The following is a 114855-nucleotide window of genomic DNA, read 5'->3' on the forward strand; positions in this document are numbered from 1 at the left end:
GGATTAACACCAAAATATTATTAACGACGACAAAACAGAACAGACCTCTGCTAAAGACAAATCCACCTACCGCTGGCAGCGGTGGAGACCGATATCGGTCGCACCACCGACCCTGTGCGCATGTACATGCGCGAAATGGGTACGGTTGAGCTGCTGACTCGTGAAGGCGAAATCGAAATCGCCAAACGCATCGAGGAAGGCATCCGCGAAGTGATGGGCGCTATCGCCCACTTCCCGGGCACCGTCGAGCACATCCTGTCCGAATACGATCGCGTTACCAGCGAAGGCGGTCGCCTGTCCGACGTTCTGAGTGGCTACATCGACCCGGACGACGGCATTGCGCCACCTTCGGAAGCGCCAATGCCGATGGATCAGAAAGCCGACAAGGCCGATGAGTCGGACGACGAAGAAGACGAAGAAAGCGACGGCGACGACGAGGAAGAAACCGAAAGCGGGCCGGATCCTGTTGTTGCTGCCCAGCGTTTCGGTGCCGTCTCCGAGCAGATGGAGATCACCCTCAAGGCGCTTAAGAAGCACGGTCGCGGCAGCAAACAGGCCAACGAGGAACTGCTGGTTCTGGCTGACCTGTTCATGCCGATCAAGCTGGTTCCCAAGCAATTCGAGAACCTGGTTGAAACAGTACGCAGTGCTCTGGAGCGTCTGCGCGCGCAAGAACGCGCCATCATGCAATTGTGCGTCCGTGATGCACGCATGCCGCGCGCTGACTTCCTGCGCCAGTTCCCGGGCAACGAAGTCGACCAGAGCTGGACTGAAGCACTGGCCAAGGGCAAGACAAAATACGCCGAAGCCATTGGCCGCCTTCAAGCCGACATTCAGCGTTGCCAGCAGAAGCTGACCGCGCTGGAAGAAGAAACCGGCTTGAGCGTGCTGGAAATCAAGGACATCAACCGTCGCATGTCGATCGGTGAGGCCAAGGCCCGCCGCGCGAAGAAAGAGATGGTTGAGGCCAACCTGCGTCTGGTGATCTCGATTGCCAAGAAGTACACCAACCGCGGCTTGCAGTTCCTGGATCTGATTCAGGAAGGCAACATCGGTTTGATGAAGGCGGTGGACAAGTTCGAATACCGTCGCGGCTACAAGTTCTCGACTTACGCCACGTGGTGGATTCGTCAGGCAATTACTCGCTCGATCGCTGACCAGGCCCGCACCATTCGTATTCCGGTGCACATGATCGAGACGATCAACAAGCTCAACCGCATTTCCCGCCAGATGTTGCAGGAAATGGGTCGCGAACCGACGCCGGAAGAGTTGGGCGAGCGCATGGAAATGCCTGAGGACAAAATCCGCAAGGTATTGAAGATCGCCAAAGAGCCGATCTCCATGGAAACCCCGATCGGTGACGACGAAGATTCGCATCTGGGTGACTTCATCGAAGACTCGACCATGCAGTCGCCAATCGATGTCGCCACCGTTGAGAGCCTGAAGGAAGCGACACGCGAAGTGCTGTCCGGCCTGACCGCCAGAGAAGCCAAGGTTTTGCGCATGCGTTTCGGTATCGACATGAATACCGACCACACCCTTGAGGAAGTCGGTAAGCAGTTCGACGTCACCCGTGAACGTATCCGTCAAATCGAAGCCAAGGCACTGCGCAAGCTGCGCCACCCGACCCGGAGCGAACATTTGCGTTCATTCCTGGACGAGTAAGCGATCCGCGTTACCCAGACCCCCCGGCACTGCCGGGGGTTTTGCATTTTAAGGGAATAAGATTTCGGCACTGTGCCACTGCCCCTCAGCCCAGCTACACTCGACTCAATCTCAACACTGAAACGACTGAGGCTGCCATGTTTTGGATGCCAGCCATTGTTTTCTTGTGCTTGACGGGGTCGGCGCTTGCTGACACTCCGGCGCCTTCTCAGGGAGCGCTGTCCTGGCAGGGCATGCACAGGGAAACAATGCAGAGTAAGGACGCTGCGTCGCCTGACATCGAACGCATCAGCGAGACCGGTTCGCACCCGGATACCGTGGGTGACGGACTTTCGAGCATTGATGATCGCCTTCATGAAGCCCTGGCGTATACCGAACTGCCAGAAACCAACTCGGCTAATCCCACAACGCCCACCGCACGCCCTTCCGAGCTGGCGAGATTCTGGCGAGATTTTCTGCTCTACGGACTGCCTGGCCTGTTGCTATTGTCGACCATCCTGGCCGTGGTGGTACGCATCAACCGCCGTCTCAGCTCGGAAATCTCTCGACGCGTGGCACTGGAACAAGAACTTCGCAGCAGCGAATACCACTATCGCGGCATGATCGAGAGCCTGTCGGCCATCGCCTGGGAAGCCAACATTCAGGACTATTCCTACAATTACGTCTCCCCTCACGCTGAAAACCTGCTCGGTTATCCACTTCACCAATGGCGCAAACCGGGTTTCTGGCGCAGCATCGTGCACCCCGCCGACCTCGCATGCGCACAAGCGTATTGCGATCAGCAAACAGCACAAGGCAACGATCACAGCCTCGATTACCGCGTCATTGACGCTAATGGCAACGTGCTGTGGGTACGCGACATTGTCAGCCTGATCAGCTACGGTCACGAACCGGTCATGCGTGGCCTGATGATCGACATCACCGAGGCCAAGCAGACCGAAGAAGCCCTACGTCGCTCGGAAGGCAAATTCGCCTCCGTATTCGCCCAGTGTCCTGACATTCTGGTCATCGCACGGCTGTCCGACGGCTGTTTCCTTGAAGCGAACCAGGCGTTCGTCGAACAGATTGGTCTCGATGCCAGCGAAGTCGTGGGCCGCAAGCCCAGCGAACTGAACATCTGGGGCATTCCCGACATCGGCCCAAGCCTGCTGCAACGCTTGCAAAAGGGCAGCATTCGCAACCTGGAAATGCCCTTCCGTCGCAGCAATGGCCAGACGTTCACTGGGCTACTCTCGGCCGAGCCGTTCGACCTGGACTCCACACCTGCCGTAGTGGTGGTTGTCCGGGACATCACCCCGCTCAAAGAGGCGCAGCAACAGCTGCAACTGTCCGAAGAAAAGTTCGCCAAAGCCTTTCACTCCTCCCCGGACGGCATGCTCATTTCCCGACAAAGTGATGGGATGCTGGTGGAGATCAACGACGGATTCAGCCGCATCACTGGCTATCACAGCTCGCTCTCACTGGATCGCACGACGCTGGACCTCGGCATCTGGGTCGATCTCAACGAGCGTCAACAATTACTGGAGCAACTGAGCCGCGACGGCTTCGTCAAGGACTTCACCAGCCACATTCGCCGTCGGGACGGCCAGATTCGCCTGTGCGAAATTTCATCACGACCACTCCCCATTGGCGGCGAAGATTGCATGCTGACCATCGCCCGAGACATCACTGAACGCCATCAAATGCAGGAGAAACTGCAACTGGCGGCGACGGTATTCGAGAGCACTGCCGAAGGCGTACTGATCACCGACACCCGCCAGCGCATCAATGCGGTCAACCGCGCCTTCAGTGAAATCACCGGCTACAGCGAGGGCGAGGCCATTGGCGAAACGCCACGCTTGTTGGCGTCAGGCCTGCACGACAGCGCGTTCTATGCGGCGATGTGGTACCAGTTGACCGCCGAGGGTCACTGGCAAGGGGAAATCAGCAATCGTCGCAAAAACGGCGAGATTTACCCGAGCTGGCTGACCATCAGCGCGGTTCGCAACCGCGACAAGTTCATCACGCACTTCGTCGCCGTATTCGCCGACATCTCCAGCCTCAAACAGGCCCAGGCGCGATTGGATTATCAGGCTCACCACGACCCGCTCACCGGCCTCCCCAATCGCACGCTGTTCGAAAGCCGCCTGCATGCCGCGCTGGTGCACAGCAAAGAGGCTCACAGCCTGGGCGCTGTGCTGTTTCTCGATCTCGACCGCTTCAAACACATCAACGACAGCCTCGGTCACCCAGTGGGCGACCTGCTTTTGAAAGGCATCGCCCAGCGGCTTAAAGAAAACCTGCGCGACATCGACACCGTCGCCCGACTGGGCGGTGACGAATTCATCATCCTGTTGCCTGGCCTGCAAACCAGCCATGACGCGGAAGTCATTGCGACCAAACTGCTGAACAGCTTCTCCGCCCCCTTTCAGGCCGGAGAACATGAATTCTTCATCAGCACCAGCATCGGCTCTGCGTTGTTCCCCACGGATGGCGCAGACGTCGCCACACTCATCAAAAACGCCGATGCGGCGATGTACCGCTCCAAAGCCAAAGGCCGCAACCGCGTAGAAAGCTATACCCGCGACCTGACCGCCCAAGCCAGCGAACGCATTGCACTCGAACATGAACTGCGCCGCGCCATTGAACGCAACGAGTTCACGCTCTCCTACCAGCCGAAAGTCAGCCTGCTGACGCAGCGACTGGTCGGCGCCGAAGCGCTAATTCGCTGGACTCACCCCACCTTCGGAGAAGTCCCACCCGAACGGTTCATTCCGCTGGCAGAAGAAAACGGCATGATCCTGCAAATCGGCGAATGGGTATTGGAGCAAGCCTGCCAACAGCTCTATGAATGGAACCAGTCCTATGACATTTTCGGGCCACTCTCGGTCAACCTGGCCGGGGCCCAATTGCGCCAGCCCAATCTGGTCAACCGCATCGAACACCTGCTCAAACAATACGAACTGCAACCCGGCTGCCTGCAATTGGAAATCACCGAAAACTTCATCATGTCCCAGACCGAAGAAGCCCTCTCGGTGCTGCATCGCCTGAAGAAGCTCGGCGTACAACTGGCCATCGACGATTTCGGTACTGGCTACTCCTCGCTCAGCTACCTCAAACGCCTGCCACTGGACATCCTGAAAATCGACCAATCCTTCGTCCGCGGCCTCCCGGACGACCCTCACGACGCCGCCATCGTGCGCGCCATCATCGCTCTGGGCCGCAGCATGCAGCTGACCGTCATCGCCGAAGGCGTGGAGAACCTCGAACAGCAGCAATTCCTGGCCGACGAAGGCTGCGAACAGATCCAAGGCTACATCGTCAGCCTGCCCCTGCGCCCGGAAGAGTTTTGCGCGACGTTTCTTCGTATCACCGTTTCAGACTTTTCGGATAGCACAGCACGGAAACCGTCGTTATAATCCGCCGCCTGACTGAGGGCCTATAGCTCAGTTGGTTAGAGCAGAGGACTCATAATCCTTTGGTCCACGGTTCGAGTCCGTGTGGGCCCACCAACCTTGAAGCCGCGTATTACGCGGCTTTCGGCTTTTTGGGTTAGTGGCAGCCGGATCAGTCCTATGGTCCGAAGGTACAAATTAGGTACAGTGCAGCTTCGCTTGCACGCCTTTGGAGTCCTTCAGATGGCCACAATCGTCAAAACCCCTGCCGGCACCTGGAAGGCCGTCATCCGCAAAACCGGATGGCCGACCAACGCCAAAACCTTCCGCACCAAACGCGACGCCGAAGATTGGTCACGACGCACCGAAGATGAAATGGTGCGGGGTGTATATATCCAGCGCAGCGGGTCCGAGCGCCTGACGCTTGAAAAAGCCTTGCAGCGATATCTAATGGAAATCACGCCGACGAAGAAACCAACGACTCAGCGGGCGGAGACCACCAAGGCGAAGCAGTTAATCAATGGGCTGGGTAAATACTCGCTCGCTGCACTTTCTGCCGAAGTGATAGCCGATTACCGGGATAAGCGTCTCTCCACCTTTACCACACGCGGTCAGCCAACCAGCAACAATACAGTGCGCTTGGAGCTAGCGCTGCTGAGCCACCTGTTTACAGTGGCCATTCAAGAATGGGGGTTAGGCCTGACGTTCAATCCTGTGCTGAACATCAGAAAGCCAAGCCCAGGAGAAGGACGTGACCGCCGCCTTACCGCTGATGAAGAGCGCAAACTCATTGCTGCGGTTAAAAAGCACAGCAATCCCATGCTGAATTGGATCGTGCGCATCGCACTAGAAACTGGCATGCGCTCTTCCGAAATCACAACCCTGCGCCGCGGTCAGGTGGATGTAACGCGCCGTATCGTCCGCCTGCTTGATACGAAAAACACACAGCCTCGAACCGTCCCACTGACAACCGATGCCACCGCCGCTTTCCGCGAGGCATTGGCCAACCCGATTCGTCCGCTCGACTCTGATTTGGTTTTCTTCGGTGAACCTGGCAGAGACGGTAAACGTCGCCCCTACAACTTCAACAAGGTCTGGTTAGACATCAAGAAAAATCTCGGTCTGGCCGATTTCAGGTTCCATGACTTGCGCCATGAAGCCGTCAGTCGTTTAGTAGAAGCTGGGCTTAGCGACCAAAAGGTCGCCGCCATCAGCGGCCACAGATCAATGCAAATGCTCCGACGCTACACCCATCTACGAGCTGAAGATCTAGTCATTGAACTGGATGTTCTGGCGCGTCGGCGAACTGGAAAGAAGAAGGAATCGACCCAAGCGCCTTCGACACTGCCTGACGACTGATCCCCATCCTCCGAGCAATCTCGCTCTGGTTCAAACCGGCCGCCCGAAGAATCAGCATCTGTTTCTTGGCGTCCGTCAAACGAGCATCAATCATAAGGCGCGCTTGCTCCCGCAGTGCACCTTCATCTGCGGCGGTAAGACCGTTGCTATGCGTGATATGGAAAGCAAAAAGTTCGGCAGCAGGAGTGTCATGCTTCGGTGACGGAGTGCGCTGAGCACTTTGCTCTGTGAGCCGGGCCAGTTCGAGATTAAAGAGATTCTTTGAGCGCTTTGCCCGTTGATACTGCGGGTTCCAAGTCCCATCAGCATGCCGAGGTCGATGGGAAGCGCAATACCGATTACTGAGGTGCAGTGCGTAGTCGGTATCGGCGCTTTCTGGCCAATCACCTGTATTGATCAGATGAGCGAGTTCAGACGGCTGCCCGCACACCTCACAAAAGTCTCTGTTGCGCTGCGCATTTTGAGTTACACCCTCAACGGTACATCGTGAGCGAGCTGGACGCTTGCGGCCGCACGCTCCGATTACCTCCACCAATGTTTCAAGCGTTCCGATCACTTCTCTCGATTGCTCTCCAGTATGACGCGTCGCGCTCATGTACTGACGGATCAGAACTCGCTGAGCCTGCATAGCTCCCTTGTAGTGAATTGAATGGATCAGATCACTCAGGGCGGTAGTTCCCGGTGCACCCAACATGTATCGCTGAAACACCGCATCGAGACACAGCAGCGCGATAGCCGGGTCGATCAGTTGCTCAATCAGCCTGCGTATCGGAAAACGTCTCGCGCTGCTTGAGTACGGCCGCCAGTTGGCGACGAGTTCTCGCACCGCCGCTTCCATGATCGGTGAACAGTTGGGCCAGACTGGGATTTCTGTTTCGCTTGCACTCATGTCAACCATAATGACCAATTAAAAGAATGTTATCAACCAGTGCCCTCCCTACGATACGGATAAATCCGATCACAAATGGAGATGAGCGATGGGTATCGAAGAAAACCTTTTGGAGCGATTTGGACCACTATTGAGCTTGCCTCAGTTGGCGACGATCTTGGATCGCTCACCAGATGGCCTAAGAATCAGCCTGAGAACGCAAAACCCTTGGACCCTCCCCATCAACAGAGCCCGTCTGAAGATAGGCCGCAGAGTCTACTTCCGGACCTCTCAAATTGCTGAGGTCCTTAGCGCAGACTCATTCGAAGATGGGGGCCGCATTTGATGGCCATCGATCTAACCGCAGCTTTTGAAAGTGACCCGCCGGTGCTTGATTTCATATGGCCCGGCTTCCTCGCTGGCACAGTAGGAGCTTTGGTTGCCCCAGGAGCCACCGGTAAGAGCTATTGGGCACTCGAAGCGGCCATGTCGATCGCATGCAGCGTTGCCGGTGGTGATCTAGTAGGGCTTGGCCCCACATGCGCTGGCCGCGTGGTGTATTTCGCTGGAGAAGACCCGGAAGTCGCACTGGTCCGCCGAATCCATGCCATCGGCCAGCACCTGAATCAGCAGGCACGTGAAGCCATCGCGGAGAACCTGATTGTCCAGCCCATCATGGGCAAACGGATGAACGTGATGGATGACCAGCATCTTGCCCGCATTATCGAATTTTGCGCCGGTGCGCGCTTAATCGTACTGGATACTCTAAGCCGGATTCATGATAGGGACGAAAACAGCAACGGCGATATGGCACGACTTGTCGCCACGCTGGAGTGCGCCGCGACGAGCACTGGGGCATCCGTCCTGTACTTGCATCACGTCAGCAAGGGTAGTGCCCGTGAGGGGCAGACTGACCAGCAGCAAGCAGCGCGGGGCGCCTCCGCTTTGATCGACAACGCACGCTGGTGCGGCTTCGTCGCCAAAATGACTGAGGAACAGGCGAAAACACTCAGCGACCGTGCCTATGATCGACAGCCGATTGGCAATGACCGAAGAGGCTTGTTTGTCCGCTTCGGCGTTAGCAAACAGAACTACGACGCCACCCCGGTCGATCAATGGTACAAGCGCCATGACGGCGGCGTCCTTATGCCAGTGGAACTGTTAGAGACGAAGAAGGTAGGAGCTCTGCACATCGTCAATGGAGACGACGATGAGCGGTGGTAATGCTGTGACTCCCACCAGTACGTGCGCGCAGGCGCGGGTAATGCTTTATCAACCTAGTCAGCGCCCCCGATTTCGGGATAGTGACTGGGCCGATACGTCATTTGGTCGCTGCCGTGTGATAGGCAGGCTAGGCCAGAGACACGCCGATATTGTGGAAGCGATATTGTATTGCGCGGAACGGCGACGCGATGTTTCTGATGGCGGCGTGGAGCTTCTGGTAGACCCCGCTCGGGTGAGAAAAACACTGTCCGACAGTCGCTACAGCTTCACACAGATCGAAAAGCTGTTGGCCGAACTGCGAGCTGCGACGATCACAATCGAAACCCCAAAATTTGATTTTCCAATAATCGGCGGATTGATTGATCACGTTATCCCTTCGCCAATGACGCGGCTTGATCCGCTGACAAGGGGAGAGCGAAATCTGTGGCGGGTGCGGCTTGGCGTAGCACTGGTGACGCTACTTGAGCATGATTTGAGTTTGTACTACGACCCGGCCCCCGTTGCCCGCCTCCAGCATGGCATCAGCCAAGCGGTTGCGCGGCACGTTTTGAGCCACAAGTTCGAGCCGCCAGGTGGCTGGTATCTTGACACCGTCATCGTGGCTGTCGCCGGTGCGGTGCATAGTAAGGCGATGCGCGATGCGCGGTACAGATTGAGGGAAGACGCCGCCGAATTGAAAGCGTTAGGCCTGATTCTGGACGGCGTGAGGGTAAAGAAAAAAGGCACTGGTGAAGCTTGAAGCGTCGCATACCCGCCCGATAGCGTTGTACATCCGCCCGATAGCGTCGCGCACCCGCCCGAAACGTCGCACACCCGCTCGGAGTTGGCAGGATATTCAGGATATTCAGTTCTGCGCGGCGCAGCCCGCGCTTAGGCGCGGTCCGGCCTTGCCAGTCGGCCTACGGCCGTTGGGCACCAAAAGAAAGGGCTGTCCCGTCGTACCCCCATCGCTTCGAGCCTGGCATGTAGCCCCCTCTGCAAAATTTGAATAGACATCAAAACGAGTAGAGGTGGCCGTCGGCCGTTCCATTGCGATCGTCAAGGGGACTGGTGGTGTCAGGGTCGAGTGTCGCTCAAGACGCAGCTCAGAGCCTGTAAAGTGGGCCTATCAGACTGTTCAAAGTCCGTGCGTATTACTAATGACAAAGCCCTAAGCTTTGGATGGCCTTTATCCGTGTAGATGGTGGAGATGGTGGAGATGGTGGAGATGGTGGAGATGGTGGAGATGGTGGAGATGGTCCTGCGATCCTCCTAGAGCTCGCTACGAGACAGGAGAGGCTGGATTGTAATGAACCCCACACAGAGGCGGGGCTGTCTAGGAGACTGGTCAGCAATCAGCGATTGTTGGGCTTCTCTCGTTTCTGTGCTTCCTGCGCAGCCTGAATGGCAATCAACACTTGATGGTTCAGAGCAGCGCTACTCTTGCTTCCCAGGAGAGGTAGACGATTCAGGATCTGCGTGCCCGCAAATATGCGATAAGAGGCAGACAAGGCAAGCGGTCTGACTCGAAGCTGTACGGCCGTGAATTGGCGATTCAGCTTATCCAGCTGCGGCCCATAACCTTTGCTACGCAGATATCGGCCGAGCGCCCACAGACCAACGGCCGAGGTCGAAGTGAGAACTACGAATCCAGCGAATATCAGAATTTCACTCATGGTTATTTCTCCGGTTGGTCGTTGCTCGTGGCCATGCTCGGAACGTCGAGGCGACCGAGATTCGAGCTGGTGCCCTCATCTGGTCGGATGACGTTGGATTCCGCGCCTACCGTTTCCGCAGGCGGTTCTGCGCTTGTGGTCGATCTGGCTTCGCCGAGAGCTGATGTTGGAACACCTGCACCAAGAGACGCTGAGTGCGCATTCTCCATGCCGGGCACTGACAGCGAGGCGATCACGCCGAGTGCTTTTGCTCCACCATTGGCCGCTTGGGACAGTGCGCTGCCGGAACTGACAGTTCCACCCTTTGGTGCCGCTTTTTGATCATTGTCACCGCCGCTCTGCGCGGCCTTCCTCACCTGCTTAGCGGCCTGTTGGACGCCGTTGCTGGGCGTAGCCGATGGGATAGCTGCACCACCGCCAGTCTTCGCACCTGCGGAGGTTGCCCCCTTGGTCGCTGCGCCGCCGCCAGTGCTGGCTCCCACGCCGGAGGACGTTGCGCCACCTACAGACGAAGCGGCACCACCGGCAAAGCTGGAGTTGATAGCCCCTGCCAGACCGCCACTGCTGATGCCACCGGCACCCGCTGCACCGGCAGCACCACTGCTGCCAGCAGCACCGAGAGCACCGGCAGCGGCAGGAGCGGCCGCCCCGGCGGTGGCGATGGTCGCGATTGCCGCCGCTGCACCGGCAGCACCAGCCGCCGCCATACCACCTATGGCTGATCCACCACCCATCGAGGTGCCACTTATCATTCCGCCGATGAGGTCAGGAATGGTCTTTGTCAAATAGCAGCACACCAAGGCCAGACCAACCATCGTCATCAACGACGCTTCGTCATTTGTGTAGGCGGCCAACCACTGCTTGGCCGACTGAACGATTAGGCCGACAATCAGCGTTAAGACGAACAGCTTGGCTCCGATTGCGACGGTGAAACGCATTGGGGCGATTGCAAAATCACGCGTCCATTGTGAGCCGCCAAAGCCAAAGAACAGCACCGAAGCATTGATGATTACGTAAGACTCTACGAGCGTTACGAACATGAATGCAGCGATGAAGGCGAAACACGCCAATACAAGGATTGCGCAAACTGCGATCAGAAGTCCTTTGGCCGGCGAAAACACTGATATGCCCTTCACCATGGTGCGGCCAAAATCCAGCGCAACCGCCAGCATATCGCCGGGCTCTAACGCGCGCTCGAGGCCGCTCGCAGAAGCCGCCGCATCGCGGAAACTATCGACAACGGCAGATGCCCATTCCACCGAGTACTTCATAACGGCAAGGAAGAAACCGACCACCAGGACGAAGCGCAGTAGCTCGCCAACTATCTCGCCGAGGTCGGCTTGCTTCATGACTAGAGGCATGAACGTCCAGATGAACTGAATCGAGGCCAACAGCCAGAATAACCTGATCGCGTAGTCATACAGCTTTCCTGACCATTGGTGCGACTGCTGCAAAACGAGGTCGAGTAGGCCCTGGACCGAAGTGTCGGCATGGGAAAGGTCGGTCGCGGCCATAGTATTTCCGCTCACGAATACACTCGCCAAGACGAGGAAGAACAGTAGGCGACGATCCATAGCTAGTACCCCTTAACGCCGCCGCGAGTGTTCGGGCGTGCTTCAAACGAGGCATCAGCGTCGCGCTGTTGCTGTTGCTGTTGCTGCTCAGCCATCGATGTACATTCGCTATTGCGTTGAACCGCCAAGGTGACCATAGAACCGATTAGTGCAGAGCCGGAGCAGATCAACGCGATGAGCCATTTCGAAATAGTCATTCTCAATACCCCTTAACGCCGCCACGGATGTTTTTGCGCGCTTCAAACTGTTGTTCGGTAGCTTCGCTGGCTGCTGTACGGTCGCCCTGCTGAGCCAGATAATTGCCCTGCATGTTGATTTGCGTAGCCACCAGATCGCGCAGCTTTTGCAATTGCTGTACGTTCTGTGAAGCGATTTCGTTGCCCGCCTGAAGTGCTTGCATCCGGCCGACGGCTGACTGTGAACGGGTCATCATGCGGTCAAGCTGCACGCCCTCAGACTCAAAGGAGCTGGTATTGAGGTTCGCCGCTTCGAGCGCAGTTTTCACGTTATCACGGCCTTGCTCAGACCAAGTCTGATAGCGATCCTGTGCAGATGACTCAGCCGAGTTGGCAGCTTGGTTCAGGTACGACTCGAAACCGGGGAAAGCCGTGTTGAATTGTGAATCCATGTTCTGGATTTGGCGGCCCAACGCCTGCGAGCGGTCGTAGATGTTCATCACATTTTTAAGATCAGCGGCGATACTGCCGAACATAGAATCGGGCAACCCGGTGCCTTGGGTGATCATGCTTTGATACTGCTGCACCTGGGTTTGCAGTTGCTCGGCCGTGTTCAGAGCCGTGTTGACAGCTTCAGCGTACTCAAACATCTGCTGATAGAACGTGGAGCAGTTTGCGCAGTAGATGGCGTAAGCCGTGGCAGGCGCAACGTATAGCCCCGCGCCAAGTAAGCCGGTTCCGACCATCGCAACGCTTAACGCCACATGACGCCCGGATTTGCACAAGTGGGACGATGCTTTTATGAGTAATTCCCTATTCATACCGAATACCTCATTTCTAACCTTGACGGCTCTATTATTTGTCGACATTGCTCTTTTTTGAAATATACGGATAACTATTCTATCCGCATAAAATGCGATAGGCGTGTCCGTAAACTGTCCGCCATATAGCTGAGAAAAATAACTATCGATCTGATATGTAAGGCTTTAATTTTGAAGATGGTATAGATTAAACCTGTCCGGCTTTATACGTTTTACGGACACAAAAAAGCCCACCGAAGTGGGCTTTTTAACCAGAGCGGAGTCAATGTTCTGAGTAATAAGGATTCTGTGCTCGGTAGGGGGCACGCTCCGCCTTAGGTATGCGCAGCGCGTCGAGATGCCAGTCTTCAAGGGATAAAGCCAGCTCAGCCGCGATGCGCTGGGCTTCCGTAACATTTTCCGTAGCCCGGTTGCTGGCTCGACCGAGGCAGGCTTGCAATTCGTCGAGTCGACTGGCAAATGCGCTGATGCGGTGAGCTGTCTTCATGGTCAATTCCTCTTGCTGATCTTTGCCACGATTCGGTCAAATTCTTCCCGGACTTGATCGTCCGTAAGCTTCAGATTAACCAATCCTGACTTTATTGCAATTCTGCCAATTCTCTCAGCGGCTTCATTGTCGAGTTTTGCGAGTCGCGCCTTAGCGGTTTCCAGTTCGGAAATGGCGTCAGAACGGCGCTCAGCGAGAGTTTTGCGTGCCATTGATTGCTCCGGTATACCTGATGATTTTCTTCGGTAAAAGTGCGTACACCTATGAATGCTCTCATTCGAGATGCGCAATTTTCAAGGAGCATGCTTTGTAACATAGCCGTGCAAGCCGCCAATCAGTCTGTTCAGGCGCCTGTCCCCAGATAATTCAATCGAGCTCGTTTAAGGCGACGGCTTTATGCGATTCTGCGCGACTCTATGCGATTGACACTATTTATTAGTGCGACGCTGCGCGAATGTATGCGAACTAACGCGAATCTACGCGATTAGATAAAATCCGAATGGCATCTCCACTACAGTTGCATAGAATCGCATAGTGATAGACGGCAAGATGTGTGTTGTACGGGTACGGGCAAGCCCGTCCCCATCCAACACCGTCCCTTATTCGCCTTCGGCTCAACGGCATCTTGCTCTGCGAGGCATGCAGGCGCTGCCGCGTCTAATAGCGAAAAGCAACAACTGGAACACAAGCCATGTCAAAGCACACCAGAATAAAGGCTCCTCCTGAAGGACGTGACAATGAAGCAGTCTCGCCCGTACACACAAGAAAACAACACCCAGCGCGGGCCACATAGCTGTTGTAAAACGAGCTATACTTGATAAAAACCTAGAGACATAAATATACATTACCAAAAACAACCCCAACTCTTACCGAACAGAGAGGAATATATAGATGATCTTGAGACACTTCACCTCGCCACATCAAGCATAAAGACAACCATGTAAATCATGAAGCACCCTCCAGATATATCTCACAAAGAATACTTCATCAACATGCTCGACAGCGATCACGAGTACGCTTTAGAACTTTACAAAAAAGTATTAATAGAAGGGAGCGAGCAAGAAATAGAGTTACTCATAACAGCTTTGGCACAGGCCGGCATTACCAATAAAACCAAAAATATGACAAGCCGGAATCTTGACAAGAAAAAGTAATTACTGACTAACAACCCTGAATCGTGTAGAATTCGCAACAAGCTAGATTTTAAAACCACTTAAAATATGAAAGAAGCCGAAATAAAACGTCTTACCGGATACCATCTTCTAAAACAAGAAGGTACGGACGTTGTTTTTTTTGAATATCCATTTCACTTCGGCCGTCGCCGTGCAGATATAATTTCTGCAAAAGACGGCATGATCATCGGATACGAAATCAAATCCGCCCACGACCGAATAGACCGGCTATCAGAGCAGCTTAGATCATACGAGCAGCTATTTGACTATGTCTATGTCGTATGCGATACCAAAAATCTTCCTGCCATACGGAAAATAGCTCCTGAAAAAATTGGTATCTACCTATGCTCATCTGGCGGCGTGAAACGTCTACGGAAAGCGAAGCAAATAAGAAACTCAAACACAATTGTAACGTTAGACGCGATGCCTATTGAAACGTTACGCAGAGAATTTAAAATAGTAAGAAAATCAAAACTTGAAACTTGCGAGTCCATTTCTCGCACTTACAAGAAAGAAGACATTAAAACCATCTTCAGGCGACACATCATCCAAAAGTATGGCAGCCAGACTAGCCACATGAAAAACGAGACCAGTGAACTACTTACCCTAGATGATGTATTCTCTTTAGGCTTAGCCCCTAACAGATTAGACTCGTAGTTCTTCAACCCTACGAATCATGTAGTTGCACGCTCGAACGGATATCCAGAAAGACGGACTAATACCTGAAGGACTTCCAGCAGCGGCACTTGATATTTCATTATCGCCCCAACTACCATTCGAAACATAATTCGAGCTCTTCACAACCTGCTTCGCACACCAAATGTACGAACCAACATCCCGTCGCTTTCGGTAATAATAAAATCTTGTAGCTGTACAAAAATCAATGCGTGGAACAAAGGTACCGCCTCGCATTTCAATTTGCTTTACGTTGATTGACGCGTAGTCCCCAAATTGCAACATTGGCCGATTATGCCGAAGAGATAGAAACAGTGACTGCTCGTATATCTCAAAGTCGCCCTCCTCGTCTTTGCCTTCAGCAGAGACTTGATAGGGGAATGAGCCAGCAATACAAACAATCTTTTCAAGCCATTCAACAGAACCTGGCAGCGAGGATATCTTACTGAAAGCTCGCTGATAACTATCTGTAATTGGCACTAAGCTGGACTTAGCTCGATCCCTGATACAACCCTCATCCAAAAGTATATAAAGTCGAGTACCTTTCAATTCCGAGACTATATCAGTCACTATATCTTCGTACTCATCATGCTCCAGGTCAGCAGGAAGACGCAAAGCCATCTTCTTGTATTTAGCAGTGACAGAAGCGACAAAGGCTTTGGCCTCACTTAAGTCTTCATCCAGCTCAAAGTTAACGTGAATCATAGGAACTATCTGCTCACCACAATTCAACTCCAGCCAACTTCGCCAAGACTCGTAGCCGTTGACCGGCGACAAAATACTTTCTATCTGAGAGTTTTTCTGCTTGGGATCTGTCGTCACATCTAAAATATAAGGAAGGTTCCCCTGAATATTTTTGATTTGATCAAGACGCTTAACAATATCACCAACCGAATTTTTCTTTGTGATTCTTGACTTAGTAATCTCATAGGTAGGAAGCATGTTCTTCCTATAAGAAACATCGATAGCCGATATAGCCCTTAGCTCAGCATCTTTAGTCTTAAGTACGGGAAAATAAATGAAGCTATTCCAATCCATGTCCCTTCATTCCTAAATTTTTTGCTCGGACGCGCACTGCCAAGGTTGAGACCTTAAAGTATTGTGCGATTTCTTCAATACTGCCGGAAAATACCTTAACCTTATCTCTGAAAGCCGATTCAGGCATCAAAAGCTCGCTAGCGAATCGGTTGGCCTCAACCTCCATTGGATTGCTTTCGCCATTTCGGAAAAAATTTAGGTCTTTAAACTCGGCTTGCTGAAACCTGTGCCGAGAAAAATGTGCGATTTCATGCGCAATAGTAAATCGTTGCCTGTTAGGGTGGTGGAGCGCATTTACTTTCACCACCCATTCCTTACTATTATCAGCGAGACTCAACATTCCTGAGACATCGTCACTCATTGGAACGCTTAACAGTTTAATACCCAAAACGGACAGAAGAGACTTCACATCCAAAGGAGATGTGTCGACTTCGTGCTGCGCCGCAAGTGCGAGCAACTGATCAACTGTAAATCTTTCATCAACCGAAGCAACTTCACTTACATGCGAAGTATCGGCTGACTTTGACTTACCACTCTTCCGGATAAAAGCCATTTACTTACCTACTCTCTAATCTTACCGTCGAGGCCATCGCAGCTCTCTGATCTATCGAGAGCTGCAAGCCGACTACTAACCTGGATTATAGCATCCTCGGACACCTTAATCCTAGTTTCATGATCCGAAACTATAGCACCTTGCTCAGACAACCCGTCGAACACATCCCCATAAATAGCGTTCAGTTTATTAAGCTCTTTTTTAGCTTTCCGCTCTACTATTTTGGCAAGCCCGCCAGTACTAGAAAACTCATCAAAGTGGGCTTTTGACTCTTTAACAACTTCCGCCTTGGACGAGCTTCGGATAATGACAAACGCCCCACCAACGATAGCAGCGTTCAGGGCAATCAAAATACTGACCATCGTTTGATAGAATGATACCTGCAAAGACCAAAGCGTATCGACAGAGATTAGAGTCTTTTCTCTGATCATCCGCTCAATAACTAACTGCTCATAGCTATCAAGCTCTTTTATATCTCGGGCAGGGACATATTGAGAATGTGTAATTAAAATATCTGACACTGGAGCAAAATGGAGCACGGCCAGCACCACGATTAAAGCAATACATGTTGATAGAACGCTTGATGCAAAAAGATCCTTCATCTGGAAATCCATTCACTATGGCCGAGAGGCCCACCATGCGGGCTAAAAAGCGACCCCAAAGCACCGCATGCAGCTTTGGTAGCAAAGTGATGCTACCGCCGAGCTAATGCAGCTGTCTACGCCATCGCGTAGCGCGTTTGGGTAGGGGAACCGCGCATAAAGACTTGTGTGGCGCTGCTAGCCTTCGCACCTCCCTTCGGTACAACGAGGGTACACCTCTAAGCTATCGCGAGTTTTCGTTAACTACGCTGAGCATCAGTAACTACGGTAGCTTCAGCTTGCAGTACCTGTGCTACCCTACGCCAGATTTTGCTTGGCTTGCAGGCACGCGAGTCAACTCATAATCCTTTGGTCCACGGTTCGAGTCCGTGTGGGCCCACCACCTTCAAAAGCCGCGCATTGCGCGGCTTTTTCGTCTGGACTGCTCCCACAAACCCGCATCAATTTGACGAGCCGCAGGATATATTCACGTTCTCGACGGTCAGTCTCCTCATGAATACACCTTCCATGCTCCTGCGCCGCTTACTACGCCCCCTCCTCGACCCCTACCGCCGCTATCGCCACGCCCGCTACATCCACGCGGGCCGTATCGTCGTTGGTTTATTGGTCTCGATTCTGCTGACCACCGGCATTCACCTGCCCCACGGTGAGTGGGCGTCGGTGACGATGTTGATCGTGATTGGAGGTCTTCAGCATCACGGCAATATCGGCAAGAAATCGGTGGAGCGGGCCTATGGGACGTTGATCGGGGCGGCGTTGGGGCTGGCAGTCGTGGCGCAGCAGAGCTATCTGGGCATGCCGCTTTTGACGTACGTGATCATGTCGCTGATCTGCGGTTTCTTCGCCTATCACGCGATCGGCAAAGGCGGTTACACGGCGCTGTTATCGGCAATCACGCTGTTCATCGTGGCGGGGCATGGCGATAACCCGATTACTGACGGGCTGTGGCGCACCGTGGATATTCTGATCGGGATTGCCTTGGCGCTGGCGTTTTCCTTCGCGTTGCCGCTGTACGCGGTGTATTCGTGGCGTTACAACCTGGCCAGTGGTTTGCGCATCTGCGCGAAGGTGTACGAGCGCATCAGCAGTGGACAGTCGATCGCCGCCGATGAACACCTGAAGCTGACGGCCAAGTTGAACGCGACGATGCTGCAACTGCGTTCGCTGATGCCTTCGGTGTCAAAGGAAGTAAAGATTTCATTGGTGGAGCTGGATGCGATTCAGGGGCATTTTCGGATGTGCCTGAGCACGCTGGAGATACTTTCCAATCTGCGTCCGGCGGATTTGGGCAGTGCGGGGATGAACGCTGAACAACGGCGGATCCGACGCCTGTTCATCGGCATGGCGCGGGCGCTGCAGAACGGCGCAACAGAGCGGCTGGCGCGTCCGACCGAGTCCCTGGCGGTCGGCCCCGAAACGCCCGCTGTTTCGGCGGAAGTGCTGGGTTATCAACTGATGAATCGCCAGCTCGCGTTGAACCTGGGAGGGTTGCAGCAGCGCCTGGCGAAGACTGCAAAGAAGTGGAAGATCTGAACGGCAACGAATACCTGAGATTTGATGCAGCCTGAGTGAGGGTTGGTTTGCTGTCGAATGCATTGGATCAGTTCAATCAACGTCGCTGAACCACCGATTTCGCCACCAAGGCGGCTCCCGCAGTGATGCTCGCCGAGCCCTGTAATCATGATCGGCGCCGACTCTGTGGGAGCCGCCTTGGTGGCGAATTAGGCTGGCCAGCCAACATAGAATCTCCCACAGGTTGAGCATCTGCCGTTATCTGCGTTTTCTCAATAAACCGACGGCACCACCATGTCTCGTGGCACGGGCGCGCGCAGGTAGTTGGCGTTGTATTCACGTTCTGGCAGCACCACTTGCGGCGCTTCCACTTCGCCTCGTGGAATCTGTTGCAGCAGGTGGTGAATGCAATTCAGGCGCGCACGTTTCTTGTCATCGGCTTCGACGATCCACCATGGCGCCACATCGGTGTGGGAGCGGGTAAGCATTTCTTCCTTGGCGCGGGTGTAGTCTTCCCAACGACGGCGGGACTCCAGATCCATCGGCGAGAGTTTCCACTGTTTCAGTGGGTCGTGGATACGCATCAGGAAGCGGCGATACTGCTCGTCGTCGGTGATCGAGAACCAGTATTTGATGAGGATGATGCCGGAGCGAACCAGCATCTTTTCGAACTCGGGAACGGTGCGGAAAAACTCTTCGTACTCGTCCTGATCACAGAAGCCCATCACACGCTCAACGCCCGCGCGGTTGTACCAACTGCGGTCGAACAGCACCATTTCGCACGCCGCAGGCAGGTGTGCGACGTAGCGCTGGAAGTACCATTGCGTACGCTCGCGCTCGCTGGGCGCGGTCAGCGCAGCGACTCGGCAGACACGCGGATTGAGGCGCTGAGTGATGCGTTTGATGGCGCCGCCCTTACCGGCTGCGTCGCGGCCTTCGAACAGCACCACGACTTTCAGTTTCTGGCTGACGACCCAGTCCTGCAACTTGACCAATTCGCCTTGCAGACGCAGCAGCTCGCGGAAATACAGGCGACGATCGATACCCTTGGGGACTTCTTCGCCCAGATCGGAGAGCAAGCCATCGAGACGAGCATCGTCGTACTCCATCTCCAGTTCTTCGTCGAAGCTGTCGAGAATGTCGGCTTGGATGTAGCGAGCGGTTTCGGAAAGATCCAGCGTCATGACAGGGCTCCCGGCATGGAGTTAGAGGGTCAGGCCGAAATTTAGGCACGCCGGGGGTGACAGCTGAATGACAAAACGGTGATACCAAGGAAAAGTCCTACAGATAGAGTCTGGACACTTACGTCTATGGTCATTTCGAACGAGTAACTGAAGAATCCTGACCAACCTCCACGCAACGGTTACCATCTGCGCTTGCCCGACGGAGAGCTGCCCTTGTCTGAAACACGCCCCCTTGCCCTGGATGAGATTGATCGTCAATTAATCGCCGCCTTGCAGATCAACGCCCGTGAACCTGTGGCCAATCTTGCTCGCCAGTTGGGCATTGCGCGTACGACAGTGACTTCACGTCTTGCGCGGCTGGAGAAGGCAAAGATCATCACCGGCTATGGTGTGCGCCTGAGTCAGCGGGTGGTGGACGGCGGTCTGCAGGCTTACGTCGGGATCACGGTGCAGCCGCGTTCGGGCAAGGAAGTGCTGCGCCGGTTGAGCGCTCTGGCCCAGGTTCAGCAGTTGTGTGCCGTGAGCGGTGAGTTCGATTACGTGGCCTGGCTGCGCACCGACTCGCCCGAGCAACTGGATCAGTTGCTGGATTTGATTGGCAGCGTCGATGGGGTCGAGAAAACCACAACGTCGATCATTCTCAGCAGCAAGATTGATCGCGGGCAGCCGGTTTGATCTAGAGACAACGGCCACGTGGACGTGCGTCATCTCGAACGACGGCAGAAGATCGCTACAAAAAGCATGATTACCTCGTCATATTGCTAAAAAACTCTGCATAACGACGACACTCTGCGTCTTATTTACGTCTCAACTGTTATCTAGACTTTCCTCTTCCGCGCCACAGCCGAACAAGGTCAGTCATGAAAAACAATCGCCACCCCTCCGACGGCAAAAAGCCCATCACGATTTTCGGCCCGGACTTCCCGTTCGCTTTTGATGAATGGATCGAGCACCCCGCCGGGCTCGGCAGCATTCCGAGCGACAATCTGGGCAAAGAAGTGGCGATTGTCGGCGCTGGCATTGCCGGTCTGGTGGCCGCCTATGAATTGATGAAGCTTGGCCTCAAACCCGTGGTGTATGAGGCCTCGAAAATGGGCGGCCGTCTGCGCTCGCAGCAGTTCGAAGGCGCAGAGGGCATCATCGCTGAACTGGGCGGCATGCGTTTTCCAGTGTCGTCCACCACGTTCTATCACTATGTCGACAAGCTCGGCCTGGAATCCAAACCTTTCCCCAACCCGCTGACTGCGGCATCCGGCAGTACGGTCATTGATCTGGAAGGCACCACCCACTACGCACAAAAATTGTCGGATTTGCCTGCGCTGTTTCAGGAAGTGGCTGACGCGTGGGCGGATGCGCTGGAAGACGGCGCACAGTTTGCCGACATTCAGCAGGCGATCCGTGATCGCGACGTACCGCGCCTGAAAGAACTGTGGAACACCCTCGTTCCACTGTGGGACGACCGCACCTTCTACGACTTCGTCGCCACCTCCAAAGCCTTCGCCAAGCTGTCGTTCTACCACCGCGAAGTGTTTGGCCAAGTCGGCTTTGGCACCGGCGGCTGGGACTCGGACTTCCCCAACTCGATGCTGGAAATCTTCCGTGTGGTCATGACCAATTGCGACGATCACCAGCACCTGATCGTCGGCGGCGTGGAACAAGTGCCACTGGGCATCTGGCGCCACGTTCCGGAACGCTGCGCGCACTGGCCTGAAGGCACCAGCCTGTCGACGTTGCATCACGGCGCGCCGCGCACGGGCGTCAAACGCATTGCGCGTGCCGCTGACGGCAAATTTGCCGTTACGGACAACTGGGGTGATACCCGCCATTACGACGCCGTGCTGGCGACCTGCCAAAGTTGGTTACTGACCACGCAGATCGAGTGCGAAGAATCATTGTTCTCGCAGAAGATGTGGATGGCGCTGGACCGCACCCGTTACATGCAGTCATCGAAAACCTTCGTGATGGTCGACCGACCTTTCTGGAAAGACAAAGACCCGGAAACCGGTCGCGATCTGATGAGCATGACCCTGACCGACCGTCTGACCCGAGGCACCTACCTGTTCGATAACGGCACCTATCCCGACGGCACGGAAAAGCCTGGTGTGATCTGTCTGTCTTACTCGTGGATGAGCGATGCGCTGAAAATGCTGCCGCACCCGGTGGAAAAGCGCGTGAGTCTGGCCCTCGGCGCGCTGAAAAAGATTTACCCGAAGGTGGATATCGCAGCGCGCATCATCGGAGATCCGATCACCGTGTCGTGGGAAGCTGACCCGCACTTCCTCGGTGCCTTCAAAGGTGCGCTTCCGGGCCACTATCGCTACAACCAACGGATGTACGCGCACTTCGTTCAAAAGGACATGCCTGACGAACAGCGGGGCATTTTCATCGCGGGTGACGACGTTTCGTGGACTCCAGCCTGGGTTGAAGGCGCCGTGCAGACGTCACTCAACGCGGTGTGGGGCATCATGACTCACTTTGGCGGCCAGACCCACGCCGAGAACCCGGGGCCAGGTGACGTATTCCACGAGATCGGCCCGATTGTGTTACCCGAATAAGGAGATGGCCATGCGCATTGCCTTGTATCAGTGCTCGCCATTGCCGTTGGATGTCAGCGGCAATCTCGCTCGTCTGCGCGCACAAGCGACAGAAGCAGCCAAACAAGGCGTTGCGCTGCTGGTCTTCCCGGAAATGTTCCTGAGCGGTTACAACATCGGCGCGCAGGCCGCTCGGGACCTGGCCCAACCCAGCGATGGATCAGCCGCGCGCACCATCGGAGACATTGCCCAAGAGAACGGCATCGCAATTTTGTATGGCTATCCCGAGCTGAGCGCCAATGGCCAGGTTTACAACGCGGTGCAGTTGATTGATGCGCACGGCGCGCGACGCTGCAATTACCGTAAGACACATCTGTACGGAGAGCTGGACAAGTCGATGTTCAGCGCAGGAGACGAGCACTTTCCCGTCGTGGAATTCGACGGCTGGAAGCTCGGTTTTCTCATCTGCTACGACGTGGAATTCCCTGAAAACACACGACGTCTCGCCTTGGCGGGAGCTGATTTGATTCTTGTGCCCACCGCCAACATGGCGCCTTACGACTTCGTCGCGCAAGTGACTGTCCGCGCGCGGGCCTTCGAAAACCAGTGCTATCTGGTGTATGCCAATTACTGCGGCAACGAAGGCGACATTCATTACTGCGGCCAGAGCAGCATTTGCGCGCCCGATGGGCAGCAGGTTGGCTTGGCCGGGCGAGATGACGCGTTGGTGGTCGCCGATCTGGATCGGGCATTGATGAATGAGTCTCAGGCGATCAATACCTACTTCAAGGATCGGAGGCCGGGGTTTTACAAGGATTTAAGCAAAGCTTGACCACATCACTGTCCCCTATGGCCGCCCGACCAGACTGTTACGGGGAAGTACGTGTCCTTCAGGGTAATCCGCTAGCATGAGCAGTCACTTGCCTGTGCCTTTGCGGAAATTCGTCATGTCTGCGTCAGATTCATCCCGTCTTCTCTCCCTGATACTGCCCAACGGCTTGCGGGTGGTGCTCTGCTCGGCACCGCGTCTGAAGCGTTGTGCAGCGGCAATACGCGTGGCGGCAGGCAGTCATGACGTACCGGAGCAGTGGCCAGGGCTTGCTCACTTTCTTGAGCATCTTTTCTTCTTGGGTACAGAGCGCTTTCCGACAGGCGAGCATCTGATGTCCTACGTTCAGCGTCATGGCGGACAACTCAACGCCAGCACACGCGAGCGGACTACGGACTTTTTCTTCGAACTTTCCCCTCCCGAATTTGCAGGCGGACTGGAGCGTTTGTGCGAAATGCTCACCCACCCGCGTCTGTCGATGGACGATCAGTTGCGCGAACGAGAAGTGCTGCATGCCGAATTTATCGCCTGGTCTCGGGACGACGCATCACGCAACCTGCTGAAGCGCCTTCAGCCGCTGTCCGCTTCACATCCGTTACGTTGGTTTCACGCAGGCAATCGCTTCAGCCTGCCCGTTCCGCGTCAGGCTTTTCAGCAGGCGTTGCAAGATTTTTACCGGAGGTTCTATCACGCGGGTCAGATAACCCTGAGCCTCAGCGGGCCGCAAACGCTCGATGAGTTGCAGGCGTTGGCGACCCGGTTTGGAGGGTGTTTCCCCACGGGCGTCAGGGTTGAGCAGCAATCCCCTCCTGCGCTGATGGGTCAATGCGCCGCAACCTCATTACCAGGCGCTGATCAGCGTCGGACGCATCTGGTGTTTGCGTGCGAAGGATTACCGCAAGGCCATGAGCGGGCAGCGGATTTTCTTTGTACCTGGATGAACAATGGACAATCCGGCGGGCTGGTGGCGTGCTTACGTGAAGCGGGATTGATCGAGTCGCTAAAAGCGACGGTGTTGTATGCGTTCGCGGGGCAGACAGTCATTGAGATTGAGATTGCCCCCACAACCGATATCGCGAGCAAGCTCACTCCTACAGAAGAGACGCGTTCCCCTGTAGGAGTGAGCTTGCCCGCGATGACGCCAGATCAAACCACACACATCCCAAGCCTGATCTTCGACTGGCTGTCATTCTTCAAAACTCATTACCAAGCGCTACTGGAAGAGTACGCCCGCCTGCAAACCCGCCATCTCGACGTCGCCAGTGCCCTGTCTCTGGCCCGGCATTACAGTGCCGACGACAAGGCAACGGGGATGCATGACGAAGACATTTTGGCGCTAGAGGCCCTGTTGAACCAGCTCACGCCGGATAGGCTGATTGAGCCGCTCTCCATTGGGTCACGCCCCACCGTCCACTGGCGTCTTCCAAAACCCAACCCATTTCTGCACACCTCGTCAGTTCCTGCATCCCCCACCCCACCATCGCCAGCATGGGTCTTCAGCGATCATTTGGCTGCGACGGGAGAGGCCAGCGTTTATCTGCGTTGGACGCTGTCCTCCCCCCAGCCAACGCTGTTTCGGATGCTCAACGAAAGCTTGAAAACGCTGATCGCCGACGCCGGGCAAGCGGGCGTCACACTGGGCTTCTCGTCCTATGGCAATCATTGGCAATTGAAGCTGGGCGGTATGGCCGAGCCAATTCCTGCCGTGCTCGCACAGACGCTGCACGTGCTCGCAGCCCCCACAACGCAAACGCAGGCTCGCTATGGCCAACCGGAAAGCGAACCCGCGCTTATCCCGATTCGCCAGTTGCTCAAGACGCTGCCTGATCATTATTTGAACAACTCGATCAGCAACGAAACCCGCGATGCGCAGGCTATCTGGCGGTACGCGCGCTGGTCTGGATTTGCAGCGGGGCTGCAGGCGACTCAACGATCGGCGCTTACCCACGCCATACGGCATGCACCCGGTACGCCTGACACACACCCACTGAACGTCTCCGCCCAGATGACCGACTCACGTTGGGCCGTCGAGCTGTCGGAATCGTCTGAAGATGCTGTACTGATGTTCTATCCCACCCCCACGGCAAGTATCGAAGATGAGGTGCTGTGGCGATTGTTCGCACACATCATTCAGGGGCCGTTCTACCAACGTCTGCGTGTCGAGCTGCAATTGGGCTACGCAGTTTTCAGCGGTTTCCGACAGATCGCCGGGCAAAGCGGGTTGTTATTCGGTGTCCAATCGCCCAGCGCCAACGCTATGCAACTGGTCGAGCACATGGGTGAGGTTCTCAAAACGCTGCCTGCGTTGATCGAGCGCGCCGACCTGCAAACCACGCGTCAGGCGCTTGGAAATCAACTCGCACTGACCACCCAGGAATTCCAGGTCGCCGCTGAAACACTGTGGCAGGCAAATCTCGCAGGTCACGCAGCCGATTACCCTCAGCGCCTGCAACATTCGCTTGCAAATCTGTCGCTCGACACCATGAGAGAGGCCGCCAGTCGGGTAGCGCTACCCCAAACGCCGGTTCTTTACTTGGCAAATCGCGCCGTGCCAGACGGGTTGCGGCTTGTACGCCCGTGATCATTGCTCAAGATGCAAAAAGCTTTATCTGATATTTCATCATTGGCGAGCCGATATTTTTAGTAACATAGCTGCCTAAGCATTTGAACGTCTCCTCTCGCGAGGGCACTAAAGATGTACCAACCCACCGTAACACCTACTTGGAAGGAGTCTCCCATGGCGTGGACCAAACCTGCTTACACCGACCTGCGTATCGGCTTTGAAGTCACCATGTACTTCGCCAGCCGTTGATGGCTACGCGCTGAAAAGCCTCGGTTCGCCGGGGCTTTTTTGTTACAGGATTTGAGATTTTCGGGCCCGACGCAAAACGTCTGACAGCCCCTTCGGTACGGAGCACACATGCACATCCAGATTCTCGGCTCGGCAGCGGGCGGCGGTTTTCCTCAGTGGAACTGCAACTGCGCCAACTGCGCAGGCTTTCGCGACGGCAGCCTGCGGGCGCACGCTCGCACTCAGTCGTCTATCGCTTTGTCAGATGACGGCGTGAACTGGGTCTTGTGCAATGCCTCCCCCGACATTCGCGCGCAACTGCAAGGTTTCGCGCCCATGCAGCCCAATCGTGGCCTGCGCGACACCGGCATCAGCGCAATCATTCTGATGGACAGCCAGATCGACCACACCACCGGTCTGCTGAGTCTGCGCGAAGGCTGTCCGCATCAAGTGTGGTGCACGGACATGGTCCACGAAGACCTGAGCACCGGCTTTCCGCTGTTCAACATGCTCAAGCACTGGAACGGCGGGCTGGTCTGGAACCGCATCGAGCTGGAAGGCAGTTTCGTGATTCCGGCCTGTCCGAACCTGCGCTTTACACCGTTCCCACTGCGCAGCGCGGCACCGCCTTACTCGCCTCACCGTTTCGACCCACATCCGGGCGACAACATCGGTTTGATGGTCGAGGACCTGCGTACTGGCGGCAAACTGTTTTACGCACCGGGCCTGGGCAAGGTCGATGACGCGCTCATGGAAAAAATGAGCAGCGCCGATTGCCTGCTGGTCGACGGCACGCTGTGGGATGACGACGAAATGAAACGCCGTGGCGTCGGCACTCGCACAGGCACGGAAATGGGCCATCTGGCGCAGAACGGCCCCGGTGGCATGCTGGAAGTGCTGGAAAAACTGCCGAAACAGCGCAAAGTGCTTATTCACATCAACAACACCAACCCGATTCTCGACGAGGACTCGCCTGAGCGCGCCGAGCTGGCCCGTCGCGAGGTTGAAGTGGCGTTTGATGGGATGAGTATTGAGTTGTAAGAGCGAACCCTGACCTGTAGCAGCACGGCTTGCCGGCGGTAGCGATTTTGAGGGCCCCACCGCCGGCAACCCGGGCTGCTACAGGGAACTGCGTGTTCCTTAAAGTCTGAGGAAAAGTCTGAGATGAGCGAGCAACAGCCGCTGTCCCCCGCCGAATTCGAACAGGCCCTGCGTGCCAAGGGGGCGTATTACCACATCTATCACCCGTATCACGTGGCAATGTACGAAGGCCGTGCGACCCGCGAGCAGATTCAGGGTTGGGTCGCCAACCGCTTCTACTATCAGGTGAACATTCCGCTGAAAGACGCTGCGATTCTGGCCAACTGCCCGGACCGCGAGATTCGTCGCGAGTGGATTCAGCGCCTGCTCGATCATGACGGCGCACCCGGCGAAGATGGCGGCATCGAAGCGTGGTTGCGTCTTGGGCAGGCCGTCGGTCTGGACCCTGATCAACTGCGTTCGCAGGAATTGGTGTTACCGGGCGTACGATTTGCCGTCGACGCGTATGTGAATTTCGCCCGCCGTGCCAGTTGGCAGGAGGCGGCCAGCAGCTCGCTCACCGAACTGTTCGCGCCGCAAATCCACCAATCCCGTCTGGACAGCTGGCCACAGCATTACCCGTGGATCGACCCGACAGGCTATGAGTATTTCCGCACGCGTCTGGGGCAGGCCCGTCGGGACGTCGAGCACGGTTTGACGATTACCCTGCAACACTACACGACGCGGGAAAGCCAGCAGCGCATGCTGGAAATCCTACAGTTCAAACTCGACATTTTGTGGAGCATGCTGGACGCCATGACCATGGCCTACGAGCTGAACCGCGCGCCATACCACAGCGTCACTGATCAACGCGTCTGGCATAAAGGAATCGCCTTATGAGTTTCAACCGTCAACAAGTGCCGAGCTGGCGCCGGGGTTATCGCTTCCAGTTCGAACCCGCGCAGAATGGCCACGTGCTGCTCTACCCGGAGGGCATGATCAAACTCAATGAAAGCGCCAGCGCCATTGGTGGCCTGATCAACGGCCAGCGTGACGTGGGCGCGATCATCGCAATTCTCGACGAGAAATTCCCCGGCGTTCCGGAGCTGGGCACCGATGTCGAGCAATTCATGGAGGTCGCCCGTGCCGAACACTGGATCGAACTTGCCTGACTCAGTGCTTGAAAAAACCACCGTGCACATTCCGCCCACACCCCCGGTCGGGCTGCCGTTGTGGCTGCTCGCCGAACTGACCTACCGCTGCCCGCTGCAATGTCCGTATTGCTCCAACCCACTGGACTTCGCCAAACAGGGCCAGGAGCTGACGACTGAGCAGTGGTTCAAGGTGATGGCCGAAGCCCGGCAGATGGGCGCGGCGCAAATCGGCTTTTCCGGTGGCGAGCCGCTGGTGCGTCAGGACCTCGCCGAGTTGATCGCCAAGGCTCGTCGACTGGGTTTCTACACCAACCTGATTACCTCGGGCATCGGTCTGACCGAGCAGAAAATCATCGACTTCAAGGAGGCCGGTCTGGACCACATCCAGATCAGCTTTCAGGCCAGCGACGAGCAAGTGAACAACATGCTCGCAGGCTCGAAAAAAGCCTTCGCGCAAAAGCTGGAAATGGCCCGTGCCGTGAAGAAACACGGCTATCCGATGGTGCTGAACTTCGTCACCCATCGGCACAACATCGACCGCATCGACAAGATCATCGAGCTGTGTGTGGCGCTGGAAGCGGACTTCGTCGAATTGGCCACCTGCCAGTTCTACGGCTGGGCGCACTTGAATCGCGTGGGTCTACTGCCGACCAAGGATCAACTGGTGCGCGCCGAACGCATCACCAACGAATATCGCGAGAAGCTCGCGGCAGAAAAACACCCCGTCAAACTGATCTTCGTCACCCCTGATTATTACGAAGAACGTCCCAAAGCCTGCATGAACGGCTGGGGCAACCTGTTCCTGACCGTCACCCCCGACGGCACCGCACTGCCCTGCCATGGTGCTCGGCAGATGCCGATCCAGTTCCCCAATGTGCGCGATCACAGCATGCAGCACATCTGGTACGACTCGTTCGGCTTCAACCGCTTTCGTGGGTACGAATGGATGCCCGAGCCGTGTAGGTCCTGTGACGAGAAAGAGAAGGACTTTGGCGGCTGCCGCTGTCAGGCGTTCATGCTCACGGGCGATGCCAGCAACGCGGACCCGGTGTGCAGTAAATCGCCGCAACACGGCCTGATCACCCAAGCGCGCGACGAAGCCGAGTATGCTAGCCAGACCATCGAGCAACTGGCTTTCCGCAATGAACGAAACTCACGCCTCATCGCAAAATCCTGATCTGTTCTCTGCCGCCCAGGCCGTGGCGGCAGGCGTCGATTTCGCTGAACTGAGCGTCAGTCCCGCAGGCCTGTTCTGGAATGAATTCCGCCCGCAGGACGCGGCTTCGCGCATCTGGCGCTGGAGCGACGGCGCCACGACTTGTCTGACCCCGGACGGTTTCAGCGTTCGCAGCCGGGTCTACGAATACGGCGGCGGCTCGTTCTGCCTGACCGATGACGCCATCGCGTTCGTCAACGAGGCCGATCAGCAGATTTACGTTCAGCCTTTCGATTCTGAAGCCCCTCAGGCATTGACCGAAGGCGACAAGCGCTACGGCGATGTCCGATTCGCTCGCGGGCAAATTCTGGCCGTTGAAGAGGATCATGACGTACATCGCCTGGTCGCAATCGACCTGGACGGCCAACGTCACGTACTGGCCGAAGGCGCTGACTTTTATGCCTCCCCGGTGATGAGCCCGGATGGTAATCGCCTGGTCTGGATCGAGTGGTGGCGCCCGCATCAGCCGTGGACCTCGACACGCTTGCAAAGCATTGAGCGCCAAAGCGACGGCAACTGGAGTCGCGCGCATTGCCTGGCGGGCGGCTTGGGGCTGGAATCGTTGCAACAACCACGCTTCGACGCCCAAGGCCGTTTGTATTGCCTGACCGACCGCGCCGGGTTCTGGCAGCCGTGGGTCGAGACGCTGGATGGATTCAAACCGCTGCCTGCCGCCAAAGCCGATCACGCCCCCGCGCCTTGGCAACTGGGAGGGTCAAGCTGGCTACCGCTCGATGACAGCGCCTATCTGGCGACGTGGTCGGAAAGCGGTATGGGCGTTTTGGGTATTCGTCTGAAGGAAAACGTAGACGACTTCAGCGGTGATTACAGCCGTTTCCGCAGCCTCGCGATGGACGATCAGTACATCTACTGCATCGCGGCTTCGGCGATCAGCCCTTCGGCCGTGTTGGCAATCAATCGCGCCGACAAGCGGGTTCACGTGCTCGCCGGAGGTGTTTCGCCCCTGCCCGCCGAACGCATCAGCCAGCCACAAACGCTGCGCTACCCCAGTGGTGGCGAAGAGGCGCACGGCTATTTCTACCCGGCGATGAACGGTGATGCGAAGCCACCACTGGTGGTGTTCATCCACGGCGGGCCGACGTCAGCCTGCTATCCGGTGCTCGACCCTCGCATTCAATACTGGACCCAACGGGGCTTTGCGGTCGCCGACCTCAACTACCGGGGCAGCACCGGCTATGGCCGCGCGTACCGCCAGGCGCTATTTCTGGAGTGGGGCGTGGTCGATGTCGAAGACGCCTGTGCGGTGGTTGAGTATCTGGGCAATCAGGGTCTGATCGATCCGGCCAAAGCGTTCATTCGTGGTGGCAGCGCGGGTGGCTACACGACGCTGTGTGCGTTGGCGTTCAAGGACGTGTTCCGCGGGGGCGCCAGCCTGTATGGCGTCAGCGATCCTCTGGCACTGGCCGAGGCGACGCACAAGTTCGAAGCGGATTATCTGGACTGGCTGATTGGCGATCCGGACATCGACATGGCACGTTACAAAGAACGTACGCCGCTGTTACATGCTGATCAGATCAAGGCTCCGGTGATCTTCTTTCAAGGCGAACTGGATGCAGTGGTCGTCCCGGCCCAGACCCGCGACATGCTCCATGCGCTGCTGGAAAAAGGCATTGCGGCCGAGGGGCATTTCTACCCCGATGAACGCCATGGCTTCCGCAAGGCGGCCAACCTGGCGCATGCGCTGGAGACCGAATGGGCGTTTTATCGCAAGGTGATTGAGGGGTAATGTCAGAGACATCGCCCTTCGTTCCGGCGCCGCGCTGTCGCGCAGCAAACACTGAACCTGTGGGAGCGAATTGATTCGCGATTGGCCGGTATATCCGACGCATCTCTGTCGGATGCACCACCGCATCGCGAATGAATTCGCTCCCACAGGGTGATTTCGGTTCAGGGCTGGCCGCGCTTATTTCCGGCTAGCAATGATGTAAACCGCATGAATGATGCCAGGGAAATAACCCAGAATCGTCAGCAAAATGTTGAGCCAGAACGCCCCGCCGAAACCGACTTGCAGGAAAACACCCAAGGGTGGCAGCAGGATGGCGATAAGAATGCGAATGAAATCCATGGGTGAAGCTCCTGATTGAGAAGATGGCCCCGAGAAGGCCACACAGCTAATCGACCCTGCGCGATGGCAGGGGTTCCACCACGCCATATCAGCGAGCCATCACCCACAAAAAAACGCCCCACACCCAGTTCTCCGGTGCAGGGCGAAGCGTAAATAACGCAAGACGGTATAGGGTTGCGTCAGGCCATCAGCCCGCTGGGCACGAACGACCGTTGAATTCGAGGGGATGGCGCCGGGCGTGCCGGACGCGTCGTGGAGCAGGGTTCCTGAACGTAGCCGGGCAGCGACTCCACGGAAGCTACGCAAGCCTGGCCTCGGGCGAGGAGCGCTGGAATGCGCGGGCTACGATTCGAGTGATCGCCCAGCACCACGATGTCTGCACAAACGCCGTAAGCATCTTCGCAAAGCAAGCCACCCTGCTGGCCGACAGTACCCCGCGCCTCGTTGAAAATCAGCAGAATGTTCAGCGCCCGGCACAGCGCTTCCACGCCCTGCACATAGGCTTGAGTGGCGGGCGTTACCACGCTTTCACCCTGAATCGGCTCCAGAATGATCGCCACGGTGCGAGAATCCACGGCGGCCTCCATGGCAGCCAGGTCGTTGAACGGCACTCGACAGAACGCCGTCGCCATCGACTCGATCAACTCGTCGAAACGGCCACCACTGGCAACCACGACACCACAGTGCCCCCGCCGATGGTGTTCACCCCACAGACGTGCGAGCTTCATCGCCCCTACGCAGGCATCGTATTCGGCGGCGAAAAAGCCTGCCTGATCACTGCCGGTGCGTTGGCGAAGACGCTCCAGCGGGGGCAGCAAAGGCTGATCGACAGTTGCCGTCTCGGGCGCCTCGGCAGGACGTGACCGTTTGAACAGGTTCATGCGCGCAATCCTTCCAGTGGCAGGCCCAGCAAACGATCACTCCAATCCTCGACCCGGCCTGTGCGCAAGCGTTTGAGGGCGATGTCGCGCCAGCGGGACGACAATGCCGGGCAATCGACGAGTTTTTTCAGGCCCGGGTGTTCCAGCGGCTCCTGATAGAAGCTGCGCAGAGCCCAGGCGACTGTCAGGCCGGGATAGCTGCGCTGAATCAGTTCGAACCTGTCGTCGGGGTTTACAAAACCGGGCCTGAGCACGCGGTAAAACCAGCCGCAACGCCCTGTGTCCTGGGCGTGTTGTGGCAACGCTTCGATGCCCCAACGGTGGCTCAAGCGGTAGCACGGCGAACGGGGCTGGCTGATTTGCAGCAGTGCTTCGCCCCAACGAAACATGTCACCCAGGCACACGTGCTCTTCAGTCAACCCGATGGACGACAGGTTTTCACCAAATGCAGGTGCGCCCCACTCGATTTGTGGGTAGTGCTTGCGCCAGTAGGCGTAATGCTCGGAAGGGTAATGATGCAAGGCGCGTTCAGGGCCGGTGTGAAAGCGCGGATCACCGTGCTCGTCGGTGCCCAGCCCTTGCGGCCACAGCCATGAGCGTCGGTTTAATCGGTGCTTGTCGATATCGCTGATCAATCCATGACCCAGATTTTTCGCTTTACCTATGTAAACACCTTCAACGCGAACGCTGTTCATTGTGCTGTGCGGCCCTGTAACCCTTGTGAGTTGGGCGTAGACTATGCGCCAACCGTTTAAACAGCCATTTCGATTTTCCAGCCATTTCGATAAGAATCACTTATGGATTTCCGCCAACTGCGTTATTTCGTCGCGGTCTACGAAGAAGGCCATGTAGGGCGCGCTGCCGAACGCCTCTCGCTGTCACAACCGGCCCTGTCGCAACAGATCCGCCTGCTCGAACACAGCCTCGATGTCAGTCTGTTCGAACGCAGCAGCAAACGCCTGTTGCCGACCCTCGCCGCGCACACGTTATACAACCACGCCGTTCCGCTGCTGGACGGCATGCAACGTGCTCGTGATGCCCTGCGCAACTTCAAGGGGCAATCGCAACGGACGCTCGCCATTGGTGTAATGCAGACCGTGCACTCCAGCCTCGTGCCACAGATGTTGGAGCATGTGCGAAAAGCCCAGCCGCATCTGGTGGTGCAGATCTATGAGCTGAGCGCGATGGAAATCGAGCGGCGTCTGCTCAATGGCTCGCTGGACATCGGCATTAGTTACTTGCCAGCGCGCCAGCCAGGGTTACACGGCATGTTGCTGTACGAAGATGAACTGAAACTCGTCATCCCGGCCAATCATCCACTGCGGGAATTCAAGAAAGTCTCGATGAGTCAGGCGGCCGAGTTGCCCATGTTGCTGCTCGGCGAAGAGTTTCAAGTGAGACAGATATGGCAGACACAGTTGGGCAATCTGGGGCGACGCGCGCATGTGCAGGCCGAGTTAAACAACATGGCAGGGATTCTCGACAGCCTCGCGCACATGAAACTGGCGACGGTCTTACCGGGGCGGGCGGAGGATATTCAGGACAACGAGGAGTTGTTGTGGAAGCCACTGAGTGAGCCACGCGTGCCGCTGCAGATCGGGCTTTTGTATCGTGATGCGCAACGACAGCAGGCGACGCTGGAGTTGTTGAAGTCGGTGCTGGACGAGGTGGAAAAGCCGGTGTCTATACCTTGAGCCACGGCTGGGAGCCGGCGCCGAGCAAGAGGTTTGGATCGGACGCGATCCTTGCGGGAGATTCTGTGGTGGCAGGTCAACCGCCTTCGCCACCAAGGCGGCTGCCACAAAGACTATGCCTGACCCAACCTCTTGCTCGCCCCCGATCCTTGTGGGAGCCGCCTTGGTGGCGAAAGTGGCTGGGCCGACAACAGAATCTTTCAGGCGCGCATAAAAGAAAACCCCGCCGAGGCGAGGTTTTCCAGACTGTTTCCCTTTTGACTTCCCTTTCTTCCCACCGTCCTGGCAGGCAATCCCTACGTGTCCCTGTTGTCTGTTTGCGCATCCTGCGCGACGTCCATGTGTGTAGATTAATGTTGGATCCATTAGAGCGATAGAGCTGATTGTCAGCACGTCGTGTAAGCAAATGCTTACACGACGTAAGCGGATCAGAATTGCGAAGCATCCAGCAGGTACAGAGGCTCGCTGCCCGCCTTCACCGACGCGACAAGCGACTGAATTCTCGGCAAAAGGCGTGCGAAATAGAAACGCGCAGTGCCGAGCTTGCTGGCATAGAAATCGTCCTGAGCCTCTTTGCCGAGTGCGGCTTTGGCCGACATCGCCCACATGTAGGCGTAAGCGGTATAGCCGAACACGTGGAGATACTCGACCGACGCCGCACCGATTTCGTTCGCGTTGGCCTTGGCGCGGTCCAGAACCCAGTTGGTCAATTCATCCAGTGTGGTGAGCGCAGCGTTCAATGGCTTGGTGAATTCGCCCAAGGAGCTGTCGGACGAAGCGATGAATTGGCGCACTTCCTCAGAGAACAACCGGTAGAACGCACCGTCGCTGGCGACCACCTTGCGCCCCATCAAGTCCAGCGCCTGAATGCCGTTAGTGCCTTCGTAAATCTGCGTGATGCGCACGTCTCGCACCAGTTGCTCCTGGCCCCACTCACGAATGTACCCGTGACCGCCGAACACCTGCTGACCCTGTACGGTGGTGTCCAGACCCATGTCGGTCAGGAACGCCTTGGCCACGGGCGTCAGCAACGCGACGAGCGCATCGGCGCGCTGACGTGTTTCGGCGTCTTCGCTGTACTTGGCGGTGTCCAGTTGCAGGGCAACGTACGTCGAGAAGGCACGACCGCCTTCGTTCAGCGCCTTCATGGTCAGCAGCATGCGACGCACGTCAGGGTGAACGATGATCGGGTCAGCGACTTTGTCTTTGAATTGCGCACCGGTCGGCGCTCGGCTTTGCAGACGATCACGGGCGTATTCGATGGCGTTCTGATACGAGCGCTCGCCAGACGCCAAGCCCTGAATGCCAACCCCCAGACGCTCGTAGTTCATCATGGTGAACATCGCGGCCAAGCCTTTGTTCGGCTCACCGACCAGATAACCCTCGGCCAGATCGAAGTTCATCACGCAGGTGGCCGAGGCCTGAATGCCCATTTTGTGTTCGATGGAGCCACAGGAAACGGTGTTGCGTGCGCCGAGGCTGCCGTCGTCATTGACGAGGAATTTCGGCACCAGGAACAGCGAGATGCCTTTCGGGCCAGCCGGTGCATCCGGCAGTTTGGCCAGCACCAGATGAATGATGTTTTCGGTAAGATCGTGCTCGCCACCGGTAATGAAAATCTTGGTGCCGCTGATTTTGTAGGAGCCATCAACCTGAGGCTCGGCCTTGGTGCGAATGATACCCAGGTCGGTCCCTGCGTGGGCCTCGGTCAGGCACATGGAACCGGCCCAGATGCCCGCGTACATGTTCGGCAGGAACTTGGTTTTCAGTTCTTCGCTGGCATGGGTGTTGATCGATACACAGGCGCCGGAGGTCAGCATCGGATACAAGCCGAACGCCAGGCTCGACGAGTTGACCATCTCCTCGACCTGCGCGGACACAGCCTTGGGCATGCCCATGCCGCCGAATTCAGGATTGCCGCCCACGCCGACCCAGCCACCTTCGGCGTAGGTCTTGTAGGCCTGAACAAAGCCTGCCGGAGTGGTAACGACGGTATCTTTCCAGTGGCAGCCTTCTTCATCAGCAGCACGGCTCAGTGGCGCAACGGATTTGCCAGTGACCTTACCCGCCTCTTCGAGGATCGCCTCGACGGTTTCCGCGTCCACGGTCTCGGACAATTCGGGCAACGTGGCCCAGAGCTTGGAGACCTCGAACACTTCATTGAGGACGAAGCGCATATCGCGCAAAGGCGCTTTGTAGTCAGCCATGGCAAACCTCGCAAACAGCAACAGATACCCGGAAATAGAGACACCACACCTCATCATGCGGCGTCGATGTGTCAGTTGATCCGAGTGTACAGGAACACCATTTGCGACACATAGGGTCAAGTAGTGACCATTAATCATTTTATGGTCACATATGAATGACAAAAATAAGCAGGCCTTCACAGGGTTTGTGAAAGCCTTTGATTACAAAGAAAAAGGAAAGAAATTCAGCTGGCGGCGGCCATTCTGACGGCGCCGCGCTTGTTCGTCTGACCGTAGGCGATGACGCAATTGCGACCGGCGCCTTTGGCGGCATAGAGCGCCTGGTCCGCTGCCTTCAACACTTCCTCGGGGTTGCGGTGCTCTGGCTGGCGCTCGGCCACGCCCATGCTGACGGTCACGGAAACCGTCGAGGCCTGAGCACCTGCGCGGCGCTGGCGCCCTTGCTGATCATCCTGCGGACGGCTGTCCTGATTACGTAGATGGATGGCGTAGTTGGCAATTGTCTCGCGGATGACTTCAAGGTGCGGCATGCACTCTTCGAGGGTCTTGCCCGCGAAAACGATCGCGAATTCCTCACCGCCATAGCGATAGGCGCGACCGCCGCCATTGGTGATCTTCGACAACTTGCTCGCCACCAGGCGCAGCACCTGGTCGCCGACATCGTGACCGTGGGTGTCGTTGAATTTCTTGAAATGGTCGACGTCGCTCATGGCCAGCACGTAATTGCGCCCCAAGCGCTGCATCCGCTCGTTGAGCGCGCGGCGGCCCGGCAATCCGGTCAGTTCGTCACGAAAGGCCATTTGATACGCCTCGTGGGCAACCCCGGCAGCAATCATCAACATGACCTGGCTGCACATGATGTTCAGCGTGAAAGGCAGGATGAACGTTTTCGGCAGCGCCCAGAACATGGCCAACAAACCCACCAGTTGCGCGGCATGCAGCGGGCGGGGCTTACGGATGTATTGAGCGATCAACACGCCAAAGGCTACCAGGAATGTCGCGTAGGACAATTGAATCAGGCTCATCCATTCGCCATGCAACGACGGCCAGCGAATGTCCGCCAGCCAAGCGAGCAGTGCTTCCGGAAAACTCTGCTCAAGCCCCAGCGCGACACCGCCCACCGCGAGCAACACAGCCAGCCTGGCGATCAGGTCCTGGCCGAGATGCGTGCGCTCTTCCCACGCCGCGAACAGGCCGTACATCACTGGCAACAATAGGCAACACAAGTGGAAGACCACAGCGGCGTCTTCTCGGACCTTTCCGTTATCGCGGTAGTAATCGGTTTGTGTATCGAGCAGGAAATACGCGACGTACACCGTGATCATTAGAAACAGTTCACGCTGGCGCTTGTAGACGCCGCAGTACGCGCCGCCAAGCAACAACACCAGAGTGGGCAATACGTTGAACAGTGACGTGAAGAATACGTTGAGGTCCTTCACATAGGCAGCCGCCAGCCCGGCGATGAATAACGCCAACGAAGGCAAAAAATGGCTGATCCGTGCAGCGGATGGGCGCAGCAAGAGGACTATCTCCGACCGGAATGAAGCGAGTTTAAATCAAATGGCACAGTGCCTGTATCGGCTGAGTAACAGATTTGATGAGAAAAAATTGTGCGTTGGATCACGGTTTGTTGCGGTGCGCACAGGGGCCTGACCCACAGGCACAAAAAAGCCGCTTGCCCCGAAGGACAAGCGGCTTTGAGGTAAAGCGCAGCGCGTAACTCAGTAAGCCAGGCCGAAGTGCTCTTCGTTCATGTCCATCAGGTTGTTGGCACCCGACAACATGGCCGCAACGTGAGTACGGGTGCGTGGCAGGATACGCTGGAAGTAGAAACGCGCGGTTTGCAGTTTGGCGGTGTAGAACGCCTCTTCCGTGGTGCCCGCTGCCAGCTTCTCGGCTGCCAGACGCGCCATGTCAGCCCAGAAGTACGCCAGGCACGCGTAACCGGAGAACATCAGGTAATCCACCGAAGCAGCACCGACTTCTTCACGATCTTTCATGGCGGCCATACCGACCTTCATGGTCAGCTCGCCCCATTCTTTGTTCAGTGCAGCCAATGGCGCGATGAATTCGCTGACTGCTTCGTTGCCTTCCTGAGCCTGACAGAACTTGTGCACGATCTTGGTGAAGCCCTTCAGCGCTTCGCCTTGAGTCATCAGCACTTTACGACCCAGCAGGTCGAGGGCCTGAACGCCAGTGGTGCCTTCGTACAGCATCGAGATGCGGCTGTCGCGCACGTTCTGCTCCATGCCCCACTCAGCGATGAAGCCGTGGCCACCGTAGATTTGTACACCGTGGTTAGCGGATTCAAAACCGACCTCGGTCATGAACGCCTTGGCGATCGGGGTCATGAACGCCAGCAGACCATCGGCTTGCTTCTTGGCATCGGCGTCTTCGCTGTACTTGACGATGTCGACCTGTTTGGCGGTGAAGTACACCATCGCACGTGTCCCTTCGGCGAAGGCCTTCATGGTCAACAGCATGCGACGTACGTCAGGGTGAACGATGATTGGGTCAGCGGCTTTGTCCGGCGCTTTCGGGCCAGTCAGCGAGCGCATTTGCAAGCGTTCGCGGGCGTATTTCAGGCCGCCCTGGAAGCCGATTTCGGCGTGAGCCAGACCTTGCAATGCCGTGCCCAGACGCGCGGTGTTCATAAAGGTGAACATGCAGTTCAGGCCCTTGTTCGGCGGGCCGATCAGAAAGCCCGTAGCGCCGTCGAAGTTCATTACGCAGGTGGCGTTACCGTGGATGCCCATCTTGTGCTCGATGGAACCGCAGTTCACAGCGTTGCGCTGACCGATGCCGCCTTCGGCGTTCGGCACGAACTTCGGCACGATGAACAGCGAAATGCCTTTGGTGCCCGCAGACGCATCAGGCAGGCGGGCCAGCACGATGTGGACGATGTTATCGGCCATGTCGTGTTCGCCAGCGGAAATGAAAATCTTGGTACCCGAGACTTTGTACGAACCATCGGCCTGAGGTTCAGCCTTGGTGCGCAGCATGCCAAGGTCGGTGCCGCAGTGAGGCTCAGTCAGGCACATGGTGCCGGTCCACTCACCCGACACCAGCTTGGTCAGGTAAGCCTCTTGCTGCTCAGGGGTGCCGTGTTCGGAGATGGTGTTCATCGCGCCATGGGACAGGCCTGGGTACATGCCCCACGACCAGTTGGCTTCACCGACCATTTCGCTGACCGCCAGACCCAGCGACTCAGGCAAACCCTGACCGCCATGGGCAACGTCGTGGGCCAGGCTTGGCCAACCGCCTTCGACGAATTGCTTGTAGGCTTCTTTGAAACCCGACGGGGTTTTCACGCCGGACTCACTCCAGGTGCAGCCTTCGGTGTCACCGACGCGGTTCAGCGGCGCCAATACCTGCTCACAGAACTTGGCGCCCTCTTCCAGAATGGCGTCGACCATGTCAGGCGTGGCGTCCTGGCAGGCTGGCAGACTCTGGTAGTGCGCTTCGTAGCCGAGCAACTCGTCACGAACGAAGCGAATATCACGCAAGGGGGCCTTGTAGTCAGGCATAGCGATAAACCTCTGCTGATGAATCCTTGAATTGGATGACCGTCGGGTCACTGTGGGGACTGGCCCCGCTCCTCGATATCTGCTTTTGTTCGAGGCTCAAACAGGTGTTTGAAACATACGTTTACGCCCATTGAGTTGTCAAGGGCGCATCGCGAACCTTTCATCGACGCTGCGCAAAACGTCATGCAGGCGACCACGCACAACGCACGAAACGGGTCGGGCAATAGAGAAGAGTCTAGTTGAGGAAGCGCTCTGGAACGGCCTTTAGAACGCCGCGATTCGGTCGCGTTATAGGACGTTATTCAGAGGCGGAGGGCGTAACGCAAACGTGCGCCGCAGCGCACGTCAGAGAGAGGGAATTACGCGTAGGTGTCGATCAACGTGCCCAGCATTTCGTCGCTGGCTTTCTCGACTTTCACACCGGCCTGGACCTGAAATTTGCCTTCGGCCATTTCAACCACATTAGAGGCCAGATCAGAGCGGTCAGGGCGCTCGACAGAACGCAGACGCTCAAGCTGGAAATCCGAAGACTGGCTACGACCAGACACTTCGGTCGCCGGGCTGGCCAGTTGAGTAGCCGCCTGATCGACACGGTCCTGCCCGACCTGAATCGCGCTCAGGCCTGGATACAGCGTGTTGTTCAGTGAGATTTGCATGACTGGGGTCCTTTGTTCAAAAAACGAACAACGCCATTAAACCAGTATCAGCCGTGAAACACTCGGCAAAAAGACTAATGGCATCGGGCCTTCTGATAGACGAGGCCCGAATCGCACCTGATTTGAGACGTTGGCGCGCCGTTACCGCGTAGCAACCGGTGACAATTCATGCGTAAAAACAGTGCATCACGAAACAATTCAGGCCATCAGCCTACCCGCTTCTTCCCCTGCTCGCTGCTACCGAAGCCCCGAACTGTGCAGTGGCGCACATCCTGCATCCTGTGCTGAACTGCTCTTCTTCCCGGATTCGGCCACGAACGCCTCATGCGCCCAAAGGAACTGAAACACTGGACCAGCGGAATCGCCCATCTTCTCGACTTGCCGGGAGGCGGCGCGCGGCTGAGCGGGCTAAGCCAGTGGCTGAAGCAAATCGCGCCTGTCGATCATTTCGTGCTGTTCATCTACGAGGGTAATCACCGTCCACTTGCACTGTTCGACACTTTCCCGCCGGACAAGCGCAAGGTGTACGTCGACGATTACCAGTGCGGCCCCTATCTGCTGGACCCGTTTTACTTGGCCTGTACCCGAAAACAGCAACCGGGGTTGTGGCGTCTGCGCCAGTTCGCGCCCGATCACTTCTATCTCAGCGAGTATTACCTGGCGTATTACCAGCAAACGGGGCTGGCCGAGGAAGTGGCGTTCTTTGTGGATCTGGGCGGCGACGCGATGGCTGTGTTATCGCTGATGCGGGCGACCACCAGTTGCGCGTTCAGCCGCGATGAACTGCAACTGATGGAGTGTGCGCAAGCGATTGTCGAGCAAGTGATCAACGAAGCCTGGCGTCAGCATCGGGCGCAACAGCCGCGCTCGCCGCAGGATCTCGACTTCAAGGTACACGCCGCTTTTGATCATTTCGGTGATCACATTCTCACGGGGCGCGAGCAGGAAATCGTACGTCTGCTGTTGCGCGGGCACTCCAGCGCGTCGGTGGCCGAGCAACTGACGATCAGTCCGGGAACCGTGAAAATCCATCGCAAGAACATCTACGCCAAGCTCGGAATCGGCAGCCAGGCCGAGTTGCTGGGACTGTTCATTCGCGAGCTGACCGGGCCGGATATTGCAGCCACTGCCTAGGCCTGCTCACTCCTACAAGTGACGTGTTCTGAAACGACACCTATCCCCCGAGGGATATATACAGCGCAAAACCGCGGTTGTTAATTTCGCCTCCATCGCAGCGAACCCTGCACTGGAATGCGAGAGCCTCTGATGACCGACCATCGCCACGAAAACGATATCGAGTTCTGTAACGTCGAGAAGCACTACGGCAACTTGAAGGCCGTGAACAACCTGAGTTTTCAGGTCAAGCGCGGGACCTTTCACTCCTTTCTCGGCGGCTCGGGCTGCGGCAAGACCACTACACTGCGCATGATCGCAGGCTTCGATCAGCCGACCGTCGGAGAGGTGCGTCTGGCAGGCAAAAACGTCGCAGGCGTCCCCGCCTATCAGCGCCCCGTGAACATGGTGTTCCAGCATTACGCGCTGTTTCCGCACATGACTGTGTCGCAGAACATCGCCTACGGCCTGCGCTACCTCACTCCTCGCCCGGACAAGAAAGAACAGCAACGCCGCGCCGACGAGGCGCTGGAGATGGTGCGTCTTTCAGGCCTCGGTCATCGCAAACCAAGCGAGTTGTCAGGCGGCCAGCAACAGCGCGTAGCCTTGGCGCGGGCGCTGGTAAACAAGCCCACTGTTTTGTTGCTCGATGAACCGCTAGCCGCACTCGACCGCAAGCTGCGCAAGGAAATGCAGTCCGAACTGCTGCGCTTGCAACGTGAAGTTGGCATCACCTTCGTGCTGGTCACTCACGATCAGGAAGAAGCGCTGTCGATGAGCGACAGCATTAGCGTGATGCACAGCGGCTCGATCATCCAGACCGCCTCCCCCGAACAACTTTATGAAGCCCCGGCTACTCGCTACGTGGCCGACTTCATCGGGGAATCCAATCTGTTCAACGGCACCGTGCGCCACGTGCAGGGCAATTCGGCGCTGCTGCGCACAGAGCAAGGCATCGAGCTGAGCAGCCCATTGACGCCCAACGGAACGGCCCTGAGTGCGAACACCGAGGGCTGCATCGCGGTGCGTCCGGAGCTGATCGACATCGCCGCCCAAGGCAGCCTGCCAGGTCGCGACGTAACCCTGGACGGCTGCGTCGAAGACCGCATCTATCTGGGCAACATCACCGAATACCGCGTGCGCACCCAACCATTCGGCATCGTCTGCGTGCGGGTGCCGCGCCAACTCGGCTCAGGGGTCCAAGGGGCGTCAGACAACGCAGGTTTCGAACACGGCGCCGCCGTTCAAGTGGGCTGGAACAACGCCAGCGGCCTGGCGATGGCCCTGTAAGGCGCACAGCAATTCCAACGATCGGACTATTTATCAGACGGGGAGCATGCCATGGACCAGAAAACCTTCATCAAGACGATGCGCAGTTGGCAGAACGGCTCGATCACGCGCCGCGACTTCCTGGGTCGTACCGGCCTGGGTATCGCTGCGGCGGTGGTCGCCACCAACATGCCGGGGCTGCTTGCGGGCAGCTCCAGCGCCAGCGCACTGGGTGCTGACAAAAACATCGGCGACCGTCTGGGCCTGGCCACCTGGCCGAATTATCACAGCCAGGAAAACCTCGATAACTTCGCCAAGACCACCGGCGCCCGCGTGGCCATGAGCGTGTTCGGCTCCAACGAAGAAATGCTCGCCAAATTGCAGGCAGGCGGCAGTGGCTGGGACGTGCTGGTGCCGACCAACTACACCATCAGCACCTATGTGAAACTGGGGCTGATCGAGCCGCTGGACCTGTCGCGCATCCCGAATTTCGACGCGTCGGCCTTTCAAGAAAAATTCATGGCCCAAGGCACTGTCGACGGCAAGGTGTATGCCGTGCCGAAAAACTGGGGCACCACCGGCATGGCCTACGATAGCGCCAAGCTCAAGGCCAAACCCACCTCGTGGAAAGAGTTCTGGGCGCTGGCCAAGGATCAGGCCGACGGCCGCACCATGGTGCACGACTACCAATTGACCGCCATCGGCAACGCCCTGAAATCCTTCGGTTACAGCTTCAACTCGTTGGACCCGAAAGAACTGGCCGACGCCGAAAAACTGCTGATCGAGGTCAAGCCGCACCTGTTTGCGATCAACTCCGACATCCAGCCGTCGATGCGCAGCGGCGACGCAATTCTGGCCATGTCCTGGACCGGCGATGCCTCGCAATTGCATCGCGACATTCCGTCGATGGTCTACGCGCTGGGCAAGGAAGGCGGCGAGCTGTGGAGCGACTTCTTCGCCATCCCGAAAAGCGCAGAGCATAAAGACGCCTCTTACGCCTTCATCAATTACCTGCTTGACCCGCAGCACAACAAGCTGGAAGTGCTGAGCCACGGCTACCCGAGCGGCGACAAGCGTGTCGATGCGCTGCTGCCGAAGGAAATGCTCAACGACCCGATCATGTATCCGGCCGCCGAGCAATTGAGCCCACTGGAATTCGGTGCCGCTGCGACGCTGACCAGCCCGCTGCGCGCCGAACTGATGGCCCGCTTCAAGGCCGCCTGATCCGGCGTATCGCCATGAACGACAAGGAACCGCACATGCAAGCCGTCATGACCCCTGACGCTCGCCCCGCCGCTGCCGAGGCGGCGGTGGACATCGAGCGCGCACACCTTCGGCGGCGTAGCCTGGCGCGGCGCATCACGCTGCTGATGCTGCTGCCGTCTACCCTGTGGTTCCTGCTGCTTCTGGTGATGCCGCTGGTGATCATTCTGGTATTCAGCTTTGGCGAGCGCAGCGCCGTCGGCGGTTACGCGGGCGGCCTGACACTGGCCAATTACCTCAACCTCGGCTCCCGCGCGGCGGCGTTCGGCAACACGCTGATGCTGGCGCCGCTGGGGACGCTGGTGTGTCTGCTGGCGGCCTATCCATTGGCCTACTTTCTCGCCGTAAAAGCCGGACGCAGCCGTTCGCTGTTGCTGACGCTGGTGATCGTGCCGTTCTGGACCAGCTTCCTGATTCGCACCTACGCGTGGATTTTCATCCTCAGCGGCAAAGGCATTCCGGCGCTGTTGGCGAGTGTCGGGCTGGACGATGTGCGGCTGATCAACACGCCCTACGCGGTGCTGATCGGTATCGTGTACGGCTACTTGCCGCTGATGGTGTTTCCGATTTACGTCAGTCTGGAAAAGCTCGACAAGCGCTTGCTGGAAGCCTCGGCGGATCTGGGCGCCAGCGCGTTCGAGAGTTTCCGCCGCATCACTCTGCCGCTCTCGGCGCCGGGGATCATTACCGGTGTGATGCTGGTGTTCATTCTGCTGATGGGCGAATTTCTTATCCCTGCCGTGCTCGGCGGCGGCAAGGTGTTCTTCGTCGGCAACGCGCTGGTCGACCTGTTCCTGCAATCGCGCAACTGGCCGTTTGGCAGTGCGCTGGCGATGACCCTGGTGGCAATCATGCTGGTGATCATCGGTGTCTATCTAAAATTGGTGGCCCGCTACGGTGGCAAGCCCGGCGAAGGAGCGCTCTGACATGTGGCTGCGCACCTACTCGACGTCGCTTTATCTGTTTCTCTACCTGCCCATCGCGCTGATCATGCTGTTCAGCTTCAACGCCGGGCGCAGCGGGCTGGCCTTCGAATGCTGCTCGGTGCAGTGGTTCGGGCGGGCCTTCAGCAACCCGTTCATCATGGAAGCCTTGGGCAACAGCGCGCTGATCGCCACCTGCTCAGCGGTGCTGGCGACGCTGTTCGGCACCCTCGCGGTGTTCGGCCTGCAACGGGCCGGGCGCAGAATCCGCCTGATATTCGACGCCCTGACCTATTGCGCGATCATCATCCCCGGCATCGTCATCGGCATCTCGACGTTGATCGCCTTCATCAGCGTGTTCGACGTGATCAACCCTGTGCTCGCCCAACTGATGCCGAGCCTCCCGAAGCTGAACATGGGCTTCTTCACGGTCGTCGCGGCTCACTCGCTGTTCACCATGGCGTTGGTCATGGTAATCGTGCGCAGCCGCGTGGAGTCGCTGGACAAAGCCTTGCAGGAAGCCTCTGCCGATCTCTACGCACCACCGCTGGAAACCTTCTGGCGCGTGACATTGCCGCAGATCACCCCGGCAATCATGGCGGGCTTTCTGTTGGCATTCACCTTCAGTTTCGACGATTTCATCATCGCGTTTTTCGTCGCTGGCCCTGAAACCACGCTGCCGATCTACATCTTCTCGTCGATCCGGCGCGGCGTGACCCCGGAAATCAACGCGGTTTCCACGGTGATCATCTGCGCCTCGCTGGCACTGCTGTTCACTTCCCGCTATCTGCAAAATCGCCGCACAGGAGCCTCACATGCGTGATCAGTTGTACATCAACGGCGAGTGGGTCAGCCCGGATCTGGGTGGCTACATGGATGTGATCGACCCGGCGACCGAGCAGGTTTTGCAGAAGGTCGCGGCGGGCACCGAAGAAGACATCGACCACGCGGTGCGAGCTGCCCGACGTGCCTTTGAGAGTGAGTGGGGCCAAACCACTGGCGCCCAGCGTGCCGTGTGGCTCGACGCGCTGGCCGATGAACTGCAAAACGTGCAAGACGACCTGGCCATCCTTGAAGTGCACGACAACGGCAAACCGCTGCCCGAGGCGCAGTGGGACATCGGCGATACGATTGGCTGCTTTCGCTATTACGCAGGGTTGGCACGTGAGCTGGACGGTCGTCAGAACCAGCCACTCGCCCTGCCCGACACGCGCTTTCGTTGTCATACGCGGCTGGAACCGGTGGGTGTCGCCGGGCAGATCATCCCGTGGAATTACCCGCTGCTGATGGCGGCCTGGAAAGTCGCGCCCGCGCTGGCCGCCGGTGCCACGGTGGTGTTGAAGCCTTCGGAACTCACCCCGCTCACCGCGCTGGAGCTGGCGGGTGCGGCGGATCGTATCGGCCTGCCCGCTGGCGTGCTGAACATTGTCACCGGCTTGGGCGCGGACGCAGGCAGCCCGCTGACGCTGCACCCCGGCGTCGACAAACTGGCCTTCACCGGCAGCGTGCCGACCGGGTCAAAAATCATGTCGGCAGCGGCCAGTGACATCAAGAACATCAGCCTTGAGTTGGGCGGAAAATCCGCGTTCATCGTGTTCGACGACGCTGATGTCGAGGCGGCGGTGGAGTGGATTCTGTTCGGGATTTTCTGGAATCAGGGCCAGGTGTGCAGCGCAACGTCGCGTTTGCTGGTGCAGGAGAACATCGCGTCACGCCTCATTGAACGATTGGTGGAAGAAACACGCAAGATCACCCTCGGGCAAGGGCTTGAGCCTGACGTGTTACTGGGGCCTCTGGTCAGTCGTGGGCAGTACGAAAAAGTGCTGGGCTTTGTCGATCAGGGCAAGGCCAGTGGCGCGAAGCTGCTTACGGGAGGCAAACGTCCGGCGCATCTGGAAAGGGGCTACTTCATGGAACCGGCGATTTTCGATGAGCCCGCGCACAACAGCATCGTCTGGCGCGAAGAAATCTTCGGCCCGGTGCTGTGCGTGAAGCGCTTCAAAGACGAAGCGCAAGCGGTGCAAATGGCCAACGCCAGCCGCTTTGGTCTGGCCGCCGCCGTGATGAGCGCCGATCCCCAGCGTGCCACGCGGGTGGCCAATCACCTGCGCGCAGGGATCGTGTGGGTCAACTGCTCACAACCCACCTTCGTCGAAGCACCATGGGGCGGGATGAAGCACAGCGGGATTGGCCGGGAATTGGGGCAATGGGGGCTGGATAACTATCTGGAAGTGAAACAGGTGACGGAGTACGTCAGTGATCAGGCGTGGGGGTGGTATATCAAGTGATCCGCTGCTTTCTGATCGTTCCCACGCTCCGCGTGGGTAACGCCGTCCGGACGCTCCGCGTCCGCCGTCGGGTTGACGCGGAGCGTCAGAGGCAGCATTCCCACGCGGAGCGTGGGAACGATCAAATGCGTAATCAGCGCTCAGTCCAACAACTCCAAATGCAAATGCTCGGCGATCATCTCCGGCGTGGCCTTTTTCATGTGCGGCACGCGGCCCAGACACGGCGCGGGCAGACGCTCGGCCAGCGTTGCGAGGTTTTCTTCAAGGCGTGACGTCTTCGGGTCGATGATGTTCGCTACCCAACCGGCCAGTTGCAGACCGTCATTGGCGATGGCTTCAGCGGTCAGCAGCGCATGGCTGATGCACCCCAGACGCACGCCCACCACCAGAATCACCGGCAGTTGCAACGCGATCGCCAGATCCGACAAATTGGCCTGATCCGCCAGTGGCACGCGCCAACCGCCCGCCCCTTCGATCAGGGTGAAATCAGCCTTTTTTTCCAGAATATGCCGCATCGGGCCGAGCAGCGATTGCACGGTCAGCGCAACACCCGCCTCGCGAGCCGCCAGGTGGGGGGCGATGGCAGGTTCAAAGGCAACCGGGTTGACCTCGTTGTAGGTCAGCTCCACCGAACACTCGGCACGCAGGGCGACCGCATCTGAGTTGCGCAGGCCTTTGGGTTTCACATCGCAGCCCGAAGCCACGGGCTTGCCCGCCGCCGTGCTCAATCCGGATTGTCGCGCCGCATACAGCAGCCCCGTGGCAATGGTGGTCTTGCCCACATCGGTGTCGGTTCCCGTGATGAAATACGCAGCACTCATCTTGGCGACCATCCGTTCAGATTTTTTCAAACTATTGCTCACTCACTATAGCGCTCGCACGAACGGCACTCATAAAACCGGTCATTTTTTAAACAGCCGCTGGTTTTTCCAGCACGGCGTAAACCACTTGATAGGTTGCAGGCAGGCCTTTCTCCTGCCGAAAGCCCTCATACGCCTCAATCAACGCCTGAATCCGCGCCCGGCCAGTCAATCCGCCTGGCCTACCAGGATTGATGTTGTGGGCGCCCAGTGCCTTGAGTTCGTGGGTCAGGCTGCGCACATCGGGGTAATGCAATACATGCGGCAACACATCCAGGCTGCGCACCTGCAAACCGCTGTCTGCGCAGAGCTGCTGATATTCCTCGAAGGCGCGGAAGCGATTGACGTGCACCATACCGTCCACGGCCTGCCAACTGTCGCGCAACTCATACAGAGTGCCGACGCACAGGCTGGCAAAACCGAACACGCCACCGGGTTGCAACACGCGCTTGGCTTCCGACAGTACCGACGCAAAATCCGAGCACCACTGCACCGCCAGGCTGGAAAACATCAATCCCACACTGGCGTCGCGCAATGGCAGGCTTTCCGCATCGCCCGCAATGTAATGCTGTGCGCCGCCCAAAGGCCGCGCGTGGTTGAGCATGCCTTCGGCGATGTCCAGCGCGACGCCTTCGCTGTGGGGGAAGTTCTGCGCCAGCACGCGGCTGAAATAGCCGGTGCCGCTGCCCAGATCGAGCCAGCGCTCAAGCACCGTTTCGGGCAGGCGCGACATCAACTCACCGCCGACCGCACGCTGCAAATCCGCGACGCTGTCATAGCTGGCCGCCGCCTTGGAAAAAGACGCCGCGACCTGACGCTTGTCCGGCAGATGGCTATCGGTTGTCGCCTGTTGCTGTTTCACGGCCTTGAGCACCGCGCAGTGGGAAAGATCAGTCATCGCCGGACTCATGTAAAAACGCTTGGACTGCCGCCGCGACACCGTGGGGGTTTTCCAGGATGAACGCGTGACTGGCCTGCTCGATCACGCCGACTTCGATATCCGGCAGAAGATCGAGCAGATCGGTAGAGGCTTCAGCAGGCACCAAGGCGTCGAGACCGCCAAACAGGTGCAGTTGTGGCCCGCGATAGGCTTGCAGTGCTGCGCGAGTGTCCATTTGTTCGAGCAATTTGAGGCCTTCGATCAAGCCGTTGCGGGTACCATGAGGCGCACCCGCTTTGAGCTGACGCGACAATGCGCGAGGTTCTTCGGCACCTTGAACACACAGCAGGCTGAAGCGCTTGAGGGTGGTTTCCGGATCGTCTTTGCAACCAGTAATGAAGGCGTCGAAATCGGTCTGCGCCATCGCATTCGGCCATTGGCTTCGCGCGACGAAACAGACGTTACTGGCAAACGTCGCCAGGCCGCAGCAGCGTTCGCCACGGCGCGCGGCCAGTTCAGCAGCCAACATGCCGCCGAGGGACCAGCCGCCCAGCCAGGCGTTATCTGGGAGAGATGAATCCAGTTCGTCGAGCCATTCGTTCAGGTCATCGCTGTCCAGATCCGGCAGCGGCTCGATTTCGACCCGCAGGTGCTCGTCCAGCCCCCGCAACGCCGCTGCCAAAGGTTCCAGCGGCGAGACGCCAAGCCCCCAGCCCGGCAGCAAGATCAATCGATCACGCATCGTGTGGCTCCCCCGATTCGTCCGTGCCCAACAGCGGATAACACTGCTCCAACGCTTCCAACAATAGCTGCACCTGAGCCTCGCTGTGGGCGGCAGACAGCGTCACGCGCAGACGCGCGCTGCCCGCTGGCACCGTCGGTGGGCGAATCGCGGTCACCATCAGGCCACGCTCGCGCAGCATCTGCGACAGGCGCAAGGCGCGGTCGCTGCTGCCGATCAGGATCGGTTGAATCGGCGTGAAGCTGTCCATCAATTCCAGCCCCAATGCCAGGGCGCCGTCGCGGAACTGTTTGATTAGCGCTTGAAGGTGCTCGCGACGCCAGTGTTCGCCGCGCAGCAGTTCAAGGCTTTTCAGCGTTGCGCAGGCCAGCGCGGGGGGCTGGCTGGTGGTGTAGATGTAAGGGCGAGCGAACTGAATCAGCGTCTCGATCAATTCTTCACTGCCCGCAACGAACGCCCCTGCGGTGCCGAAGGACTTGCCGAGCGTGCCGATCAGCACCGGCACGTCTTCCATGCTCAAACCGAAGTGCTCGACGATCCCTGCACCATTCGCGCCCAGCGGGCCAAAGCCGTGAGCATCGTCAACCATCAGCCAGGCCTTTCGGGCTTTGGCGACCGTGGCCAGCGCAGGCAAGTCAGCGATGTCGCCGTCCATGCTGAACACGCCGTCAGTGACGACCAATGTGTCACCCACGGCTTTTTCCAGCCGGGTGCTCAGGCTGTCGGGGTCGTTGTGAAGATAGCGGGAAAACCGCGCGTCGCTGAGCAAACCGGCGTCGAGCAACGACGCGTGGTTGAGGCGATCCTCCAGCACGGTATCGCCCTGCCCCACCAGCGCAGTCACCGCGCCGAGGTTGGCCATGTAACCGTTGGAAAACAGCAAGGCGCGTGGGCGGCCGGTGAGATCGGCCAGCGCCTCTTCAAGTGCGTGATGCGGCGTGCTGTGGCCAATCACCAGATGTGAAGCCCCGCCGCCCACGCCCCAGCGTTCGGCACCGGCTTTCCAGGCCTTGATGACGTCGGGATGGTTGGCCAGCCCCATGTAGTCGTTGTTGCAGAAAGCCAGCAGCGGCTTGCCATCGACCACCACTTCCGGGCCTTGCGGGCTTTCCAGCAGTGGGCGTTGGCGATAGAGGTGTTCGGCACGACGGGCAGCGAGACGTGCGCTCAGATCGAAAGACATGCAGGCCTCGTGGGGTATTCGATGGGCGTTGCAAGCGCCCTGTAGCAGTCCGGCTTGCCGGCGGTGGCGCCAGTGAAATCGCTGCCGCCGGCAAGCCGGACTGCTACAGAGAGTGGCGGTGCGGACGGAATCAAACCGCCGCGTCGTAAAACAGCTCGCTGCTCTTCTGCTCCACCAGCGCCTGCTCGATCGCCGCCTGATGCACTTCGTCCGAATGCTCTTCACGGGCTTCCGGCTGAATGCCCAGACGGGAGAACAGCAGCATGTCTTTGTCAGCCTGCGGGTTGGCGGTGGTCAGCAGTTTGTCGCCGTAGAAGATCGAGTTGGCACCGGCGAAGAACGCCAGGGCCTGCATTTGATCATTCATCGCCTCACGGCCCGCCGACAGACGCACGTGGGATTGCGGCATCAGAATGCGCGCAACAGCCAACATACGAATGAAATCGAATGGATCGACGTCTTCGGCGTTGGCCAGTGGCGTACCGGCGACTTTTACCAACATGTTGATCGGCACCGACTCCGGATGCTCTGGCAGGTTGGCCAGTTGAATCAGCAGATTGGCGCGATCGTCCAGCGACTCGCCCATGCCCAGGATACCGCCGGAGCAGATTTTCATGCCTGCATCACGCACGTAGGCCAGGGTCTGAAGACGCTCGCTGTAGGTACGAGTGGTGATGATGCGGGTGTAGAAGTCGGGCGAGGTATCGAGGTTATGGTTGTAGTAGTCCAGACCTGCATCAGCCAGCGCCTTGGTCTGGTCCTGATCCAGCTTGCCCAGGGTCATGCAGGTTTCCAGGCCCATGGCTTTCACGCCTTTGACCATTTCCAGCACATACGGCATGTCTTTGGCCGACGGGTGCTTCCAGGCAGCACCCATGCAGAATCGGGTCGAGCCGATGGCCTTGGCGCGCGCTGCCTCTTCCAGCACTTGCTGGACCTGCATCAACTTCTCTTTTTCAAGGCCAGTGTTGTAGTGCCCGGACTGCGGGCAGTACTTGCAGTCTTCCGGGCAGGCGCCGGTCTTGATCGACAGCAGCGTGGAGACTTGCACGCGGTTGGCGTCGAAGTGAGCGCGATGCACGGTTTGCGCCTGAAACAGCAGGTCATTGAAGGGTTGTGTGAACAACGCCTTGACCTCGGCTAAGGTCCAGTCGTGACGCAAAGTGGCATTGATGCTGGCGCTCATGGGCGGCTCCTTCATGTATTTAGGCGAGTACCCGGGCGGTTCACTCAGTTGGCGAAACCGGAAAGACCACAGGCGCAACACGGATGTTCGGCATATTTAAGGAAGCGCGATGCACTGTCAACCACATGACAACCATCAGGTTTACATATGGTTAAAAAACGTACAAACCTGTTTGTTGTGCGACGAACAGACCGACTCGATCCTCCCGATCTGCACCGCCTGCGAAAGCGAACTGCCTTGGCTGATCGACCAATGCGAGCGCTGCGCGCTGCCTTTGCCGATCTCTGGGCTGACCTGCGCGCAATGCACACGACAGCCGCCTGTTTTCGATAAGGTCATCGTGCCGTGGCTGTATGACTTTCCTGTTGACGCGCTGGTCACGCGTTTCAAACATCAGGGCAAATGGCCCTTCGGGCGCTTGCTTGCCGAGCTGCTGAGTCAGACGTTGCAATACCGCTTTGATGAAGGCTTCGAACGGCCAGATGCCTTGATCCCCGTCCCGCTGGCCAACACGAGGCTGCGCCAACGCGGTTATAACCAGGCGGCAATGATCGCGAATTGGCTGGCCTCTGCGCTGAAGCTGCCGGTGAATGAGCAGTTGATCAAACGCACAAAAGACACACCCGCGCAGCAGGGATTGAATGCAAAGGCGAGGAAACGGAATCTGCGGGAAGCGTTTGTGTTGATGGCGCCCGAACACGTTGTCGGCAAACACATCGCGCTGATCGATGACGTGCTCACTACAGGCTCAACCGCCGGCACCATTGCGCGGCTATTGATCCGAGCCGGGGCGAGCCGAGTCGATGTGTATTGTTTAGCCCGTACGCCAAAGCCTGAGGACACACGCTAATCCTGTAGCAGCACAGCTTGCCGACAGTGACGATCTCATATACGCCACCGCCGGCAAGCCGTGCCGCTACAGGGACTCGTATTGCATTAAAGGAAAGTGCCTTACACTTCGCCCCATCACAACATGACCAGACTTGCCCAACATGTCCCTACCCCCCTCCCTCACGCAACACATGGTCCGCCGCCCTCATCGCATCGCGCTGTTGCAACACATTGCCGAGCAAGGCTCGATCACTCGGGCCGCGAAAAGCGCGGGGTTGAGCTACAAGGCGGCGTGGGATGCCATCGATGAGCTGAACAACCTGGCGCAGAAGCCGCTGGTCGAGCGCAGCGTTGGTGGGCGGGGCGGTGGCGGCGCGAAGTTGTCGGAAGAAGGCGAGCGGGTGTTGCGTCTGTATCAGCGCTTGCAAGCGTTGCAGACGCAACTGCTGGAAACGCCGGAAGAATCTGACGATCTGGCGCTGCTCAGCCGATTGATGCTGCGCACCAGCGCCCGCAACCAGTTGCACGGCGAGGTGTCGAGCATCACGCCGTTCGGGCGCAACGACATGATTGGGCTGGCACTGGCGGGCGGCCTGTCTATCGATGTGCAGATTACCCACGACAGCACCCAGCGGTTGGAGCTGGAGAAAGGCACTCAGGTGTTTGCGCTGATCAAGGCCAGTTGGCTGGAGCTGCTGCCGCCCGACCATCCCGTAACACCTGGACACAATTGTCTGAGCGGCAAAATCGAGGAAATTCTGGACGGTGAAGACGGCCCCTGCGAAGTCAGAATTGTGCTGCCCAGCAGTCAGACGCTGTGCGCAGTGGCAGAGCCAGACCACCTCAAATCTTTGAATTTAAAGGTCGGCAGTCAGGTAAGCGTCCTGTTCGCGCCGTCCTATGTACTGATTGGCACTCCACTTTAACGGGCGACGATTTGCTGTTTTCAGCGGCCCACACCGTCACCGAACGGACACAATAGCGTCATCCAGGCTGAATAAGGTTTGCGCCAAAACCGCAGGAAGCCCGTGATGAAACTATTAGAAGAACACCAGTCAACCGACCTCGAAACGCTTGTCTCTCAAAACGGCGCAGGCCTCACCCGTCGAGGCTTCATCAGCGCAGGCGCCCTGTGTGGTGCGGCGATGTTTCTGGGCGGTAACCTGCTCAGCCGCAGCGTGATGGCCGCCAGCGTCAACGCAGGCAACAGCACGCTGATTGGCTTCGACAGTATTCCCGCCTCCACCGCCGACAGCATCAGCCTGCCACCGGGCTACAGGTCTTCCGTCCTGATCAGTTGGGGTCAGCCTCTGCACGCAGGCGGCCCGGCGTTCGACCCGAGCGGCAAAGGCACCGCTAAGGCGCAGGAACTGCAATTCGGTGACAACAACGACGGCATGAGCCTGTTCACCTTCCCCGGCGACGACGTCAACACCGCTGGCCGTGCGCTGATGGCCATCAACAACGAGTACACCAATTACCGCTATCTGTTCGATCACGGCAAAGACCCTCAATCCGCTGACGACGTGCACAAGGCCTTGGCCAGCGAAGGCGTTTCAGTGATCGAAGTGAAGCGCGAAAGCGGTGAATGGAAGTTCGTGCAAGGTTCGAAGTACAACCGCCGCGTTCATGGCAACACGCTGATTCACCTGAGCGGCCCGGCAGCCGGGCATGATTGGTTGAAAACCTCGGCCGACAAGACCGGCAAGAACGTGCTCGGTACTTTCCAGAACTGCGCCAACGGCAAGACGCCGTGGGGAACCTATCTGACGTGCGAGGAGAACTTCACTGACTGCTTCGGCAGCAGCGATCCTGCACAAAAGTTCGACGCCGCGGCCAAGCGCTACGGCGTGGTCGCCACCAGCAAGGAGGTGAACTGGCACCCTCACGATCCTCGCTTCGATGTCGCGAAAAACCCCAACGAATTCAACCGCCACGGCTGGGTGGTGGAGATCGACCCGTTCGATCCGAAATCCACACCGGTCAAGCGCACGGCATTGGGCCGCTTCAAACATGAAAACGCCGCCGTGACCGAAACCAAAGATGGCCGCGCAGTGGTGTACATGGGCGACGATGAGCGGGGCGAGTTCATCTACAAATTCGTCAGCCGCGACAAGATTGACCATAAGAACCCGAAAGCCAATCGCGACATCCTCGACCACGGCACGCTGTACGTCGCCCAGTTCGATAATGGCGACAGCAACCCGGATCACCCTAAGGGCCAGGGCCGATGGATCGAGTTGACCCACGGCAAGAACGGCATCGACGTATCGAGCGGTTTTGCCAGCCAGGCCGAAGTGCTGATTCATGCGCGTCTGGCGGCGAGCGTGGTCAAGGCGACACGCATGGACCGGCCGGAGTGGATCGTGGTCAGCCCCAAGGATGGTCAGGTCTATTGCACGCTGACCAACAACGTCAAACGCGGTGAAGATGGCCAGCCAGTGGGCGGCCCGAACCCTCGGGAGAAAAACCAGTACGGGCAAATTCTGCGCTGGCAGGAAAAGGGCTCGGATGCGTCGTCGCTTGAGTTTGCCTGGGACCTGTTCGTTGTCGCGGGCAATCCTGATGTACACACGGGAAAACCGCAGGGCGGTTCCAGCCACATCACTGCGCAAAACATGTTCAACAGCCCGGATGGCCTGGGTTTCGACAAGGCCGGTCGATTGTGGATTCTCACCGACGGCGACTACTCGAACGCCGGGGACTTCGCAGGCATGGGCAACAATCAGATGCTCTGTGCTGACCCGGCCAGCGGTGAGATTCGCCGCTTCATGGTCGGCCCGATTGGCTGCGAAGTGACCGGTATCAGCTTCGCGCCGGATCAGAAAGCGCTGTTCGTGGGGATTCAACACCCCGGCGAGAAAGGCGGCTCGACCTTCCCCGAGCATTTGCCGAACGGCAAGCCAAGATCGTCGGTGATGGTGATCACGCGGGAGGATGGCGGGGTTATCGGCGCTTGATTCAGCCCCCCGTCCAGACCGAGTGATGTTCCCTGTGGGAGCGAATTCATTCGCGATGCGATCGTACATCCGACACATCTCTACCGGATGTACGACCGATTCGCGAATGAATTCGCTCCCACAGTTTGGTCTGCGGCACTGAGCGTAACCTGCTGTGTCAGCTGCAACGTGTCTGCGTTAACATAACGGGCCCGACGCGGCCGCCGGCCGCGCGCAGGAGTACGCATGGCCCACCCCTTCGAAACACTCACACCGGACCTAGTGCTGGACGCCGTCGAGAGCATCGGCTTCGTCAGCGACGCACGCATTTTGGCGCTCAACAGCTACGAAAACCGCGTCTATCAGGTCGGCATCGACGGTGATCAGCCGCTGATCGCCAAGTTCTACCGCCCCGGTCGCTGGACCAACGAGGCCATCCTCGAAGAACACAGCTTCACCGCCGAACTGGCCGAAGTGGAAATCCCGGTCGTCGCGCCCCTTGTCCACAACGAGCAGACCCTGTTCGAACACGGCGGATTCCGCTTTACGCTCTTTCCCCGCCGCGGCGGACGCGCGCCAGAGCCGGGCAACCTGGATCAGCTTTATCGCCTCGGCCAGTTGCTGGGGCGCATTCATGCCGTAGGCGCTGCTCGCCCCTTCGAGCACCGCGACGCGCTGGGCGTGAAGAATTTCGGCCATGACTCGCTGAACTACCTGCTGGAACACAACGTGATTCCCCGCAGTTTGTTGCCCGCCTATGAGTCGGTAGCCACAGACCTGCTCAAGCGCATCGAAGATGCCTACGCGGCAACGCCGCATCAGAACATCCGCATGCACGGCGACTGCCATCCCGGCAACATGATGACCCGCGATGACATCTTCCATATTGTCGATCTGGACGACTGCCGCATGGGGCCTGCCGTTCAGGACATCTGGATGATGCTCGCAGGTAGTCGTCAGGATTGTCTGAGTCAGTTGTCGGAATTGATGGACGGCTACAACGAGTTTCACGATTTCGACCCGCGTGAACTGGCACTGATCGAGCCGTTGCGCGCCTTGCGACTGCTGCATTACAGCGCCTGGCTGGCGCGTCGTTGGGACGATCCGGCGTTTCCTCACAACTTTTCCTGGTTTGGCACCGAGCGGTACTGGGGCGATCAGGTGTTGGCGTTGCGCGAGCAAATGGCGGCGCTGAACGAGGAGCCGTTGAAGTTGTTTTGAATCGCACCACCGGCTCTGCCCGGAGGGCGTGATGTTCATTTATAAAAACTTGCCGAAGGTCCACCCATGCAAGCTGCCAACCCGCGTCGCGGGTACATCCTGGGTCTCAGTGCCTACATCATCTGGGGCCTGTTTCCGATCTATTTCAAACTGCTGTCCGCTGTGCCCTCGATAGAAATCATCGTCAATCGCGCTATCTGGTCGGCGATCTTCGGTTCACTGCTGTTGCTGGTCTGGAAACACCCCGGCTGGTGGCGTGAGCTGCGGGACGACCCGCGCCGACTGGCGATTCTGGCGGGCAGCGGCTCGCTGATCGCTGCCAATTGGTTGATCTACGTGTGGGCGGTGAATAACAACCACATGGTCGAGGCCAGCCTGGGGTATTTCATCAATCCACTGATCAACGTGATGCTGGGCATGGTCCTGCTCAGGGAGCGGCTGCGCCCCCTGCAATGGGCGGCGGTGATCCTTGCGCTGGTCGGTGTGCTGCAACAGGTGTGGCATGTCGGTAGCCTGCCGTGGATTTCTCTGGCATTGGCGTTCAGTTTTGGTTTCTACGGGTTGATTCGCAAGAAGGCACCTGTGGCTGCGCTGCCAGGCTTAGTGGTCGAAACCTGGATTCTGGTGCCACTGGCCATTGGCTGGTTGCTGTTCAACCCGACGGCTCACAGTGCACAGGCTGAATTCTGGAGCACGTCGGAGGCGATCTGGCTGGCGGCTGCCGGCCCCGTAACGCTGGTACCGTTGGTGTGTTTCAACGCCGCTGCGCGGCATTTGCCCTATGCGACATTGGGTTTTCTGCAGTACATCGCGCCGACACTCGTGCTCTCGCTCGCCGTGCTGGTGTTCGGTGAACAACTCCCCTCGACCACCGTAGTGACGTTCTGCTTCATCTGGGCCGGATTGGTCATCTACAGCGTTGACGCCTGGATGGCTTCCCGTCGTCGCGCGTCACGCTGATCAAAAAACAAGCACATCGCTGCAGGCACCGAACTAAAAGGGCTACAGCGATGTTTGCTCAGGTTATCCACAACCTCACTCAAGGTATCTGTGCACAACGCACCTCCGACGCTGGCCTTCAAAACCTATCAAACGGCTGCGCCAGAGGGTGTTGTCGTCGTCGATTTTGGGTAGACGCGGACAAACTGAAATTGAACAAGGCTGGAATGTTCGACGACAAACGGCTGGTCAACACTTTCACGGTGCAATCTCGTGACACGAACCTCTCCAACGCTCGTCCCCTTGCCAATCGACGGCTCGACCCTATCCGTCAGAGGTCTCATCTCGTAATTACGAAATCGTGCTGTCGGGTTCTAGAAAGTTGTTACGGCAGTGAGAAAGCACGATCGTTTTATAACGTTCGCCTTTTTCGTTTACCAACTTTCCAGCCTGGTCAAGGTCAATGAGCCGCTGCACGCTTGCGCGTGCAGGATCGGTGTCTCCGAAGTCGCTGATTGTATCGCTAACGGTAAGCAATTGTAGGGAGCGGTCAGGAAGGAGTCTTATGCAAACCGCTTAAGGCTGCGTCAGTCGTCAGGGTTGAGTTTGAGCTCCACCATTAATTCATCCGCCAGCGTTTCAAGACACTCCTGCAATACCTCCAACGTCAAGGTCGCTGGCAATCCCAACAACGCATTGGCGCGGAACAGCAGTTCGCTGCTCATCGGAGCGGGTTCAACGCTGGTCTCCAGTGCTTCAACGTTAACGCCCTGCTCTGCCAATACGCGCGTGACGTCACGCACGATCCCCGGCCGGTCATTGCTCACCAGTTCCATACTGATGGGCTTCCAGGTTTCGGATGACTCAGGGCCCAGATCCGCAAACTGAACACGAATGCCCTGGGTTGCCAAATCCAATAAGGCGTCCTTCAGCGCAGGCTGAGCTTCGACCGGTGCGCCAATGCGCAATATCCCGGCGAACTGCCCCGCCATATGGCTCATGCGACTTTCCAGCCAATTGCCACCGTGATTTGCGATACACGATGCGATCCGTTCGACCAGCCCCGGTTTGTCGGCAGCAAATACGGTGACGATGAGATAGTCCATGGTCGACTCCTTCAGTCTTATAGGTCTGCAGGCCGTCAAACAGTGCCTGCACAGCGGTTGGGCAAGTATAGGCAACACATCAGACAGCGCCCGGATGCTTCCTCAGGAAACAATTTGTGTACTGTTTTGATAATTCTCTGGAACAATTCACACTTTTTTTGAGAACATCCGTAACCCCGATGTGACTCGTCGTGAAAATCCAGTCGCTTGGTGACATATTTAGTCTGATTTTCACGCCGCGACTCATCATGTAGTATTCCACCGCGTTCACTACATAAGCGTTAACCCGACGCAGAAACGATGCCTGACTTAGCATCGCCGCGCGTTGAAGCCTGTTTCGCGAAGCGCCCCGCGCCTTTTCTTTCAGGTACTCGCCCCGGCCCAGCCGCCCGCAAGGGCACGTTCTGGCAAGGGAGAGCGGCGATGACGATGGCTTTAACAAGAGAGCGCTCGAAGCGCACATAGCTGAGCAGAGTGAGGCAAGCAATGACTGAACACGTTCAAGTCGGTGGCCTTAAGGTCGCCAAAGTCCTGCTGGATTTCGTGAACAACGAAGCCATTCCCGGAACCGGCATCGAAGCCACTGCGTTCTGGGCCGGTGCCGACAAGCTCATCCACGAGCTGGCACCGAAGAACAAAGCCCTGCTCGCCAAACGTGATGACTTCCAGGCCCGCATCGACGCCTGGCACCAGTCCAATGTCGGCAAGGCCCACGACGCCGCCGCATACAAGGCTTTCCTTCAGGAAATTGGATACCTGCTGCCAGAAGCAGCGGACTTCCAGGTCACGACGCAAAACGTCGATGAAGAAATTGCAACCATGGCCGGTCCACAACTGGTGGTCCCGGTGATGAACGCCCGTTTCGCGCTGAACGCCTCGAACGCCCGCTGGGGTTCGCTGTATGACGCGCTGTACGGCACCGACGCTATCTCCGAAGAGGGCGGGGCGGAAAAAGACCAAGGCTATAACAAGGTGCGCGGCGACAAGGTCATCGCCTTCGCCCGCGCCTTCCTCGACGATGCCGCGCCACTGGCGGCGGGTTCTCACGTCGATTCGACCGGTTACAAAATCGTTGATGGCGTGCTGATCGTCGGCCTCAAGGGCGGCAGCAACACCGGTCTGCGCGACGACGCGCAATTGGTCGGCTTCCAGGGCGAGGCGTCGGCGCCGACGGCCATTCTGCTGAAACACAACGGCCTGCACTTCGAAATCCAGATCGATGCCAACAGTCCTGTCGGCCAGACCGACGCAGCGGGCGTCAAAGACGTGCTGATGGAAGCCGCGCTGACCACCATCATGGACTGCGAAGACTCCATCGCCGCTGTTGACGCTGACGACAAAGTAGTGGTCTACCGCAACTGGTTGGGCCTGATGAAGGGCGATCTGTCCGAAGAAGTGGCCAAAGGCGGCACGACGTTCACTCGCACCATGAATCCGGACCGCGTTTACACCTCGCCAAAAGGTGAGCCTGTAACGCTGCACGGCCGTTCGCTGCTGTTCGTGCGTAACGTCGGCCATTTGATGACCATCGACGCCATCCTCGACAATCAGGGCAATGAAGTGCCGGAAGGCATTCTCGACGGCCTGATGACCAGCCTGGCGGCGATCCACAACCTCAAGGGCAATACGTCCCGCGCCAACAGCCGCAAAGGCTCGCTGTACATCGTCAAACCGAAGATGCACGGCCCGGAGGAAGTCGCTTTCACCAACGAGCTGTTCGGTCGCGTTGAAGACGTGCTGGGCCTGCCGCGCAACACCCTGAAAGTCGGGATCATGGACGAGGAGCGCCGCACGACGGTCAACCTCAAGGCCTGCATCAAATCAGCCAGCGAGCGTGTTGTGTTCATCAACACCGGCTTTCTGGACCGCACTGGCGACGAGATTCACACCTCCATGGAAGCCGGACCGGTCGTGCGCAAGGCACAGATGAAGGCTGAAAAGTGGATCGGCGCGTACGAAAACTCCAACGTCGACATCGGCCTGAAGTGCGGCCTGCAAGGCCGTGCGCAAATCGGCAAAGGCATGTGGGCCATGCCGGATCTGATGGCTGCGATGCTGGAGCAAAAGATCGCCCACCCACTGGCGGGCGCCAACACCGCCTGGGTGCCGTCGCCAACCGCAGCCGCGCTGCATGCCCTGCACTACCACAAGGTCGACGTATTCGCGCGCCAGGCAGAGCTGGCTCAGCGCGCACCGGCGTCGGTCGATGACATCCTGACCATCCCGCTGGCACCGAACACGAACTGGACGCCTGAAGAGATTCAAAACGAACTGGACAACAATTCGCAGGGCATTCTGGGTTATGTGGTGCGCTGGATCGATCAGGGCGTGGGTTGCTCGAAAGTGCCTGACATCAACGATGTCGGCCTGATGGAAGACCGCGCGACGCTGCGCATCTCCAGCCAGCACATCGCCAACTGGCTGCGTCATGGCGTGGTCAGCGAGCAACAGGTCATGGACAGCCTCAAGCGCATGGCGCCGGTGGTAGATCGTCAGAACGCCAACGACGCTCTATACCGCCCACTGGCGCCGGACTTCGACAGCAACATCGCCTTTCAGGCGGCGGTGGAGCTGGTGATCGAAGGCACCAAACAGCCGAACGGCTACACCGAGCCGGTGCTGCATCGCCGTCGCCGTGAGTTCAAGGCGAAGAACGGGCTGTAAAACAGGCGGTGTGTTTCAACGACACCCCCCCTTTGCGAAACGACGCAATCTCATGTGGGAGCCGGCTTGCTGGCGAAAGCGATGGGTCAGATAAATCAATGTCACCGACCCTCCGCTCTCGCCAGCAAGCCGGCTCCCACAATTTCAAGACCGCGACTACCTTATGCCATCCCCAATTCCCGCTTCACTAACTTCAACAACTGCTTGGTGTTGATCGGCTTGAGCAGAAAATCCACGACGCTCAGGTGCATCGCATCAATCGCATCCCTTACATGAGCATCGCCTGACACGATAATGATCGGTAGCGCCGCGCGGTCCGAATCGCGAACCTGTCGAATCAATTCCAGCCCGTCGCACGGCACCATGCGCAGGTCGGTGATCAGCAGTGCAATGGACGGCCGGGTTTCCAGCAAATGCATGGCACTGGTGCCGCCAGCCGCCGTGATGCAACTGATGTCGTTGAGGCTGAGGATCTCGGCGAGGATCTCCCGAGCATCCTTGTCGTCGTCGACGATCAGCACCCGTTGTGGCGATTGCGATGCAGGCGCCAGCATGACCTCATTGAGGGCATCGCGCTCTTCATCACTCAAAATGTCGTGATCGAACATACCCGTCTCATCTTCCCGTCGACTTCATTCTGACAGCGCAATCGGACTGATACGCTGCAACGTTCTCGGCTTCCTGCCAGGCCTTCTCGGCCGCGGCGTGAAGGTTGTACACCACGGCCCCCTCGCCCTCCAGTGACGAATTGCCGCCTAAGACTTACGTCCAATGGGCACTGCCCGATAAGCGGTCGACCATGGAGCCATAAAAACAAGTGGTATCGGTCATGAGCAAAGCAGACGCTTTCATCCAGGCAGGCAAGACAGCCGTGCTGCAGAACATTCACGGCACGATGCAATTCCTGCAAAAATTCCCACCATTCAATCAGATGGAAAACGCCCATCTCGCCTATCTGGTTGAACAGTGCCAGCTGCGTTTCTACGCTACGGATGAGAGCATCATCAAGCCTGGCGATGGGCCAGTAGAGCACTTTTACATCGTCAAACAGGGCCGCGTGGTCGGGGAACGCCCGCATTCGGCCAAGGGCGGCACCGAAACCACCTTCGAAATCACGACCGGCGAATGTTTCCCACTGGCAGCGCTTCTGGGCGAACGCGCCACACGCACCGAACATCTGGCGGCCGAGGACACGTTCTGCCTGCAACTGAACAAACAAGCCTTTATCAAGCTGTTCGCCCTCTCCAGCACCTTCCGCGACTTCGCCCTGCGCGGCGTCAGCAGCTTGCTCGAACAGGTGAATCAGCAAGTAAAGCAGAAGGCGGTGGAAACACTCGGCACTCAATATTCCTTGAACACGCGACTGGGCGAACTGGCGATGCGTCATCCGGTGATCTGCGCGCCAGACACCCCGCTGCGTGAGGCCGTGAAGCTCATGGACGAGCAGCAAGTGGGCAGTATCGTGATCGTCGACGAGGCGAAGGCGCCATTGGGGATTTTTACCCTGCGCGATTTGCGACAAGTGGTCGCCGACGTAAACGCGGACTTCGGGCAACCCATCAGCCACAGCATGATTCAGTCGCCCTTCTATTTAAGTCCTGACGCCAGCGCGTTCGATGCGGCGATTGCGATGACCGAGCGACACATCGCCCATGTCTGTCTGGTAAAGGACCAACGCCTGTGCGGCGTGGTGTCCGAGCGTGACCTGTTTTCTCTGCAACGGGTCGATCTCGTGCACCTGGCGCGCACCATCCGAAACGCCCCGCGCATCGATTCACTGAGCAACATGCGCGGCGACATCGTGCAGTTGGTGGACCGCATGCTGGCGCACGGCGCGTCATCGACGCAGATCACCCAGATCATCACGCTGCTCAACGACCATATGGTCTGCCGGGTCATCGAGCTGACGCTGGAAGAGAAAGGCGATCCCGGCATACCGTTCAGCTGGCTGTGTTTTGGCAGCGAAGGCCGACGTGAGCAGACCCTTTACACCGATCAGGACAACGGCATTATTTTCGAGGCCAAAGATGCCGCCCAAGCCGCCGAGATCCGAGGTCGTCTGCTGCCCATTGCCGAGCGCATCAACCAAGGCCTGGCGCTGTGCGGCTTCGCGCTGTGCAAGGGCGGGATCATGGCCAGCAATCCTGAGCTGTGCCTGTCACGCATCGAGTGGGCGCGGCGCTTCAGTGCGTTCATTCGTGAGGCGACTCCGGAAAACCTGCTGTCTTCCAGCATCTACTTCGACCTGCGAGTCGTCTGGGGCGATGAAAGCGGTGGCGAGCAATTGCGCCAGAGCATCCTGGCCCAAGTCGCGGACAACCGACTGTTTCAGCGCATGATGGCCGACAACGCTCTGCGTCAACGCCCGCCTGTGGGGCGTTTTAAGGATTTTGTGGTGGCGCGCAAAGGCAGCGAGAAAGACACGCTGGACCTCAAGACCCAAGGTCTGACGCCGTTCGTCGACGGCGCCCGGCTGCTTGCACTCGCCAACGGGGTAGCGGCGAATAACACCCTTGAACGGCTGCGCCAACTGGTGGCCCAAGACGTCATCGACCCGCTGGACGGCGCGGCCTATGAAGAGGCCTATCACTTCATTCAGCAGACTCGCATGCAGCAACACCAGCAGCAGAGCCGACAAAACCTGCCGTATTCCAACCGGATCGACCCGGACGTGCTCAATCATCTGGATCGACGAATCCTGCGGGAGTCGTTTCGTCAGGCCCAACGCCTGCAATCCAGCCTGACCTTGCGTTATCAACTTTAAGCGACCGATCGATGAACCTGTTTCAGTGGCTCAAACCCGCCAAACGCGCCAAAGCCCCCGAGCTGACCGCCGAACAAGTGCAACGCCTGAGCGAGCTGCCCCGCACAGCGACGCTCAGCGAGCAACCGCTGCGACAGCAACGCTGGGTGGTGCTGGATCTGGAAACCAGCGGCTTGAACATGAACCGCGACGACGTGCTGTCCATTGGCGCGGTGGTGATCGAGGACGGTGCGATTGATCTGGGCCAGCAGTTCGAACGTACGCTGTCCCGACCCGATCACAAGTTGAGTCCCAGCGTACTGATTCACGGCTTGGGACCGAGTGCCATTGCGGCAGGCAGCGAGCCGGTGGAGGCATTGCTGGATTTCATGGCGTTCGTCGGTGATAGCCCATTACTGGCGTTTCATGCCCCCTTCGATCAGCACATGATTGGCCGAGCCTTGAAGGAAAGCCTGGGCTACAAGCTGCAACACCCGTTTCTGGACGTCGCCGAGATCGCGCCGCTGTTATTTCCTCAGGCGTGCTTGCGTCAGGCAGGGCTGGATGACTGGACCGCATTTTTTGGGCTGCACGCCGAAGAGCGTCATCACGCCAGTGCCGACGCGTTGGTGACGGCGGAATTGGCGCTGATACTGTTCAGCCATGCGCGCAAGCAAGGGATGGACAGCCCGCTGCAACTGGAGCAAGACCTGGCCAAATGGCGGCGTCGGCAGCAGTCGCATTCGTTTTAAAGCGCGAATGTGCTATCGCGAGTACACCGAATCACCTTGTGGGAGCGAATTGATTCGCGATGCGCGAGTACATCCGACGGAGATTTATGGATGTACCGACCTCTCGCGAATGAATTCGCTCTCACAGGCTGCATTAGCGTCCATACAAGGCAATCCCCTACAAAACCTGTCGCAGGTTCCTACAGCAACCGTTCAGCTCATTCCGATGAGCGCCAATTGCCAGCACTCTTCCGCTCTGACACAATCGCGAATAATTCTCGTTAGTTACTTTGTTCTCTTCGGTGCCTACGTGTCGTCATTCCAAAGTCCTCAACACCAGCTTGTCGGAACGCTCTATCGCGACCATCGCAGCTGGTTGCTGGCTTGGCTGAAACGTAACGTTGCCTGCCCACACCGCGCCGAAGATCTGAGTCAGGACACCTTCATTCGCCTCTTGGGCCGCGAAAATCTGGATGCGCCACGGGAACCCAGGGCTTTTCTGGTGCAAGTGGCCAAAGGACTGCTGTTCGACTATTTCCGTCGCGCGGCACTGGAGCAGGCCTATCTCAGTGAGTTGATGCTGATCCCCGAAGCCGAGCGGCCTTCCCTCGAAGAGCAGCAACTGATCCTGGAAGACCTGAAAGCCATCGACCGCATGCTGGGTACGTTGTCCAGCAAGGCGCGAGCGGCGTTTCTGTATAACCGTCTGGATGGCTTGAGCCACGCCGAAATAGCCGACAAAATTGGCGTTTCCGTGCCTCGCGTACGTCAGTATCTGGCCCAGGGCATGCGCCAGTGCTACGTCGCCCTTTATGGCGAGCCGACATGAGCATCACCACCCGTCCCGTCTCTTCCAAAGTGCTCGATGCTGCAATTGCCTGGCAACTGTGCCTGGATTGCGGCGAAGGCAGCGAAGCCGAGCGCGAAGAGTTCGCCAAGTGGTACGCCTCCAGCGAGGAGCATGCCCGCGCGTGGATGCAACTGGGGATGGTCGATCAGCGCTTTATCGGCACGACCGGGCCTGCCCGTTCCGCGCTGATGCGCTCCCGCGAAGGTGCAGGGCGGCAGATGCGCAAACTGGGCCGTGGCGTGGCCGGGTTCGCCTTGGCACTCGGGCTGACCCTGTTCCTGGGTGACCGATTCCTGCCGATGAGTTATTGGCTGGCCGACCAGCGCACCGCAACCGGCGAACAACGCACCATTCGCCTGTCGGACAACACCCTGATCCGGCTCAACACGCACAGCGCGCTGGACGTGAAATTCGACGCCAGGCAACGTCGGGTCATTCTTCAGGAAGGCGAAATTTTCGTCGAAACCGGCAGCCACGAAGACCCAAGGCCATTCATCGTTGAAACCGACGAAGGACAGATGCGCGCGCTGGGAACGAAATTTCTGGTCAAACGCCAGGACGACGGTACGCTGCTGAGCGTGTTGCAATCGGCTGTCGCTGCGCACCCACAGGCCAGCGGCACCGAAATGATTCTGAATGAGGGCCAGCAAATGCTGATCCAGCGCCATAGCCTGGGGCCGATGGTTGCGCTGGAACCGGGGGCCGACGCATGGCTGCGTGGGATGCTGGTGGTGGACAACGCGCCGCTCAAGGACGTTATCGCGGAACTGAGCCGTTATCGCTCGGGTTATCTGGGGGTGGCTTCGGATGTCGCGGACCTTCGTATTACCGGCAGTTTCCCGCTGAACAACACTGATCTGGCCCTCAAGGCACTCATGCCGACCCTGCCAGTGGCCATCGAAGAGCGCACCCATTGGTGGGTGACCGTGATCGCGAGCGATGCCAAGCAGACGCGCAAGTTGTAGCAACACCGCAATCTGCGTTTGCCCGCAGAATCAGCAAAGAATCGTGCCAAATTGTAAATCTAAATTATTTTCGATTCGGCTCTATCACTTTTCAGATCTCGTTCGGCACATAGGCATTGAGAACAATTCTACTCAGGAGCCGCCCATGTCCCGCACGCTTCAAACTCTCCTGCGACCGAGCCTGCTGGCCGTCGCTGTCGCCCTCGCCACGCCGCTGGCAAGTACCCAACTGCTGGCCGCCTCGCAGGCCTCCAGCGTTCGTGCTTACAACCTGCCTGCTGCGCCGCTGTCCACCACGCTGACCCAGATCGCCAGCCAGGCCGGCATCGCCCTGTCGCTGGATCCGTCGCTGGCAGCGGGCCGTACGTCGGCGCCGGTTCAGGGCCAGTTCGACGCACCGGGCGCCATGGCCCAGGCACTACGCGGCACCGGGCTGCAACTGAGCCAGACCACGGCGGGTACTTACAGTCTGATCGCAGCACCGGAAGGCGTGATGGCGCTGCCGGAGACCAGCATTCAGGGGCGTCAGGACAATTTTGAGAGCGCGTGGGGGCCGGTGGAGGGTTACACCGCAACGCGTACGGCTGCCGGGACCAAAACAGATACCGCGCTGGTTGAAGCGCCTCGTTCTATCTCCGTCGCGACTCGCCAACAGATGCAAGATCGTGGCGTACAGAACCTTGATGATGCCGTGCGCTACATGCCGGGCATCGTCGCGAGCAGCTACGGTAGCGATACTCGCGCTGACTGGCTTCGGGTGCGCGGCTTCGAACCCACTCAATTCCTGGACGGCTTGCCACTGGCAAAAGGCGTTTACGCAAATCCGAAACTCGAAACCTGGGATCTGGATCGCGTAGCCCTTCTACGCGGCCCTGCTTCTTCTGTATACGGCCAGACTCCGCCGGGTGGTTTGCTAGACATGGTCAGCCGTCGCCCTCAGGCCGAAGCTAGCCATGAAGTAGAGCTGCAGTACGGCAGCGACAACCACCGACAAATCAGCTTCGACAGCACTGGCAAAATCGATGACGCGGACAATTTCGAATACCGCGTTAGTGGTGTGGTCCGTGACAGCGGCACACAGATCGACCATATCGACAACAAGCGCTACAACATCGCGCCAAGCCTGACCTGGAACATCGATCCTGATACCAAGCTGACGTTCCTCAGTCAGTTCACTCGCGACGATACCGGCATCACCAGCCAGTTCCGCCCAGTACAGGGCACTCGAATCCACATGCCGTTTGGCGAGATTTCGCATCACAAAAATCTCGGCGATCCTGATTGGGAATACTACGACCGCACCTATTACGCGCTGGGGTATGCGTTCGAACATCGTATCAACGACACGTGGCAGTTCCGCCAGAATCTGCGATACACAAAGTCTGATCTATCGTTCCAGGCCATCACGCCAGGTGCCTACCCGTTCACTCAAGTCGACGATCAAGGCAATTTGGCCTCTCGTAGCACCACCAGCACTGACGAAGATATTTCCCAATTCGCCGTTGATAACAACCTGCAAGGCAACTTCAACACAGGTGAAATCGCTCATACATTGTTGCTGGGGCTTGACCATCAACGTCTGAACACCAACTACACGTCGATCTTCGGCACAGCGCCGGGAATCAACGTCAATAACCCGGTTTACGGGTTACCGATCACTCGCCCTGCTCGTTCGACAGCGTTCTATGACTACGACCAGAAGTCTTATCAAACCGGTCTCTATGTTCAGGATCAAATGGCTCTGGACCACTGGCGCCTGACCTTGGGTGGTCGCGAAGACTGGGTACACACAGGTACTAAGTTCTTCAACCGTGGCGATGCAACGAATACCGAACGCGACAAGCAATTCAGCGGAAACGCAGCGATCAGCTATGTCTTCGATTCTGGCTTCGTCCCTTATCTGTCCTACGCCGAGTCGTTCCAGCCAACGAGTAACGCTACCGCGTCTCCGACCGACTCTTTCAAGCCAACCGAAGGAAAGCAATGGGAATTGGGGATCAAATATCAGCCGCCAGGTTCCAACACCCTGCTCAGCGCTGCGATTTATGACCTGACGCAGAAAAACGTATCGGTAACGACCACCAACAGCGACAACGTCGCGATTACCAGCCAGACCGGCGAAGTGAAAGTCAAAGGTCTGGAGTTGGAAGCTGTTTCTGACGTTACTGACAACCTGAAGGTGATCGCCTCCTACACCTTGGCAAAATCTGAAGTCCAGAAAGGCGATTACAAAGGCAATCGCCTGCAACTGATGCCTGACCAACAGGCTTCCCTGTGGACCGATTACACCTGGCATCAAGGTGCACTGGATGGCTTTGGTATTGGCGGCGGCGTGCGTTACACCGGTAACACCTACGGCGACCAAGCCAACACCTATCTGGGCAAAGCTTACGCCTACACCGTGTTTGACGCTGCCGTACATTACGACTTGGGCCGCGTGATCAACACGCTCAAAGGCACTACCGTTGCAGTCAAGGCGACCAACCTGTTCGACAAAGACTACATTTCCACTTGCGACAGCTTCTACTGCTACTACGGCGACCAGCGTAGCGTCGTGGCCAGCGTGAACTACAAATGGTAATCGCTTAGAATCACCCAGCTGAAAAACAAGGGCCGCTCGCAACAGCGGCCTTTTTGCTTTCGCTCAACCCGGTACCCGCACCATGAAGAGCCAAACCATTCGCCGTTGGTCGTTCATCCACACGTGGAGCAGCCTGATCTGCACGCTGTTTTTGCTGATGCTGGCCATCACCGGTCTGCCGTTGGTGTTCCACCACGAGATCGATCATCTGCTCGGCGACGCCCCGGAAATCAAGGAGATGCCCGCCGATACGCCGCGTATGGACCTTCAGCAATTGGTGAAAGCTGCCGAGGCCCATCGTCCGGGAGAGGTCGTTCAGTACTTCGGTTGGGATGAAGACGAACCCAACGGCATGTACGCCTTCATGGGCAAAACTGCAGGGGGCGATCCGAACGACACCCACACGTTCATGCTCGATTCACGCACCGGCGAAGCTGTGGAAACGCCTTCGGCGAACGGCGGTTTCATGATGGTGATGCTGCGTTTGCACGTGGATATGTACGCCGGGTTGCCTGGAAAGCTGCTTTTGGCCTTTATGGGCCTGTTGTTTGTGTTAGCAATTATTTCTGGCGTGGTGCTTTACGCACCGTTCATGCGCCGACTGGATTTCGCCACTGTACGCCCGAACAAATCGACCCGCGTGCGCTGGCTCGACCTGCATAACCTGATCGGCGTCGTCACCCTGACCTGGGCGTTCGTCGTCGGCTTGACCGGCGTGCTCAATGCCTGTGCAGACCTGGTGATCGCGCAGTGGCGCAACGATGCCTTGGCGGCGATGGTTGCGCCTTATCACGACGCCCCACCCCTGACTGAGCATGCCCCGGCGACTCGCCTGCTGGACATCGCCAAAGCCACCGTGCCAGGCACCGAGCCTTCGTTCATTGCCTTCCCCGGCTCGCGCTTTTCCAGCGAACACCACTACGCAGTCTTCATGAAAGGCAGCACCCACCTGACGTCGCACCTGCTGACGCCGGTGTTGATCGACGCAAAAGACCTGAGCGTTACCGCCATCGTCAGCAGCCCGTGGTACATGGACGCATTGCTGCTGTCGCAACCCCTGCACTTTGGTGATTACGGTGGCATGCCAATGAAGATTCTGTGGGGCGTTCTCGACGTGCTGACCATCATCGTGCTCGGCAGCGGCCTGTACCTGTGGTGGGTCCGGCGGCGCGCGGCCGCAACGGTGAATGTTCGCCAGGCGGTGGAGGCGGCATGACTCGACACAAGAAGCACTCGGCGTTCTGGAAGACCTTCGCCAAACCGATCTGGATTGCCGCGTTGACCGCTGCGGGCCTGTTCGCGGCGCTGCTGGGTGATGGTGCCTGGGATGTCTTGTCGTGGATCGGCATGGGCATTCCAGCGTGGTTGAGCATCAAGGGGCTGATGATTCGACGCAGGACTTGAGGTGTTCACGCTTACTGTGGGGGGACATTACCGTGTGGGAGCCGGCTTGCTGGCGAAGGCGATCTGTCAGTGAGTCCACCGATGACTGACCCACCGTTTTCGCCAGCAAGCCGGCTCCCACAATGAATTCATCAGCCCACAGAACACCGCTTATTGCATGGCGAAGTGCCGCTGACTAGTCTAATGGCCAGTCCGATCAGAGGAATGTCCATGTCTGCTCCCAGCATGACGCTGTATTACAACGCCGCTTCGCCGTTCGCACGCAAGGTGCTGATTCTGCTTCACGAAACCGGCCAGACAGCGCGAGTTGACCTCAAGCCAGTGACCGTTACGCCAGTCAAGCCCGATGCGCAGGTCTGTCGCGACAACCCGTGCGGCAAGATCCCGGCACTGCGACTGGCACACGACAATGTGATTCACGACAGCCGGGTGATTCTCGACTATCTCGATCATCAGCACGTCGGCAATCCCTTGATCCCTCGGGAGGGCTCCGCACGCTGGAGACGCCTGACGCTGGCCTCGCTGGCGGATGCCGTACTCGATGCTGCCGTTCTGATTCGCTACGAGACGTTTCTGCGCCCCGAGGAGAAGCGCTGGGCTGACTGGATCGACAATCAGGGCGAGAAGATCTTCCGCTCGCTGTCCTATTTCGAAACGGAAGCGGTGACCGAACTCAGCTCCAACTTCGATATTGCCTCGATCAGCCTGGCCTCGGCGCTGGGCTATCTGGATTTTCGTCAGCCGAATCTGGGCTGGCGCAGTAGCTTTCCGCGGCTGGCCAGCTGGTATTACGAAGTCAGTCAGCGGCCGTCGATGAAAGAGACGCTGCCGTCGGTTTGACAGGCGTCAGCGTCCTTAGGGGCGCGTTTGCCCCGTCCTAGCATTGGGCGTAAAGCCGGAACGGTCCGGATATCAGGCCCGCACGTCAATCAGCCTGTCAGCACTCAGGCTTGTCCGCGGTGTAGCGGCGTGCCGGGTTCACTGCCGCGCCAAACTCACGCAAGGCCTTGGCGCCGATGAGCAACGGGTAGTTGAAGTGGCTGCGATCTACCAGGTTGACCTCGACAGTGCGCTTCACGTCGCCCAGGCACAGCTCCAGATCCACCACGGGGCGTTTGGTCGGGTCGACCGGCTCGTCGTCATCCTCGCCGTCGGAACGGCCCTTGATGCGGCTGATGCGCGAGACCTTGTGCTCGTACACCTTGTTGTCAGCATCCTTGGTGGCCAGACGGAAACGCACCCAGTCATCGCCATCGCGCTTGAACATCTCGATGTCTTTGGCCGACAACGACGCGGTGAGTGCGCCAGTGTCCATCTTGGCCTTGAAGGTCTCACCGAATTCGGAGACCTGAATGTACTCGTAGCGACCGTAGATCGTCGGTTCGGCGGCCATGACAGGCAGCGCAAGCAGGGACAGAAGCGCCAGAAGGGATTTCACGTAACAGATTCCTCTCTATGAGTGGGGCGTTGCACGAGCCCGATTTTAGACCGCAACTTTGCGCATCGTTCGCTTACAAAGAAAGAACCTCAGCGTACATGTAACTGAGTGAAACATTTGTCGACGACAGTTGGATTTGGCTCCGATGGCCCGGCTGCTTATCATTGCCGCCCCTTTACCGACCACGAGTGATTTATGCGTCACCTGCTCACCGGAATCGCCGTCACACTGCTGTTGCTACTCAACACCCTGGCGCTGTTCGGGCCGCTGATGGTCTTTGCGCTGCTCAAACTGGTGTTCCAGAGCGAAATGCGTGATCGCTGTTCATGGGCGGTGATGTGGATTGCCGAGACGTGGATCGAAATCAACAAGCTGATCTTCAAGCTGTGCATCCCCACGCGCTGGGAGATCAAGGGGCATGAAGGCCTGCGCGCAGACACATCCTATCTGGTGATCAGCAACCACCAATCCTGGGTCGACATCCCGGCCTTGGTCCAAGCGCTGAACCGCCGCACACCGTTCTTCAAATTCTTTCTAAAAAAAGAACTGATCTGGGTGCCATTTCTGGGTCTGGCCTGGTGGGCGCTCGACTATCCCTTCATGAAACGCTACACCAAGACGTTTCTGGCCAAGCACCCAGAACTGAAAGGCAAGGACCTGGAAATCACCCGCCAGGCCTGCGAGCTGTACAAACGCCAGCCCGTGACGGTCGTGAACTATCTGGAGGGTACGCGCTTCACTCCCGTCAAACACGATGAACAGGCGTCGCCCTATCGTTATCTGCTCAAACCCAAGGCGGGTGGCGTGGCCTTCGTGCTGGCGGCGATGGGTGAACAACTGGATGCCGTGCTGGACGTGACGGTGGTGTACCCCGGCGAGCGCATTCCCGGATTTTGGGACCTGATTTCGGGTCAGGTGCCCCGCGTGATCATCGACATCAAGACCCGCGAACTCGAACCTGCGCTGTGGCAGGGCGATTACGAGAATGACCCGGCCTTTCGGGAATACGTGCAGGAATGGGTGAATCGGTTGTGGGTGGAGAAGGATGAGCGGATTGCGGTGCTGCGGGGAGGCTCACAGCAAGCTTGAAGATCACTGTCGAACGTGTGGGAGCCGGCTCGCTGGCGAAGGCGGCACACCAGACACATTGATGTCATCTGACACAATGCATTCGCCACCTAGGCGGCTCCCACAACGTCCGCGTGAGTCAGTGGTGCTTACTTCGCGCCCCAGACACTGCTCAAGGCCGACAGCGCCGAATCATTCGCGCCCTGCTGCCCCAGATATTGCAGGATCACCGGTACGAACTGACCCACCATGCCGCTGTCCATGCCCAGCGCGCTGAAGGCCTTGTTGACATCGCCCATGCTCTGCACGTTGCCCAGCGCGTTGTTGACCGCCGACTGACTACCAGAGTTGCCGAGCATGCCGCCCAGCCCGCCCAGACTACCGAGCGCCGACGTGCCGGACAGTTGATCAAGCCCCGGCACCGACTGGCTCAATTGCGAGAAGTCGTTACTGGAGAGTTTGTTCTTCGCCAGCCCCAGCAATGCGCCCGTCCCGCCTACGGCTTGTTGCGGGGTCACGTTCAGTTGGGAGCCCAGCGTGTTGAGCAGACCTGCTGCTTCAGGCGCAGCGGTGGCTTTCTGCTGACCACCAGTTGCGTTGGAAACCGCGTTGGCCGCGTCGTTGAGATTGAAAGCGAATACCGGGCTTGCGGCCAGCGCCATCAGCATCGTCAGAGCCGCGCCGCGAGTGATTTTCTGTGCGACCTTTATTGAAACGTTCATTTGCACCCACCTCACTTTCCAGCTCACATTCCAGAAACACCGGCCATGGCCGGATAAACACGCGTTGGACCGTGGCCCGAAAAGAAGTTCAAACGAGCCGATGTCCGACGCGCTCACGAAGATTCAGGGTATTCCCGCATCCATCAGCCGTTGCGGCTCGAAGACCCTCGCCAATTGCCGCGTCCACAACGCAGAGCCCGCATTGACCGGTGGACGCTTGCTGAACGCTTTGGCGAACCGCTCTCCGCTGCGCAGTTTTTCAAGCAATGTTGTCAGACGAAACCCTCCTTGGTGATCCCGCTCCCAATACAAAGGCGCACTGAAATACCGCACCTGCGTCACAAGCTCCGGCGACTGGCTGACGCCCTGCAAATGCTGAGACCACGTTCGATTTAGCTGACCCATGGGCATCTGGCTGACACGTTGCGCTTGAAGCGCGGATGGCGGCAGTCGTGCATGCGTGATCAGAGAGAACCCCGACAACCAGGGAGACCACAGGTGAGAAGCACCACTGACAAAGCATTCGCCAGGCGCAAAGTCTGCCTCGCAGTCTTCACGCTCCCGATAGGCTGGGGCAATGCGCACGTGTTGCCGATACGCCGAGCGGTAACCTGCCTGGCACACTCGCGTCGGCACACCTGCCCACATGCACGCGTTGGCGTTTTCGAAAAATACCGTGGAAGTGATCCAGCGTTGCGCGCCTGGCTCAACATCCGTATTCGCCAACGCCCCCGGCAATGCCATTAGCCCTGTCACAGCACCCACCCAAAAAGGTGCTTTCAACATCCCTAGCAACATCTGCGTCCTGCCCCAGAAAAAACCGGGCGGACAAATAACACGCTCCCCACCGCTCAGAAACAAGCTGGTATAGAAATCAAAAATTCCTCATGCACTTGCAGAATTGACCTACACCATCAAGCGACTCGACTTACAAAAAGCCGCAAAAAAGGCGACCCAAAGATCGCCTGAGGGATACGCAATCAAGGGTGATCAGAGAATGACGTGAGGCAGGAAACGACTCGTGTCCATGGTGATCAGGGAGTCGTCTTCACGAATGCCGATACCGGCAGGCTGATCACCGATCATCCAACTGCCAATCACGGTGTAGTTCCCGTCGAAACACGGCAAGGCGTGAAATCGCTGCCGGATGCACGGCCCATCGCCATAAGGTCCACCTTGATAAACACGGCGCCCCTTGTCGGTACGAATTTCGATGTTGGCGCCTTCGCGAGAAAAGAAGGGCTTACGCACCCAGCCGTTGTCCAGTGGGCGAGTCGGGTCATTGTCGAAATAAGTTGCCAGCAGGTTCGGGTGCCCCTCGTGCAACTCCCACAGCAACGCCAGCGCGCCTTTGTTCGACAGAATGGCTTTCCAGGCTGGCTCGACGAATTGGGTGCCGCTTTGGTCGATGGCCGGACCAAAAGCTTCCTGAAACATATGTTCCCAAGGGTACAGCTTGAACAGGGTGTTGATCGGCGCATTCTGTTCATCGACAAACTGACCAAGATTGCTCAGCCCGATGTCTTCGATGGCGATCATCCGGGTGTCCAGCCCAGCTTCATGGGCGATATCACGCAAGTAATCGACCGTGCCACGGTCCTCGATCGAGCCACGAATAGAAGAGAAATGAAATGGAGGCTTGAAGCGAAACGCCTTGAACCGCTCCGACAGTTTTTCTTCAAGGCTGTTGAACTGATCACAGTCCGGGCTGAGTTGGCCGCGCTGCATCTGCTGATCCAGCCACAGGTACTGAAAAAAGCTCGCCTCGTACAGCGAGGTGGGCGTGTCGTAATTGGTTTCCAGCAGTTTGGCGGGGCCGTGGCCGTCATAGCTCAGGTCCATGCGCCCATACAAATGGGGCTGCCGCGCCTTCCATGAGCGACGTATCAGGTCGTGGTAGGCAGCGGGGATGGCCAGCCGTTCGAGCAGTTGTTCGCTCTCGACCACCCGAGCCACCAGGTCCAGGCACATCTGGTGGATCTCAAGGGTCGGGTCTTCCAGATCCCGCTCGATCTGTTCGAGAGAGAACTGGTAATAGGCGGACTCGTCCCAGTACGGTTCTCCGTCGAAGGTGTGAAAGCCAAAACCGAACTGCGCTGCGGTTTCTCGCCAATCGGCGCGGGGGGCGATGCGAACTCTCTTCATTGGAAACGCCCCTCAGCCACCAAACCCAAAACCGCCGCGCGAACCAAAGCCGCCTCGGCTGATTCGTACCGGCTCGGCACTGGCCAAGCGTGCGCTGGTGGCGAATGACTGCGGGCTGGAAATGTTGAACCTGCCGCTTTTGGCCTTGGCGAACGCTTTGCCATCATTCAGTTGCTGATTCAGCGTCACCATTCGCGAGCCATCCTTACCGACGCTTTCGCGATAAGTGGGCTCGCTGTAATAGCGAACCCCATCGTCCCCCAGACTCACCCAGCGCCAGAAACTGCTGCCGTACCCGTGAGAACTCCCGCCGCCACTGGATGATGTCTGCTGATCATCAGGAACATCCCGCTGTGTGGTAACTGCAAATCCGGTTACCGCGGGCATGATGCGGCCATTGTCCGATCGGTCGATACACGTACCAATGGCGTAGTCCGCTTCGCAATCGGCGACGTTGTTGTAGGACGGCGCCCGCTTTCGATGAGTCTCGTAAGCCGTCTTGTACGCGTCGCTGCAAACGTCCACGGCAACGCCCGCTGCGGTGCAGGCGTCCATCGAGGTGTATTGGGCGGTTTCGGTGATCGTGCGGGTCGGTCGTCGCTCCCCGTGACAAAACGCCAAGGCCAGCGGGATGCTGCCCAATGCGGCCAGACGAACAGTTGCACTGCGCTTCATGGCATTCCCCTCAGACCGGTGGCGTCATGCAGGCCGCGTTGAGCAGACCAATGCTCACGGAAATCGCCGCCACCAGAATCGCAGCGGCCATTTCTCCTTTCTCGATTCGGCTGGACAGCCCTTTGAGCACCAGGCTCACGCAGCCGAACACCAGCAGCTGCACCAGCGAAGCGATCAGCGCCCAGACCAGAAAATCGAGCAGGGAAATCGAATGGGAAATGACACTGGCGACCGGGATCGCAAACCCGATCATCGCCCCGGACAGCGCCACGGAGGCAGCCGTATTGCCTTCACGAATGAGCGCAAATTCGGCATGGGGTGTCAGACGGGTATAAACGAAGGCGAACAGCGAAAAAATCGCCACCGCGCCAACGAGGTACAGCACAAAACCAAGAACCGCATAGCCCTGCAGAGACATCTTGAGTGCGTCGATCAGCATTGCACCACTCACTTCCTTGTTGAACAAGCTGGCTTGAATATCACGAAACCTGCGACGACAACAGCACGCAGACCGAGAACCCGGAAAGACAGCCACAAAAAAGGCGACCCGAAGGCCGCCTTTGCACTGGCTACTGCACAACCCTTGTAGGAGCCGCCTTGGTGGCGAAGGCGTCAGGCCGCGCTGAACATCTTGTGCGGGTCGATCACGAATTTCTTCGGCACACCTGCATCGAACTCGCCGTAACCCCGTGGCGCATCGTCCAGGCTGATGACCTGTACGCCCACCACTTCAGCGATGTTGATGCGGTCCCACATGATGGCTTGCATCAGGGCGCGGTTGTATTTCATGACCGGAGTCTGGCCGGTGTGGAAGCTGTGGGACTTCGCCCAGCCTAGGCCGAAACGCACGCTCAGCGCACCGATTTTGGCCGCTGCGTCCACAGCACCCGGATCTTCGGTCACGTACAGGCCCGGAATACCGATCTTGCCTGCGACGCGAGTGATTTGCATCAGCGAGTTGAGCACGGTGGCCGGGGCTTCGTGCTTGGCGCCTTCATGGCCATGACCACGGGCTTCAAAACCGACCGCGTCGACGGCGCAATCCACTTCCGGCTCGCCGAGGATGTCAACGATCTGCTCATGCAGCGGGGTGTCTTTCGACAGATCGACCACTTCAAAACCCTGTGCTTTGGCGTGAGCCAGACGCGCCGGGTTAAGGTCGCCCACGATCACCACAGCAGCACCCAGCAGGCGAGCCGACGCTGCGGCGGCCAGACCGACCGGGCCTGCACCGGCCACGTAAACGGTGCTGCCGGGACCAACGCCTGCGGTCACGGCACCGTGGTAACCGGTCGGCAGGATGTCGGAGAGGCACGTCAGGTCACGGATTTTCTCCATGGCCTTGTCGCGATTCGGCAGTTTGAGCAGGTTGAAGTCGGCGTACGGCACCAGCACGTACTCGGCCTGGCCACCGGTCCAGTCGCCCATGTCGACATAACCGTAAGCGCCACCGGCACGGGCCGGGTTGACGGTCAGGCAGACGCCTGTGTGTTGTTCCTTGCAGGACCGGCAGCGGCCGCAAGCAACGTTGAAGGGAACGGAAACCAGATCGCCGATTTTCAGGTTTTCGACGTCACTGCCCTTTTCGACCACTTCGCCCGTGATCTCATGGCCCAGTACGAGACCGACTTGAGCAGTGGTGCGACCGCGAACCATGTGTTGGTCCGAACCACAGATGTTGGTAGAGACTACGCGCAGGATGACACCGTGCTCGATCTTCTTCCCGCGCGGGTCCTGCATTTTGGGATAGTCGATCTTCTGTACTTCGACCTTGCCTGCGCCGAGATACACCACACCACGATTACCAGACATGCTTTCACCTCGCTGAATTGTTTTTATGGATGCAGCTGTGTAGCGGAGAAATGCGTTGCTTGGGTGTTGCCGCAACGCAGTGGTTGCTCTGGGTGTTTCGTTTGTTGCTGATGATTGTTGATCGTTGATCGTTGATCGTTCCCACGCGGAGCGTGGGAACGATCATTCAAAGAACGACGGTCCTGTTGGCATTCAGGAACACCCGCCGCTCGATGTGATACCCCACCGCTCGCGCCAGGGTCAGACACTCGATGTCGCGGCCTTTGGCGATCAGGTCTTCAGGGTAGTGACTGTGATCCACCACCTCGACGCCTTGGGCGATGATCGGACCTTCGTCCAGATCGTTGTTGATGTAATGTGCCGTCGCGCCGACCAGTTTCACGCCTTTGTTGTAGGCCTGGTGGTACGGCTTGGCGCCTTTAAAGCCCGGCAGCAGCGAGTGGTGAATGTTGATCGCCTTGCCGTCGAGCTTGCGGCACAGCTCTGGCGACAGGACTTGCATGTAGCGGGCGAGGATCACCAGTTCAGCGCCGGATTCTTCGATCACCTGCCAGACCTTCGCTTCCTGCGCAGGCTTGTCGTTAGGGTCGAGTGGGAAATGGTGGTAGGGAATCTCATGCCAGCGAGCCAGCGGTTCGAGATCGGGGTGGTTGGAGACCACAGCGACCACGTCCATCGACAGTTGGTTGATGCGTTGACGGTAGAGCAAGTCGTTCAGGCAGTGATCGGCCTTGGAGACCATGATCACCACTTTTGGCCGGTAGTTCGGCGCTGTCAGCTCGAAGTTCATGCCAAAGGCATTGGCACGTTCGCTCAAACCTGCGCGGAATGAAGCTTCATCGAAACCCTCCGGCTGACGGAATTCGACACGAATGAAAAAGCGGCTGGACAGCCGATCATCAAACGAATGGTGCTCGGTGACGTAGCAGCCCTGCTCGAACAAAAAGCGCGTCACCGCATCCACCGTGCCCAGCACGCTGGGGCAATCGGCAGTCAGAATCCAGGTATCGGGTGCGCGGCTCATACTCTCTCCTCAATCGTGGATCGTGCCCACGCTCTGCGTGGGCACGATCAACAAACCACGCTCCCACAGATGGCGCGTGACACTCTTCAGGCTGCAATGCCCAAACCGTACTCGGCACTCGCATCCTGCAACCACAACCACCAGTAATCCGCAAAGCTGCGGCGGATCACCAGTTCCCAGGTCTCTTCGCCCGTACGACGAATCACCAGTTGCGACTTGGCGAACACGGTGCCCACTGCCTTGCCCACCGGGAAGTTGTTTGGGTGCACGTCGTAGCTGGTGGACTTCATCAGCACGTCACGCACGTTCGGGCCGGTCAGTTCCAGAATCGACTGGCCGCCCGACACGTTGACCACCTGAATGTGCAGGCCCGCCAGCGCTTCGCGCAGTTTCTGCTCAACGGTGAACTCTTCGCCGGTTGGCACGATCAGCAGCCACTCATCCGGCCCCATCCACTGGATCGAGCTGTCGCCGCTGGACACCAGCGTCAACGCGGCAGGCAGTTCCATGCCCAGCGCTTTGTGTACACCGGCGGCGAAGGCCGGATCATGGGCATCGCCACGAATGGTCAGATGGCCCAGCAGTTTTTTCTCGCGCAGCACCACACCCGGGTTGGTGCGGCCTTTGCCGACCAGGCTTTTCAGGTCGGCGTGAAACAGTGGCGACTCGGCTTTGACGTCGGTCGTTGGCCGCTGTTGGTAAACGTTGGCTGTGGTCATAAAGCACCTGTCTTGAATTCTGTTGTTCCAGTTGACGCAACATTTGTGGTGTTTCGGATGGCCTCTTCGCCAGCAAGCCGGCTCCCACAATGGAATGCAGTCTGTGGGAGCCGGCTTGCTGGCGAATCGATCAGGCCACGCGGTACATCAAAGGCACCGCGCTCGCCCAGCCTTTACTCCACGTTCTGCCGGTCACCCTTCGGATCGAAGAACACCGAGGACACGATTTCTGCCTCGATCACGCTGCCGTCCGCCTGTGGCGAGAACACGCGCTCACCCATGCGCTTCAGACCGCCTTTGACCACACCGAGGGCAAACGAATAACCCAGCGAGTTTGCCGCGTAGCTCGACGTCACGTGGCCGACCATGGTCATCGGAATCGACTGCTTCGGATCGAACACCAGTTGCGCGCCTTCCGGCAGCCACTTGTTCGGATCGACCGGCTTGAGGCCGACCAATTGCTTGCGATCCTCACGTACACAGTCTTCGCGAGCCATGCCGCGCTGGCCGATCCACGAGAACGGTTTGGTGCGACCGACGCACCAGCCCATGTTCAGGTCATCCGGGGTCATCGAACCGTCAGTGTCCTGGCCGACGATGATGAAGCCCTTCTCGGCCCGCAGCACGTGCATGGTTTCAGTGCCGTACGGGGTCAGGTTGTACTTCTTGCCTGCCTCGGCGATTTTTTCCAGAACGCCCATGGCGTAGTCGGCCTGGATGTTGACCTCGTAGGACAGCTCACCGGTAAACGAAATCCGGAACACGCGAGCCGGAACGCCAGCCACCAGACCTTCTTTCCAGGTCATGAACGGGAAGGCTTCGCGGTCCAGATCGATGTCGGTCACTTCGCTGAGCAGCTTGCGGCTGTTCGGGCCAGACAGGGTCAGGGTCGCGTAGTGGTCGGTCACCGAGGTGAAGTACACCTTCAGATCAGGCCATTCGGTCTGCTGATAGATCTCCAGCCATTGCAGGACGCGAGCTGCGCCGCCAGTGGTGGTGGTCATGATGAAGTGGTTGTCGGCGACGCAAGCGGTGACGCCGTCGTCGAAGACCATGCCGTCTTCTTTACACATCAGGCCGTAACGCGCCTTGCCCACGTCCAGTTTGGTCCAGGCGTTGGTGTAGATGCGGTTCAGGAACTCGCGGGCATCCGGGCCTTGAATGTCGATCTTGCCGAGGGTCGAAGCGTCCAGCAGGCCGACGCTGTCGCGCACGGCTTTGCATTCGCGGCGCACGGCGGCATGGATGTCTTCACCGGCTTTCGGGAAGTACCACGGACGTTTCCACTGACCGACGTCTTCGAATTCGGCGCCGTTCTTGACGTGCCAGGCGTGCAGCGCGGTGAAGCGCACAGGCTCGAAGATGTGACCGCAGTGACGACCGACGATCGCACCGAAGGTGATCGGCGTGTAGTTCGGGCGGAACATGGTGGTGCCCATCTCAGGGATGGTGACGTTCAGCGAACGGGCCGCGATGGCCAGACCGTTGACGTTGCCCAGCTTGCCCTGATCGGTACCGAAGCCCAGTGCGGTGTAGCGTTTGACGTGCTCGACCGACTCGAAACCTTCGCGGGTCGCCAGTTCGATGGCGGCGGCGGTGACGTCGTTCTGCAGGTCGACGAATTGCTTCGGCGCACGGGAGGTGCCCTTCTCATGCGGCACCTGGTACATCGCCAGCGTCGCCTCTTCAACGCGGCTCAGGGCCTTCGGAATCACACCTTCCACCGGCTGGAAGCCTGCTTCGGTCGCGGCGCGCACGCCACCTTCGAAACCATCGGCCAGCGCGTCGCCCAGCGCGTATACGCCGTTGATGCCGCCGACGCAGACGCGTTTCTGTGGAGCTTCACCCGGCACGAAACCGAGGATGTCTTCACGCCAGACTGGCTTGCCGCCCAAGTGCGAGGCCAGGTGAACTACCGGGCTGTAACCGCCGGAGCTGGCGATCAGGTCGCAGTCGAGCCACTCGCCTGGGCTGGTGACTTTGTGTGCACGCACGTCGATAGCTGCCACGCGGGCACCGCTGACGCGCTTGCTACCACGGGCTTCGATCACGGCGCTGCCGGTCAGGATGCGGATGCCCTTGGCGCGGGCTTCTTCCACCAGTGCGCCACGTGGATTGTGACGGGCATCGGCGACGGCGACCACTTGCAGCCCGGCGTCGAGCCAGTCCAGCGCCACGCGGTAGGCGTAATCGTTGTTGGTCGACAGCACCAGCTTCTTGCCTGGCGCCACGCCATAACGACGGACGTAAACCGACACGGCACCGGCCAGCATGTTGCCCGGCACATCGTTGTTGCCGTAAACCAGTGGACGCTCGTGAGTACCGGTCGCCAGGACCACGCGCTTGGCGCGAACGCGGTGCAGACGCTGACGTACCTGGCCAATCGGTGCGCGGTCGCCGAGGTGATCGGTCAGACGCTCATGAATGGTCAGGAAGTTGTGGTCGTGGTAGCCGTTCACGGTAGCGCGTGGCAGCAGCACGACGTTTTTCAGGCCTTTGAGCTCGGCAACGACAGTGGCCACCCACTCAGCGGCAGGCTTGCCGTCGAGGCTTTCGCGGGAGTCCAACAGGCTGCCGCCGAACTCTTCCTGTTCGTCAGCAATGATCACACGGGCGCCGCTGCGTGCAGCCGCTAATGCTGCGGCCAGACCGGCAGGGCCTGCGCCGACCACCAGCACGTCGGCGTGGTGGTTCATGTTGTCGTAAGTGTCCGGATCGTTTTCGGTCGGCGAACGGCCAAGACCGGCTGCCTTACGAATGTACTTCTCGTAAGTCATCCAGAACGATTGCGGGTACATGAAGGTTTTGTAGTAGAAGCCCGGTGGCATCAACTTGCCGCCGACCTTGCCAAGAATCCCCATCACGTCGGTGTTCACGCTTGGCCAGCCGTTGGTGCTGGTGGCAACCAGGCCCGAGTACAGTGCTTGTTGCGTGGCGCGCACGTTCGGAATCTGGGTAGCTTCGGTCGCGCCGATCTGCAATACAGCGTTCGGCTCTTCGGCGCCCGCTGCGAAAATGCCGCGAGGACGCGAGTATTTGAAACTACGACCAATGATGTCGACGCCGTTGGCCAGCAAAGCTGCGGCCAGGGTGTCGCCTTCAAAGCCTTGGTACGTCTGGCCGTTGAAGTTGAAGTTCAAAACCTTGCTGCGGTCGATGCGACCGCCGTTAGGCAGACGATTGGACTGGCTCATGCTTTGTCTCCCTTTCCGACCGCAGGCACAGGATTTACAAACTGTGGCTTGGTACCAATCAGATAGGTTTCGAGAATTTCGTAAGTCACGGTGTCACGCGTGGCGTTGAAGTACTGACGGCAACCGGCAGCGTGAATCCACAGTTCGTGGTGGATGCCGCGCGGGTTGTCGCGGAAGAACATGTAGTCGCCCCACTGTTCGTCGGTGCAGGCGGCCGGGTCCAGCGGACGCGGGATGTGAGCCTGGCCGGACGAGTGGAATTCCTCTTCGGAGCGCAGTTCGCCACAGTGAGGACAGAAGATGTGCAACATGATTTGGGTCTCCTGTTAGTGGGCTACGGCTGCAGCGCCGTGTTCGTCGATCAATGCGCCGTTGTGGAAACGGTCGATTGAGAACGGTTTGGCCAATGGGTGCATTTCACCTTTTGCCAGGCTGGCAGCGAAGACGTTGCCCGAACCCGGCGTGGCCTTGAAGCCACCCGTACCCCAACCGCAGTTGAAGAACATGTTCGGAACCGGCGTCTTGGAGATGATTGGGCACGCGTCCGGTGTGGTGTCGACGATGCCGCCCCACTGACGGTTCATGCGCACTCGGGACAGGACCGGGAACATCTCGACGATGGCCTGGATGGTGTGTTCGATCACCGGGTACGAACCGCGCTGGCCGTAGCCGACCCAGCCGTCGATACCCGCGCCGATCACCAGGTCGCCCTTGTCGGACTGGCTGATGTAACCGTGAACGGCGTTGGACATGATCACGCTATCGATGATCGGTTTGATCGGCTCGGACACCAGCGCTTGCAGCGGATGCGATTCGACCGGCAGGCGGAAGCCCGCGAGTTTGGCCATGTGACCGGAGTTACCGGCGGTCACCACGCCGACGCGCTTGGCGCCGATGAAGCCTTTGTTGGTTTCAACACCGACGCAGACGCCGTTTTCCTTGCGGAAGCCAATGACTTCGGTCTGTTGAATCAGGTCAACGCCCAGTGCGTCAGCGGCGCGGGCAAAGCCCCAGGCCACGGCGTCGTGACGGGCGACACCGCCGCGACGTTGAACGGTCGCGCCGATGATTGGGTAACGGGTGTTCTTCGAGCAATCCAGGTACGGAATCTCTTCCGCCACTTGTTTGCCGTTCAGCAGTTCGCCATCGACGCCGTTCAGGCGGTTGGCGCTGACACGACGCTCGGAGTCACGCATGTCTTGCAGGGTGTGGCACAGGTTGTACACACCGCGCTGGGAGAACATGACGTTGTAGTTGAGATCCTGCGACAGGCCTTCCCACAGTTTCATCGCATGTTCATACAAGTGGGCCGATTCGTCCCACAGGTAGTTGGAGCGCACGATGGTGGTGTTACGGGCCGTGTTGCCGCCGCCCAGCCAGCCTTTCTCGACCACGGCCACGTTGGTGATGCCGTGCTCTTTGGCCAGGTAGTACGCGGTCGCCAGACCGTGACCGCCACCGCCAACGATGACCACGTCGTAGACCTTTTTAGGGGTCGGGGTGCGCCACATGCGCTGCCAGTTTTCGTGGTGGCTGAGGGAGTGTTTGAAGAGGCCGAAGCCCGAGTAATGCTGCATGGTGCGACTCCTGACTCAGCGGTAAACCGGGAAATCGGCGCACAGCGCGGCGACTTGGCTGGCAACATTGGCCTCGACATCGGCATCGCCGAGGTTGTCGAGAATGTCGCAGATCCAGCCGGCCAGCGTGACGCACTGGGTAACTTTGAAACCGCGGGTGGTGACCGCCGGGGTGCCGATACGCAGGCCCGAGGTCACGAACGGCGATTGTGGGTCGTTCGGTACGGCGTTTTTGTTGACGGTGATGTGCGAGCGGCCCAGAGCGGCATCGGCATCTTTACCGGTCAGGCCCTGACGGATCAGGCTGACGAGGAACAGGTGGTTGTCGGTGCCACCGGAAACTACGTCGTAACCGCGATCGATGAACACCTGCGCCATGGCCTGGGCGTTTTCGATCACTTGCTGTTGGTAGGCTTTGAAACCCGGCTCCAGCGCTTCCTTGAAGCACACGGCTTTGGCTGCGATGACGTGCATCAGCGGGCCACCTTGAGCGCCCGGGAATACGGCGGCGTTCAGTTTCTTTTCGATCTCTTCGTTGGACTTGGCCAGGATCAGACCGCCACGTGGACCGCGCAGGGTTTTGTGGGTGGTGGTGGTGACCACGTCAGCGTACGGCAGCGGGTTCGGGTACAGGCCAGCAGCGACTAGACCGGCCACGTGGGCCATGTCGACGAACAGCAGCGCACCGACTTTGTCAGCGATCTGACGGAAGCGTGGGAAGTCCAGAGTCTTCGAGTACGCCGAGAAACCGGCGACGATCATTTTTGGCTTGTGCTCAACGGCCAGACGCTCGACTTCGTCGTAGTCGATCAGACCGGTGGTAGTGTCGATGCCGTATTGAACAGCGTTGTAGAGCTTGCCCGAGGACGACACTTTGGCGCCGTGAGTCAGGTGACCGCCGTGGGCCAGGCTCATGCCCAGAATGGTGTCGCCCGCTTGCAGCAGTGCCAGGTAAACGGCGCTGTTGGCCGAAGAACCGGAGTGCGGCTGCACGTTGGCGTAGTCAGCACCGAACAGTTGCTTGGCGCGGTCGATAGCCAGTTGCTCGACTTTGTCGACGTATTCGCAGCCGCCGTAGTAACGCTTGCCCGGGTAGCCTTCTGCGTATTTGTTGGTCAGGCCGCTGCCCTGGGCCTGCATCACGCGCTTGCTGGTGTAGTTTTCCGAGGCGATCAGCTCGATGTGATCTTCCTGACGCTGCTCTTCGGCATTCATCGCTGCCAACAGTGCATCGTCGTAACCCTGGATTTGGTCTTGCTTGCTGAACATCGCGGATCTCCCAGCGGCGGCGCGGCGCCTGAATTGTCGTGTCAGAGCTTTTGAATCGCTCTTTGATGGCGATACTAGGGCTGACGCAAACAGACCAGATGCCTACGCACGCCACGCAAAGGCGCGTTTACGACATGGGTTTGGAGAGACCGGCAGATGCGCGATTGCGACACCCTTTTTGATCGTTCCCACGCTCCGCGTGGGAATGCATCTCGTGACGCTCTGCGTCACTGCGGTAGAGGGCGCAGAGCGCCCGAGGCGGCGTTACCACGCGGAGCGTGGGAACGATCAGGTTCAAACAAAAAATCCCCGGGCTGGGCCGGGGATTTTTAGAGGAGACGATGTCGCAATCAGACCGATTTGGCTGGCAACAATCCGTCGGCCCTGAACATGCCGCGAATACCGCGAACCGCTTGACGAATCCGGTCCTGGTTCTCGATCAACGCAAAACGCACGTGATCGTCGCCGTACTCACCAAAACCGACGCCCGGCGATACGCACACCTTGGCCTCAGCCAGCAGCTTCTTGGCGAACTCAAGCGACCCCAGATGAGCATAGGCCTCGGGAATCTTGGCCCAGACGTACATCGACGCTTTCGGGTTTTCCACCATCCAGCCCAACTCGTGCAGACCTTTGACCAGCACGTTGCGGCGCTGACGGTACTGTTCGGCGATGTCGAGCACACACTGCTGATCGCCCTCCAGTGCAGCAATGGCCGCGACCTGCAGTGGGGTGAAGGTCCCGTAGTCGTGGTAGCTCTTGATCCGCGCCAGTGCGCTGACCAACTCAGGATTGCCGACCATGAAACCAATCCGCCAGCCCGCCATGTTGTAGCTCTTGGACAGGGTGAAGAACTCCACCGCAATGTCCTTGGCGCCCGGCACCTGCATGATCGACGGGGCTTTCCAGCCGTCGTAGACGATGTCAGCGTAGGCCAGGTCGTGAACCACCAGCACGTCGTACTGTTTGGCCAGCGCGACCACGCGCTCGAAGAAGTCCAATTCGACGCACTGGGCGGTCGGGTTGGACGGGAAGCCCAGGATCATCATCTTCGGTTTGGGGATCGAACCACGAATGGCTTTTTCCAGCTCGGCGAAGAAGTCCACGCCCGGAATCAGTGGCACAGAGCGCACCTGCGCCCCGGCGATCACGGCGCCGTAGATGTGAATCGGGTAGCTGGGGTTTGGTACGAGCACCGTATCGCCCTGATCGAGGGTGGCGAGCATCAAATGCGCCAGCCCTTCTTTCGAGCCGATGGTGACGATAGCTTCGCTTTCGGGGTCGATATCGACCTCGTAGCGGGTTTTGTACCAAGTAGAGATCGCCCGACGCAGACGCGGAATGCCACGCGAAGTCGAGTAGCCGTGAGTGTCTTCACGTTGGGCGACGGTGACCAGTTTTTCGACGATATGCGGCGGCGTTGCCCCATCGGGGTTGCCCATGCTCAGGTCGATGATGTCCTCACCACGACGACGAGCGGCCATTTTCAGCTCGGCAGTGATGTTGAACACGTAAGGGGGGAGTCGATCGATACGCGCAAAGCGGCGCGGCGAACCGTGGTCAGCCATGGAAACCTCAAGAAGACGTAAGCGCCCGGAACCGTCCGAGCGACGCTGGCCACTGCGGTGGCCTGGTGCGGAAGATAAGCGTCGTGATGGCGGTTTGTCTACAAGGATCTCAGATCAGCCCGCTCCTACAGGATCAGCGTTCGCAGCGCGTACAGGAGCAAAAAATGCAGCGGATAAATCAGATACGCCCACCTGCGCATTGGCCAGACATCGAAACCCGGACGCCAGCGTAATATCGCCAACCCCAGCCAAGGCCCCAGCAAACAGGTGATCAAGGCACCAATTGAAATCGGATCGCCCCACAACATCCCATCAATAATCTTCGACCACTCATTGCTCAATAAACACACAATCCCCGGCACCACCGCCAGCCACAGCGACCCACGCAGCACCAGCAAAAACGCCGTCGGTAGCAGCACGCCGAAGGCGCCAAACATCAGTTGCGGCGCAAAAGCGACGCCGATGCCCAGCGCCATAAACCCAAAAATCCGAGCCTGCCATGAGCGATGGATGGCGCCCTGTGCAACCAGCAATCCCAGCGCCAGCGTCGGCAACACATTGAACGTCGTTACTTCGTCCGCCATGAACAGCCGATACGGGAACTCCGAGACCACGGAAAATACGGCCAGCCACGTCAGATATTTCCAACTCACACGGGGCTGCGCCGAACCTCGTCCGACGTTCACCGCAATTGCCAGGCAAAACCACGCGAACGCCATACGCCCCGGCACATACAGCCAGTCCACGTGCCACCCGACATAGCGCAGATGGTCCATGACCATACTCAATATCGCCAACCACTTGAGCAGGTCCAGTGCCCGATCACGCACAGGGCGGACCGCTGATGTCGTTTCGCTCATTTCACCCTACTGTTTTGCTGAACTTTCCGACGCAAGAATGCATGACCAAACCCTCGATTCTTGGTTACAGTCCCAGCCTTCGATTACAAGGAACCGGCCATGTCAGACCAAAGCCAGCAGTTTGCCAGCGACAACTATTCGGGAATCTGCCCGGAAGCCTGGGCGGCGATGGAGCAAGCCAACCACGGGCATCAACGCGCCTATGGCGACGACCAATGGACAGCGCGCGCTGCCGATCAATTCCGTCAGTTGTTCGAGACCGACTGTGAAGTGTTTTTTGCCTTCAACGGAACGGCCGCCAACTCGCTGGCCCTGTCATCGCTGTGCCAGAGTTACCACAGCGTCATCTGCTCTGAAACCGCCCACGTCGAAACCGACGAATGCGGCGCTCCGGAATTTTTCTCCAACGGCTCGAAATTGCTGACCGCCCGTAGCGAGAACGGCAAGCTGACGCCCGCCTCGATTCGCGAAGTCGCACTCAAGCGCGCCGATATTCATTACCCCAAACCCCGCGTTGTGACGCTGACCCAGGCGACCGAAGTCGGCAGCGTCTATCTGCCAGAAGAGCTGAAAGCCATCAGCGAAACCTGCAAGGAACTGGGCCTGAACCTGCACATGGACGGCGCCCGCTTCGCCAACGCCTGTGCGTATCTGGGCTGCTCGCCTGCCGAACTGACCTGGAAATCAGGCATCGACGTCCTGTGTTTCGGCGGGACCAAAAACGGCATGGCGGTGGGTGAGGCGATTCTGTTCTTCAACCGCAAACTGGCCGAAGACTTCGACTACCGCTGCAAGCAGGCGGGGCAACTGGCGTCGAAGATGCGTTTCCTGTCCGCGCCATGGGTCGGCTTGCTGGAAAACGATGCCTGGCTCAAACACGCCAGCCACGCCAACGGCTGCGCGCAGTTGCTGGCCGAACTGGTCAAAGACATTCCCGGCGTGGAGCTGATGTTCCCGGTGCAGGCTAACGGCGTGTTCCTGCAACTGTCGGAAGCGGCCATCGCCGCACTGACCGCCAAAGGCTGGCGTTTCTACACCTTCATCGGGAGCGGCGGCGCACGGTTCATGTGCTCGTGGGACACCGAAGTGTCACGCGTGCGGGAGCTGGCGGCGGACATTCGGTTGGTGATGGGGGCTTGATTCGTCCGGTCAGACGCAACCTTCCTGTGGGAGCGAATTCATTCGCGATGGCGTCGGCACACCCAACATCACCGTTGCCTGACACACCGCTTCGCGAATGAATTCGCTCCCACAGGGAAAGGTGGCAGCCAGATCGATTGTGCAAACCAATCGGTCGTCTCCGACCCTTCACCCCTGCGCGATGGTCTTCTCGATCACCTCAACCGTCGCGCTGACCTGTTCCTCATACCGGCTCAACTCAGCCGCATGCTGCTGCTTGAGTTCAACCTGCTTCGAGCACAGGTTCAGCGCCGCCAGCACCAGCAAGCGGTCACCGATCAGGGCCGGGTAATTACGTTTGGTCTCGGTCAGCGCCGCTTTTAGAAGCATGACGGCATCCATCAAGGCCTGTTCCTGCCCCTCAGGTGCCTTGATCGTGTATTCGTTGCCGAGAATGGAAATGACCTTGGTGGAGTCACGATCCATGATCATGCGCTGACCGCGCTCGCACTGGTGGCCCGGTCAACCAGCGCCTGAATACGCGCGGCAGTGGCGCCCTGCTTCTCTTCCTGCTCCAGCAGGCTCAGTTGTAGGCTGTCGTTTTCATCCCTGGCTTGCTTCAACTCCTGGGCGAGTTGCGCGCTCGTGTTCTGCAGTTCCTGATTTTGCTGTACCAGGTCACTGACGAGCTTTTCCAACTGGCTAAGGGATGCTTCCAACATTTTGATTTCTCAGGCAAATTTCAAAGGGCGCGTACGATAAAGAAAAGTCACTCCTGCTACCAGTGAAATCAGGGCATTCACGCCACAACACCGACCAGAAAAAGCACATCTTTTGCTTCAATTGCGCAAACGCGTAACGGACGTGATTGACTGCGTTTTCCCCCTCTTGTTCCTGCTGTTCGTCAGATGAGCTTCACTGCGGCATAAGCGCGCAGGAGCGAACCAAAGGGTTCAAGTCTTGCGCGGTATGACCGATAAGCCAGGCATCCCCTTTCAAACCTCCCCTTTGCACGCATGGATTGCGGCTTTCTCAGGAACCGTCATGTCCCTCCGCAATATGAACATCGCGCCCCGCGCTTTCCTCGGTTTTTCCATCATCGGCCTATTGATGCTGGTGCTTGGCATCTTTGCGCTGACCCAGATGAGCAAAATCAACGATGCCACCGAAACCGTGGCCACCAACAGCATGCCCAGCATCAAGGCGCTGGATAAGCTGACCGAAGCCAGCATTCGTCTGCGCGTGCTGTCCTATCGCTTGATGCTCAACCGCGAGACCGATACCCAGCAAAAAACCATCGAACTACTGGCCATGCGCAACCGCCAGATCGAAGATGCTCGCGCCATTTACGTCAAGCTGATCGCCGCGCCTGAAGAGCAAGCCACGTATGACCAATACGTCAAACTGCTGAACGACTACCGCCAGCTTGAAGACCGCATGAAGTCGTTGAGCAACGCCAACAAGCTCGACGAGTTGACCGCGCTGCTCAACAACGACCTGCAAACCAATTCCGACCAGATGAACGTGGTGCTGGGCAAGCTGGTAGAGATCAACACCCAACAGCTCAACGACACCAACAAGATGGCGTCTGACCAGTATTCGACGGCGATTACCATGGTCGTCACCCTCCTGATCATCGCCACCGTGCTGACGCTGCTGTTCGCCTGGCTGCTGACCAACAGCATCACCCGTCCGATCGCGTCGGCGCTGAATGCTGCCGAGGAAATCGCCGAGGGCGATCTGACCCGAACCATCCGCGTCGACGGCACCGACGAGGCGGGCCGGCTGTTGGCCGCCATGCTGAAAATGCAATCCAAATTGCGCGACACCCTGCAACGCATCTCGGGTTCGGCCACTCAACTGGCGTCGGCTGCTGAAGAGTTGAACACCGTCACCGACGAAAGCGCTCGCGGTCTGTCGCAGCAGAACAACGAAATCGAGCAAGCCGCCACTGCGGTCAACGAAATGACCAGCGCTGTCGAAGAAGTCGCCCGCAACGCCGTGAGCACCTCCGAGGCGTCGAAAAACGCCACCACTTCGGCCAGCGACGGTCGCGATCTGGTACAGGAAACCGTGAGCGCCATCGAGCGCATGAGCAGCGACGTGCAGGGCACTGCGACCCTGATCGGCAACCTGGCCGACGAATCCCGCGACATCGGCAAAGTGCTGGACGTGATCCGTGGCCTGGCCGACCAGACCAACCTGCTGGCCCTCAACGCCGCCATCGAAGCTGCCCGCGCGGGTGAAGCCGGTCGTGGTTTTGCCGTCGTGGCGGACGAAGTGCGCGCACTGGCTCATCGCACTCAGCAGTCGACCAGCGAAATCGAGCGCATGATCGGCAGCATTCAAGGTGGCACCGAACAGGCCGTGAATTCGATGCGCAGCAGCACAGAACGCGCCGAATCGACGCTGAACATCGCCAAAGGCGCAGGCGTCGCGCTGGACACCATTAACAGCGCGGTCGTGGAAATCAACGAGCGCAACCTGGTCATCGCCAGCGCGGCGGAAGAACAGGCCCAAGTGGCCCGTGAAGTGGATCGCAATCTGGTCAACATTCGCGACCTGTCGACTCAATCAGCGACCGGCGCCAACCAGACCAGCGCGGCGAGCAATGAGCTGTCGCGTCTGGCGGTGGATTTGAACGGGATGGTGGCGCGGTTCAGGTTGTAGTTACCGTGAGCGACAACGCATAAACACTGTGGGAGTCGGCTTGCTGGCGAGTGCGGAACAACAGACACATTCTCAGTGAATGACACAACGCCTTCGCCAGCAAGGCGGCTCCCACACTGCTCTGTGTCGAGCCATGAATTCAGGACCGGCGCCGATTCTGTGGGAGCCGCCCTGGTGGCGAATGCGGGTGGCCAGGCAACATAAAATCTCCCACAAGAGTCAACTCGTTCGAATCAATACTCGATCCGCACATCCCCTTTCGGCACGCTGCAGCACGACAGGATGTAACCCTCTTCCACGTCATCATCAGTGATGCCGCCGTTGTGCTCCATCTCCACTTCGCCGCTCAGCTTCATTACCTTGCACGTACCGCAGATGCCCATACCGCAGGCTTTCGGGATCATCAGCCCCAGCTTGGCGGCTGCCGCGTGAACGGTTTCCCCTGGCGCCACACGAATGCTCTTGCCCGTGTCGGTGAACTCGACCTGATGCAGTTCGGCGACGTCGATTTCCGGCGCCTCGGCGGCCTGTTCGGCGTGCTCCACAGCGTCGGCGCGGGCTTCTGGCGGGGTCGCGCCAAAGGATTCTTCGTGGTACTGCGCCATGTTGAAGCCGTTGGCTTCCAGCAAGCGCTTGACCGCGTTCATGTACGGCGTCGGGCCGCAGCAGAACACTTCACGCTCCATGAAATCTGGCGCCATCAGCTCCAGCATTTTCTGGTTCAGGTAGCCTCGATAACCGGCCCACGGCTCGCCCAGCCCGTGTTTCTCACAGACGATGTGCAGCGAGAAGTTGTTGATCCGCGACGCCATCTGCTCCAGCTCGCGGTGGTAGATGATGTCTTTCGGCGAGCGCGAGCTGTGGACGAACACCATGTCGACGTTGGCGTTGGTGTCGTAATACCAGCGGGCCATGGACATCACTGGCGTGATACCGACGCCGCCGCTCAAGTAGAGGATTTTCGGGTTCGGAAAGTCGATGGCGTTAAACAGCCCGACCGGCCCGTGTACCGCCAATTCCTGGCCTTCGTGCAGGTTGTCGTGCAACCAGTTGGAGACCTTGCCGCCCGGGACGCGTTTGATGGTCACGGAGAAGCTGTACGGCACCGACGGCGAACTGGAAATGGTGTAGGAGCGCATGATCGGCACGCCTTCGATTTCCAGCTCCAGCGTGACGAACTGACCGGGCTTGAAGAAGAACAGAATCGGCTGGTCAGCCATGAAGCAAAAGGTGCGTACGTCCCAGGTTTCCTGGATCACTTTGACGACCCGCACCACGTGGCGGCCATTGGCCCAGGTCTGTGTGGTAACCGGGTTTAGGAAATTCTGGGACATGCTTACTCTCCACGGCCGCCTGTCGGCCTCTTATGGTGGCGATTCTGCGTAACGCACAACGCGCCTATTTACCTATCAGCGACATTCACATACTTATGGCGACCAGCCCCGGTCTATAGGGCTTACGTAGTCGGAAACGGATTCGGCCATGTCGCCCATGGATAAGGTTCACGTCTCGCCCGGCTCCACACTCGCCGCTAAATCGTTATGACATTTTTACACCCATAAACATGAGCGACAGCTGCATCGGTCGCCTCGCGTGCCAGACACACAACACAACCGTATTAGCCACATTCGTAGGCCGCTGAAATTGCGGTCTGAGGACTTGAAAGATGGACGTCACCGCAACTCTGAGCCTGGGCGATCCGCTGGAACCCGCACGCAAGGCCACTGCCGAAATGCTGCAAACCCGCGAGCGCACCTACTCGCTGCCGCAGCCTTTCTACAGTGATGACCGACTGTTTGAAATCGACATGCAGGAAATCTTTCAAAAAGAATGGCTGATCGCTGGCATGACCTGCGAAATCCCGGCCAAGGGCAACTTTTTGACCCTGGAAATCGGCAAGAACCCGATCCTCGTCGTACGCACCCCGGACGGCTCGATCAATGCCTTCCACAACGTTTGCCGTCACCGCGGTTCGCGTCTGTGCACCAAAGAGAAAGGCAAAGTCGCCAAACTGGTGTGCCCGTACCACCAGTGGACTTACGAACTGGATGGCCGTCTGCTGTACGCGGGCACCGAAATGGGCGCCGACTTCGACATGAAGAATTTCAGCCTCAAGCCTGTGCATTGCAAGGTCTCGGGCGGCTATATCTTCATCAGCCTGGCGGAAAACCCACCGGCCATCGACGAGTTCCTGCAGACGCTGAATCACTACATGGAACCGTACGACATGGAAAACACCAAGGTGGCAGTGCAAACCACCTTGATGGAAAAAGCCAACTGGAAGCTGGTGCTGGAAAACAATCGCGAGTGCTACCACTGCAGCGGCTCGCACCCTGAACTGCTGAACACCCTGCTGGAATGGGACGACACCAACGATCCGCGTGCCGACCAGAAATTCAAGGATCACGTCGCCGAGTCCGCCGCCGCGTGGGAAGCCGAGAAGATCCCTTACCTGCACAAGAGCTTCGGCCTGCGTAACCGCATCGTGCGCATGCCGCTGCTCAAAGGCACCGTTTCCATGACGATGGACGGCAAGCAAGGCAGCAAGAAGCTCATGGGCCGCATCCAGAACCCGGATCTGGGTTCGATGCGCATCCTGCACCTGCCGCACTCCTGGAACCACTGCATGGGCGACCACGTCATCGTGTTCACCGTGTGGCCGATCAGCGCCCAGGAAACCATGGTCACCACCAAATGGCTGGTGCACAAAGACGCCGTCGAAGGCGTGGACTACGACGTCGCCCGCCTGCGCGAAGTCTGGGACGCCACCAACGACCAGGACCGTCGCCTGGCCGAAGAAAACCAGCGCGGCATCAACTCCGTCGCCTACCAGCCTGGCCCTTACTCGAAGACTTACGAGTTCGGCGTGGTCAACTTCATCGACTGGTACAGCGCCAAGCTGCTTGAAAACATGGGCGCCGAGCCTGCGCCGTATCTGAAGGGCGTGGCGGTTAATCACGAGTAAGGCCCGCATCGCCTCCTACCCTTGTGGGAGCCAGCTTGCTGGCGAACGCGTAGAGTCATTCAGCACTGATTTGGCTGAGCCAACGCATTCGCCAGCAAGCCGGCTCCCACAGGTTCGGCGTGAACGAAAAATCTGGATTCGACGCAATACTTGTGGGAGCCGCCTTGGTGGCGAATGCAGTTAACCAGACACCATAGAATCTCCCACAACGGATACCTCACGCCCCGTTCTGATCAAAAAACGCTCAACCCCGCCTCGTATCAATCCCGCCGCACCTCTTCGTCATTCACAAACAACTTATCCACATCACAACCCACAGTAATTGTGAGGAACATGGAATTCGGCTGTGCAAAAACTCAGAAAAAACCGTGGGTTATTCAGCCCGACATAAATGAGAAAGACCTGGTCGTTTTTTGATCAACAGCCTGAACGCCTTGATCAACGAGGCCTCCAGGTGAGAGCGAACACCTTATCCACAGAGGAACCAACAGAGAATGTGCGCAACTCGCATAGCCGCATGACCTGCTGTGGAAAAGAGGCACTCATGACAGTTTTAAGTGGTTTCAAGATTAAACCTGCCAGAAAACCGTCCGATAGATCATTTTTTAACCAGCTTCGTGAATGCCTTGATTTTAAAGGCTCTTGGCATGTAGCGAACAACTTATCCACATAAGCGCCAACAGAGAATGTGGGCAAAACAACCTGATATAGCACGAGGCATAACGGGAAAAAGCTTTAAAAAATAGACAGATAACCTGCTCATAATTTAATCAACGCTCTGAAAGCCTTACAGATCGGGCGCTTCATCAATAGCCAAACAGTTTATCCACAGGTGAATCAACAGCGGATGTGGGTATGTGGGTAAAGCCGCGACGCTTCGAATCAGAATCGTCTGACATCTTCTCATTGTCGCAAGCGCTAAGGTGCTCTACCCAAACGCCATGATTCGACATGCTCGCGAGGCATACATGATGCGAACGATACTTTCTTGGGCCGCCCTCTTCGTCCTGTTCACGGGATGGCTGTTAACCCAAAGCGGTCTTGCGATAGACGCCCCCAGTGACGTGCTGGCAGTGCTGATATTCGCTGTACTCTTCATTGCTCCTACAGTGTCATTTCTCAGTAGCAACCGAAGGGTATTTCGCGCTTATGCCCGCAAACCTAACCGGAAGCTGGTGATGCGGCTGATTTTTGGCAAAGCGAAGCGCGTGCCCGGACAGCGAGAAGAGTTGCTTGGCCGTTAGCAGAGCGCCGACCTCGCGTGGTTTTCGGAATCGTCTGACATCGCGATATTTTTTGGAGGGATCTGAGGAAGTACTATTCGGCAAAAGCAAACAACGAAATTCGCACCGCTCGAGCGGGATTCTGGAAAGGCGTATCGCAGAGCCTTATAGCATCAGGATTGTTCACACTGCTCATCGGCTGCCTCGTCTTCTTCACCTGGAGCCTGAAACAGGGGCCGCGTCAGGTCATCGAGCAAGTCTTTGACGTGATGATCGTCGATACAACCCCAGCAAGCCGGCAGTAGCGGTAGATGACCCACAGTCTTAAATGCAAAAGGCGCCACACCGGCGCCTTTTGCGTGAGAACGAACCGAATGGCCTACCGAACCACTCCCTCCTCCACCAACAGCTTCAAAATCGCCGCAGCGCCTTCCTGAGGCGTAACACCCTTCAGCACCTGCCCACCGCCACCACTGGCTTTCGCCGTCGCAGCTTTCATCCGATCCGCGCCGCTTTTCGCTTTGATCACCTTCAAACGTTTCGGGCGAGGTTTGGCCGGGGTCAGTTCGGCACCTGTGAATAACTCGTCGATGGTGACTTCGATCTGTTCCACATCCAGCGTGCCGCGCTGCGCCGGGCCGTAGGCGCTTTGGCGGGGCTTGGGTGCGGCGTTGTCCACAGTGGCGAGAAATGGCAGGCGCACTTTGAGGCGGCGGCGTTGGCCGCGTGGCAAGGCTTGCAGCACTTGGGCGGAGCCGTTGCTCATGGACTCGACCTCGGCCATGCCCACCACAAGCGGCCAGCCAAGTTTTTCGGCCAGCAGGTACGGCAACATGCCCGAGCCTTCGCCGGTCTCGGCCTGAGTGCCCGCAAGCACCATTTGGACGCCGGACTCGCGGATGTAATCGGCCAGCCCCGGCAGCGCGTCGGCGCCTTCGGGTTGGTCGAGGACGTGCAGTTCTTTCAGGCCCATCCCCAAGTAGGCACGCAACGCAGGCTCTTCGGCGTTACCAGCATGTAGGACATGCAAGTTATCCCCAGCCAATTGCAAGCCCAGTTCAACGGCGCGGGCGTCTTGTTCAGCACGGCGCGGGCGACCCGAAGTCGGGTGCGCGCCAATGGAGACCAGGCTGATGACGTGCAACGCGCTTTTATCCACAGGCAGTTTTTTGTCAGGCTGCATCGCGTTTCGCCTCGTTCCGGTAGGCTTCGACTGCCTCGATGAGTGCATCCATCACCGCAGCGCTTTCGCCAATCACTGACAAATCAGCACGTTTGATCATGTCGCAGGTCGGGTCCATGTTGATCGCCACGACTTTGTCGCACGCGCCGATGCCTTGTAAGTGCTGAATGGCACCAGAGATACCCACAGCCACGTACACACGGGCCGTGACCCAGGTACCGGATGCACCGACCTGACGATCGCGAGTCATGAAGCCATCGTCCACCGCCACGCGGGATGCACCCTCTGTCGCGCCCAACGCTGCGGCAGTACGGTGGAACAGATCCCAGTCCTTGACCCCGTTACCGCCGGAGAAAATGAATTCAGCTTCGGCCATGGGGATAAGTGCCGGGTCAACGGCCACGGCACCGAGGTCTTCGATGCGCGACAGGCTGCGGGCGATGGTTGTGGACAACTCCACCGGCAGTGCTTCGTGTCGGGTTTCGCTGACCGGCTCGGCGCATTCGGCAGCCGCCAGAATCAGGCGCGCAACGGGACGGGAAATGTCTTCACGCCCAGCGCCTGCGCGGCCTGTGGCCTGCTCGTCTTTGACCTGCCAGACACGTGTCGCCGGGCGTTCGCCCAAACTGGCTGCAAAACGACGCCCCAACTCGCCACCACCGGTGCGGCTGTCGGGCAGCAACCAGTGGCGTGGATCGAACTGGTTATCCACAGCGCGTAAACCTTGAATACGTTGCTCGGGTGAATAACCGGCAAACTCGGCGCCGTCCATGATCAGCAAACGGTCAACGCCCGCTGTATCGAACGCGCTTTCCTTGTGCTCGCCAAAGACCACGGCCAGTACAGCGCCGTCCTTGCCTGCCAACCCATGGGCCAGCCCCAGCAGATCGCGGTCGTGGCTGCTCAAGCGGCCGCCGACCATGTCCGGCACGACGGCGATATAGAAAGCAGGCTCTGCCACCTGATGCAGCGGCAGTTGCACTTCAACCGATGCCGAACGCTTGGTGGTGCCGCCCTGTTGCGCGCCACTGCGGTCGATGCGCTTGATGCCGTTGGGGCCGATGAAGCCAATGCCGTGTACATTTTTGCGGACCAGGCCATTTGGTCCCATCCAGCTGCTTTGCACCGGCTGCATGGCCGCGTGCAGTGGATGAAGCCGGTTGCGGGCGATCCACTCGGCACGAGGGTCGCGGCGGATAATGTCGCTCATCAGTGCGCCTCCGCAGGTTCACGTTTGACGGGGGCCGGCTTGGCCGGTGCGGCGTCTTCCACCAGCGCGTCGGCGACCAGTTCGGCGATGTCCTTGATCATCGGACGCGGCTCGACCACGCCCTCCAGCATCGCCGTGCATTGTGGACAACCCACGGCCACCAGCTCAGCACCGGTTTCGCGGATGTCTTCCATGCGCATATCGGGAATACGTTGCTTGCCCGGAATGTCGGTGATCGGTGCGCCGCCACCACCGCCGCAGCAGCGGGAGCGGAAACCGGAGCGTTGCATCTCTTTCACCTCAATGCCCAGCGCCTTGAGCACCTGACGCGGTGCTTCGTACTCGCCGTTGTAGCGACCCAGGTAGCACGGATCGTGATAGGTCACGCTGCTGCCTTTGTGCTGACCAAGGCTAAGCGCGCCGTCGCCAATCAGCTCCGACATGTAGGTGCTGTGGTGTTGCACGAGGTAGTTGCCATCAAAGGCACCGTACTCGTTTTTCAGCACATGGAAGCTGTGCGGGTCGCAAGTGACGATGCGTTTGAAGCTGTATTTGGACAGCGTCTGAATGTTGCGTTTGGCGAGCATCTGGAAGGTGGCTTCATCGCCCAGACGACGGGCCACGTCGCCGCTGTCGCGTTCTTCAAGACCCAACACGGCGAAGTCGACTTTGGCCGCTTTCAGCACTTTGACAAAGGCGCGCAGGGTGCGCTGGTTGCGCATGTCGAATGCACCATCACCGACCCAGAACAGCACGTCAGTGGTCTTCTTCTCGCTCATCAGGCTGAGGTTCAGGTCAGCCGCCCAGTTCAGACGACCGCCCGGCGCGAAGCCGCCCGGGTTGTCGGTAGCGATGAGGTTTTCCAGGACTTCGGCGCCCTTGTTCGGGGTCGCGCCTTTTTCCAGAGTCAGGTGACGGCGCATGTCGACGATGGCGTCCACGTGCTCGATCATCATCGGGCACTCTTCCACGCAGGCGCGGCAAGTGGTGCACGACCACAGGGTTTCGGCATCGACCAGACCGTTGACGATCGGTTGATGCGGGTTACCGCCGTGCTCGCCTACTGGTTTGCCTGGATACGGGCTGCCTGCGAACTTGGCGTCGGTGCCACCCGCCAAGCCGACGACCATGTCCTGAATCAGCTTTTTCGGGTTCAGCGGCTGGCCTGCCGCAAATGCAGGGCACGCAGCCTCGCATTTACCGCACTGCACGCAGGCGTCGAAGCCCAGCAGTTGGTTCCAGGTGAAGTCCTTGGGTTTTTCAACTCCCAGCGGCGCAGTCGGGTCTGCCAGATCGAGCGGTTTGAGGCCGGTGGAGCGGCCGCCGCCAAAACGCTCGGCGCGACGGTGCCACGCCAGGTGTAACGCACCGGCGAAGGCGTGTTTCATCGGGCCGCCCCAGGTCATTCCGAAGAACAATTCGGAAACGCCCCACAGCACGCCGATCCCCAAGATGACTGCCAGCAGCCAGCCGCCGAAGTTTTCCGGCAGGATGCCCGCAACGGGCAGGGTTACCAGGAAGAACGACCCGGAGAACGCCAGCAGGCTTTTCGGAAGGCGCATCCACGGGCCTTTGGACAGGCGGCTCGGCGGGTTGAGGCGGCGTCTGTAAACGAAAATCGCACCGACGAACATCACCGCCGACATCAGCAGCAGCGCATAGCCGAGGATGCGGTTATGCAGGCCGAAACCGTGAACCAGGATCGCCAGCAGAATCGACGCCACTGCACCGCCCGCCGTCGCGACGTGGGTGTTGGCGATGTATTTGTCCCGCGCGACCACGTGGTGCAAATCGACCATGTAGCGCTTGGGCATGGCCAGCAGGCCGCCGATCAGATCGACCTTGGACGCACGCCCGTTGCGCCACATGGACACCCGTCGCAAGGCGCCGAGGATCGCAAGACCCAGGGCGGCGAACAGCAGGATGGGAAGAAGGGTGTTTAACATGGGGAGCTCCCGCAGAACTCAGGGTCAAGCACGATGATCGTTCCCACGCTCTGCGTGGGAATGCTGCCGGGACGCTCCGCGTCGCTTCGAACGCAGACGCGGAGCGTCATGGGCGAGCGTTACCACGCGGAGCGTAGGAACGATCAGATCGCCGATTAGAAGTCTTTACACAGTCGCAGTGCGTCGTAGATGGCAGCGTGGGTATTACGCTGCGCCACGCAATCACCGATGCGGAACAGCAGGTAGCCATCACCCGCCTGACTCAACGACGGTTGCGGCTGGATCGCGAACAGGGCGTCGATGTCAATCTGGCCTTTGTTGCGCGAGCCTTCCTTCATGCCGTAATACAGCTCTTCGTCAGGACGCACGCCGTTCTCGATGACCACCTGATCGACCACACGCTCCTCTTTGGCGCCGGTGTATTCGTTCTCCAACACCGCCACCAGCTTGTCGCCTTCGCGGTAAACCTTCTCCAGCATCATGTCGCCGGTCATGATGATTTCTTTCGGGTACATGCTGCGGTAGTACGTCGGGAACGACGTACCGCCCATGGCCACACCCGGCTTGATGTCATCGGTGACGATCTCGACCAGGCTGCCCTTGTCGGCCATGAAGTCGGCGACCGACATCCCGGTGAATTCGCAGATGGTGTCGTAGACCAGCACGTTCTTGGCGGGTGCAACCTTGCCGTCAAGCACGTCCCAACTGCTGACGACCAAACCTTCCGCCGCGCCCCAGTGCTCGTTCTGCTCGATGAACGGATGACCGCCCACCGCCAGAATCACCACATCAGGACGCAGGTCCATGATGGTTGGAATGTCCGCCGCCGTGCCTAAACGCAGGTCGACCTTCAGACGTGCCAGCTCCAGTTGATACCAGCGAGTAATACCGGCGATCTGGTCGCGTTGTGGTGCTTTGGAAGCCGTGGTGATCTGGCCGCCAATGGCGTCTTTCTTCTCGAACAGGGTCACGTCGTGGCCACGTTCAGCCGACACACGTGCCGCTTCCATCCCCGCCGGGCCGGCACCGACGATCACCACTTTGCGTTTCACGCCGATGGTTTTCTCGATGATGTGCGGCAGGCCCATGTATTCACGGGAGGTCGCGGCGTTCTGGATGCACAGCACGTCCAGACCCTGGTACTGGCGGTCGATGCAATAGTTGGCACCGACGCACTGACGGATCTGGTCAACCTGGCCCATCTTGATCTTGGTGATCAGGTGCGGGTCAGCGATGTGCGCGCGGGTCATGCCGACCATGTCGACGTAACCGCCTTCCAGAATACGGGTTGCCTGGTTCGGGTCCTTGATGTTCTGCGCGTGCAGAACCGGCGCCTTGACCACTTCCTTGATACCGGCCGCCAAATGCAGGAACGGCTCCGGTGGATAACTCATGTTTGGAATCACGTTGGCCAGGGTGTTGTGCGTGTCGCAACCCGAGCCCACCACACCGATGAAGTCGATCATGCCGGTCTGGTCGTAGTACTTGGCGATCTCTTTCATGTCTTCATGGCTGAGACCGTCCGGGTGGAATTCGTCACCGCAAATACGCAGGCCAACACAGAAGTCAGGACCGACTTCTTTACGCACGGCCTTGATCACTTCCAGACCAAAACGCATGCGGTTTTCGAAGCTGCCGCCCCACTCGTCCGTACGCTTGTTGACCCGCGGACTCCAGAACTGGTCGATCATGTGCTGGTGCACAGCCGACAGCTCGACACCGTCCAAACCACCGGCTTTCGCGCGGGCAGCGGCGCTGGCGTAGTTGCCGATCACCCGCCAGATTTCTTCCGGTTCGATGGTTTTACAGGTCGCACGGTGCACCGGCTCACGGATGCCCGATGGCGACATCAGCGTCGGCCAATGGTCGCCGTCCCAACGAGAACGACGGCCCATGTGGGTAATCTGAATCATGATCTTGGCGCCGTGCTTGTGCATGGCGTCGGCCAGATTCTGGAAGTGCGGGATGATTTTGTCGGTCGCCAGGTTGACCGATTTCCACCAGCTTTGCGGGCTGTCGATGGCAACGGTGGAGGAGCCGCCGCAGATGGCCAGGCCGATACCGCCCTTGGCTTTCTCCTCGTAATACTTCACGTAACGGTCGGTGGTCATGCCACCGTCGGTGGCATAGACCTCGGCGTGTGCGGTACTGAGGACGCGGTTGCGGATTGTCAGTTTGCCGATCTGAATCGGCTGAAACATTGCTTCGAAAGCCATCTCACGGTCCTCGGCTTACAACGGTTTTACGACGAACAGACCATCTTCGTGGCCTTCTTCCGAACCGCCGTAAACCTGCTCGGCCACGGTGCGAACGGAACTGCCTTTGGCAGCGAGAATCTGGTCCATGGCACCGGCAAACCAGCCCGTGAACATGTAATCGACCTTGCGACCGACCTTGCCGTACACGTAAACGAAAGCAGAGTGCTCAAGCTTCACGCTGCAAGTGCCTTTATCCAGGTCGATTTCCTGAATCTTGAACAGGCCCCAACCACGCTGGGACAGACGGTTCATGTAATGCTCGAACACCGCGACGCCTTCAATGCCATGGCACTCGGCTTCTTTCTCACACCAGTGCCAGGCGGACTTGTAACCAGCCTTGTAGAGAATCTCGGCGTAGGCTTCAGCGCCCAGCACTTCCTCGATGCCCATGTGGTTGTTCACGAAGAAATGGCGCGGCACGTACAGCATCGGCAGGGCGTCGGTGGTCCAGACACCGGTCTCGCTGTCGACTTCGATGGGCAATTGCGGGGCGATCTTGGCCATGGAAACTTAACTCCAGAAAAATTTTGTTGGATGCCCCCTCCGCGGAAGGGAGAGGGAGAAATTCAGAGATCGAGCGGCTTATTCGCCCCAGACATCCGCTAATACACGAACCCAGTTCTCGCCCATGATCTTGCGCACAACGCGCTCCGAATGGCCGCGCTTGAGCAGGGTTTCGGTCAGGTTCGGGAACTCTCCGACGGTGCGAATGCCCAGCGGGTTGATGATCTTGCCGAAGTTGGTCAGGCGGCGTGCGTAACCCTTGTCGTGGGTCAGGTATTCGAAGAATTCCTGGCCATGACCCTGGGTGAAGTCGGTGCCGATACCGATGGCGTCTTCGCCGACGATGTTCATCACGTATTCGATGGCTTCGGCGTAATCGTCGATGGTCGAATCGATACCTTTGGCCAGGAACGGCGCGAACATGGTCACACCGACAAAACCGCCGTGGTCAGCGATGAACTTGAGTTCAGCGTCGGATTTGTTACGTGGGTGTTCTTTCAGACCCGAAGGCAGGCAGTGGGAGTAAGTCACTGGCTTCTTCGATTCGAGGATGACTTCTTCGGAGGTCTTGGAACCGACGTGGGACAGGTCGCACATGATGCCGACGCGGTTCATTTCAGCAACGATTTCACGACCGAAGCCCGACAGGCCGCCGTCGCGCTCGTAGCAGCCGGTGCCAACGAGGTTCTGGGTGTTGTAGCACATCTGCACGATGCCCACGCCCAATTGCTTGAAAATCTCGACATAGCTGATCTGATCTTCAAACGCATGGGCGTTCTGGAAGCCGAACAGGATGCCGGTTTTGCCCAACTCTTTGGCCTTGCGGATGTCAGCGGTGTTGCGCACCTGGAGCACCAGGTCGCTGTTTTCGCGGATCAGCTTCTGGCTGGCAGCGATGCTGTCGACGGTCTGCTTGAAGCCTTCCCATACCGAAACAGTGCAGTTGGCCATGGTCAGGCCACCTTTGCGCATGTCTTCGAACAGCTCACGGTTCCATTTGGCAATAATCAGACCGTCGATAACGATGCTGTCGGCGTGCAATTCGGCTGGGCTCATCAGGCTGTCCCCTTTAGGTTAATCACGCACCGAATCGTCTGTCGGCGCTTTGGGGCCAGCATATGCCTGCGGGTCGGATGAGCCGGATGTAAAAACGACAGGGGAATTGCCGAAAGCGTCAAGAAGCGACAAAGGGCGACCGCATGTGTCTGGGCCTTGCGTTTGTTCACTGTTCTTTGGCGCGCGCTTGGGCGAGAATTCCCCGCATCACCGAATCGGGAAACCCCAATGAAGACGATTTTTCTGGCTCTGGCTCTATTCGCGACAGGCGCGCACGCCGCGACCAACCCTGACGCCACGCCTTGCGACGGCGTGGATGAAGACAAACAGACCCTGGAATGCTCGGTGTACAGCCGCGACACCGCCGTCAAATTGCTGGATGAGAATTTCCAGAACCTGCTGGAGCGGGTGAACGTTCAGTTCGGCGCCAATAAAGCACAGGCAGATGAGTTCGCTGCCAAGCTGAAAACCGCCGAAGACGCCTGGAAGAAACTGCGCGACGCCGACTGCGCCGTGGAAGTCTTCCCCTCCAAACCGGGCACCAAGGAATTCAACATCGGCCAGAACGACTGCCTGGCGCGCATGAGCGACGAGCGTTCCGAGTATCTGGAAAGCATCGCGCAGTCTGAGTGATGCCACGTATCTGTGGAAGCCGGCTCCCACAAAGACCGCGCTGGAAACCAACCTCCTGTTAGACGCTGAACTTGTGGGAGCCGCCTTGGTGGCGAATGCAGTTGACCTGCCAACACAGTACCTCCCACACGCTCCCCGTCATCACCCAAGGTCAGCACATGAACATCTGCGGTGTAGAAATCAAAGGCAGCGAAGCCATTTTCGCTGTCGCCACTCGCGCATCCGGTGCGCCTGAACACCTGCCGCTGGCAACCAAGAAGATCGCACTGGAAGACGATGACGAAGCCGCCAACGTCAAAGCGTTCGCTCGTCAGATCGCGACCTTCATTCACGAAAACGCCATCACCCACCTCGCCATCAAGAAACGCAGCAAGAAAGGCGAATTCGCGGGCGGCCCGACCACCTTCAAGATCGAAACCGTGTTTCAGCTACTGGCCGAATGCGACGTGGTGCTGCTGTCACCCCAGACCATCAACGCCCAAATGAAGAAGCACAATTTCGAGCTGCCTGCGGCGCTGAACAAGTATCAGCATGAGGCCTATAAGGCGGCGTGTTCAGCCCTGATGAAAGGCGCGAAGTAGGTCTGCGCCCCCACTGAAATGTCTGTCCGGGCAAAAATCTACAAGAAATCGCCTGTTCCGCACTATTTTGCGTCTGCCCCGGCGATCTTCACCTCTCGTACTACACGCCCCCGATCCTCCCTCGGACACACCACATACCGTGCCTTATAACTGCGGGTGAAATACGACGGCGACTCAAAGCCACAGGCAATACTCACCTCCAACACGCTCATGTCGCTCTGGCGCAGTAACTGCCGGGCTTTCTCCAGACGCAGGCCGAGATAAAAATTGCTCGGCGTGTCGTTCAGGTGCAAGCGAAACAGCCGCTCCAATTGGCGGCGGGTCACCTGAATGCCTTCTGCCAGCTCTAACGTGCTCAACGGAGGCTCGGTGTGTTGCTCCATCACGCCAATCACCTGGACCAACTTCTTGTTGTTGATACCGTATCGGGTCGCGATCTGCATCCGCTGGTGGTCTTTGCGCTGGCGAATACGACCGAGCACGAACTGCTCAGACACCTTGATCGCCAGATCAGGGCCGTGAGCCTGACCAATCAGATCGAGCATCAGGTCAATGGACGCCGTCCCCCCCGCTGAACTGATACGACGCCGGTCGATTTCGAACAGCTCCTGCGTCGCCTGCAAGCCGGGGTAGGTTTCCTTGAACGCATCCAGCGCTTCCCAGTGCAGCGTCAGGCGATAGCCCTGCAACAAACCGGCCTCGGCCAGCACGAAACTGCCGGTGTCGATAGCCCCCAGCACTACCCCTTCCAGATCGAGCCTGCGCAGCCAGTGCGCCAGCGCCGAGGTGTAAGCGTTCAGCGGATCGACACTGCCCATCACACACAGCGTTGCGCCTTTCTTCAGCGGTTCCAGCGCCGCATCGGCGTTTACCGACATGCCATTACTGGCGATCACCGGCCCGCCGTCGATGCTCAGCACATGCCAGCGATACAACTCACCCCCAAACCGATTGGCCACCCGCAACGGCTCGATGGCCGAAACGAATCCCATCATGGAAAAGCCGGGCATGAGCAGAAAATAGAAATCCTGGGACATCGTTGGCGCGTTCCTTGGGGATGAACTGAGGCGGCTGTAGGAGCGCCAGATCGCGGGACAAGCCACGCTCCTACAGCGGGAGGGTCTGAACATGAGATACGCCTGTTCAGACAACGAGGCAACAACACAGGTCGCTACCGTGCAAGAGCTTGTCGCCGCTGTGCGTTTTGAGCGGCCTTGGGCTGCGTAGTTTTGCAGCTCAAAAGCGGGTGGCAAAAACCCGTCTCTCACACGCCCTGGCCTGCAAGGAACCTCGCTCATGAATCACGACGTCATCATCACCTGCGCACTCACCGGTGCTGGCGACACGACCGGGAAAAGCCATTTGGTCCCGATCACCCCAAAACAGATCGCTGCCGCAGCCGTTGAGGCCGCCAAGGCGGGCGCGACCGTCGTGCATTGCCATGTGCGCGATCCGCAAACCGGCAAGTTCAGCCGTGACGTCGAGCTGTACCGCGAAACCATGGACCGCATTCGTGAGGCCGACATCGACATCATCGTCAACCTGACCGCAGGCATGGGCGGCGATCTGGAAATCGGCCCGGGCGAGCGTCCGACCGATTTTGGCCCGGCGACCGATCTGGTCGGCCCACTGGCGCGCCTGGCCCACGTCGAGGCGCTGCTGCCGGAAATCTGCACACTGGACTGCGGCACCCTGAACTTCGGCGACGGCGACACCATTTACGTGTCCACTCCGGCGCAACTGCGCGCAGGCGCCAAGCGCATTCAAGAGCTGGGCGTGAAGGCCGAGCTGGAAATCTTCGATACCGGCCACCTGTGGTTCGCCAAGCAGATGATGAAAGAGGGCTTGCTGGATAACCCGCTGTTCCAGCTGTGTCTGGGCATTCCGTGGGGCGCGCCCGCGGACACCACCACCATGAAAGCCATGGTCGACAACCTGCCTGCGGACGTGGTCTGGGCCGGCTTCGGGATCGGACGCATGCAAATGCCGATGGCCGCGCAAGCGGTGCTGCTGGGCGGCAACGTACGAGTCGGTCTGGAAGACAACATCTGGCTGGATAAAGGCGTACTGGCGAGCAACGGCGCGCTGGTCGAACGCGCCACCGAGATCATCAGCCGCATGGGCGCAAGGGTCATGACCCCGGCTGAGGGCCGCGTGAAGATGGGCCTTAAACGCCGCGGTTGATCAAACCATACATCTCCCCTGTGACCTTTATCTTGAGTGCACGACATGACCTTCATCACCGAAATCAAAACCTTCGCAGCCCTGGGCAGCGGTGTCATCGGCAGTGGCTGGGTAGCCCGCGCGTTGGCCCATGGCTTGGACGTCGTGGCCTGGGACCCGGCGCCGGGCGCCGAAGCCGCTTTGCGCAAACGCGTCGCTAATGCCTGGCCTGCCCTTGAGAAAAAAGGCCTGACGGCAGGCGCTTCGCAGGATCGTCTGCGCTTCGTAGCGACCATTGAGGAGTGCGTGCGCGACGCCGATTTCATTCAGGAAAGCGCCCCCGAGCGTCTGGACCTGAAACTGGACCTGCACAGCAAGATCAGCGCCGCCGCCAAACCGAATGCAATCATCGGCTCCAGCACCTCGGGCCTGCTGCCGTCAGAGTTCTACGAGAGCGCGACGCACCCCGAGCGCTGCGTGGTCGGTCACCCGTTCAACCCGGTTTATCTGCTGCCATTGGTCGAGGTCGTTGGCGGCAAGAACACGGCGCCGGAAGCGGTAGAGGCCGCGATCAGCATCTATGAATCGTTGGGCATGCGTCCGCTGCACGTGCGCAAGGAAGTCCCCGGTTTCATCGCCGACCGCCTGCTCGAAGCGCTGTGGCGTGAAGCGCTGCATCTGGTCAACGACGGCGTGGCGACGACTGGCGAAATCGACGACGCCATTCGTTTCGGCGCGGGCTTGCGCTGGTCGTTCATGGGCACGTTCCTGACCTACACCCTGGCCGGTGGCGACGCAGGCATGCGCCACTTCATGTCTCAATTCGGTCCTGCGTTGCAGTTGCCATGGACCTACCTGCCAGCGCCTGAACTCACCGACAAGCTGATCGACGATGTGGTGGACGGCACCAGTGATCAACTGGGCAGCCACAGTATTTCGGCACTGGAGCGCTATCGCGATGACGCGTTGCTCGCGGTGCTGGAGGCGGTGAAGAAGACCAAGGAAAAGCATGGGATGGCGTTCGAAGACTAACCCCCCGATGATCGTTCCCACGCTCCGCGTGGGAACGATCAGACACTACGACTACGGACCCCCTCCCATGCCCGCACTCACCACCTACACAACCCCCATCCTCGCCGATTGGGTCGACTACAACGGCCATCTTCGCGACGCGTTTTATCTGTTGATCTTCAGCTACGCCACCGACGCGTTCATGGACCGCATCGGTCTGGCCAGCGATGACCGGGATGCCAGCGGCAATTCGCTGTTCACACTGGAAGCCCACATCAACTACCTGCACGAGGTGAAACTCGGCGAGGAAGTGCAAGTGCGCACGCAGATCGTGGCCCACGACCGCAAGCGGGTGCAGCTCTATCACAGCCTGTACAAAGCGGGTGGAGATGAAGAACTGGCCGCCAGCGATCAGATGCTGCTGCACGTGGACTTGGCTGCTGGACCAAAATCGGCGCCGTTCAGCGAGCAGTCCCTTGAGGCAATGCGCCTGCTGACCGAAGCGCAGCATGATCAACCCGCCCCTGCGTATATCGGCCGCACCATTGGACTGCGCGTCTGAGACACTTTAGTGGGAGCCGGCTTGCTGGCGAAAGCGACGCATCAGAAACGAATAGGTTGCCTGACATACCGCATTCGCCACCAAGGCGGCTCCCACAAAAGTCAGCATTTCAGGCACAAAAAAGCCCGCATCGCTGCGGGCTTTTTCTTGTCAGAACCTGATCAATGAATAATCAGTTGACCTTGGCGTTCAGCTCGCCTTTGGCGTAACGCTCGAACATTTTCTCCAGGGAGATCGGTTTGATCTTCGAGGCGTTGCCAGCGGTGCCGAAGGCTTCGTAACGAGCGATGCAGACGTCGCGCATGGCCGATACGGTTTTCGCCAGGTATTTACGTGGGTCGAATTCGGCCGGGTTCTTGGCCATGAATTCACGGATGGCGCCAGTCGATGCCAGACGCAGGTCGGTGTCGATGTTGACCTTACGTACGCCGTGCTTGATGCCTTCAACGATTTCTTCGACCGGTACACCGTAGGTTTCTTTGATGTCGCCACCGAACTCGTTGATGATTTTCAGCCATTCCTGAGGAACGGACGACGAACCGTGCATCACCAGGTGGGTGTTCGGAATGCGTTTGTGGATCTCTTTGATGCGCTCGATCGCCAGGATGTCGCCGGTCGGCGGCTTGGTGAACTTGTACGCGCCGTGGCTGGTGCCGATGGCGATGGCCAAGGCGTCCACGTTGGTTTTCTTCACGAAGTCAGCGGCTTCTTCCGGGTCGGTCAGCATCTGGCTATGGTCCAGTTGACCTTCGGCGCCTACGCCGTCTTCTTCACCGGCCATGCCGGTTTCCAGCGAGCCCAGAACACCCAGCTCACCTTCAACGGAAACACCGCACGCGTGCGCCATGGCGACAACGCGCTGAGTCACGTCAACGTTGTACTCGTAAGTGGTCGGGGTTTTGCCGTCGACGCCAAGCGAGCCATCCATCATCACCGAGCTGAAGCCCAGTTGCATGGAGCGCTGGCAGATATCAGGGCTGGTGCCGTGGTCCTGGTGCATGACCACCGGGATGTGCGGGAATTCTTCGATAGCGGCCAGGATCAAGTGGCGCAGGAACGGGGCGCCCGCGTATTTACGCGCACCGGCCGAAGCCTGAACGATCACCGGGGAATCGGTCTTGTCGGCCGCTTCCATAATGGCGCGCATCTGTTCCAGGTTGTTCACGTTGAATGCAGGAACGCCGTAGCCGAATTCGGCGGCGTGGTCCAACATCTGGCGCATGCTGATAAGTGCCATTGTCTGTCTCTCTCCCGGTAGGGTCGTTAGTCGCGTGTGCCTGCCGTAGCGGCGGCTATTCAAATTATAGGGGCGCACTGCAATGGCGCCCGGTGTCGCATCGGTTGGATCACGTAACGCCTTACGGCGCCTTGCAGCCTCGACCGATCAAATCGTTGGTAGCGTCCCAGTAAACCAGTCCTTCGCTGCCTTTGTTGTCAAAGGCCAGTACGCCATTGCTATACAGCGCGCCGGAAGCTCCGGGCGCGGCTTGCAGACGGAATACCTGCTCGCTCTGATTCAGACGAACATCGACCTCTTTCTTCGCGGCATCAGCGTAACGCCAGTAAACCTCAGCCTTGCTGTCGCAGACCCAATGGGTCCAGGGAGCAACCGGTTCAGAAGCCTTCATGCTGGCACAACCGCCCAGCAGCATCAGTGTCGCAAGGGCAATCAAGCCTTTCATTACCACTCCTGGAACCCCTGCGAAACATGGCCTTCACCAATGCTTCGATCGCCAGGGGCAGTTCTGTTTCTGATGTTCCTGCTCGCTATCAGTTCAGATTCAGCGACAGGCTACCGGCCCGACCGCAGGCATGAACTCGTACTTTTCCCAGACTTCAGGACCGCCGCGTTTGTATACGATCGGTACGGTTTCAGCCTGCCAGCCTGCCTGATAGCAGCTGACCTGAAGCTTGTCCGGCGCGGTGTCGAGCGCCGTCTGAGCCTCGGGCTTGCTCGCGCAACCGACCAGCAAACCCGCCATGATGAACAGCGGCAATGGCTTGATCATGTCACTCCCCTTCACCTCGGCCTGAATCTCAAGCCTTGGCGCGTTGTTCCAGAACTTCCACGGCAGGCAAGACTTTGCCCTCGACAAATTCGAGGAACGCGCCGCCGCCTGTGGAGATGTAGGAGATTTTCTCGCCCACACCGTATTTGTCGATTGCTGCCAGCGTATCGCCACCGCCCGCGATAGAGAACGCCGGGCTTTCCGCGATGGCCTGAGCCAGCACTTTGGTACCGTTGCCGAACTGGTCGAACTCGAACACGCCAACCGGACCGTTCCACAGAATAGTCTTGGAAGATTTCAACAAATCGGCGAAATGTGCGGCAGTTTTCGGGCCAATGTCGAGAATCATGTCGTCGTCGGCCACATCAGCGATGTTTTTGACGGTGGCTTCGGCGTCCGCCGCGAACGCTTTGGCGACTACCACGTCAACCGGCAATGGCACGCTGACCTTGGCCGCGATGGCTTTGGCGGTGTCCAGCAGGTCCGGCTCGTACAGGGACTTGCCCACCTTGTGACCGGCAGCAGCCAGGAAGGTGTTGGCGATGCCGCCGCCGACGATCAGTTGATCGCAAATGGTGCTCAGGCTGTTCAGCACGTCCAGTTTGGTCGAGACCTTGGAACCGGCGACGATGGCCGCCATCGGCTTGGCCGGGTTACCCAACGCCTTGCCCAGTGCGTCCAGCTCGGCCGCCAGCAGCGGGCCAGCGGCAGCCACTTTGGCGAATTTGGCCACGCCGTGGGTCGAGCCTTCAGCGCGGTGAGCGGTGCCGAAGGCGTCCATCACGAATACATCGCACAGGGCCGCGTACTTCTGCGCCAACTCGTCGGCGTTTTTCTTCTCGCCCTTGTTGAAGCGCACGTTTTCGAACAGGACGATATCGCCCGCCTTCACGTCCACGCCGCCTAGGTAGTCCGCCACCAGCGGCACATCGCGACCCAGCGCCTTGCTCAGGTACGCAGCAACAGGCTTGAGGCTGTTTTCGGCAGAAAATTCACCTTCGGTCGGACGACCCAGGTGCGAGCAGACCATGACGGCAGCGCCCTTTTCCAGCGCCAGTTTGATGGTCGGCAGCGAAGCAAGGATGCGTGCGTCGCTGGTGACGACACCGTCCTTGACCGGGACGTTGAGGTCTTCGCGGATCAGCACGCGCTTACCTTGCAGGTCGAGGTCGGTCATCTTCAACACGGTCATGAGGCGTTCCTGTTTATTACTGTTGTTTATGGATACTGCGCAGATAGTGATCAGCGACATCCAGCATTCGGTTGGCAAAACCCCATTCGTTGTCGAACCAGGCCAGCACGTTGACCAGCCGAGGGCCGGAAACCCGTGTCTGGCTGGCGTCGATGATGGCCGAATGAGGGTCATGGTTGAAATCACAACTGGCATGCGGCAATTCGGTGTACGCCAGCAGGCCTTTGAGCGGGCCGCTGGTCGCCGCCTCGCGCAGAATTCGGTTGATCTCGACCGCGTCGGTGTCACGCCCTACCTGCATGGTGATGTCCAGGCAAGAGACGTTGACCGTCGGCACACGAACTGCTTTGGCCTGAATTCGGCCTGCAAGTTCCGGAAGCAGCCGCTCGATGCCACGCGCCAGACCGGTGGACACCGGAATGATCGACTGAAACGCCGAGCGCGTGCGACGCAGATCTTCGTGATGATAGGCGTCAATCACCGGTTGGTCGTTCATCGCCGAGTGAATCGTGGTGATGGTGACGTATTCCAGGCCCAACTCGCGGTTCAGCAAGTCCAGCAACGGCACGCTGCAGTTGGTGGTGCAGGACGCAGCGGAGACCAGCCGCTCGTCGCCGGTCAGGGTCTGCTGGTTGATGCCATAGACGATCGTGGCGTCGACATCCGCCTCGCTGGCCATTGGCTGGGAAAACAGCACCCGAGGCGCGCGGGCAGAAAGGAAACGTTCGCCATCGGCGCGGGTGTGATAGACACCCGAGCACTCCAGCACCAGATCGACGTCCAGCTCGTTCCAGTCGATGCCTTCCGGCGTCGCGCTGCGGAACACTTTGATGACGTGATCGTTGATGTGCAGAAAATCGCCTTCGACCCGCACTTCGCCGGGGAACCGGCCATGGGTGGAGTCAAAGCGCGTGAGGTATTCGAGACTGGCCATGTCAGCCAGATCGTTGATCGCCACCACCTCGAAACCCGCCTTCGCACCCCGCTCGCACAGCGCGCGCAGGACGCAGCGACCGATACGACCGTAACCGTTGAGGGCGACTTTGAAAGGATGTGGTTGAGGCATGAGGGTTCTCGCAAATGCGGGCGTTGCATATATCCCTGTAGGAACGTGACTTGTCCCACGATCTGCCGGGAACCGGCAGCAAACCCGTTGAACGCGTTGTGTCAGGCACATCGACGCCGTCAGGTTTCACTGCCGCTGCGCAGCAGATCGCGGGCAAGCCACGTCCTACAAGGGGAGCGCACCTTCTTAGTCTTCCAGCAGCTCTTCAGCGGTGCTGA

The 114855-nt window shown here is 58.5% G+C and carries 102 protein-coding genes, 1 tRNA gene and 3 pseudogenes (1 of these 106 only partly in view); 50 read left to right on the forward strand and 56 right to left on the reverse strand.

The genetic code is table 11. The features are described from left to right. Positions 1 to 72: 72 nt before the first annotated feature. The 4 genes and pseudogenes from rpoD to ACI2KB_RS18095 all read left to right on the forward strand — a co-directional run. Positions 73 to 1665 (forward strand): annotated as a pseudogene (gene rpoD / locus ACI2KB_RS18080) (RNA polymerase sigma factor RpoD); the annotation flags it as partial. A 440-nt stretch (positions 1666 to 2105) separates the two neighbouring features. Beyond that, positions 2106 to 5063: pseudogene (locus ACI2KB_RS18085) on the forward strand (EAL domain-containing protein); the annotation flags it as partial. Positions 5064 to 5079: 16 nt separating this feature from the next. Next, positions 5080 to 5156 (forward strand) — tRNA-Ile (locus tag ACI2KB_RS18090). Positions 5157 to 5282: 126 nt separating this feature from the next. After that, positions 5283 to 6398: a site-specific integrase gene (locus tag ACI2KB_RS18095; RefSeq protein WP_404636565.1), complete on the forward strand. Its 1116-nt coding sequence runs from the start codon at positions 5283 to 5285 to the stop codon at positions 6396 to 6398. On the opposite strand, the gene ACI2KB_RS18100 is transcribed toward ACI2KB_RS18095, so the two are convergent. Then, positions 6313 to 7287 (reverse strand): LuxR family transcriptional regulator, encoded by a 975-nt coding sequence (locus tag ACI2KB_RS18100; protein ID WP_404636566.1) that lies wholly within the window; start codon positions 7285 to 7287, stop codon positions 6313 to 6315. The genes ACI2KB_RS18095 and ACI2KB_RS18100 overlap by 86 nt on opposite strands. Positions 7288 to 7611: 324 nt before the next feature. Between ACI2KB_RS18100 and ACI2KB_RS18105 the strand changes: the two genes are divergently transcribed. Together ACI2KB_RS18105 and ACI2KB_RS18110 are read left to right on the forward strand one after the other, a co-directional pair. After that, positions 7612 to 8490 carry a helicase RepA family protein gene (locus ACI2KB_RS18105; RefSeq protein WP_404636567.1) on the forward strand — a complete coding sequence of 293 codons (879 nt, stop codon included), beginning with the start codon at positions 7612 to 7614 and terminating at the stop codon, positions 8488 to 8490. After that, the gene (locus tag ACI2KB_RS18110; protein WP_404636568.1) at positions 8477 to 9229 is read left to right on the forward strand and encodes an ABC transporter ATPase; all 753 of its coding nucleotides are present in this window, start codon (positions 8477 to 8479) and stop codon (positions 9227 to 9229) included. Before ACI2KB_RS18105 ends, ACI2KB_RS18110 begins: the two co-directional genes overlap by 14 nt. A gap of 595 nt (positions 9230 to 9824) precedes the next feature. On the opposite strand, the gene ACI2KB_RS18115 is transcribed toward ACI2KB_RS18110, so the two are convergent. The 6 genes from ACI2KB_RS18115 to ACI2KB_RS18140 all read right to left on the reverse strand — a co-directional run bounded on the left by ACI2KB_RS18115 (position 9825) and on the right by ACI2KB_RS18140 (position 13415). Further along, a complete protein-coding gene (locus tag ACI2KB_RS18115) occupies positions 9825 to 10145 on the reverse strand; it encodes a hypothetical protein (RefSeq protein ID WP_404636569.1) in 321 nt (106 codons plus the stop codon). A 2-nt stretch (positions 10146 to 10147) separates the two neighbouring features. After that, positions 10148 to 11719, reverse strand: coding sequence for a P-type conjugative transfer protein TrbL (trbL, locus tag ACI2KB_RS18120; protein ID WP_404636570.1), 1572 nt, complete (start codon positions 11717 to 11719; stop codon positions 10148 to 10150). A 2-nt stretch (positions 11720 to 11721) separates the two neighbouring features. Beyond that, positions 11722 to 11916 carry a hypothetical protein gene (locus tag ACI2KB_RS18125; protein WP_404636571.1) on the reverse strand — a complete coding sequence of 65 codons (195 nt, stop codon included), beginning with the start codon at positions 11914 to 11916 and terminating at the stop codon, positions 11722 to 11724. Between the two features lie 2 nt (positions 11917 to 11918). Then, entirely contained in the window at positions 11919 to 12716 is a 798-nt protein-coding gene (gene trbJ, locus ACI2KB_RS18130; RefSeq protein WP_404636572.1) for a P-type conjugative transfer protein TrbJ, read from the reverse strand. A gap of 262 nt (positions 12717 to 12978) precedes the next feature. After that, a complete protein-coding gene (locus tag ACI2KB_RS18135; protein WP_404636573.1) occupies positions 12979 to 13203 on the reverse strand; it encodes a hypothetical protein in 225 nt (74 codons plus the stop codon). A gap of 2 nt (positions 13204 to 13205) precedes the next feature. Then, the gene (locus ACI2KB_RS18140) at positions 13206 to 13415 is read right to left on the reverse strand and encodes a TraC family protein (RefSeq protein ID WP_404636574.1); all 210 of its coding nucleotides are present in this window, start codon (positions 13413 to 13415) and stop codon (positions 13206 to 13208) included. A 780-nt stretch (positions 13416 to 14195) separates the two neighbouring features. On the opposite strand from ACI2KB_RS18140, the gene ACI2KB_RS18145 reads away from it, so the two are divergent. Then, complete coding sequence (locus tag ACI2KB_RS18145) at positions 14196 to 14357, forward strand: hypothetical protein (protein WP_404636575.1); 162 nt, start codon at positions 14196 to 14198, stop codon at positions 14355 to 14357. Between the two features lie 66 nt (positions 14358 to 14423). Then, positions 14424 to 15032: a sce7726 family protein gene (locus tag ACI2KB_RS18150; RefSeq protein WP_404636576.1), complete on the forward strand. Its 609-nt coding sequence runs from the start codon at positions 14424 to 14426 to the stop codon at positions 15030 to 15032. Here the strand turns inward: ACI2KB_RS18150 and ACI2KB_RS18155 are convergent. Genes ACI2KB_RS18155 through ACI2KB_RS18165 form a run of 3 tightly spaced genes read right to left on the reverse strand, consistent with a single transcriptional unit; the run spans position 15021 to position 17243 of the window. Further along, on the reverse strand, positions 15021 to 16088 hold the full coding sequence (locus ACI2KB_RS18155; RefSeq protein WP_404636577.1) for a hypothetical protein: 1068 nt from the start codon (positions 16086 to 16088) through the stop codon (positions 15021 to 15023). The genes ACI2KB_RS18150 and ACI2KB_RS18155 overlap by 12 nt on opposite strands. Beyond that, positions 16075 to 16641: an ImmA/IrrE family metallo-endopeptidase gene (locus tag ACI2KB_RS18160; RefSeq protein WP_404636578.1), complete on the reverse strand. Its 567-nt coding sequence runs from the start codon at positions 16639 to 16641 to the stop codon at positions 16075 to 16077. Before ACI2KB_RS18160 ends, ACI2KB_RS18155 begins: the two co-directional genes overlap by 14 nt. Before the next feature lie 8 nt (positions 16642 to 16649). Continuing rightward, entirely contained in the window at positions 16650 to 17243 is a 594-nt protein-coding gene (locus ACI2KB_RS18165; RefSeq protein ID WP_404636579.1) for a hypothetical protein, read from the reverse strand. Between the two features lie 492 nt (positions 17244 to 17735). Here ACI2KB_RS18165 and ACI2KB_RS18170 point away from each other — a divergent pair, with 492 nt between their 5' ends. Further along, on the forward strand, positions 17736 to 18776 hold the full coding sequence (locus ACI2KB_RS18170; RefSeq protein ID WP_404636580.1) for an FUSC family protein: 1041 nt from the start codon (positions 17736 to 17738) through the stop codon (positions 18774 to 18776). A 251-nt stretch (positions 18777 to 19027) separates the two neighbouring features. Here ACI2KB_RS18170 and ppk2 read toward each other — a convergent pair whose 3' ends face one another. Continuing rightward, on the reverse strand, positions 19028 to 19939 hold the full coding sequence (gene ppk2, locus ACI2KB_RS18175; RefSeq protein ID WP_404636581.1) for a polyphosphate kinase 2: 912 nt from the start codon (positions 19937 to 19939) through the stop codon (positions 19028 to 19030). A 213-nt stretch (positions 19940 to 20152) separates the two neighbouring features. On the opposite strand from ppk2, the gene ACI2KB_RS18180 reads away from it, so the two are divergent. The 10 genes from ACI2KB_RS18180 (at position 20153) to ACI2KB_RS18225 (ending at position 31230) form a co-directional block, all read left to right on the forward strand. Next, positions 20153 to 20614, forward strand: coding sequence for an Lrp/AsnC family transcriptional regulator (locus ACI2KB_RS18180; RefSeq protein ID WP_404636582.1), 462 nt, complete (start codon positions 20153 to 20155; stop codon positions 20612 to 20614). Between the two features lie 185 nt (positions 20615 to 20799). Continuing rightward, complete coding sequence (locus tag ACI2KB_RS18185; RefSeq protein ID WP_404636583.1) at positions 20800 to 22494, forward strand: flavin monoamine oxidase family protein; 1695 nt, start codon at positions 20800 to 20802, stop codon at positions 22492 to 22494. A gap of 10 nt (positions 22495 to 22504) precedes the next feature. Next, positions 22505 to 23305: a carbon-nitrogen hydrolase family protein gene (locus ACI2KB_RS18190; protein ID WP_404636584.1), complete on the forward strand. Its 801-nt coding sequence runs from the start codon at positions 22505 to 22507 to the stop codon at positions 23303 to 23305. Between the two features lie 115 nt (positions 23306 to 23420). After that, positions 23421 to 25883, forward strand: a complete 2463-nt coding sequence (gene pqqF, locus ACI2KB_RS18195) for a pyrroloquinoline quinone biosynthesis protein PqqF (protein WP_404636585.1) — start codon at positions 23421 to 23423, stop codon at positions 25881 to 25883. Positions 25884 to 26039: 156 nt separating this feature from the next. After that, entirely contained in the window at positions 26040 to 26114 is a 75-nt protein-coding gene (pqqA, locus tag ACI2KB_RS18200) for a pyrroloquinoline quinone precursor peptide PqqA (protein WP_003444522.1), read from the forward strand. Positions 26115 to 26222: 108 nt separating this feature from the next. After that, positions 26223 to 27134 (forward strand): pyrroloquinoline quinone biosynthesis protein PqqB, encoded by a 912-nt coding sequence (gene pqqB, locus ACI2KB_RS18205; RefSeq protein WP_404636586.1) that lies wholly within the window; start codon positions 26223 to 26225, stop codon positions 27132 to 27134. Between the two features lie 123 nt (positions 27135 to 27257). After that, positions 27258 to 28013 (forward strand): pyrroloquinoline-quinone synthase PqqC, encoded by a 756-nt coding sequence (pqqC, locus tag ACI2KB_RS18210; RefSeq protein WP_404636587.1) that lies wholly within the window; start codon positions 27258 to 27260, stop codon positions 28011 to 28013. Further along, the gene (pqqD, locus tag ACI2KB_RS18215) at positions 28010 to 28285 is read left to right on the forward strand and encodes a pyrroloquinoline quinone biosynthesis peptide chaperone PqqD (RefSeq protein WP_404636588.1); all 276 of its coding nucleotides are present in this window, start codon (positions 28010 to 28012) and stop codon (positions 28283 to 28285) included. The genes pqqC and pqqD overlap by 4 nt, the downstream gene beginning before the upstream one ends. Continuing rightward, entirely contained in the window at positions 28257 to 29444 is a 1188-nt protein-coding gene (gene pqqE, locus ACI2KB_RS18220) for a pyrroloquinoline quinone biosynthesis protein PqqE (RefSeq protein WP_404636589.1), read from the forward strand. Before pqqD ends, pqqE begins: the two co-directional genes overlap by 29 nt. Continuing rightward, a complete protein-coding gene (locus tag ACI2KB_RS18225; protein WP_404636590.1) occupies positions 29410 to 31230 on the forward strand; it encodes a S9 family peptidase in 1821 nt (606 codons plus the stop codon). Before pqqE ends, ACI2KB_RS18225 begins: the two co-directional genes overlap by 35 nt. 177 nt (positions 31231 to 31407) lie before the next feature. Here the strand turns inward: ACI2KB_RS18225 and ACI2KB_RS18230 are convergent, their stop codons facing one another. The 3 genes from ACI2KB_RS18230 to ACI2KB_RS18240 all read right to left on the reverse strand — a co-directional run bounded on the left by ACI2KB_RS18230 (position 31408) and on the right by ACI2KB_RS18240 (position 33145). Next, entirely contained in the window at positions 31408 to 31569 is a 162-nt protein-coding gene (locus tag ACI2KB_RS18230; RefSeq protein WP_404636591.1) for a YqaE/Pmp3 family membrane protein, read from the reverse strand. A gap of 179 nt (positions 31570 to 31748) precedes the next feature. Next, positions 31749 to 32450 (reverse strand): aminotransferase class III-fold pyridoxal phosphate-dependent enzyme, encoded by a 702-nt coding sequence (locus ACI2KB_RS18235; protein WP_404636592.1) that lies wholly within the window; start codon positions 32448 to 32450, stop codon positions 31749 to 31751. Then, positions 32447 to 33145, reverse strand: coding sequence for an MOSC domain-containing protein (locus ACI2KB_RS18240; RefSeq protein WP_404636593.1), 699 nt, complete (start codon positions 33143 to 33145; stop codon positions 32447 to 32449). Before ACI2KB_RS18240 ends, ACI2KB_RS18235 begins: the two co-directional genes overlap by 4 nt. Positions 33146 to 33247: 102 nt before the next feature. Between ACI2KB_RS18240 and ACI2KB_RS18245 the strand changes: the two genes are divergently transcribed. Then, a complete protein-coding gene (locus ACI2KB_RS18245) occupies positions 33248 to 34144 on the forward strand; it encodes a LysR family transcriptional regulator (protein ID WP_404636594.1) in 897 nt (298 codons plus the stop codon). A 428-nt stretch (positions 34145 to 34572) separates the two neighbouring features. Here the strand turns inward: ACI2KB_RS18245 and ACI2KB_RS18250 are convergent, their stop codons facing one another. The 4 genes from ACI2KB_RS18250 to ACI2KB_RS18265 all read right to left on the reverse strand — a co-directional run bounded on the left by ACI2KB_RS18250 (position 34573) and on the right by ACI2KB_RS18265 (position 40534). Then, the gene (locus ACI2KB_RS18250) at positions 34573 to 36351 is read right to left on the reverse strand and encodes an acyl-CoA dehydrogenase C-terminal domain-containing protein (RefSeq protein WP_404636595.1); all 1779 of its coding nucleotides are present in this window, start codon (positions 36349 to 36351) and stop codon (positions 34573 to 34575) included. 224 nt (positions 36352 to 36575) lie between these two features. Then, positions 36576 to 37871, reverse strand: coding sequence for a GGDEF domain-containing protein (locus ACI2KB_RS18255; RefSeq protein ID WP_404636596.1), 1296 nt, complete (start codon positions 37869 to 37871; stop codon positions 36576 to 36578). Between the two features lie 201 nt (positions 37872 to 38072). Further along, a complete protein-coding gene (locus ACI2KB_RS18260) occupies positions 38073 to 39878 on the reverse strand; it encodes a phenylacyl-CoA dehydrogenase (RefSeq protein ID WP_404636597.1) in 1806 nt (601 codons plus the stop codon). Between the two features lie 359 nt (positions 39879 to 40237). After that, positions 40238 to 40534, reverse strand: a complete 297-nt coding sequence (locus tag ACI2KB_RS18265; protein WP_404636598.1) for a pyrroloquinoline quinone biosynthesis protein PqqE — start codon at positions 40532 to 40534, stop codon at positions 40238 to 40240. Positions 40535 to 40858: 324 nt separating this feature from the next. Here ACI2KB_RS18265 and ACI2KB_RS18270 point away from each other — a divergent pair, with 324 nt between their 5' ends. From ACI2KB_RS18270 to ACI2KB_RS18295, 6 genes are all read left to right on the forward strand, one after another. Next, complete coding sequence (locus tag ACI2KB_RS18270; RefSeq protein ID WP_404636599.1) at positions 40859 to 41668, forward strand: response regulator transcription factor; 810 nt, start codon at positions 40859 to 40861, stop codon at positions 41666 to 41668. A gap of 132 nt (positions 41669 to 41800) precedes the next feature. Then, positions 41801 to 42937, forward strand: a complete 1137-nt coding sequence (locus ACI2KB_RS18275) for an ABC transporter ATP-binding protein (RefSeq protein ID WP_404636600.1) — start codon at positions 41801 to 41803, stop codon at positions 42935 to 42937. A gap of 51 nt (positions 42938 to 42988) precedes the next feature. Next, on the forward strand, positions 42989 to 44140 hold the full coding sequence (locus ACI2KB_RS18280; protein ID WP_404636601.1) for a PotD/PotF family extracellular solute-binding protein: 1152 nt from the start codon (positions 42989 to 42991) through the stop codon (positions 44138 to 44140). A 14-nt stretch (positions 44141 to 44154) separates the two neighbouring features. Next, complete coding sequence (locus ACI2KB_RS18285) at positions 44155 to 45105, forward strand: ABC transporter permease (RefSeq protein WP_404636602.1); 951 nt, start codon at positions 44155 to 44157, stop codon at positions 45103 to 45105. A gap of 1 nt (position 45106) precedes the next feature. Then, a complete protein-coding gene (locus ACI2KB_RS18290) occupies positions 45107 to 45925 on the forward strand; it encodes an ABC transporter permease (protein WP_404636603.1) in 819 nt (272 codons plus the stop codon). Next, positions 45918 to 47390, forward strand: coding sequence for an aldehyde dehydrogenase family protein (locus ACI2KB_RS18295; protein WP_404636604.1), 1473 nt, complete (start codon positions 45918 to 45920; stop codon positions 47388 to 47390). Before ACI2KB_RS18290 ends, ACI2KB_RS18295 begins: the two co-directional genes overlap by 8 nt. A 140-nt stretch (positions 47391 to 47530) precedes the next feature. Here the strand turns inward: ACI2KB_RS18295 and bioD are convergent, their stop codons facing one another. The 5 genes from bioD to bioB all read right to left on the reverse strand — a co-directional run bounded on the left by bioD (position 47531) and on the right by bioB (position 52241). Next, positions 47531 to 48211: a dethiobiotin synthase gene (gene bioD / locus ACI2KB_RS18300; protein ID WP_404637006.1), complete on the reverse strand. Its 681-nt coding sequence runs from the start codon at positions 48209 to 48211 to the stop codon at positions 47531 to 47533. 88 nt (positions 48212 to 48299) lie between these two features. After that, positions 48300 to 49148, reverse strand: coding sequence for a malonyl-ACP O-methyltransferase BioC (gene bioC / locus ACI2KB_RS18305; RefSeq protein ID WP_404636605.1), 849 nt, complete (start codon positions 49146 to 49148; stop codon positions 48300 to 48302). Further along, a complete protein-coding gene (locus tag ACI2KB_RS18310; protein ID WP_404636606.1) occupies positions 49141 to 49872 on the reverse strand; it encodes an alpha/beta fold hydrolase in 732 nt (243 codons plus the stop codon). The genes bioC and ACI2KB_RS18310 overlap by 8 nt, the downstream gene beginning before the upstream one ends. Next, entirely contained in the window at positions 49865 to 51055 is a 1191-nt protein-coding gene (gene bioF, locus ACI2KB_RS18315; RefSeq protein WP_404636607.1) for an 8-amino-7-oxononanoate synthase, read from the reverse strand. Before bioF ends, ACI2KB_RS18310 begins: the two co-directional genes overlap by 8 nt. A 130-nt stretch (positions 51056 to 51185) precedes the next feature. Continuing rightward, positions 51186 to 52241, reverse strand: coding sequence for a biotin synthase BioB (gene bioB, locus ACI2KB_RS18320; RefSeq protein ID WP_404636608.1), 1056 nt, complete (start codon positions 52239 to 52241; stop codon positions 51186 to 51188). A gap of 109 nt (positions 52242 to 52350) precedes the next feature. Here bioB and ACI2KB_RS18325 point away from each other — a divergent pair, with 109 nt between their 5' ends. The 5 genes from ACI2KB_RS18325 to rarD all read left to right on the forward strand — a co-directional run bounded on the left by ACI2KB_RS18325 (position 52351) and on the right by rarD (position 58192). Then, the gene (locus tag ACI2KB_RS18325) at positions 52351 to 53091 is read left to right on the forward strand and encodes a ComF family protein (protein ID WP_404636609.1); all 741 of its coding nucleotides are present in this window, start codon (positions 52351 to 52353) and stop codon (positions 53089 to 53091) included. A gap of 142 nt (positions 53092 to 53233) precedes the next feature. Then, a complete protein-coding gene (locus ACI2KB_RS18330) occupies positions 53234 to 53998 on the forward strand; it encodes a TOBE domain-containing protein (protein ID WP_404636610.1) in 765 nt (254 codons plus the stop codon). A gap of 105 nt (positions 53999 to 54103) precedes the next feature. Continuing rightward, positions 54104 to 56032, forward strand: a complete 1929-nt coding sequence (locus tag ACI2KB_RS18335) for a PhoX family protein (protein ID WP_404636611.1) — start codon at positions 54104 to 54106, stop codon at positions 56030 to 56032. Between the two features lie 225 nt (positions 56033 to 56257). Beyond that, positions 56258 to 57232, forward strand: coding sequence for a serine/threonine protein kinase (locus ACI2KB_RS18340; RefSeq protein ID WP_404636612.1), 975 nt, complete (start codon positions 56258 to 56260; stop codon positions 57230 to 57232). Between the two features lie 66 nt (positions 57233 to 57298). Then, positions 57299 to 58192 (forward strand): EamA family transporter RarD, encoded by an 894-nt coding sequence (gene rarD / locus ACI2KB_RS18345; RefSeq protein WP_404636613.1) that lies wholly within the window; start codon positions 57299 to 57301, stop codon positions 58190 to 58192. 566 nt (positions 58193 to 58758) lie between these two features. Here the strand turns inward: rarD and ACI2KB_RS18350 are convergent. Next, complete coding sequence (locus ACI2KB_RS18350) at positions 58759 to 59277, reverse strand: glycine cleavage system protein R (protein ID WP_404636614.1); 519 nt, start codon at positions 59275 to 59277, stop codon at positions 58759 to 58761. A gap of 486 nt (positions 59278 to 59763) precedes the next feature. Between ACI2KB_RS18350 and ACI2KB_RS18355 the strand changes: the two genes are divergently transcribed. Beyond that, positions 59764 to 61941, forward strand: a complete 2178-nt coding sequence (locus ACI2KB_RS18355) for a malate synthase G (RefSeq protein WP_404636615.1) — start codon at positions 59764 to 59766, stop codon at positions 61939 to 61941. A gap of 161 nt (positions 61942 to 62102) precedes the next feature. On the opposite strand, the gene ACI2KB_RS18360 is transcribed toward ACI2KB_RS18355, so the two are convergent. Then, positions 62103 to 62549: a response regulator gene (locus ACI2KB_RS18360; RefSeq protein WP_404636616.1), complete on the reverse strand. Its 447-nt coding sequence runs from the start codon at positions 62547 to 62549 to the stop codon at positions 62103 to 62105. A gap of 221 nt (positions 62550 to 62770) precedes the next feature. Between ACI2KB_RS18360 and ACI2KB_RS18365 the strand changes: the two genes are divergently transcribed. The 8 genes from ACI2KB_RS18365 to ACI2KB_RS18400 all read left to right on the forward strand — a co-directional run bounded on the left by ACI2KB_RS18365 (position 62771) and on the right by ACI2KB_RS18400 (position 72055). Next, positions 62771 to 64705, forward strand: coding sequence for a putative nucleotidyltransferase substrate binding domain-containing protein (locus tag ACI2KB_RS18365; protein WP_404636617.1), 1935 nt, complete (start codon positions 62771 to 62773; stop codon positions 64703 to 64705). An 11-nt stretch (positions 64706 to 64716) separates the two neighbouring features. Next, positions 64717 to 65436, forward strand: a complete 720-nt coding sequence (locus tag ACI2KB_RS18370; protein WP_404636618.1) for a PolC-type DNA polymerase III — start codon at positions 64717 to 64719, stop codon at positions 65434 to 65436. Between the two features lie 289 nt (positions 65437 to 65725). Further along, positions 65726 to 66244: an RNA polymerase sigma factor gene (locus tag ACI2KB_RS18375; RefSeq protein ID WP_404636619.1), complete on the forward strand. Its 519-nt coding sequence runs from the start codon at positions 65726 to 65728 to the stop codon at positions 66242 to 66244. A gap of 2 nt (positions 66245 to 66246) precedes the next feature. Beyond that, entirely contained in the window at positions 66247 to 67230 is a 984-nt protein-coding gene (locus tag ACI2KB_RS18380) for a FecR domain-containing protein (protein ID WP_404637008.1), read from the forward strand. 145 nt (positions 67231 to 67375) lie between these two features. Continuing rightward, a complete protein-coding gene (locus ACI2KB_RS18385) occupies positions 67376 to 69811 on the forward strand; it encodes a TonB-dependent siderophore receptor (RefSeq protein WP_404636620.1) in 2436 nt (811 codons plus the stop codon). Positions 69812 to 69893: 82 nt separating this feature from the next. Next, entirely contained in the window at positions 69894 to 71027 is a 1134-nt protein-coding gene (locus ACI2KB_RS18390) for a PepSY-associated TM helix domain-containing protein (protein WP_404636621.1), read from the forward strand. Continuing rightward, the gene (locus ACI2KB_RS18395; protein ID WP_404636622.1) at positions 71024 to 71215 is read left to right on the forward strand and encodes a hypothetical protein; all 192 of its coding nucleotides are present in this window, start codon (positions 71024 to 71026) and stop codon (positions 71213 to 71215) included. Before ACI2KB_RS18390 ends, ACI2KB_RS18395 begins: the two co-directional genes overlap by 4 nt. A gap of 210 nt (positions 71216 to 71425) precedes the next feature. Then, on the forward strand, positions 71426 to 72055 hold the full coding sequence (locus tag ACI2KB_RS18400) for a glutathione S-transferase family protein (protein WP_404636623.1): 630 nt from the start codon (positions 71426 to 71428) through the stop codon (positions 72053 to 72055). Between the two features lie 97 nt (positions 72056 to 72152). Here ACI2KB_RS18400 and ACI2KB_RS18405 read toward each other — a convergent pair whose 3' ends face one another. Next, complete coding sequence (locus tag ACI2KB_RS18405; protein ID WP_404636624.1) at positions 72153 to 72653, reverse strand: ATP-dependent zinc protease; 501 nt, start codon at positions 72651 to 72653, stop codon at positions 72153 to 72155. A gap of 195 nt (positions 72654 to 72848) precedes the next feature. Here ACI2KB_RS18405 and ACI2KB_RS18410 point away from each other — a divergent pair, with 195 nt between their 5' ends. Further along, the gene (locus ACI2KB_RS18410; protein ID WP_404636625.1) at positions 72849 to 73742 is read left to right on the forward strand and encodes an acyltransferase; all 894 of its coding nucleotides are present in this window, start codon (positions 72849 to 72851) and stop codon (positions 73740 to 73742) included. 128 nt (positions 73743 to 73870) lie between these two features. Here the strand turns inward: ACI2KB_RS18410 and ACI2KB_RS18415 are convergent, their stop codons facing one another. From ACI2KB_RS18415 to ACI2KB_RS18480, 14 genes are all read right to left on the reverse strand, one after another. Next, complete coding sequence (locus ACI2KB_RS18415; protein ID WP_404636626.1) at positions 73871 to 74443, reverse strand: DUF2780 domain-containing protein; 573 nt, start codon at positions 74441 to 74443, stop codon at positions 73871 to 73873. 123 nt (positions 74444 to 74566) lie between these two features. Then, entirely contained in the window at positions 74567 to 75229 is a 663-nt protein-coding gene (locus ACI2KB_RS18420; RefSeq protein ID WP_404636627.1) for a DUF1190 domain-containing protein, read from the reverse strand. A gap of 204 nt (positions 75230 to 75433) precedes the next feature. Next, positions 75434 to 76588 carry a glutathionylspermidine synthase family protein gene (locus ACI2KB_RS18425; protein WP_404636628.1) on the reverse strand — a complete coding sequence of 385 codons (1155 nt, stop codon included), beginning with the start codon at positions 76586 to 76588 and terminating at the stop codon, positions 75434 to 75436. A gap of 12 nt (positions 76589 to 76600) precedes the next feature. Then, a complete protein-coding gene (locus ACI2KB_RS18430; protein WP_404636629.1) occupies positions 76601 to 77263 on the reverse strand; it encodes a DUF1190 domain-containing protein in 663 nt (220 codons plus the stop codon). Positions 77264 to 77273: 10 nt separating this feature from the next. Next, entirely contained in the window at positions 77274 to 77699 is a 426-nt protein-coding gene (locus ACI2KB_RS18435; RefSeq protein WP_404637010.1) for a DUF350 domain-containing protein, read from the reverse strand. A 176-nt stretch (positions 77700 to 77875) separates the two neighbouring features. Beyond that, positions 77876 to 79075, reverse strand: a complete 1200-nt coding sequence (gene fdhA / locus ACI2KB_RS18440) for a formaldehyde dehydrogenase, glutathione-independent (protein ID WP_404636630.1) — start codon at positions 79073 to 79075, stop codon at positions 77876 to 77878. A gap of 166 nt (positions 79076 to 79241) precedes the next feature. Further along, a complete protein-coding gene (purU, locus tag ACI2KB_RS18445) occupies positions 79242 to 80099 on the reverse strand; it encodes a formyltetrahydrofolate deformylase (RefSeq protein ID WP_404636631.1) in 858 nt (285 codons plus the stop codon). 86 nt (positions 80100 to 80185) lie between these two features. Beyond that, positions 80186 to 80818 carry a sarcosine oxidase subunit gamma gene (locus ACI2KB_RS18450; RefSeq protein ID WP_404636632.1) on the reverse strand — a complete coding sequence of 211 codons (633 nt, stop codon included), beginning with the start codon at positions 80816 to 80818 and terminating at the stop codon, positions 80186 to 80188. 173 nt (positions 80819 to 80991) lie between these two features. Next, positions 80992 to 84012, reverse strand: a complete 3021-nt coding sequence (locus ACI2KB_RS18455; RefSeq protein ID WP_404636633.1) for a sarcosine oxidase subunit alpha — start codon at positions 84010 to 84012, stop codon at positions 80992 to 80994. After that, a complete protein-coding gene (locus tag ACI2KB_RS18460) occupies positions 84009 to 84323 on the reverse strand; it encodes a sarcosine oxidase subunit delta (protein ID WP_404636634.1) in 315 nt (104 codons plus the stop codon). The genes ACI2KB_RS18455 and ACI2KB_RS18460 overlap by 4 nt, the downstream gene beginning before the upstream one ends. A 15-nt stretch (positions 84324 to 84338) precedes the next feature. Then, positions 84339 to 85589: a sarcosine oxidase subunit beta family protein gene (locus tag ACI2KB_RS18465; protein WP_404636635.1), complete on the reverse strand. Its 1251-nt coding sequence runs from the start codon at positions 85587 to 85589 to the stop codon at positions 84339 to 84341. A gap of 15 nt (positions 85590 to 85604) precedes the next feature. Continuing rightward, positions 85605 to 86858 (reverse strand): serine hydroxymethyltransferase, encoded by a 1254-nt coding sequence (glyA, locus tag ACI2KB_RS18470; protein ID WP_404636636.1) that lies wholly within the window; start codon positions 86856 to 86858, stop codon positions 85605 to 85607. A gap of 350 nt (positions 86859 to 87208) precedes the next feature. Next, the gene (gene alaC, locus ACI2KB_RS18475) at positions 87209 to 88426 is read right to left on the reverse strand and encodes an alanine transaminase (protein WP_404636637.1); all 1218 of its coding nucleotides are present in this window, start codon (positions 88424 to 88426) and stop codon (positions 87209 to 87211) included. Between the two features lie 125 nt (positions 88427 to 88551). Continuing rightward, positions 88552 to 89286, reverse strand: a complete 735-nt coding sequence (locus ACI2KB_RS18480; protein ID WP_404636638.1) for a TraX family protein — start codon at positions 89284 to 89286, stop codon at positions 88552 to 88554. A 99-nt stretch (positions 89287 to 89385) separates the two neighbouring features. Between ACI2KB_RS18480 and ACI2KB_RS18485 the strand changes: the two genes are divergently transcribed. Continuing rightward, entirely contained in the window at positions 89386 to 90426 is a 1041-nt protein-coding gene (locus ACI2KB_RS18485; protein WP_404636639.1) for a low specificity L-threonine aldolase, read from the forward strand. A 168-nt stretch (positions 90427 to 90594) separates the two neighbouring features. On the opposite strand, the gene ACI2KB_RS18490 is transcribed toward ACI2KB_RS18485, so the two are convergent. Together ACI2KB_RS18490 and ACI2KB_RS18495 are read right to left on the reverse strand one after the other, a co-directional pair. Next, a complete protein-coding gene (locus ACI2KB_RS18490; protein WP_404636640.1) occupies positions 90595 to 90897 on the reverse strand; it encodes a cell division protein ZapA in 303 nt (100 codons plus the stop codon). Further along, complete coding sequence (locus tag ACI2KB_RS18495) at positions 90894 to 91127, reverse strand: hypothetical protein (protein ID WP_404636641.1); 234 nt, start codon at positions 91125 to 91127, stop codon at positions 90894 to 90896. The genes ACI2KB_RS18490 and ACI2KB_RS18495 overlap by 4 nt, the downstream gene beginning before the upstream one ends. Positions 91128 to 91464: 337 nt before the next feature. Between ACI2KB_RS18495 and ACI2KB_RS18500 the strand changes: the two are divergent. Both ACI2KB_RS18500 and ACI2KB_RS18505 read left to right on the forward strand, forming a co-directional pair. Continuing rightward, positions 91465 to 92220: pseudogene (locus ACI2KB_RS18500) on the forward strand (MCP four helix bundle domain-containing protein); the annotation flags it as partial. After that, a complete protein-coding gene (locus ACI2KB_RS18505; RefSeq protein WP_404637011.1) occupies positions 92212 to 93075 on the forward strand; it encodes a methyl-accepting chemotaxis protein in 864 nt (287 codons plus the stop codon). The pseudogene ACI2KB_RS18500 and the gene ACI2KB_RS18505, both read left to right, overlap by 9 nt. Before the next feature lie 233 nt (positions 93076 to 93308). On the opposite strand, the gene gbcB is transcribed toward ACI2KB_RS18505, so the two are convergent. Next, a complete protein-coding gene (gene gbcB / locus ACI2KB_RS18510) occupies positions 93309 to 94409 on the reverse strand; it encodes a glycine-betaine demethylase subunit GbcB (protein ID WP_404636642.1) in 1101 nt (366 codons plus the stop codon). A gap of 332 nt (positions 94410 to 94741) precedes the next feature. On the opposite strand from gbcB, the gene gbcA reads away from it, so the two are divergent. Beyond that, on the forward strand, positions 94742 to 96040 hold the full coding sequence (gbcA, locus tag ACI2KB_RS18515; RefSeq protein WP_404636643.1) for a glycine-betaine demethylase subunit GbcA: 1299 nt from the start codon (positions 94742 to 94744) through the stop codon (positions 96038 to 96040). 1602 nt (positions 96041 to 97642) lie between these two features. On the opposite strand, the gene ACI2KB_RS18520 is transcribed toward gbcA, so the two are convergent. From ACI2KB_RS18520 to ACI2KB_RS18545, 6 genes are all read right to left on the reverse strand, one after another. Then, complete coding sequence (locus tag ACI2KB_RS18520) at positions 97643 to 98446, reverse strand: electron transfer flavoprotein subunit beta (RefSeq protein WP_404636644.1); 804 nt, start codon at positions 98444 to 98446, stop codon at positions 97643 to 97645. Continuing rightward, on the reverse strand, positions 98436 to 99656 hold the full coding sequence (locus tag ACI2KB_RS18525) for an electron transfer flavoprotein subunit alpha/FixB family protein (RefSeq protein ID WP_404636645.1): 1221 nt from the start codon (positions 99654 to 99656) through the stop codon (positions 98436 to 98438). The genes ACI2KB_RS18520 and ACI2KB_RS18525 overlap by 11 nt, the downstream gene beginning before the upstream one ends. After that, a complete protein-coding gene (gene dgcB, locus ACI2KB_RS18530; protein WP_404636646.1) occupies positions 99656 to 101602 on the reverse strand; it encodes a dimethylglycine demethylation protein DgcB in 1947 nt (648 codons plus the stop codon). Before dgcB ends, ACI2KB_RS18525 begins: the two co-directional genes overlap by 1 nt. 155 nt (positions 101603 to 101757) lie before the next feature. Further along, positions 101758 to 103818, reverse strand: a complete 2061-nt coding sequence (gene dgcA, locus ACI2KB_RS18535) for a dimethylglycine demethylation protein DgcA (RefSeq protein WP_404636647.1) — start codon at positions 103816 to 103818, stop codon at positions 101758 to 101760. 15 nt (positions 103819 to 103833) lie between these two features. Continuing rightward, the gene (locus ACI2KB_RS18540; protein WP_404636648.1) at positions 103834 to 104364 is read right to left on the reverse strand and encodes a DUF5943 domain-containing protein; all 531 of its coding nucleotides are present in this window, start codon (positions 104362 to 104364) and stop codon (positions 103834 to 103836) included. A gap of 78 nt (positions 104365 to 104442) precedes the next feature. Next, entirely contained in the window at positions 104443 to 105420 is a 978-nt protein-coding gene (locus ACI2KB_RS18545; protein WP_404636649.1) for a dipeptidase, read from the reverse strand. 228 nt (positions 105421 to 105648) lie between these two features. Here ACI2KB_RS18545 and ACI2KB_RS18550 point away from each other — a divergent pair, with 228 nt between their 5' ends. After that, entirely contained in the window at positions 105649 to 106053 is a 405-nt protein-coding gene (locus ACI2KB_RS18550) for a lysozyme inhibitor LprI family protein (RefSeq protein WP_404636650.1), read from the forward strand. 158 nt (positions 106054 to 106211) lie between these two features. Next, the gene (locus ACI2KB_RS18555) at positions 106212 to 106634 is read left to right on the forward strand and encodes a DUF3010 family protein (RefSeq protein ID WP_404636651.1); all 423 of its coding nucleotides are present in this window, start codon (positions 106212 to 106214) and stop codon (positions 106632 to 106634) included. A gap of 62 nt (positions 106635 to 106696) precedes the next feature. Here ACI2KB_RS18555 and ACI2KB_RS18560 read toward each other — a convergent pair whose 3' ends face one another. Beyond that, complete coding sequence (locus tag ACI2KB_RS18560) at positions 106697 to 107671, reverse strand: GlxA family transcriptional regulator (protein ID WP_404636652.1); 975 nt, start codon at positions 107669 to 107671, stop codon at positions 106697 to 106699. Between the two features lie 259 nt (positions 107672 to 107930). On the opposite strand from ACI2KB_RS18560, the gene ACI2KB_RS18565 reads away from it, so the two are divergent. The 3 genes from ACI2KB_RS18565 (at position 107931) to ACI2KB_RS18575 (ending at position 110370) form a co-directional block, all read left to right on the forward strand. After that, positions 107931 to 108818, forward strand: a complete 888-nt coding sequence (locus tag ACI2KB_RS18565) for a 3-keto-5-aminohexanoate cleavage protein (protein WP_404636653.1) — start codon at positions 107931 to 107933, stop codon at positions 108816 to 108818. A 45-nt stretch (positions 108819 to 108863) separates the two neighbouring features. Next, positions 108864 to 109829: an L-carnitine dehydrogenase gene (locus ACI2KB_RS18570; RefSeq protein WP_404636654.1), complete on the forward strand. Its 966-nt coding sequence runs from the start codon at positions 108864 to 108866 to the stop codon at positions 109827 to 109829. Between the two features lie 67 nt (positions 109830 to 109896). Beyond that, a complete protein-coding gene (locus tag ACI2KB_RS18575) occupies positions 109897 to 110370 on the forward strand; it encodes a thioesterase family protein (protein ID WP_404636655.1) in 474 nt (157 codons plus the stop codon). 172 nt (positions 110371 to 110542) lie between these two features. Here the strand turns inward: ACI2KB_RS18575 and fba are convergent, their stop codons facing one another. The 6 genes from fba to tkt all read right to left on the reverse strand — a co-directional run. After that, the gene (gene fba / locus ACI2KB_RS18580; protein WP_404636656.1) at positions 110543 to 111607 is read right to left on the reverse strand and encodes a class II fructose-bisphosphate aldolase; all 1065 of its coding nucleotides are present in this window, start codon (positions 111605 to 111607) and stop codon (positions 110543 to 110545) included. Between the two features lie 121 nt (positions 111608 to 111728). Next, positions 111729 to 112052: an MliC family protein gene (locus ACI2KB_RS18585; RefSeq protein ID WP_404636657.1), complete on the reverse strand. Its 324-nt coding sequence runs from the start codon at positions 112050 to 112052 to the stop codon at positions 111729 to 111731. Positions 112053 to 112151: 99 nt separating this feature from the next. Then, positions 112152 to 112379, reverse strand: a complete 228-nt coding sequence (locus ACI2KB_RS18590; RefSeq protein ID WP_404636658.1) for a hypothetical protein — start codon at positions 112377 to 112379, stop codon at positions 112152 to 112154. A gap of 28 nt (positions 112380 to 112407) precedes the next feature. Continuing rightward, complete coding sequence (locus ACI2KB_RS18595; protein WP_404636659.1) at positions 112408 to 113571, reverse strand: phosphoglycerate kinase; 1164 nt, start codon at positions 113569 to 113571, stop codon at positions 112408 to 112410. Positions 113572 to 113587: 16 nt separating this feature from the next. Beyond that, the gene (epd, locus tag ACI2KB_RS18600; RefSeq protein ID WP_404636660.1) at positions 113588 to 114637 is read right to left on the reverse strand and encodes an erythrose-4-phosphate dehydrogenase; all 1050 of its coding nucleotides are present in this window, start codon (positions 114635 to 114637) and stop codon (positions 113588 to 113590) included. A gap of 186 nt (positions 114638 to 114823) precedes the next feature. Then, positions 114824 to 114855, reverse strand: partial view of a transketolase gene (tkt, locus tag ACI2KB_RS18605; protein ID WP_404636661.1) — the final stretch only. Its footprint extends 1966 nt past the window's final position; only the last 32 of its 1998 coding nucleotides appear in the window; the start codon falls outside the window, past its right edge — the gene reads right to left on this strand; the stop codon is at positions 114824 to 114826.

The sequence above is a fragment of the Pseudomonas sp. NPDC088444 genome, assembly GCF_044900175.1.
Taxonomy (GTDB): Bacteria; Pseudomonadota; Gammaproteobacteria; order Pseudomonadales; family Pseudomonadaceae; genus Aquipseudomonas.

What these genes read in the sequence shown, in the direction of transcription:
- ACI2KB_RS18095 (WP_404636565.1), top strand. Translation starts at nt 5,283, where the DNA reads ATGGCCACAATCGTCAAAACCCCTGCCGGCACCTGGAAGGCCGTCATC.
- ACI2KB_RS18150 (WP_404636576.1), top strand. Translation starts at nt 14,424, where the DNA reads ATGAAAGAAGCCGAAATAAAACGTCTTACCGGATACCATCTTCTAAAA.
- ACI2KB_RS18455 (WP_404636633.1), bottom strand. Translation starts at nt 84,012, where the DNA reads ATGAGCCAGTCCAATCGTCTGCCTAACGGCGGTCGCATCGACCGCAGC.
- ACI2KB_RS18170 (WP_404636580.1), top strand. Translation starts at nt 17,736, where the DNA reads ATGAATACACCTTCCATGCTCCTGCGCCGCTTACTACGCCCCCTCCTC.
- ACI2KB_RS18225 (WP_404636590.1), top strand. Translation starts at nt 29,410, where the DNA reads ATGAACGAAACTCACGCCTCATCGCAAAATCCTGATCTGTTCTCTGCC.
- ACI2KB_RS18160 (WP_404636578.1), bottom strand. Translation starts at nt 16,641, where the DNA reads ATGGCTTTTATCCGGAAGAGTGGTAAGTCAAAGTCAGCCGATACTTCG.
- ACI2KB_RS18550 (WP_404636650.1), top strand. Translation starts at nt 105,649, where the DNA reads ATGAAGACGATTTTTCTGGCTCTGGCTCTATTCGCGACAGGCGCGCAC.
- ACI2KB_RS18425 (WP_404636628.1), bottom strand. Translation starts at nt 76,588, where the DNA reads ATGAAGAGAGTTCGCATCGCCCCCCGCGCCGATTGGCGAGAAACCGCA.
- ACI2KB_RS18165 (WP_404636579.1), bottom strand. Translation starts at nt 17,243, where the DNA reads ATGAAGGATCTTTTTGCATCAAGCGTTCTATCAACATGTATTGCTTTA.
- pqqF (WP_404636585.1), top strand. Translation starts at nt 23,421, where the DNA reads ATGTCTGCGTCAGATTCATCCCGTCTTCTCTCCCTGATACTGCCCAAC.
- ACI2KB_RS18565 (WP_404636653.1), top strand. Translation starts at nt 107,931, where the DNA reads ATGAATCACGACGTCATCATCACCTGCGCACTCACCGGTGCTGGCGAC.
- ACI2KB_RS18230 (WP_404636591.1), bottom strand. Translation starts at nt 31,569, where the DNA reads ATGGATTTCATTCGCATTCTTATCGCCATCCTGCTGCCACCCTTGGGT.
- ACI2KB_RS18525 (WP_404636645.1), bottom strand. Translation starts at nt 99,656, where the DNA reads ATGAGCGACATTATCCGCCGCGACCCTCGTGCCGAGTGGATCGCCCGC.
- ACI2KB_RS18355 (WP_404636615.1), top strand. Translation starts at nt 59,764, where the DNA reads ATGACTGAACACGTTCAAGTCGGTGGCCTTAAGGTCGCCAAAGTCCTG.
- glyA (WP_404636636.1), bottom strand. Translation starts at nt 86,858, where the DNA reads ATGTTCAGCAAGCAAGACCAAATCCAGGGTTACGACGATGCACTGTTG.
- ACI2KB_RS18450 (WP_404636632.1), bottom strand. Translation starts at nt 80,818, where the DNA reads ATGACCACAGCCAACGTTTACCAACAGCGGCCAACGACCGACGTCAAA.
- ACI2KB_RS18105 (WP_404636567.1), top strand. Translation starts at nt 7,612, where the DNA reads ATGGCCATCGATCTAACCGCAGCTTTTGAAAGTGACCCGCCGGTGCTT.
- ACI2KB_RS18555 (WP_404636651.1), top strand. Translation starts at nt 106,212, where the DNA reads ATGAACATCTGCGGTGTAGAAATCAAAGGCAGCGAAGCCATTTTCGCT.
- ACI2KB_RS18480 (WP_404636638.1), bottom strand. Translation starts at nt 89,286, where the DNA reads ATGAGCGAAACGACATCAGCGGTCCGCCCTGTGCGTGATCGGGCACTG.
- dgcB (WP_404636646.1), bottom strand. Translation starts at nt 101,602, where the DNA reads ATGTTAAACACCCTTCTTCCCATCCTGCTGTTCGCCGCCCTGGGTCTT.
- ACI2KB_RS18155 (WP_404636577.1), bottom strand. Translation starts at nt 16,088, where the DNA reads ATGGATTGGAATAGCTTCATTTATTTTCCCGTACTTAAGACTAAAGAT.
- trbJ (WP_404636572.1), bottom strand. Translation starts at nt 12,716, where the DNA reads ATGAATAGGGAATTACTCATAAAAGCATCGTCCCACTTGTGCAAATCC.
- ACI2KB_RS18410 (WP_404636625.1), top strand. Translation starts at nt 72,849, where the DNA reads ATGCGTCACCTGCTCACCGGAATCGCCGTCACACTGCTGTTGCTACTC.
- rarD (WP_404636613.1), top strand. Translation starts at nt 57,299, where the DNA reads ATGCAAGCTGCCAACCCGCGTCGCGGGTACATCCTGGGTCTCAGTGCC.
- ACI2KB_RS18540 (WP_404636648.1), bottom strand. Translation starts at nt 104,364, where the DNA reads ATGGCCAAGATCGCCCCGCAATTGCCCATCGAAGTCGACAGCGAGACC.
- purU (WP_404636631.1), bottom strand. Translation starts at nt 80,099, where the DNA reads ATGAGCCGCGCACCCGATACCTGGATTCTGACTGCCGATTGCCCCAGC.
- ACI2KB_RS18505 (WP_404637011.1), top strand. Translation starts at nt 92,212, where the DNA reads ATGCAATCCAAATTGCGCGACACCCTGCAACGCATCTCGGGTTCGGCC.
- pqqB (WP_404636586.1), top strand. Translation starts at nt 26,223, where the DNA reads ATGCACATCCAGATTCTCGGCTCGGCAGCGGGCGGCGGTTTTCCTCAG.
- ACI2KB_RS18125 (WP_404636571.1), bottom strand. Translation starts at nt 11,916, where the DNA reads ATGACTATTTCGAAATGGCTCATCGCGTTGATCTGCTCCGGCTCTGCA.
- ACI2KB_RS18420 (WP_404636627.1), bottom strand. Translation starts at nt 75,229, where the DNA reads ATGTTGAAAGCACCTTTTTGGGTGGGTGCTGTGACAGGGCTAATGGCA.
- ACI2KB_RS18545 (WP_404636649.1), bottom strand. Translation starts at nt 105,420, where the DNA reads ATGAGCCCAGCCGAATTGCACGCCGACAGCATCGTTATCGACGGTCTG.
- ACI2KB_RS18350 (WP_404636614.1), bottom strand. Translation starts at nt 59,277, where the DNA reads ATGGACTATCTCATCGTCACCGTATTTGCTGCCGACAAACCGGGGCTG.
- trbL (WP_404636570.1), bottom strand. Translation starts at nt 11,719, where the DNA reads ATGGATCGTCGCCTACTGTTCTTCCTCGTCTTGGCGAGTGTATTCGTG.
- ACI2KB_RS18325 (WP_404636609.1), top strand. Translation starts at nt 52,351, where the DNA reads ATGCACTGTCAACCACATGACAACCATCAGGTTTACATATGGTTAAAA.
- gbcA (WP_404636643.1), top strand. Translation starts at nt 94,742, where the DNA reads ATGGACGTCACCGCAACTCTGAGCCTGGGCGATCCGCTGGAACCCGCA.
- ACI2KB_RS18395 (WP_404636622.1), top strand. Translation starts at nt 71,024, where the DNA reads ATGACTCGACACAAGAAGCACTCGGCGTTCTGGAAGACCTTCGCCAAA.
- ACI2KB_RS18260 (WP_404636597.1), bottom strand. Translation starts at nt 39,878, where the DNA reads ATGCCTGACTACAAGGCCCCCTTGCGTGATATTCGCTTCGTTCGTGAC.
- bioF (WP_404636607.1), bottom strand. Translation starts at nt 51,055, where the DNA reads ATGTCTTTCGATCTGAGCGCACGTCTCGCTGCCCGTCGTGCCGAACAC.
- ACI2KB_RS18595 (WP_404636659.1), bottom strand. Translation starts at nt 113,571, where the DNA reads ATGACCGTGTTGAAGATGACCGACCTCGACCTGCAAGGTAAGCGCGTG.
- ACI2KB_RS18385 (WP_404636620.1), top strand. Translation starts at nt 67,376, where the DNA reads ATGTCCCGCACGCTTCAAACTCTCCTGCGACCGAGCCTGCTGGCCGTC.
- ACI2KB_RS18390 (WP_404636621.1), top strand. Translation starts at nt 69,894, where the DNA reads ATGAAGAGCCAAACCATTCGCCGTTGGTCGTTCATCCACACGTGGAGC.
- ACI2KB_RS18585 (WP_404636657.1), bottom strand. Translation starts at nt 112,052, where the DNA reads ATGAAAGGCTTGATTGCCCTTGCGACACTGATGCTGCTGGGCGGTTGT.
- ACI2KB_RS18185 (WP_404636583.1), top strand. Translation starts at nt 20,800, where the DNA reads ATGAAAAACAATCGCCACCCCTCCGACGGCAAAAAGCCCATCACGATT.
- ACI2KB_RS18140 (WP_404636574.1), bottom strand. Translation starts at nt 13,415, where the DNA reads ATGGCACGCAAAACTCTCGCTGAGCGCCGTTCTGACGCCATTTCCGAA.
- ACI2KB_RS18430 (WP_404636629.1), bottom strand. Translation starts at nt 77,263, where the DNA reads ATGAAGCGCAGTGCAACTGTTCGTCTGGCCGCATTGGGCAGCATCCCG.
- ACI2KB_RS18370 (WP_404636618.1), top strand. Translation starts at nt 64,717, where the DNA reads ATGAACCTGTTTCAGTGGCTCAAACCCGCCAAACGCGCCAAAGCCCCC.
- gbcB (WP_404636642.1), bottom strand. Translation starts at nt 94,409, where the DNA reads ATGTCCCAGAATTTCCTAAACCCGGTTACCACACAGACCTGGGCCAAT.
- dgcA (WP_404636647.1), bottom strand. Translation starts at nt 103,818, where the DNA reads ATGGCTTTCGAAGCAATGTTTCAGCCGATTCAGATCGGCAAACTGACA.
- ACI2KB_RS18245 (WP_404636594.1), top strand. Translation starts at nt 33,248, where the DNA reads ATGGATTTCCGCCAACTGCGTTATTTCGTCGCGGTCTACGAAGAAGGC.
- bioB (WP_404636608.1), bottom strand. Translation starts at nt 52,241, where the DNA reads ATGAGCGCCAGCATCAATGCCACTTTGCGTCACGACTGGACCTTAGCC.
- ACI2KB_RS18270 (WP_404636599.1), top strand. Translation starts at nt 40,859, where the DNA reads ATGCGCCCAAAGGAACTGAAACACTGGACCAGCGGAATCGCCCATCTT.
- ACI2KB_RS18285 (WP_404636602.1), top strand. Translation starts at nt 44,155, where the DNA reads ATGAACGACAAGGAACCGCACATGCAAGCCGTCATGACCCCTGACGCT.
- ACI2KB_RS18590 (WP_404636658.1), bottom strand. Translation starts at nt 112,379, where the DNA reads ATGATCAAGCCATTGCCGCTGTTCATCATGGCGGGTTTGCTGGTCGGT.
- ACI2KB_RS18250 (WP_404636595.1), bottom strand. Translation starts at nt 36,351, where the DNA reads ATGGCTGACTACAAAGCGCCTTTGCGCGATATGCGCTTCGTCCTCAAT.
- ACI2KB_RS18360 (WP_404636616.1), bottom strand. Translation starts at nt 62,549, where the DNA reads ATGTTCGATCACGACATTTTGAGTGATGAAGAGCGCGATGCCCTCAAT.
- fdhA (WP_404636630.1), bottom strand. Translation starts at nt 79,075, where the DNA reads ATGTCTGGTAATCGTGGTGTGGTGTATCTCGGCGCAGGCAAGGTCGAA.
- ACI2KB_RS18575 (WP_404636655.1), top strand. Translation starts at nt 109,897, where the DNA reads ATGCCCGCACTCACCACCTACACAACCCCCATCCTCGCCGATTGGGTC.
- ACI2KB_RS18520 (WP_404636644.1), bottom strand. Translation starts at nt 98,446, where the DNA reads ATGCAGCCTGACAAAAAACTGCCTGTGGATAAAAGCGCGTTGCACGTC.
- ACI2KB_RS18290 (WP_404636603.1), top strand. Translation starts at nt 45,107, where the DNA reads ATGTGGCTGCGCACCTACTCGACGTCGCTTTATCTGTTTCTCTACCTG.
- ACI2KB_RS18570 (WP_404636654.1), top strand. Translation starts at nt 108,864, where the DNA reads ATGACCTTCATCACCGAAATCAAAACCTTCGCAGCCCTGGGCAGCGGT.
- ACI2KB_RS18240 (WP_404636593.1), bottom strand. Translation starts at nt 33,145, where the DNA reads ATGAACAGCGTTCGCGTTGAAGGTGTTTACATAGGTAAAGCGAAAAAT.
- ACI2KB_RS18275 (WP_404636600.1), top strand. Translation starts at nt 41,801, where the DNA reads ATGACCGACCATCGCCACGAAAACGATATCGAGTTCTGTAACGTCGAG.
- ACI2KB_RS18280 (WP_404636601.1), top strand. Translation starts at nt 42,989, where the DNA reads ATGGACCAGAAAACCTTCATCAAGACGATGCGCAGTTGGCAGAACGGC.
- ACI2KB_RS18340 (WP_404636612.1), top strand. Translation starts at nt 56,258, where the DNA reads ATGGCCCACCCCTTCGAAACACTCACACCGGACCTAGTGCTGGACGCC.
- ACI2KB_RS18265 (WP_404636598.1), bottom strand. Translation starts at nt 40,534, where the DNA reads ATGCAAATCTCACTGAACAACACGCTGTATCCAGGCCTGAGCGCGATT.
- ACI2KB_RS18190 (WP_404636584.1), top strand. Translation starts at nt 22,505, where the DNA reads ATGCGCATTGCCTTGTATCAGTGCTCGCCATTGCCGTTGGATGTCAGC.
- ACI2KB_RS18460 (WP_404636634.1), bottom strand. Translation starts at nt 84,323, where the DNA reads ATGTTGCACATCTTCTGTCCTCACTGTGGCGAACTGCGCTCCGAAGAG.
- ACI2KB_RS18335 (WP_404636611.1), top strand. Translation starts at nt 54,104, where the DNA reads ATGAAACTATTAGAAGAACACCAGTCAACCGACCTCGAAACGCTTGTC.
- ACI2KB_RS18415 (WP_404636626.1), bottom strand. Translation starts at nt 74,443, where the DNA reads ATGAACGTTTCAATAAAGGTCGCACAGAAAATCACTCGCGGCGCGGCT.
- ACI2KB_RS18490 (WP_404636640.1), bottom strand. Translation starts at nt 90,897, where the DNA reads ATGATCATGGATCGTGACTCCACCAAGGTCATTTCCATTCTCGGCAAC.
- ACI2KB_RS18310 (WP_404636606.1), bottom strand. Translation starts at nt 49,872, where the DNA reads ATGCGTGATCGATTGATCTTGCTGCCGGGCTGGGGGCTTGGCGTCTCG.
- ACI2KB_RS18465 (WP_404636635.1), bottom strand. Translation starts at nt 85,589, where the DNA reads ATGCAGCATTACTCGGGCTTCGGCCTCTTCAAACACTCCCTCAGCCAC.
- ACI2KB_RS18365 (WP_404636617.1), top strand. Translation starts at nt 62,771, where the DNA reads ATGAGCAAAGCAGACGCTTTCATCCAGGCAGGCAAGACAGCCGTGCTG.
- ACI2KB_RS18135 (WP_404636573.1), bottom strand. Translation starts at nt 13,203, where the DNA reads ATGAAGACAGCTCACCGCATCAGCGCATTTGCCAGTCGACTCGACGAA.
- ACI2KB_RS18235 (WP_404636592.1), bottom strand. Translation starts at nt 32,450, where the DNA reads ATGAACCTGTTCAAACGGTCACGTCCTGCCGAGGCGCCCGAGACGGCA.
- alaC (WP_404636637.1), bottom strand. Translation starts at nt 88,426, where the DNA reads ATGGCTGACCACGGTTCGCCGCGCCGCTTTGCGCGTATCGATCGACTC.
- ACI2KB_RS18295 (WP_404636604.1), top strand. Translation starts at nt 45,918, where the DNA reads ATGCGTGATCAGTTGTACATCAACGGCGAGTGGGTCAGCCCGGATCTG.
- pqqC (WP_404636587.1), top strand. Translation starts at nt 27,258, where the DNA reads ATGAGCGAGCAACAGCCGCTGTCCCCCGCCGAATTCGAACAGGCCCTG.
- ppk2 (WP_404636581.1), bottom strand. Translation starts at nt 19,939, where the DNA reads ATGACGCTGGATCTTTCCGAAACCGCTCGCTACATCCAAGCCGACATT.
- epd (WP_404636660.1), bottom strand. Translation starts at nt 114,637, where the DNA reads ATGCCTCAACCACATCCTTTCAAAGTCGCCCTCAACGGTTACGGTCGT.
- fba (WP_404636656.1), bottom strand. Translation starts at nt 111,607, where the DNA reads ATGGCACTTATCAGCATGCGCCAGATGTTGGACCACGCCGCCGAATTC.
- ACI2KB_RS18495 (WP_404636641.1), bottom strand. Translation starts at nt 91,127, where the DNA reads ATGTTGGAAGCATCCCTTAGCCAGTTGGAAAAGCTCGTCAGTGACCTG.
- ACI2KB_RS18560 (WP_404636652.1), bottom strand. Translation starts at nt 107,671, where the DNA reads ATGTCCCAGGATTTCTATTTTCTGCTCATGCCCGGCTTTTCCATGATG.
- pqqD (WP_404636588.1), top strand. Translation starts at nt 28,010, where the DNA reads ATGAGTTTCAACCGTCAACAAGTGCCGAGCTGGCGCCGGGGTTATCGC.
- ACI2KB_RS18115 (WP_404636569.1), bottom strand. Translation starts at nt 10,145, where the DNA reads ATGAGTGAAATTCTGATATTCGCTGGATTCGTAGTTCTCACTTCGACC.
- ACI2KB_RS18145 (WP_404636575.1), top strand. Translation starts at nt 14,196, where the DNA reads ATGCTCGACAGCGATCACGAGTACGCTTTAGAACTTTACAAAAAAGTA.
- ACI2KB_RS18330 (WP_404636610.1), top strand. Translation starts at nt 53,234, where the DNA reads ATGTCCCTACCCCCCTCCCTCACGCAACACATGGTCCGCCGCCCTCAT.
- ACI2KB_RS18110 (WP_404636568.1), top strand. Translation starts at nt 8,477, where the DNA reads ATGAGCGGTGGTAATGCTGTGACTCCCACCAGTACGTGCGCGCAGGCG.
- ACI2KB_RS18100 (WP_404636566.1), bottom strand. Translation starts at nt 7,287, where the DNA reads ATGAGTGCAAGCGAAACAGAAATCCCAGTCTGGCCCAACTGTTCACCG.
- bioD (WP_404637006.1), bottom strand. Translation starts at nt 48,211, where the DNA reads ATGAGTGCTGCGTATTTCATCACGGGAACCGACACCGATGTGGGCAAG.
- ACI2KB_RS18485 (WP_404636639.1), top strand. Translation starts at nt 89,386, where the DNA reads ATGTCAGACCAAAGCCAGCAGTTTGCCAGCGACAACTATTCGGGAATC.
- ACI2KB_RS18400 (WP_404636623.1), top strand. Translation starts at nt 71,426, where the DNA reads ATGTCTGCTCCCAGCATGACGCTGTATTACAACGCCGCTTCGCCGTTC.
- bioC (WP_404636605.1), bottom strand. Translation starts at nt 49,148, where the DNA reads ATGACTGATCTTTCCCACTGCGCGGTGCTCAAGGCCGTGAAACAGCAA.